General features: G+C 67.0%; 97 protein-coding genes (2 of these 97 only partly in view). 62 read left to right on the top strand and 35 right to left on the bottom strand.

Annotated elements, in window-relative coordinates; genetic code table 11:
* The 3 genes from acs to VF167_18220 form a co-directional block, all read right to left on the bottom strand.
* Nucleotides 1-737 carry the beginning of an acetate--CoA ligase gene (gene acs, locus VF167_18230; protein ID HEX6927370.1) on the bottom strand. Its footprint begins 1,282 nt before the window's first position, so only the first 737 of its 2,019 coding nucleotides appear in the window; it begins with the start codon at nt 735-737; its stop codon lies off the left edge, out of view.
* 120 nt (nt 738-857) lie between these two features.
* Nucleotides 858-1,151, bottom strand: a complete 294-nt coding sequence (locus tag VF167_18225) for a hypothetical protein (GenBank protein ID HEX6927369.1) — start codon at nt 1,149-1,151, stop codon at nt 858-860.
* Between the two features lie 33 nt (nt 1,152-1,184).
* The gene (locus VF167_18220; GenBank protein ID HEX6927368.1) at nt 1,185-2,057 is read right to left on the bottom strand and encodes a type II CAAX endopeptidase family protein; all 873 of its coding nucleotides are present in this window, start codon (nt 2,055-2,057) and stop codon (nt 1,185-1,187) included.
* A 122-nt stretch (nt 2,058-2,179) separates the two neighbouring features.
* On the opposite strand from VF167_18220, the gene VF167_18215 reads away from it, so the two are divergent.
* Nucleotides 2,180-3,031: a helix-turn-helix domain-containing protein gene (locus VF167_18215; GenBank protein HEX6927367.1), complete on the top strand. Its 852-nt coding sequence runs from the start codon at nt 2,180-2,182 to the stop codon at nt 3,029-3,031.
* Here VF167_18215 and VF167_18210 read toward each other — a convergent pair whose 3' ends face one another.
* The 7 genes from VF167_18210 to VF167_18180 form a co-directional block, all read right to left on the bottom strand.
* A complete protein-coding gene (locus tag VF167_18210) occupies nt 3,032-3,343 on the bottom strand; it encodes a hypothetical protein (GenBank protein HEX6927366.1) in 312 nt (103 codons plus the stop codon).
* A complete protein-coding gene (locus VF167_18205; protein HEX6927365.1) occupies nt 3,344-5,233 on the bottom strand; it encodes a serine/threonine-protein kinase in 1,890 nt (629 codons plus the stop codon).
* A 40-nt stretch (nt 5,234-5,273) separates the two neighbouring features.
* Nucleotides 5,274-6,245 carry a hypothetical protein gene (locus VF167_18200; protein HEX6927364.1) on the bottom strand — a complete coding sequence of 324 codons (972 nt, stop codon included), beginning with the start codon at nt 6,243-6,245 and terminating at the stop codon, nt 5,274-5,276.
* Nucleotides 6,242-7,342: a PP2C family protein-serine/threonine phosphatase gene (locus tag VF167_18195; protein ID HEX6927363.1), complete on the bottom strand. Its 1,101-nt coding sequence runs from the start codon at nt 7,340-7,342 to the stop codon at nt 6,242-6,244. The genes VF167_18200 and VF167_18195 overlap by 4 nt, the downstream gene beginning before the upstream one ends.
* On the bottom strand, nt 7,339-8,871 hold the full coding sequence (locus tag VF167_18190) for an FtsW/RodA/SpoVE family cell cycle protein (GenBank protein HEX6927362.1): 1,533 nt from the start codon (nt 8,869-8,871) through the stop codon (nt 7,339-7,341). The genes VF167_18195 and VF167_18190 overlap by 4 nt, the downstream gene beginning before the upstream one ends.
* Nucleotides 8,872-8,981: 110 nt before the next feature.
* On the bottom strand, nt 8,982-10,535 hold the full coding sequence (locus tag VF167_18185) for a penicillin-binding transpeptidase domain-containing protein (GenBank protein HEX6927361.1): 1,554 nt from the start codon (nt 10,533-10,535) through the stop codon (nt 8,982-8,984).
* Between the two features lie 6 nt (nt 10,536-10,541).
* On the bottom strand, nt 10,542-11,234 hold the full coding sequence (locus VF167_18180) for an FHA domain-containing protein (protein ID HEX6927360.1): 693 nt from the start codon (nt 11,232-11,234) through the stop codon (nt 10,542-10,544).
* Between the two features lie 167 nt (nt 11,235-11,401).
* Between VF167_18180 and VF167_18175 the strand changes: the two genes are divergently transcribed.
* Nucleotides 11,402-12,130 (top strand): YIP1 family protein, encoded by a 729-nt coding sequence (locus VF167_18175; GenBank protein HEX6927359.1) that lies wholly within the window; start codon nt 11,402-11,404, stop codon nt 12,128-12,130.
* On the opposite strand, the gene VF167_18170 is transcribed toward VF167_18175, so the two are convergent.
* On the bottom strand, nt 12,127-12,612 hold the full coding sequence (locus tag VF167_18170; protein ID HEX6927358.1) for an NUDIX domain-containing protein: 486 nt from the start codon (nt 12,610-12,612) through the stop codon (nt 12,127-12,129). The genes VF167_18175 and VF167_18170 overlap by 4 nt on opposite strands.
* Nucleotides 12,613-12,854: 242 nt before the next feature.
* Between VF167_18170 and VF167_18165 the strand changes: the two genes are divergently transcribed.
* Complete coding sequence (locus tag VF167_18165) at nt 12,855-13,685, top strand: neutral zinc metallopeptidase (protein HEX6927357.1); 831 nt, start codon at nt 12,855-12,857, stop codon at nt 13,683-13,685.
* 109 nt (nt 13,686-13,794) lie between these two features.
* Here VF167_18165 and lpdA read toward each other — a convergent pair whose 3' ends face one another.
* The 4 genes from lpdA to VF167_18145 form a co-directional block, all read right to left on the bottom strand.
* Nucleotides 13,795-15,198, bottom strand: a complete 1,404-nt coding sequence (gene lpdA, locus VF167_18160; protein HEX6927356.1) for a dihydrolipoyl dehydrogenase — start codon at nt 15,196-15,198, stop codon at nt 13,795-13,797.
* A 169-nt stretch (nt 15,199-15,367) separates the two neighbouring features.
* The gene (locus VF167_18155) at nt 15,368-16,426 is read right to left on the bottom strand and encodes a C40 family peptidase (protein HEX6927355.1); all 1,059 of its coding nucleotides are present in this window, start codon (nt 16,424-16,426) and stop codon (nt 15,368-15,370) included.
* A 255-nt stretch (nt 16,427-16,681) separates the two neighbouring features.
* Nucleotides 16,682-17,701 (bottom strand): 2-hydroxyacid dehydrogenase, encoded by a 1,020-nt coding sequence (locus VF167_18150; GenBank protein HEX6927354.1) that lies wholly within the window; start codon nt 17,699-17,701, stop codon nt 16,682-16,684.
* A 135-nt stretch (nt 17,702-17,836) separates the two neighbouring features.
* Nucleotides 17,837-18,955: a DUF2156 domain-containing protein gene (locus tag VF167_18145; GenBank protein ID HEX6927353.1), complete on the bottom strand. Its 1,119-nt coding sequence runs from the start codon at nt 18,953-18,955 to the stop codon at nt 17,837-17,839.
* A gap of 208 nt (nt 18,956-19,163) precedes the next feature.
* Between VF167_18145 and rocD the strand changes: the two genes are divergently transcribed.
* Together rocD and VF167_18135 are read left to right on the top strand one after the other, a co-directional pair.
* Nucleotides 19,164-20,384, top strand: a complete 1,221-nt coding sequence (rocD, locus tag VF167_18140; protein ID HEX6927352.1) for an ornithine--oxo-acid transaminase — start codon at nt 19,164-19,166, stop codon at nt 20,382-20,384.
* A gap of 67 nt (nt 20,385-20,451) precedes the next feature.
* Entirely contained in the window at nt 20,452-21,498 is a 1,047-nt protein-coding gene (locus VF167_18135; protein HEX6927351.1) for an endo-1,4-beta-xylanase, read from the top strand.
* A gap of 247 nt (nt 21,499-21,745) precedes the next feature.
* Here VF167_18135 and VF167_18130 read toward each other — a convergent pair whose 3' ends face one another.
* Nucleotides 21,746-24,265 carry a DUF87 domain-containing protein gene (locus tag VF167_18130; GenBank protein HEX6927350.1) on the bottom strand — a complete coding sequence of 840 codons (2,520 nt, stop codon included), beginning with the start codon at nt 24,263-24,265 and terminating at the stop codon, nt 21,746-21,748.
* Nucleotides 24,266-24,484: 219 nt separating this feature from the next.
* On the opposite strand from VF167_18130, the gene VF167_18125 reads away from it, so the two are divergent.
* On the top strand, nt 24,485-25,678 hold the full coding sequence (locus VF167_18125; GenBank protein HEX6927349.1) for a sensor histidine kinase: 1,194 nt from the start codon (nt 24,485-24,487) through the stop codon (nt 25,676-25,678).
* The gene (locus VF167_18120; protein ID HEX6927348.1) at nt 25,675-26,448 is read left to right on the top strand and encodes a LytTR family DNA-binding domain-containing protein; all 774 of its coding nucleotides are present in this window, start codon (nt 25,675-25,677) and stop codon (nt 26,446-26,448) included. The genes VF167_18125 and VF167_18120 overlap by 4 nt, the downstream gene beginning before the upstream one ends.
* A gap of 293 nt (nt 26,449-26,741) precedes the next feature.
* On the opposite strand, the gene VF167_18115 is transcribed toward VF167_18120, so the two are convergent.
* A complete protein-coding gene (locus tag VF167_18115) occupies nt 26,742-27,149 on the bottom strand; it encodes a hypothetical protein (GenBank protein HEX6927347.1) in 408 nt (135 codons plus the stop codon).
* A 289-nt stretch (nt 27,150-27,438) separates the two neighbouring features.
* Here VF167_18115 and VF167_18110 point away from each other — a divergent pair, with 289 nt between their 5' ends.
* The 9 genes from VF167_18110 to VF167_18070 all read left to right on the top strand — a co-directional run bounded on the left by VF167_18110 (nt 27,439) and on the right by VF167_18070 (nt 35,621).
* A complete protein-coding gene (locus VF167_18110) occupies nt 27,439-28,110 on the top strand; it encodes an O-methyltransferase (protein HEX6927346.1) in 672 nt (223 codons plus the stop codon).
* A gap of 42 nt (nt 28,111-28,152) precedes the next feature.
* Nucleotides 28,153-28,512: a hypothetical protein gene (locus VF167_18105; GenBank protein HEX6927345.1), complete on the top strand. Its 360-nt coding sequence runs from the start codon at nt 28,153-28,155 to the stop codon at nt 28,510-28,512.
* Nucleotides 28,513-28,542: 30 nt separating this feature from the next.
* Entirely contained in the window at nt 28,543-29,193 is a 651-nt protein-coding gene (locus tag VF167_18100) for a DUF1080 domain-containing protein (GenBank protein ID HEX6927344.1), read from the top strand.
* 141 nt (nt 29,194-29,334) lie between these two features.
* Nucleotides 29,335-30,075 carry a FadR/GntR family transcriptional regulator gene (locus VF167_18095; protein ID HEX6927343.1) on the top strand — a complete coding sequence of 247 codons (741 nt, stop codon included), beginning with the start codon at nt 29,335-29,337 and terminating at the stop codon, nt 30,073-30,075.
* Nucleotides 30,072-30,890: an SDR family oxidoreductase gene (locus VF167_18090; GenBank protein HEX6927342.1), complete on the top strand. Its 819-nt coding sequence runs from the start codon at nt 30,072-30,074 to the stop codon at nt 30,888-30,890. Before VF167_18095 ends, VF167_18090 begins: the two co-directional genes overlap by 4 nt.
* Nucleotides 30,891-30,973: 83 nt before the next feature.
* Entirely contained in the window at nt 30,974-31,348 is a 375-nt protein-coding gene (locus VF167_18085; protein ID HEX6927341.1) for a BlaI/MecI/CopY family transcriptional regulator, read from the top strand.
* 50 nt (nt 31,349-31,398) lie between these two features.
* Nucleotides 31,399-32,964: a glycerol-3-phosphate dehydrogenase/oxidase gene (locus VF167_18080; protein HEX6927340.1), complete on the top strand. Its 1,566-nt coding sequence runs from the start codon at nt 31,399-31,401 to the stop codon at nt 32,962-32,964.
* A gap of 115 nt (nt 32,965-33,079) precedes the next feature.
* Nucleotides 33,080-33,913, top strand: coding sequence for an alpha/beta hydrolase (locus tag VF167_18075; protein ID HEX6927339.1), 834 nt, complete (start codon nt 33,080-33,082; stop codon nt 33,911-33,913).
* A gap of 142 nt (nt 33,914-34,055) precedes the next feature.
* Nucleotides 34,056-35,621, top strand: coding sequence for a CHASE3 domain-containing protein (locus tag VF167_18070; GenBank protein ID HEX6927338.1), 1,566 nt, complete (start codon nt 34,056-34,058; stop codon nt 35,619-35,621).
* Here the strand turns inward: VF167_18070 and VF167_18065 are convergent.
* The 4 genes from VF167_18065 to VF167_18050 form a co-directional block, all read right to left on the bottom strand.
* On the bottom strand, nt 35,590-36,921 hold the full coding sequence (locus VF167_18065; protein ID HEX6927337.1) for a DUF4147 domain-containing protein: 1,332 nt from the start codon (nt 36,919-36,921) through the stop codon (nt 35,590-35,592). The genes VF167_18070 and VF167_18065 overlap by 32 nt on opposite strands.
* Nucleotides 36,922-36,973: 52 nt before the next feature.
* Complete coding sequence (locus VF167_18060) at nt 36,974-37,936, bottom strand: DUF3810 family protein (GenBank protein ID HEX6927336.1); 963 nt, start codon at nt 37,934-37,936, stop codon at nt 36,974-36,976.
* 34 nt (nt 37,937-37,970) lie between these two features.
* Nucleotides 37,971-38,912 carry a D-glycerate dehydrogenase gene (locus VF167_18055; GenBank protein HEX6927335.1) on the bottom strand — a complete coding sequence of 314 codons (942 nt, stop codon included), beginning with the start codon at nt 38,910-38,912 and terminating at the stop codon, nt 37,971-37,973.
* 186 nt (nt 38,913-39,098) lie between these two features.
* Nucleotides 39,099-39,641, bottom strand: a complete 543-nt coding sequence (locus tag VF167_18050) for a GNAT family N-acetyltransferase (GenBank protein ID HEX6927334.1) — start codon at nt 39,639-39,641, stop codon at nt 39,099-39,101.
* Between the two features lie 202 nt (nt 39,642-39,843).
* Between VF167_18050 and VF167_18045 the strand changes: the two genes are divergently transcribed.
* From VF167_18045 to lepB, 17 genes are all read left to right on the top strand, one after another.
* Nucleotides 39,844-40,038 (top strand): hypothetical protein, encoded by a 195-nt coding sequence (locus tag VF167_18045; GenBank protein HEX6927333.1) that lies wholly within the window; start codon nt 39,844-39,846, stop codon nt 40,036-40,038.
* Between the two features lie 242 nt (nt 40,039-40,280).
* Nucleotides 40,281-41,231, top strand: a complete 951-nt coding sequence (locus VF167_18040) for an ABC transporter ATP-binding protein (protein HEX6927332.1) — start codon at nt 40,281-40,283, stop codon at nt 41,229-41,231.
* Nucleotides 41,224-42,258 (top strand): ABC transporter permease, encoded by a 1,035-nt coding sequence (locus tag VF167_18035; protein HEX6927331.1) that lies wholly within the window; start codon nt 41,224-41,226, stop codon nt 42,256-42,258. The genes VF167_18040 and VF167_18035 overlap by 8 nt, the downstream gene beginning before the upstream one ends.
* A gap of 88 nt (nt 42,259-42,346) precedes the next feature.
* Entirely contained in the window at nt 42,347-47,212 is a 4,866-nt protein-coding gene (locus VF167_18030) for an NAD-glutamate dehydrogenase (GenBank protein ID HEX6927330.1), read from the top strand.
* A gap of 231 nt (nt 47,213-47,443) precedes the next feature.
* Nucleotides 47,444-48,181, top strand: a complete 738-nt coding sequence (locus VF167_18025) for a TorF family putative porin (protein HEX6927329.1) — start codon at nt 47,444-47,446, stop codon at nt 48,179-48,181.
* 458 nt (nt 48,182-48,639) lie between these two features.
* Nucleotides 48,640-50,037, top strand: a complete 1,398-nt coding sequence (locus VF167_18020; GenBank protein ID HEX6927328.1) for an NAD-dependent succinate-semialdehyde dehydrogenase — start codon at nt 48,640-48,642, stop codon at nt 50,035-50,037.
* Nucleotides 50,038-50,208: 171 nt separating this feature from the next.
* Entirely contained in the window at nt 50,209-51,099 is an 891-nt protein-coding gene (locus tag VF167_18015) for a DUF4159 domain-containing protein (GenBank protein HEX6927327.1), read from the top strand.
* A gap of 127 nt (nt 51,100-51,226) precedes the next feature.
* Complete coding sequence (locus VF167_18010) at nt 51,227-53,506, top strand: glutamine amidotransferase (GenBank protein HEX6927326.1); 2,280 nt, start codon at nt 51,227-51,229, stop codon at nt 53,504-53,506.
* The gene (locus tag VF167_18005) at nt 53,503-54,453 is read left to right on the top strand and encodes a C13 family peptidase (GenBank protein HEX6927325.1); all 951 of its coding nucleotides are present in this window, start codon (nt 53,503-53,505) and stop codon (nt 54,451-54,453) included. Before VF167_18010 ends, VF167_18005 begins: the two co-directional genes overlap by 4 nt.
* Complete coding sequence (locus VF167_18000; protein ID HEX6927324.1) at nt 54,450-56,984, top strand: tetratricopeptide repeat protein; 2,535 nt, start codon at nt 54,450-54,452, stop codon at nt 56,982-56,984. Before VF167_18005 ends, VF167_18000 begins: the two co-directional genes overlap by 4 nt.
* Nucleotides 56,984-57,763, top strand: a complete 780-nt coding sequence (locus VF167_17995; protein HEX6927323.1) for a DUF4159 domain-containing protein — start codon at nt 56,984-56,986, stop codon at nt 57,761-57,763. The genes VF167_18000 and VF167_17995 overlap by 1 nt, the downstream gene beginning before the upstream one ends.
* Before the next feature lie 43 nt (nt 57,764-57,806).
* Complete coding sequence (locus VF167_17990; protein ID HEX6927322.1) at nt 57,807-58,853, top strand: MoxR family ATPase; 1,047 nt, start codon at nt 57,807-57,809, stop codon at nt 58,851-58,853.
* Between the two features lie 184 nt (nt 58,854-59,037).
* Nucleotides 59,038-59,943 carry a DUF58 domain-containing protein gene (locus tag VF167_17985; protein HEX6927321.1) on the top strand — a complete coding sequence of 302 codons (906 nt, stop codon included), beginning with the start codon at nt 59,038-59,040 and terminating at the stop codon, nt 59,941-59,943.
* Nucleotides 59,943-61,997 carry a BatA domain-containing protein gene (locus VF167_17980; GenBank protein HEX6927320.1) on the top strand — a complete coding sequence of 685 codons (2,055 nt, stop codon included), beginning with the start codon at nt 59,943-59,945 and terminating at the stop codon, nt 61,995-61,997. The genes VF167_17985 and VF167_17980 overlap by 1 nt, the downstream gene beginning before the upstream one ends.
* A gap of 9 nt (nt 61,998-62,006) precedes the next feature.
* The gene (locus VF167_17975) at nt 62,007-65,798 is read left to right on the top strand and encodes a DUF4175 family protein (GenBank protein HEX6927319.1); all 3,792 of its coding nucleotides are present in this window, start codon (nt 62,007-62,009) and stop codon (nt 65,796-65,798) included.
* 66 nt (nt 65,799-65,864) lie between these two features.
* Complete coding sequence (locus tag VF167_17970; GenBank protein HEX6927318.1) at nt 65,865-66,443, top strand: thioredoxin family protein; 579 nt, start codon at nt 65,865-65,867, stop codon at nt 66,441-66,443.
* A gap of 172 nt (nt 66,444-66,615) precedes the next feature.
* Complete coding sequence (gene lepB, locus VF167_17965) at nt 66,616-67,389, top strand: signal peptidase I (GenBank protein ID HEX6927317.1); 774 nt, start codon at nt 66,616-66,618, stop codon at nt 67,387-67,389.
* Here lepB and VF167_17960 read toward each other — a convergent pair.
* From VF167_17960 to VF167_17945, 4 genes are all read right to left on the bottom strand, one after another.
* Nucleotides 67,299-68,117 (bottom strand): HD domain-containing phosphohydrolase, encoded by an 819-nt coding sequence (locus VF167_17960; protein ID HEX6927316.1) that lies wholly within the window; start codon nt 68,115-68,117, stop codon nt 67,299-67,301. The genes lepB and VF167_17960 overlap by 91 nt on opposite strands.
* A gap of 392 nt (nt 68,118-68,509) precedes the next feature.
* Nucleotides 68,510-69,283, bottom strand: a complete 774-nt coding sequence (locus VF167_17955; GenBank protein ID HEX6927315.1) for an NRDE family protein — start codon at nt 69,281-69,283, stop codon at nt 68,510-68,512.
* A gap of 30 nt (nt 69,284-69,313) precedes the next feature.
* Nucleotides 69,314-70,489, bottom strand: coding sequence for a hypothetical protein (locus VF167_17950; GenBank protein ID HEX6927314.1), 1,176 nt, complete (start codon nt 70,487-70,489; stop codon nt 69,314-69,316).
* Nucleotides 70,486-70,902, bottom strand: a complete 417-nt coding sequence (locus VF167_17945; protein HEX6927313.1) for a hypothetical protein — start codon at nt 70,900-70,902, stop codon at nt 70,486-70,488. The genes VF167_17950 and VF167_17945 overlap by 4 nt, the downstream gene beginning before the upstream one ends.
* Before the next feature lie 133 nt (nt 70,903-71,035).
* Between VF167_17945 and VF167_17940 the strand changes: the two genes are divergently transcribed.
* The 4 genes from VF167_17940 to VF167_17925 all read left to right on the top strand — a co-directional run bounded on the left by VF167_17940 (nt 71,036) and on the right by VF167_17925 (nt 75,673).
* The gene (locus VF167_17940) at nt 71,036-71,548 is read left to right on the top strand and encodes a molybdenum cofactor biosynthesis protein B (GenBank protein ID HEX6927312.1); all 513 of its coding nucleotides are present in this window, start codon (nt 71,036-71,038) and stop codon (nt 71,546-71,548) included.
* A gap of 156 nt (nt 71,549-71,704) precedes the next feature.
* The gene (locus VF167_17935) at nt 71,705-73,057 is read left to right on the top strand and encodes a hemolysin family protein (GenBank protein ID HEX6927311.1); all 1,353 of its coding nucleotides are present in this window, start codon (nt 71,705-71,707) and stop codon (nt 73,055-73,057) included.
* Nucleotides 73,058-73,145: 88 nt separating this feature from the next.
* Nucleotides 73,146-74,489 (top strand): HD domain-containing protein, encoded by a 1,344-nt coding sequence (locus tag VF167_17930; protein ID HEX6927310.1) that lies wholly within the window; start codon nt 73,146-73,148, stop codon nt 74,487-74,489.
* Nucleotides 74,489-75,673: a response regulator gene (locus VF167_17925; GenBank protein ID HEX6927309.1), complete on the top strand. Its 1,185-nt coding sequence runs from the start codon at nt 74,489-74,491 to the stop codon at nt 75,671-75,673. Before VF167_17930 ends, VF167_17925 begins: the two co-directional genes overlap by 1 nt.
* Here the strand turns inward: VF167_17925 and VF167_17920 are convergent.
* From VF167_17920 to VF167_17910, 3 genes are all read right to left on the bottom strand, one after another.
* Nucleotides 75,654-76,421 carry a protein phosphatase 2C domain-containing protein gene (locus VF167_17920; GenBank protein HEX6927308.1) on the bottom strand — a complete coding sequence of 256 codons (768 nt, stop codon included), beginning with the start codon at nt 76,419-76,421 and terminating at the stop codon, nt 75,654-75,656. The genes VF167_17925 and VF167_17920 overlap by 20 nt on opposite strands.
* Nucleotides 76,418-76,987, bottom strand: a complete 570-nt coding sequence (locus VF167_17915) for an FHA domain-containing protein (GenBank protein HEX6927307.1) — start codon at nt 76,985-76,987, stop codon at nt 76,418-76,420. The genes VF167_17920 and VF167_17915 overlap by 4 nt, the downstream gene beginning before the upstream one ends.
* A gap of 169 nt (nt 76,988-77,156) precedes the next feature.
* Complete coding sequence (locus tag VF167_17910) at nt 77,157-78,155, bottom strand: M23 family metallopeptidase (GenBank protein ID HEX6927306.1); 999 nt, start codon at nt 78,153-78,155, stop codon at nt 77,157-77,159.
* A 305-nt stretch (nt 78,156-78,460) separates the two neighbouring features.
* Here VF167_17910 and VF167_17905 point away from each other — a divergent pair, with 305 nt between their 5' ends.
* Nucleotides 78,461-81,172, top strand: a complete 2,712-nt coding sequence (locus VF167_17905) for a HEAT repeat domain-containing protein (GenBank protein ID HEX6927305.1) — start codon at nt 78,461-78,463, stop codon at nt 81,170-81,172.
* Nucleotides 81,173-81,212: 40 nt separating this feature from the next.
* On the opposite strand, the gene VF167_17900 is transcribed toward VF167_17905, so the two are convergent.
* On the bottom strand, nt 81,213-82,376 hold the full coding sequence (locus VF167_17900; GenBank protein ID HEX6927304.1) for a hypothetical protein: 1,164 nt from the start codon (nt 82,374-82,376) through the stop codon (nt 81,213-81,215).
* A 218-nt stretch (nt 82,377-82,594) separates the two neighbouring features.
* On the opposite strand from VF167_17900, the gene VF167_17895 reads away from it, so the two are divergent.
* On the top strand, nt 82,595-83,053 hold the full coding sequence (locus tag VF167_17895; protein HEX6927303.1) for a pyridoxamine 5'-phosphate oxidase family protein: 459 nt from the start codon (nt 82,595-82,597) through the stop codon (nt 83,051-83,053).
* A 159-nt stretch (nt 83,054-83,212) separates the two neighbouring features.
* Nucleotides 83,213-83,860 carry a response regulator transcription factor gene (locus VF167_17890; protein HEX6927302.1) on the top strand — a complete coding sequence of 216 codons (648 nt, stop codon included), beginning with the start codon at nt 83,213-83,215 and terminating at the stop codon, nt 83,858-83,860.
* Between the two features lie 60 nt (nt 83,861-83,920).
* Here VF167_17890 and VF167_17885 read toward each other — a convergent pair whose 3' ends face one another.
* From VF167_17885 to VF167_17875, 3 genes are read right to left on the bottom strand one after another with little or no spacing between them, the layout of a single operon-like run.
* Complete coding sequence (locus VF167_17885) at nt 83,921-85,081, bottom strand: ATP-binding protein (protein HEX6927301.1); 1,161 nt, start codon at nt 85,079-85,081, stop codon at nt 83,921-83,923.
* A 3-nt stretch (nt 85,082-85,084) separates the two neighbouring features.
* Nucleotides 85,085-85,531: a response regulator gene (locus tag VF167_17880; GenBank protein HEX6927300.1), complete on the bottom strand. Its 447-nt coding sequence runs from the start codon at nt 85,529-85,531 to the stop codon at nt 85,085-85,087.
* Nucleotides 85,532-85,538: 7 nt separating this feature from the next.
* A complete protein-coding gene (locus VF167_17875; protein ID HEX6927299.1) occupies nt 85,539-87,194 on the bottom strand; it encodes an ATP-binding protein in 1,656 nt (551 codons plus the stop codon).
* A gap of 331 nt (nt 87,195-87,525) precedes the next feature.
* On the opposite strand from VF167_17875, the gene VF167_17870 reads away from it, so the two are divergent.
* The 12 genes from VF167_17870 (at nt 87,526) to VF167_17815 (ending at nt 98,382) form a co-directional block, all read left to right on the top strand.
* Nucleotides 87,526-88,293 (top strand): DUF3108 domain-containing protein, encoded by a 768-nt coding sequence (locus tag VF167_17870; protein HEX6927298.1) that lies wholly within the window; start codon nt 87,526-87,528, stop codon nt 88,291-88,293.
* 206 nt (nt 88,294-88,499) lie between these two features.
* Nucleotides 88,500-89,096 carry a YceI family protein gene (locus VF167_17865; protein HEX6927297.1) on the top strand — a complete coding sequence of 199 codons (597 nt, stop codon included), beginning with the start codon at nt 88,500-88,502 and terminating at the stop codon, nt 89,094-89,096.
* 75 nt (nt 89,097-89,171) lie between these two features.
* The gene (locus tag VF167_17860) at nt 89,172-90,527 is read left to right on the top strand and encodes a hypothetical protein (protein ID HEX6927296.1); all 1,356 of its coding nucleotides are present in this window, start codon (nt 89,172-89,174) and stop codon (nt 90,525-90,527) included.
* A 239-nt stretch (nt 90,528-90,766) separates the two neighbouring features.
* Nucleotides 90,767-91,222, top strand: coding sequence for an Rrf2 family transcriptional regulator (locus VF167_17855; GenBank protein ID HEX6927295.1), 456 nt, complete (start codon nt 90,767-90,769; stop codon nt 91,220-91,222).
* Between the two features lie 13 nt (nt 91,223-91,235).
* Entirely contained in the window at nt 91,236-91,667 is a 432-nt protein-coding gene (locus tag VF167_17850) for a plastocyanin/azurin family copper-binding protein (protein ID HEX6927294.1), read from the top strand.
* Nucleotides 91,668-91,729: 62 nt separating this feature from the next.
* Entirely contained in the window at nt 91,730-93,700 is a 1,971-nt protein-coding gene (gene nosZ, locus VF167_17845) for a Sec-dependent nitrous-oxide reductase (protein HEX6927293.1), read from the top strand.
* A gap of 58 nt (nt 93,701-93,758) precedes the next feature.
* Nucleotides 93,759-94,457 carry a hypothetical protein gene (locus VF167_17840; GenBank protein ID HEX6927292.1) on the top strand — a complete coding sequence of 233 codons (699 nt, stop codon included), beginning with the start codon at nt 93,759-93,761 and terminating at the stop codon, nt 94,455-94,457.
* On the top strand, nt 94,454-94,921 hold the full coding sequence (locus tag VF167_17835) for a hypothetical protein (GenBank protein HEX6927291.1): 468 nt from the start codon (nt 94,454-94,456) through the stop codon (nt 94,919-94,921). Before VF167_17840 ends, VF167_17835 begins: the two co-directional genes overlap by 4 nt.
* A 6-nt stretch (nt 94,922-94,927) precedes the next feature.
* Nucleotides 94,928-96,331, top strand: coding sequence for a nitrous oxide reductase family maturation protein NosD (locus VF167_17830; GenBank protein HEX6927290.1), 1,404 nt, complete (start codon nt 94,928-94,930; stop codon nt 96,329-96,331).
* Entirely contained in the window at nt 96,328-97,068 is a 741-nt protein-coding gene (locus VF167_17825; GenBank protein HEX6927289.1) for an ABC transporter ATP-binding protein, read from the top strand. The genes VF167_17830 and VF167_17825 overlap by 4 nt, the downstream gene beginning before the upstream one ends.
* Nucleotides 97,069-97,151: 83 nt before the next feature.
* Entirely contained in the window at nt 97,152-97,565 is a 414-nt protein-coding gene (locus VF167_17820; protein ID HEX6927288.1) for a nitrous oxide reductase accessory protein NosL, read from the top strand.
* Nucleotides 97,549-98,382 carry an ABC transporter permease subunit gene (locus tag VF167_17815; protein HEX6927287.1) on the top strand — a complete coding sequence of 278 codons (834 nt, stop codon included), beginning with the start codon at nt 97,549-97,551 and terminating at the stop codon, nt 98,380-98,382. Before VF167_17820 ends, VF167_17815 begins: the two co-directional genes overlap by 17 nt.
* A 127-nt stretch (nt 98,383-98,509) precedes the next feature.
* On the opposite strand, the gene VF167_17810 is transcribed toward VF167_17815, so the two are convergent.
* The 3 genes from VF167_17810 to VF167_17800 all read right to left on the bottom strand — a co-directional run bounded on the left by VF167_17810 (nt 98,510) and on the right by VF167_17800 (nt 100,573).
* Nucleotides 98,510-99,178: a hypothetical protein gene (locus VF167_17810; protein ID HEX6927286.1), complete on the bottom strand. Its 669-nt coding sequence runs from the start codon at nt 99,176-99,178 to the stop codon at nt 98,510-98,512.
* 100 nt (nt 99,179-99,278) lie between these two features.
* Nucleotides 99,279-99,833: a DUF1697 domain-containing protein gene (locus VF167_17805; protein ID HEX6927285.1), complete on the bottom strand. Its 555-nt coding sequence runs from the start codon at nt 99,831-99,833 to the stop codon at nt 99,279-99,281.
* A gap of 2 nt (nt 99,834-99,835) precedes the next feature.
* Nucleotides 99,836-100,573, bottom strand: coding sequence for a FadR/GntR family transcriptional regulator (locus VF167_17800; GenBank protein HEX6927284.1), 738 nt, complete (start codon nt 100,571-100,573; stop codon nt 99,836-99,838).
* A gap of 256 nt (nt 100,574-100,829) precedes the next feature.
* Between VF167_17800 and araD1 the strand changes: the two genes are divergently transcribed.
* From araD1 to VF167_17750, 10 genes are all read left to right on the top strand, one after another.
* Entirely contained in the window at nt 100,830-101,840 is a 1,011-nt protein-coding gene (araD1, locus tag VF167_17795) for an AraD1 family protein (protein HEX6927283.1), read from the top strand.
* Nucleotides 101,841-102,270: 430 nt separating this feature from the next.
* Nucleotides 102,271-105,411, top strand: a complete 3,141-nt coding sequence (locus tag VF167_17790) for a SusC/RagA family TonB-linked outer membrane protein (protein HEX6927282.1) — start codon at nt 102,271-102,273, stop codon at nt 105,409-105,411.
* 101 nt (nt 105,412-105,512) lie between these two features.
* A complete protein-coding gene (locus tag VF167_17785) occupies nt 105,513-107,432 on the top strand; it encodes a RagB/SusD family nutrient uptake outer membrane protein (protein HEX6927281.1) in 1,920 nt (639 codons plus the stop codon).
* Between the two features lie 27 nt (nt 107,433-107,459).
* Nucleotides 107,460-108,146, top strand: coding sequence for a DUF3823 domain-containing protein (locus VF167_17780; GenBank protein HEX6927280.1), 687 nt, complete (start codon nt 107,460-107,462; stop codon nt 108,144-108,146).
* 60 nt (nt 108,147-108,206) lie between these two features.
* Complete coding sequence (locus VF167_17775) at nt 108,207-109,934, top strand: hypothetical protein (GenBank protein HEX6927279.1); 1,728 nt, start codon at nt 108,207-108,209, stop codon at nt 109,932-109,934.
* Between the two features lie 52 nt (nt 109,935-109,986).
* On the top strand, nt 109,987-111,723 hold the full coding sequence (locus tag VF167_17770; protein ID HEX6927278.1) for a hypothetical protein: 1,737 nt from the start codon (nt 109,987-109,989) through the stop codon (nt 111,721-111,723).
* Nucleotides 111,720-113,018, top strand: coding sequence for an MFS transporter (locus tag VF167_17765; protein HEX6927277.1), 1,299 nt, complete (start codon nt 111,720-111,722; stop codon nt 113,016-113,018). Before VF167_17770 ends, VF167_17765 begins: the two co-directional genes overlap by 4 nt.
* Entirely contained in the window at nt 113,015-114,187 is a 1,173-nt protein-coding gene (locus VF167_17760) for an L-rhamnonate dehydratase (GenBank protein ID HEX6927276.1), read from the top strand. Before VF167_17765 ends, VF167_17760 begins: the two co-directional genes overlap by 4 nt.
* A 277-nt stretch (nt 114,188-114,464) precedes the next feature.
* Complete coding sequence (locus tag VF167_17755) at nt 114,465-115,046, top strand: TetR/AcrR family transcriptional regulator (protein HEX6927275.1); 582 nt, start codon at nt 114,465-114,467, stop codon at nt 115,044-115,046.
* Between the two features lie 243 nt (nt 115,047-115,289).
* A protein-coding gene (locus tag VF167_17750; GenBank protein ID HEX6927274.1) for an NAD(P)-dependent oxidoreductase crosses the window boundary here: on the top strand, nt 115,290-115,343 show its 5' portion. The gene runs 819 nt beyond the window's last position; 54 of the gene's 873 nt are visible here — the first part of the coding sequence; the start codon lies at nt 115,290-115,292; its stop codon lies off the right edge, out of view.

Raw genomic sequence — 115,343 nt, 5'->3', positions numbered from 1 at the left:
TGGTCGCGCCCCTCCCTCATGGCAGCGTTGCCGATGGGCGCTCCGTCCCTACCATGCCGGCGGACGACCAGCACGTTCTCGATCGTCGGGCAACCCCCTTCCCGCTCGATGGCTTCGTCGGCGGCGCGCTTGAGCGGCACCACTCCTCCGCGTCGGTACCCACCGTCGGCGGTAATCAGTAGCTTCGCCTCAGCGTCGCGGATCCGATCGCGCAGGCTGTCCGCCGAGAATCCCCCGAAGACAACCGAGTGAGGAGCGCCGATGCGAGCGCACGCCAGCATGGCGATAGCTGCTTCCGGAATCATCGGCAGGTAGATCGCCACCCGGTCGCCGCGTCGAATTCCCAGCTCTTTCAGGGCGTTAGCGACGCGGCACACCTCGCGGTGCAGCTCCTCGTACGTGTAGGTGACCGTGTCCCCCGGCTCGCCTTCCCAGATCAGCGCGGCGCGGGTCCGACGATCACCCTGGAGGTGCCTGTCGAGGCAGTTGTAGGCGGCGTTGAGCTTTCCACCGACGAACCACTTCGCGTGCGGCGGATCCCACTCGAGCACGCGGTCCCACTTGCGGTGCCAGTGGAGCTCCTCGGCCCAACGGGCCCAGTATCCTTCCGGGTCCGCGGCTGCCTCGGCGTAGATGGCATCGTCCGAGACGTGGGCAGCCTGCGCGAAGTCTGGCGGTGGAGGGAAGAGGCGGTCTTCCTGTAGGAGGGTGTCCAGCGTGTTGGGGGTGTCAGCCATCGTCAATCCTTTCTGGACTTGAGGAGGCGAGATGGCGGCTTGCTTCGGCGCACCCGCAGCGGCCGAAGCAGTCGGATTCAACGGTGCTCCGGCCTTCTCTGAAGCACCGGAGCGGCGGCCTTACCGATCGGCTGAGTCGGGAAGCGGGGAGATGACGAAGCTCCCTCTCTCCACCTTGCAGCCGTCGTATGATACTCCCCAGCGGAAGGTATACTTCTGCCGGCTATCATCGAAGTACCAGACCTCGGTGTGATCCCCCCGATCCTCGTCCGACTGGGTAGCGTCGGGAGGTCCACCTTCGTCGACGCGCACCGCCGCCATCTCCGAGGCGCAGTCGTTGAAAATCCCGGTGGCGTCGACGCAACCGGTGACGAGCGTGGAGGTGGCGAGGAGTAAAGCGGAAGCGACTCGCATCAAAATCAAACGGGTACCTCGTTTTGGTGGAAGCTACCCACGCCCGAGCCGAGGGCGCAAGCTCTCACCCCGTCCCGCCCGGTAGAGCCGGACGGCAACGAGATAGGCGAGGACGGCACTGACGAGCAGAATACCCAGGCTCATCCACCACCCTACGTCGGGACCGACCTGCCACAGGGTCGGGGTGGGAGACGGGTCGCGCCCCTCCAGCCCCAGCCCGGCCACCGCGGCCGCGTTGTTCGCGGCGTGCAGGATCACCCCCGTCCAGATCGAGCGCGTGGCCCAGACGGCGTAGCCGAAGGCCAGGCCCAGGAAGAAGTGGAGCGGAAAGATCCACGGAAGGACGTGGACGGCCGCAAAGATGGCCGCAGCCGCGACGAGGCCCACGATCGACCCGAAGCTGCGCTCCAGCAGGCCCTGTAGAAAGCCGCGGAAGAAGAACTCCTCGAGCACGGGCGCGATCCCCACGGCCAGCATGGTCACCGCCAGCCGTCCTTCCGCGGTCACCATCAGGTCGCCGAACGGATTGAAGCTCTCCGGGGGCACGGGGACGAGACGTACGTACACCTCGCCCACGGCCCAGGACAGCGCCAGGAGCACGGGCACCCCCGCCAGTGTCCATCGGAGGGTCTCCTGATCCAGAGGCCGGAGACGTAGGAGCGCCAGGCGTCGACGGGGCGCCTCGGCACGCAGCGCCACCCCCCAGAGGAGCAGGAAGTACAGCGCGATGGAGATGCCCAGACCCACCAGCGGGTAGCCGAGCTGGATGGAGAGCAGCAAGCAAAGGCTCGCCGCCACGTTCCACACCAGGAAGAGGAGGAGGAAAGCCGCGGCCTGCAAAATGGAGCGGGCGGTCTGCCGCACGGTACCGGGGAGCTCGAGTCCAATGGGTTCGTCAGCCGGCATGAAGCTACGGGGGCGCGCGGGGCCGGCAAGTCGCCGCGCGCAGGCCGCATGGCGGCACGTCGCCGGCGCGGATATCTTCTCGCTCCCCGCCTGCAGTTCAGCTCGTCCTCCGAATCTTTGACATGCGACCCGTCATTCGTCCTCTCCTGGTGCTGCACCCGGACGCGAGCCTGCGTGCGCGCGTGCGCGAGGCGTGTGGCACCGACTTCGACTACGTGGAGGTAGAGGACTGGGCGGGGCTGGAAGCCTCCGTCCGACAGGGCCCTCCTTCCGCGGTGGTGCTGCTCGATCCGACCATGCGGGACGAGCCGCACGCCCGGATCTCGTCCGGACGGGCGCCCAGGTTGTCGTTGCGAGCGCGATCTCTGCTCCAGGCCTACCCGTCCACCGCGGTGGTGGCGGCTCTGCGCGTCCCGCCGAACGCTCATGAGCTGGTGAGAGAGCTCGGCCGCCGAGGAATCGTGCAGCTCATCATCCTCGGCCACGACGATACGGTTCCCGCGATCGCCCGTCGCTTGAGGGCGGCGCGCAGCCGTCCGCTGCGCTCGCTGCTCGAGGAGGTGCTACCACCGGAGACCAGCGGGCGCGCACGCGCCATCCTCGATGCGGCGGTGGAAGTGGTGACGACTGGCGGCCACGGGCGTGATCTGGCCGCCGCCCTAGGCCTGGCCCCGCGTACTCTCGTGCGATGGACGGGCATGGCAGGAACGCCGCCGGCGCGCCTGCTGCTGGCCTGGATGCGAGTGCTGCTGGCGTGCGCGCTCCTCGACGACCCCGGACGGAGTGTGCGCGACATCGCGGTGGCGGCTGGCTATTCGTCTGATAGCGGGCTGCGGAGGGTCACTCAGAAGTTGCTCGGCGCGAGCCCGACCGACCTGCGAGAGCGCGGAGCCTTTGGTGCGGCTGCGGCGGCGTTCGTGAGCGTCCTCAGCGAATACCGCCTTCGAGTGCGCTTTACGACCAGGGAGGGGTAATCAGCGCCTCTCTTCCCAGCGGGTGAGGGCGTAGCGGGTCCCCTGCACGAGTGACCGCAGGTGGCGAAAGGCCTCGCGCCGGGCTTGGACCGCCTCCTCGGCAGACGCCTCCACGCCCCCCTCGATCCGGTACTCGACCTCGAAATCCTCCACCAGTCGGGCGGGGCCTTCACGCGACACCTCCAGGATGCGTACCCGTGCTTCGGGCCAGAGGCGTCCGAGCTCCTTCTCGACCAGGTGCTCGGCGTCGGCGATTCCGTAGGCGGGGACGCGGACGACACCCGAACCTCGCACCCGAATGGTCCGGCCCATTCAGCCGTCCGGCTCCGCGGGGACGACGGGAGCGATGGTGTCCGGTACCGGAAGCCGGGGCGGCGCGGTATCCTGCTGGGCCCGCTGCGCCGCCCGCGCGGCACTGAGCTGTGCGGTCCGGATGCGGGTGATCGCGTTCTGTGCCGCCAGATAGGTAGCGGCGAGATCAGGGTTGGAGGCATTCGCCACGCGATTGGCGAAAGTGCGAAACTCCTCCAGCGCCTGGGCGGTGTCTCCGGTCACCAACAGGGCGCGGGCGTAGTCGTACTGAGCGATTTCCAGCGTCGGATCCAGCGCCAGCGCCCGCTCGAGGTGTCCCACCGCTTCCTCCGCCATTCGGAGCTGTGTTGTCTCGTCTTCGTTCTGTCCCTGGCTGAGGAGGGCAAGGGCGAGGTTTCGCCGGTAGTTCGCGTTCTCGGGATCCACCTCGACCGCGAGCCGGAAGCTCACCAGCGCGGAATCATAATGTCCCGCATCGTACTGACGTCGGCCGTCGCTGTTGAGCAACACCGCGTTGAGCATGTCGCGTTCCGGGGGTGGTTCGACATCCACCGGTTCGCCGATGCCGCGGATCTCCTCGGGAGGAGGCGGGATCTCCGCCACCCGGCGGTTGGCTTCCAGATACGCCCAGTAGGCGACCGCGGCGAGGGCCAGCAAGACCAACGTCCAGACCACCAGTCCCGCCCGACTCCTCTTCTTCGGTGGCTTCCGTGGGGTGAATGCCCGCGGACCCTGCCGGCGCGGAGCCGTCGTCGGAGGCGGAGGAGAAGGCGTGCCCGTCGGAGGTGTGGCGGGCTCGGCCAGCGTGGCCTCGTCTCGTTCGGGGAGGAGGCGCGTTCGGTCGTCCTCCTCGGGCAGGAGGCGTGTGCGATCACCCTGCTCGGCCAGCAGCCGTGTGCGATCCTCATCTCCCTCGAGCCCTTCCGGCCGCCTCTGCCCCGCTACAGTCGGCTCCGAGAGCGGACGATCGTAGCGCACGCCGGCGTAGGGGTCGAGCGGAGTGGTGGCGATGCCCTGAATGGCATCTTCGAGCGCCTCCAGCATGGCGACCGCGTCGGGAAAGCGGTCGGCCGGATCGTAAGCGAGCGCCTTCTGGATCACCACCTCAACCGCGGCGGGAATCGCGGGATGTGAGGTCCGCATCCGGGGTGGGGGCACCGGCATGCCCAGCGACATGCGGTTGCGATCGGCATCCGTGAAGGGCCGCTCACCGGTGAGCAGCAGGTAGCCGACCGCGCCCAAGCTGAAGACGTCCGAGGCCGGCGTGAGTCGGCTCAGCCCGCGGAGCTGCTCGGGTGAGGCAAAGGCGGGCGAGTGCGGAACTCGGCCGTCTTGCGTGAGTTGGTTGGCCGTGTCGTCGTCATCGACCAGCTTGGCGATGCCGAAGTCCACCACCCGCACCTGGACTTCGCGCTCGTCCCCCTGGGTGAGGAAGATGTTGCCGGGCTTCACATCGCGGTGAATCAGGCCGGAGCGGTGACCGACTGCCACGCCGCGTACCGCCTGCAGCAGGATCCTCAAGGCGGTGGAAAGGGGTGGCGCGCCCGAGCGCGCCATGCGCGTGGCGAGGTCCTGCCCGCGCAGCAGCTCCATCACGATGTAGTCGAGACCGAGATCCTCGTCCGTCCCGTAGTCGTAAACTGGCACGACGTTCGGGTGATGCGGAAGCGCTGCCGCCGCGCGAGCCTCGCGATGGAAGCGGGCACGCAGACGCTCCACGGCGTCGGGATCGCCGCCGACCAGGGTGATCACCTTCACGGCGACGCGCCGACCGAGCCGCTCGTCGAGCGCCCTATAGACCGCGCCCATGCCGCCGCGACCGATGACCTCCTCGATCAGGTAGCGGCCGCCGAGCACGCGTCCCGCCAGCAAACCTTCCAATCCAGCCATTTCGCAGCTCGCTGTGCCTCGCCTCGTCCTGGTTTCCCCGTCAGTCGTGCACGGTCGCGTCGGGATCGTTCACTTCCTCCTCCTGGTCGGGAGGCACCTCCTCGATCCGCAGGACCGGCCCGTGGTCGCCGATGCGCACTGGAGTTCCGGGCCTGATCCACGCGATGCTCGCCTCCGACACCTTCTCGAGCTGGAGAGCCCCACGGCCCAGCCGGGCGCCACGCAGCTCGCGGTCGGGGAGATGAAGGGAGTTCAGCCCCAGGTTGTAGAGCTTGAACCCCGGCTCTCCCTCGCGCTCCTCGAAGAGCAGTACCAGCTGCCTGCGGCTGACATGCGGCACATCGCTCAGGCCAATGGTCGTCTGCAACTCGGGATCCGCGGTGCGGCGACCTAGGGTCGTGAAAGGTTCGGTGAGCCGGAATACTTCCTTTTCTTCGCCCTCGAGCGTCTCCACCACCAGCACCCACTGTCCGGCCGTCCACCCAGGCGGGCCAGCCTCGTCCACCCGCGTCGCGTCGGGATCCGCCACGGGGAGTGCCTCCGTAGAGGCTTCGGTGGTGGCGTCCACAGGATCCGGCGCCGCGGGCGTTGCCGCATTCGACGGCGCGGAGGGGGTTGCCGCCTCGTGACCGATGTCGGGTCCAGGGACGGGTAGGTGTCCGGCATGGGCCGAAACGCGGTAGAGCGGGGCGTCGGGGTCCTCCGAGCGACGGAGCTGCACACGGTACCGACGATCGTAGAGCGACCCGTGGCGCATCACCGAGTCGGTGAGATCGCGCTCCACCGTTTCCACCAGGGGGGCGATGGCGGCAGCGGCATCCGCGCGGAGGGTGACCACGAGCACGGTATCGGGCAGCAACCTGGCATAGCGCTCCGGCAACGAGCGACTGTTCTCGCGGTCGATCAGCTCACCCAGCGCCAGCTTGATCTCCGGCAGCGCGTCGCGCAGCAGGGTGTCGAGGAACGAGGTGGTATTCTCCGCGCGCTCCTCGGGCGATGGCAGGTCGATCATGGCGACGTATCGTTTGGTGAGGCCGCTACGGAGTCCCGCACCGTGTCCCCCGCGGTCGGCCCGAAGGGATCGATCAGCTCCGAGATCCTGGCATTCAGCGAATCGACGCTGGCCTGCAGCCGGGCCACCTCGTCGGCGCGGATCCTGGCCTCGCTCTGCCCCTGCCACAGCAGCCAGAGGGCCGCCAGCGAGGCGGCAAGCGCGAGAAGCGCCACCACCAGAGCCGCCGCGGCTCCCTTGCGACGCCCGGCGAGTGCGGCTGAAGCGGGAGTGTGCGATGCAGGAATCCGCTCCATCGGCAACGTCTGATCGTGCAGCACGGGTGTGGGGTCGGCGTCGGCACGCGCCCGCACCAGCACTGCGGTAAAGTTGTCGTCGGGTCCTCGCTCGAGGACCTTCTGCCGGATCGCGTCGACCGCCTCCCGCGCGGTCGGTTCGGCCATTGCCGCCCCGAGCTCGTCCAGGCGCATCGCCTTGTATACTCCGTCCGAGATGATCAACCACGACCACCCGGGCCGGGCCGGCAGCCAGACGACGTCCGCCTCTCCACCCCGGCCGACGGCTCGCTGCAGCCGGTTGGCACCGGCGGTGTCCGGGATCTCGTCCAGCGAGATCTCCCCCGCCTCCCAGCGGGCGAAGGCGGGCGTGTGGTCCCGCGTCTCCAGCCGCAGCGTCCCATCGGGCGCGCGGGAGAGAATCCGCACGTCGCCCACATGGGCTCCTACCCAACCAGTGCCGTCTCCCGTTCCACCGACCAGGGAGAGGAAGCCCAGGGCACACCCCATCCCCCCGTGAGCGTCGGGGCGACGCTCCGCCACCTGAGCCACGGTGGCGTCGGCTCGCCGGGTGACCCGGCGCGCATCGTCCAGGCTGCGCACCGGCTCGGCTCCCACGATGACCTCGAGGGCCGTGTCGGCGGCGAGGCGCCCGCTGCGCTCGCCTCCCATCCCGTCGGCCACCGCCACTACGCCCGTCTCGGAGAAGGTGTCGATCGAGTAGGCGTCCTGATTCTCCGTCCGGGGGCCCTGCTCGCTCACTGCGGCGATCTCGAATACGAGGCCGTGCAGCGCAACGGGCTCACGGGCGATCACAGTCATCGAATCCGCACTCCTGCGTCTGAGAGGTCGGGATGAGGAGGCGTTCCGGCAGCCTCGATCCGCTGGGCTTCCGCACGCCGATGACTCACTCCCGCGACGATGCCAACGGCGATCGCCGAGGCGAGCAGCTTCGCGCCGCCGTGCGCGGCGAAGGCGGTCGCTACCCCGGTTAGCGGAATGACCCGGACCCCGGCCAACGTGGCGAGCCAGAAGGGGATCCCGATCAACATCGCCATGCCGGTTACCAGCGACCGCTCGAAGGCGCTGCGCTCCTTCGTGGCCACCCGGAGGATAGCGATGAGGAAGGCCGTGTACAGGACGACGAAGGAAAGCGCGCCGAACCACCCCCACTGCGCGGCGATGGTGGTGATGAATCCGTCGTCAGCGGCATTAGGGGCGGTCTCCGCGTGCCCCCTGCCCGGGCCTGCGCCGAACCAGTCACCCGCCAGCACGTTGGCGTCGAACAGCTTGATCTGGTGATTCCGGGCGGCCCACGCCGCGGCCTCCGCCTCGGTCATCGTGGAGACGTCCCGATAGGGGTCGAGCGCGAGCGCCAGTCGTGTTTGCGATCGCTCGTCGAGGTTGAACGCCGTGATCACCAACGCGGTCCAGACCACCAGCAGCAGCCCCGCCCACCAGCCTCGCCTCGTGCCGACCAACAGCATCGTCGCCAGGCTTCCCGCGAGCACCACCGAGAGTCCGAGCTCGTGAATGAGCAGGAAGGGAGTCACCGGAAGGGCGCCGTACAGCAACAACGCCATCACCCTTCGCGGAGTGACCAGCTCGCCGGGGCGACCCAGATTGTAGGCGTCGTGCGCCAGGACCGCGGCCCATACCATGACGAAGACCGGGAGCAGCAGCTCCCAGGGCGTGGTCCCCTGCACCTTGCCCGTGGCACGAACTCCCGGCAGGAAGGTGAGGAGGAAGAAGATGCCAATGGCCACCCCGAAGATCCAGGGGTGCCGGTCCCTTGCCCAGCGAAGCGATCCGTGCCGCCGCGCCCAGAGGAAGGCGAGTACCAGCGCCAGCGGCGCGAACATCACCGAAATAGAGGAGGCAAGACGAGCAATCGAGCTGCGCTCCGGCGCGGTTGCCGAGCGAATCGCTTCGAGCGGATCGGGGATGGCGGGGGGTGGCCCCTCGAAGACCAGCGCCTGCCGGTCTTCGTCGTAGGCGCGCAGGATCGTGGTGAGCTGCGCCCGATCAGCCTTCAGCGCGTTGGCGGCCGCCCGATTGCTTCCGCTCGCCTGATAGGCGGGGTCGGTGAAGAGCTGGAAAAGCGCCGGTCGGGTGAAGAAGAAGATCGCGATCGGCAAAGCCAGGATCGCCCAGCTCCCCCGGTAGCGAAGCAGACGCATCGCTACCAGGAGGAGCAGCCACCCCGCCAGCGCCACGAGGTCTCGCACCAACACCGCGCCGGAGCCGGGTGCGACCCCATGCACGGGCCAGACACCCTGCACGATGGAGAAATGCGCGAGCAGGTAGAAGCCCGTGGCAAGGATTACCGCCCAGCGCAACTCGCGCGGCATGGGCCGAGGTGATCCGCTGTCTTCCTCTCCGGGCCGCTGCGGCCGTCTGACGCGAATAGCGATTCCCCGCGGACCGGTACCGCCTCGGCGACCGAGGAAGGCTGTCAGGTTCATTCAGCCTCCCCGGGTTCGAACGACGCCTGGTCCGAGGTGGCGAAGTAGCGGGTCATGCCGGCGGCGATCCTGGCGGGGAGGCGACCGCCGGGCCCTCCTCCCACCAGGAAGGTCACCACGCTGTAACGAGGCCGACCCTCAGGATCCAGGATCAACCCCGCGAACCAACCGTTGTCGGCGGCGCGAGCAACCTGCGCGGTGCCGGTCTTCCCCGCGAGATCCCACTCGAGGCCGTCGAGCACCGGGGCGGTGCTCCGGGCGGTGCCGTAGTCCACCACCGCGCGCATGGCCGCCAGGAGCTTCTCCGCGGTCTCCTCCGACATCACCCTTCTGCCCTCCTGGGGCCTGGCCGCCAGCTCCTGCTCGATGCTCGGATCGACCATTACCCCGCCGTTCCCGATGGCGGCGACGAAGCGGCTCAGGTGAATGGGAGTGACGTCGATGGGTCCCTGTCCGATGGCCAGCTGGGCCCACTCCTGCCGGCTCGTCTCGGCAGTGAGGCGCACCCGTGCGGGTCGCGGACTCATGCGATCGCGCCACGCGTCCGACGCGGTCCGCCAGAAATCGCGGTCGAATCCCTGGGGCGCCTCACCGGGGGCGTACGGTTCCACCCCGAACCGCCGAAAGGCGTCCTGGAAGGCGGTCTCGCCCAGTTGCTCGCGCATGTCCAGAGCCATCTGGACGGCGGTGGTGTTGCAGGAATAGATCAGCATCTCGGCCGGGGCCTGTACCCGCGGGATGCTGAATCCTTCCGAGTTGCGAATGACTGCTCGCGGCGTCACCTGAATGGAGGACTGGCAGCTCATCTCCCGGTCCGGCAGCCCGCTGTCCCACCAGAGGGTGGCGAGCGCGAGCTTCCAGACGGAGCCCGGTGCGGCGTACTCCTGCAGGCCCAGCGGTGGGTCGTCAGGTCCCCCGGTAGAGGCGTAGGCGACCACTGCTCCCGTGGTCACGTCCTGGACCACCACGGCTCCCGGAAGACCTGCCTCGCGAAGAAGTTCCCATGCGCGGGCCGTGGCTCCGCGGCAGAGGGTCAGAGACAGGTCCGTTCCGGCGGGGTGCAACTCCCCTCGCTCGGCGAGGTTCAGCGGGCGGCGCAGGTGTTCGGCAAAAATCCGCTCGATGGTGTAATCGCGCAGGTCTGCGTCCTCTCCGCCACCGACGAAGTTCGCGCCTGCCTGCCCCAGCGGATAGAACCGGTCGACCTGCCCGTCGTGGGCGGCATAGCGTGCGAGCGCGTTCTCCGGGGCGGAGGTGCAGTCGAGGATCCACCCGCGCACCTCCGCGCGGCGAAGCTCGGCCCGGCGGGGATCGCCGAAGCGGACGTACTGCATCCGCCCTGCTTCGATCTCGTCCGCGTTCAACAGCATTCGCCCGTGCCCGACGGCATAGACTGCCACCAGGCTGAGCATGCCGAAGGCGAGACGCAGCGGCCAGCGTTCCTCGGCGCTTCGTCTCGCCTTGACGAGGGATCGAACCAGCAGTACCAGCGCCCCGGCGCCTGACGCGATGAGGATGGCGCGGAGGATCCAGTTCAGGATCGCTTCCATCAGCCGTTATGCCTCGATCCGCACCACCCGGAGCGTGGTGGTTCCCATGCGGATATGGTCGCCGACCGACGTGCGCCTGGCCTGATGCGGGGCGAGCGCTTCGTCGTTGACGTAAGTTCGGTTCTTGGAGTCGAGGTCGGTCACCCAGAGTGTCCCCTTATCGACACGCAAGAGTGCATGACGCGAGGACATGTAGCGGTCCTCGAGCCCGCGCACCTCGGCGGAGGCGCGGCGGCCGAGCGTGATCTCTCCGTTCACCCGCAGCTGCGTTCCCTGCTGAGGCCCCGAAACCACCTCCAGCAGTGCGGCACCCGAGGCGCCGGTTCGGGTGGCGGTGGCGGTGGCTACGGGAGGCTCACTCGTCGGCACCTCCTTCGCCTGGGGGCGCTGATCGAGGCCGATCGGCTTCACGAAGGCGAACTCCCGCTTGGTATCCAGCAGGACCATCTCAATGCGCAGTCCCGCGCGGGGGACGTGGTTGTCCTCGGCCCACTGGATCGAAAAGCGGCGCAGGTGCTCCGCTTCGTCCTGGCTCCAGAGCTCCGGGTCGACGCCACTGGGGATCAAGTCCGTGGAGACGTAGACGCGCAGACTTGGCGCGGTATGCCGATCGGCATAGCGCCGCAACGCCTCCCGTACCCCCGCTTCCAGCTGCTCCCGCAGGGTGGGGCGCAGAAACTTCCGGATGAGATTCAACATGGGTAGCCTGGCCGGGGTCGATGTGCGCGGCTGGAGCAGACTGTATGCCACCCAAAGCGCGGGAAGCAAGCCGTTCCGGCACGCCAGGGTAGCCGTACGCCAGGGGGGCGATTAGACTGGTTGCAGCAGCGGTTTCGTTGCGGTCCCACCTTTCATCTCACCGTAAGATGACCGACGCCACCGTACAGGAAGCCCCATCGCCCGCTCAAGCGTCTCTCTGGGAAGATTTCATCGACATCTTCTACGCGCCGCGCCAGGTGTTCGAGCGCCGCAGAGAAGCCGGCTTCGGGCTCGTGCTGTTGATCATTACGGTGATCGGCACCGCTTTGTTCTTCGCCTCTCAGGGACCGCTGGAAGCGGCCTACGCGGCAGAGTTCCGTCGGAGCCTGGAGAGCGCCGGCGCCGCCGCTCAGCCGACCCCCGAGCAGATGGAGCAGGGACGTCAGGCGGCGCGGATCTTCGGCACGCTGGGGATCTTGATCGGGTACCCTGTGAGCGTCCTGATCGTTGGCGTGGTACTCTGGGCGCTGGGCAAGCTGTTCAGCTTCTCGGGGACGGTTAAGATGGCGATCCTGATCGTCACCTATGCGCAGATTCCACGCATTCTGCAGGGTGTGGCCACGCTGATCCAGGGGCTCTTGCTGCGGCCCGACAGCCTGGCGGATGTCTCCCTCGGACCGGCGCGTTTTCTGGATCCGGACTCGACCTCCATGCTGGTCATGGGGCTGCTGGGACGGCTGGACGTCTTCTATATCTGGAGCACGATCCTGATTGCCATCGGAGCCCAGGTGCTCGGCAGGGTGCCGCGAGTTCAGTCGTACGTGCTGGCAGTGCTGGTGTGGGTCGTCGGAGCGCTGCCGAGCCTGATGGGAGCTCTGGCGGGCGGCAGAGGCTAGTCGCCAGGCCTGGCGAGCCCGAGCGTCACCAGGAGTCGATCGATCAGCTCGGCCTGGGCGCTGTTGATCTTCTGGCGCGCGACCTCGGGCTCGAACCAGGCGCAGCGGTCCACTTCCGGGTAGAGGCGGCGAATACCCGACCCGCGCGGCCATTCCACCTCCATCTGGTTGCTGCGGATGGCATCCGGATCGGCGTCTCCCTCCCAAGCCCAGGCGTGGACCGTCTTCCCTGCCTTCTGCCGGATGCTACCCAGAGGAATGAAGGGGCCGGTGGGAACGATCCCGGTCTCCTCCTCGAACTCGCGGCGGGCGGCAGCGAGCGGGTCTTCTCCTTCCTCGATGACCCCTTTGGGCACGGTCCACGCGCCCAGGTCCCGCCGATTCCAGAAGGGTCCTCCCGGGTGAGCGAGGAAGACTTCGATCCCATCCCCGGTGCGCCTGTAGAGCAGCAGGCCGGCGCTGATCTTGTTGCTGCGGGCCACAGGGAGTCGGCGGTGGGTGGGCGTGGACCGCCTCGGAGCGAAGCGGCACGGGTGCGGGTGCGGTCTCCCCGCGTCCGTGAGAGAAGGAGCGTGCACCGCCGGAAGGCGGCGTGTGGAAGGTGCAAACCGACCGCCGGGCGCCGCAAGGGTGTAGGGTCCCGATCGTAGCGGACGGCTCGCGCATCCGAATTGCACGTACTGGCTGCCCCACGGAAACAGCGCGGTCACCGAAGGAGGGCAGCATGCGTCTCGGAGGCGTCAGACGAAGCCGGAATGTCCAGGACCGGCGTGGGATGGGCGGTGGAATCGTCGGGGGCGGCATCGGGGTCGCGGTGATTGCCCTCATCGTGATGCTCCTGGGCGGCGATCCCGGAGCGGTGCTCGAGCAGGGCGGGCAGGCCACCACCGGAGCGCCGTCGGCGGCGGCGCCATCACCGGATGATTCGGCGGGGGTGTGGGTGTCTCAGGTGCTGGCGACCACCGAGGATGCATGGAGCGAGATCTTCGCCTCCAGGGGTTCCGGGTACGAGGAGCCGACGCTCGTGCTATTCAGCGGAGCCACATCCTCCGGCTGTGGGCTGGGGCAGGCCGCGATGGGCCCCTTCTACTGTCCCCTGGACCGCGCGGTGTACATCGATCTCAGCTTCTACGAGGAGCTGCGCGACCGGCTCGGTGCGGAAGGCGACTTCGCCCAGGCCTACGTCATTGCCCACGAGGTAGGGCACCACGTGCAGACGCTGCTGGGCATTTCGGACGACGTCCGCGCGAGGTCGCAGGCGGTGGGACAGGCCGAAGCCAACGCGCTCTCGGTTCGACAGGAGCTCCAGGCAGACTGCTTCGCCGGAGTCTGGGGGAACCGCACGCGCAGCCTCCTCGACCCGGAAGACCCGGCCGAGGCCCTCACAGCCGCGAGCGCCATCGGAGACGATCGGCTTCAGCAGGCGGCACAGGGATATGTGGTTCCGGAGAGCTTCACGCACGGGACCTCGGCGCAACGGCGAGCCTGGTTCCAGCGCGGCTTCGAGAGCGGCGATCCGGCTGACTGCGACACCTTCGCCGCGGAGGAGGTATGATTTGCGGGGGCGGCTACAAGGGCCGCCCCCGCAGATCACCTGCCAGGGTGGGTGAAACGCCGATACGGCGGCGCGGGTGACATATGCCCGCCCCACGCCGCCCTGCACCTCAGATATTCAGCGGATGCCCCAGCGCCGTCAGCGCGGCGTCGGCGACGGCCTCGGAGAGGGTCGGGTGCGGGTGCATCGCCTTCTCCATCTCCTCGGTCGTGGTCTCGAGGTGCCGGCCCACCACGAACTCGGCGATGAGCTCGGTGGCATGCGGACCCACGATGTGGGCGCCCAGGACCTCAGAGTATTTCTTGTCCCGGATCACCTTCACGAACCCTTCCGTCTCACCCGCGGTGAGCGCGCGCCCGTTCGCGATCCAGGGGAATACGCCGACCTGGATGTCGTATCCCTGCTCCCTGGCCTGTTCCTCGGTGAGGCCGACGGAGGCCACCTCGGGGTGGCAGTAGGTGCAGTTCGGGATGTTGTTGTAGTCGACGCGCGCCTGCTTGTTGCCGTGGATTCCCTCGACGCAGACGACTCCTTCATGCGATCCCTTGTGCGCGAGTAGCGGGGGACCGGCCACGTCGCCGATCGCGTACACCCCCTCCGCGGAGGTTCGATACTGCTCGTCCACCTGGATGAAGCCGCGGTCGGTCAGCTTCACGCCCGCGGTCTCCAGCCCGATGTCCTCCACGTTGGGAGCGCGCCCGATGGCGCTGAGCACGCGCTCCGCCTCGATCACCTTGTTCTCCCCCTTGGCGGTCGTCACCGTGAGCTTCACGCCCGACTTGCCGATCTCCGCCTTCTCCAGCCGCGCGCTGGTGTAGATCTCCATCCCCCGCTTCTTATAGCTCTTCTCGACCACCGCGGAGCAGTCTCTGTCCTCCAACGGCAGCACCCGGTCGAGGGCCTCGATGATGGTGACCTTCGTACCGAAAGCGGCGTACACGTCCGCGAACTCGCAGCCGATGGCACCCGCTCCGACAATCGCGAGCGTCTTCGGTGGCTCCTGCGCCATCATCGCGTCGGTGGAGTCCCAGACCCGATCGTGATCGATCTTGAGGAAAGGCAGATCCTTCGGCCGTGACCCGGTGGCCAGGATGATGTGCTTGGCGGCGAGCGTCTGCTTCTTCCCGTCCTTGGAGGTGACCTCTACCTGGCCGCCGCCCTGCAGTCGACCACGCCCCTCGACGTGCGTGACCTTGTACTTCTTGAACAGGGTGCCGACCCCCTTGGAGAGGCGGTCCGAGACCTGACGGGAACGCTTCACCGCGCGAGCCAGATCACCGCGTACCTCTCCGACTTCGATGCCGAAGTCGGCAGCGTGGCCGAGACGGGTCAGAAACGCCGCGCTCTCCAGCAGCGCTTTAGTGGGAATGCAACCGATATTGAGGCAAACGCCGCCGAGGAACTGCTCCTCGATGCAGGCGGTCTTGTAGCCGAGCTGCGCCGCCTTGATGGCAGCGATATACCCGCCAGGACCCGCCCCCACGACTACGACGTCGAAGCTCTGGTCAGCCAATCTACACCTCGAGGCTCAGGGTTTCAGTGCGTGCGGCGACCCAAACTAGGCGCGGGGCGACAACGGGACAATGCCGGGCGCACTCCCTGTGAATGCACTGTGGAGCTCGAGTGTCGAGGGGAGGGGAGAGGCAGCGGGTGTTACTCGGCTGGATCTCTGCCGCGTCGGGTTACCGGGACCCGAGGCTCCATCCGGACAGGCCGTCGATTACGCGGCGCGCGGCGACCATGTGGTCCAGATACCAGCGCCCGCGCTGGCTGTAGAGGTCGTCGATGCGGACGCCGTTGCCGCTGGCGCTCGAATGGATGATCCGGCCGTTCCCGGCGTAGATGGCGATGTGGTCGACGCGGTTGCCGCGAGAGGCGAAGGCCAGGAGGTCGCCGGGCTCGAAGACAGCCAGATCCAGCGGCAGCGCCCGTCCGGCCCGCGCCTGGTCCTGAGACACCCGGGGAAGGTTGACCCCGTTTCGGGCGAAGACATACTGGACGAAGCCCGAGCAGTCGAAGCCTTCGCTCGGCGAGCTGCCGCCCCAGGTGTAACGTATGCCCAGGTAGTCATCGGCGGTGTCCAGCGTTCGCTCAGCGATCCGCAGGCGGGCCGCAGCCTCGGATCCCGCCGGCGCGCTGGCGCTGGTCAGCAACGGGCGACTCGCGAGTGCGCTGGCGGGGGGTACGCGCACCCGCGGCCGAGCTCCGCTGGTGCGAATGCTGATTCCGAACCGGAATTCGAGCCCGCTTCCGACCTCTTCCGGTACGTCGATGACGTCGGCGGCAAGTGGCTGCCGGTAACGCGCCTCGCCGTCCAGGGAGAGCCAGCTCGCCAGCGGAGTGCGCAGGCCGACGCCGTAGCTGTACGAGGTGGTGAACGAGGAGCCAACTGTACCGGTCAGGGTCTGTATACCCACGCCGGCGAGCAGGTAAGGGATGACCGACGCGTTGGGAGAAGCTGGGCTGCCAGCGAAGAGGAGGGCGTCCAGGTCTGCTCCGAAGACGCCCACCCGGCTGGTGCCATCCCCCGAATCGCCGCCGAGCGGGGTGGAGCCGACGTCCACGAAGCCGCCCAACCGCAGTCCCAGCCAGCCGTACTCGCGAGTGTAGTTCGCCCCCACGAGCATGGGGGTGCCGCTGATACTGCCATCGCTGGCCACGAACGGGCTCAGTGTGCTGCCGGTTTGCGCGGCGAGCTGAGCCGGGGCGAGCAGGGCGATGGCGAAGATCAGCTTCTTCATCCGGAGGGATTCCAGAGCGAGTACGATCGCAAGCCGCGCAAGCACTTCCCGCGGCCCCGGCGATGCCGGAAAATGCCGGAAAGCTATGCGTATCACCAGCTTCTGTCTACGTACGGAAAGGCGAAAGCTTCGGGCCAGATGCCCTGCTTGGCGCGTAAGCGGTTGTCGGCAAAAGTGATGGATCTCAGGTGCGCGCGCGCCGTCGGGGTGACGTCGTACCCTCCGGGGGACGCAGTCCGTCACACCCGGGGGACACTACCCGGTGCGCTGTGCGCGAACCTGTTCCAGCTTCACCATGTGGATCTCACCTTCGCCGCGCTCGAAGGCGGTGGCGTTGGCGAGTGTCGTCTCGGCGATGTTGGCCAGCGCCTCCCGGGTGAAGAAGCCCTGGTGACCGGTGATGAGCACGTTCGGAAAGGTGAGCAGTCGGGCGAAGACGTCGTCCTGGATGACCGAGTTCGAGAGATCCTCGAAGAAGAGATCGGCTTCTTCCTCGTAAACATCCAGTCCGAGCGCTCCCAGCTTGCCGCTCTTGAGCGCGTCGATCAGCGCGCGCGCATCCACCAGGGCGCCGCGGCTGGTGTTGATGAGCATCGCTCCCGGCTTCATTCGCGCCAGGGCTGCGGCGTCGATGAGGTGGTAAGTATCAGGCGTGAGTGGCAGGTGCAGGGCGACGATGTCGGAGGCGGCAAGGAGATCCTCCAGCGGCACGTACTCGCCGCCCAGGCGCAGGACCTCGTCGTTCGGAAACGGATCGTGCCCGAGCAGGCGGCACCCGAAGCCGGCCATGATGCGACAGAAGACTGTCCCGATCGCCCCGGTACCTACGACGCCGACGGTCTTTCCGTGAACGTCGAAACCGAGTAGCCCCTCGAGGGAGAAGTTCCCCTCCCGCACCCGGACATGCGCCCTATGGAGCTTGCGGTTCAGGGTCAGCATCAGCGCCACGGCGTGTTCCGCCACCGCGTGCGGTGAGTACGCCGGAACCCGGGTCACGGTGATTCCGTGCTGGGTCGCCGCGGCCAGGTCGACGTGGTTGAAGCCGGCGGAACGGAGGGTGAGTAGACGGATGCCGTTCGCGGCAAGGGCCGCGATCACGGTGGCGCTCAGCTCATCGTTCACGAAAGGGCAGACCGCGTCGAAGCCGCGGGCGAGCTCGACGGTGGTCTCGGTGAGCCGCGGCTCCAGGAAGGTGAGCTCGTGACCGTGGCGGCGGTTCGCCTGCTCGAGAGCGACGCGGTCGTACGGTTTCGTGCTGAAGACTGCGATCTTCATCGAGCCAGGAGGTCGAGGTCACGAGCTCTGAGGGACGGCAAAGGGGGCGGTTGCCGGTCCAGCGCGTCAGTAACGGTGTGTTGCTGCCAGGGTTGGGCCACGCCGCGCGGCCGGTCAACAGCCCTCTACAGTCTTCTACACTGACGATCGTCCCCTGCGAACGATGCCCGCTCCCGCCCAGCGCAGCTCCTGCCGGACCGCCCCCAGCATGGCTCGGGCAATGGTGGATGGGACGGAGCGATCGCTGAAGGCGTCGGCCACCGCGTAGAGCAGGTGCGGTGTGAACCGCTGCCCCACGGCGACGGCGAAGATCGGTTCCCAGATGGCTGGGCGGAACTTCGCCTTGAACATCTCGAGCCCCTCGAAGTTGTAGAAGCGGCGGGCGTGCACGCGCATCCAGGTCAGGAGAAATCGCAGCCACTGCGGTCCGCCCTCTCCCAGAGCTCCCGCGCGCGCGGAAAGCGGGGAGAGCCCGAGAGTCACGTAGTGACTTCCCTCTTCGGCGATGCCGCGCACGGCCGCATCGATCAGCAGCTCGGAAGTGCCGTTCGGCGCGCCCGACCCGCGGATGATCTGTTCAATCAACCAGCCTCCACGCGCCGGGATGGGCGACGCGACGAGGAAGCCGACCAGCTCGTTCTGCCGCAGGGCAACGAAGACCCGCCGATCATACAGACGCTCCAGCGTCCGGGTCTCCACGAGAAAGTGCAGTGGGGGGAGGCCGCGTGTGGAGAGCCACTCCTGCAGGCATTCGCGCAGACGAGTGTCCGCCCCCGCCTGCGCCGCCGGCCACTCGTGAACCTCGGCGCCCTTGTTGCGCGCGCGATTCAGCTGGGCCCGAAGGGAGGCGTGAGTGCGGAGCATCTCCTCCCATTCGTGAGGATCCCAGGCCGGCTGCGCACCGATGAGTATCGGACGGTGGCGATTCCCCCCGCTGGACGAGAGGAGCCGAGTTCCAGCACAGAAGTAGCATATTTCCAGACCAGCAGCCGCGGTCTCGCTCTCGAACTTCGTGACCACGGTGGGCATTCTCTCGGTGGGGCAGATCGGTGCGCCGGCTACCACCCGCACACCATGACAGTCCACGAAGCCGACCACGGCGTCGTCGTCGGGGCTGAACCAGTGGCGGATGCCCGGGTTCAGGATCTGGTAGGCGGTGGAGTTCCAACCATAGCGCAGCACGAGGTCCCGCGCTCGCGCGAGCGCGCCCGGAGGGGAGTCGTCAGGACGGTCCGGAGATGGATGTACGGACATGACACCAAGCAAGATGCGCTACCCCTGGTCAAGCTACCGGCCGGCAAGTCAACCGCCAACCTTCGCTCGGTACAATCGTAATGTTTCATCTGGTGCGATCGATTGCGCTCCGAGGGTCGTGCGGGTCGCTCAGCAATACGCTAACTTGGCCGAACGGGTCGGCGGTGCCGACCCCCGCCGGTCTGCCACACCACACCGATGACCCGCAATGAATGGCAACGCCACGTCTACACGCAGCGCTGAGCTGATCGAACTGGAGGATCGCTGGGGAGCACACAACTATCATCCGCTCCCCGTGGTCATAGAACGCGGAGAAGGCCCCTGGGTCTACGACGTCGACGGCCGTCGCTACCTGGACTGCCTCAGCGCCTACTCGGCGGTGAACCAGGGACACGCCCACCCTCGCATCCTGGAAACCCTGGTCCGACAGGCCCACCGGGTGACCCTGACCTCGCGCGCTTTCCGCAACGACCAGCTGCCGCTCTTTTGCAAGGAGCTCGCGGAGCTGTGCGACATGGATCGCGTGCTCCCCATGAACACGGGCGCGGAAGCGGTCGAGACCGCGATCAAGGCGGCGCGGAGGTGGGGCTACGAGGTGAAGGGGATTCCCGACGGCAAGGCGGAGATCATCGTCTGCGCCAACAACTTCCACGGGCGCACGACGACCATCGTCGGGTTCTCCTCGGACGCTGAATATCGTCAGGGGTTCGGTCCCTTCACGCCTGGGTTCATCACTGTCCCATTCGGCGACGCGGAGGCACTCGCCGCCGCGATCCGCCCGGAGACCTGTGCCTTCCTCTTCGAGCCCATTCAGTGCGAGGCAGGCATCAACATCCCCCCCGACGGCTATTTGAGCGCGGTGGAGGAGATCTGCCGGGCGAACAACGTGCTGATGCTCGCCGACGAGATCCAGACGGGTCTGGGGCGGACCGGTAAGCGCTTCGCCTGCGACCACGAGGGAGTCGTTCCGGACGTCTACATTCTGGGCAAGGCGCTATCGGGCGGATTCTACCCGGTGTCCGCCATCGTCGGGCGCGCCGAGGTGATCGATGTCTTCAAGCCGGGTAGCCATGGCAGCACCTATGGCGGCAACCCGCTCGGCTGCGCGGTGGCGCGTACCGCTCTGGAAGTGATCCGTGACGAGGGATTGGTAGAGCGCTCGGCTCGGCTGGGTGCGGCGCTGTTGGCCCGCCTGCAGGCGGAGCTCCGGCATCCGGCCATTCGCGAGATCCGGGGACGGGGTCTGCTGATCGGAATCGAGCTGGATACGCCCGCCCGCTCGTTCTGCGAAGCGCTGCAGGAGCGGGGGATGCTCTGCAAGGAAACCCACGATTACGTGATTCGTCTGGCGCCGCCGCTGGTCGTGACGGAGGAGGATCTGGATTTCGCCGTCGAGCAGCTGAAGGTGGTGCTGGGGTCGGGCGACTGAAGATCGGCTTGGAAGGGTAAAGAGGTTCACTGATCCTGGATGGCTTCCATCTCTGTCGGAGGCGGCGATGGCGGATCGCAACGGTGTGGTGCGCCGCGTAGTCGAGAGGACGTGGGGAAGGTGGGCGGTCGGCATCGCGGCCGCGCTGGTCTGGCTGACGGCGCCCGCCCCAATTTCGGCCCAGGAGGTCGCGCGGGACAGTGCGACGGTGCCGGCCACGACGAAGTTTCTGGGGAATGTGTGGTCACCGCGCCAGGCTGCGGATTTCCTGAAGTATTGGGACCAGATCACCCCGGAGAACGCCGGCAAGTGGCGAAACATGGAGCCGCGCCGGGACGAGTTCGACTGGCGGATCCTGGACGAGGCCTACGAGGCTGCGCAGCAGAACGGCCTGCCATTCCGCTTTCATGTGCTCGTCTGGGGCAATCAGCAGCCGGCCTGGATCGAGGAGCTGCCGCCGCACGAGCAACTCGAGGAGATCGAGGAGCGGATGGCGGCGATCGCGGAGCGCTACCCGGAGATCGATTTCGTGGAGGTAGTGAACGAGCCGATCCACGATCCTCCGCGAAAGCGCAATGCGGAGGACCGCGGGGCCGGAGACTACATCGAAGCGCTGGGGGGAGAGGGAGAGTCCGGCTGGGATTGGGTGCTGAATGCCTTCCGGATGGCGCGGCGCCACTTCCCCGAAGCGGCGCTGGTGCTGAACGAGTACAGCGTAATCAACAACGACGAGACCACCGACCGCTACCTGGAGATCATTCGTCTGTTACAGGCGGAAGATCTCATCCAGGTGATCGGGATCCAGGGGCACTCCTTCTCTACTACCGGATCCTCAGAGGTGATGCGGCGCAACCTCGATCGGCTGGCCGCGACGGGCCTGCCGATTCAGGTCATGGAGATGGATGTCGACGGCGAGGACGACGCTCGACAGCTCTCGGAGTATCAGCGGATCTTCCCGATTTTCTGGGAGCACCCGGCGGTGTCGGGGATCACCTTGTGGGGATGGCGTCCCGGCCTCTGGCGAGGCCGCTTCGGTGCCAACCTCCTGCGGGAGGATGGAAGCTTACGGCCATCCATGGAATGGTTGTTGGAGTATACGGGGCGGAAGAGGTGATGAAGGCTGACGATCCGGCGCGATGACGGCTTGGCGGCCGGCTTCAGACGGGCACCTGGCAGGGAATTGCCCGCCGGGGTTGCCCGTGTGGCCGCCCGCACGAGAATCCTGAGGGTTCCGGACGCGGCGATTAGCAGTGTCGGCGTGCGGGCGCCCCCACAGTCGGGTACCCAGCCAGTGGGGGATCCTCGACGACCTTGTGGCACCCTCAAGTCGCCCGCACAGGAATTCCAGGCGAAGTTCGGCCCTACGTGGGCCTCCACAGCAGCGCCACTGTCCGCAGCGAGATCGCGCTGAGGGCGGGGCGAAGGGTCACGGTCTCGAGCTGCTCCTCGGAGTCGGCAGCCGTCTCGAGGCGTTGAAGCTCTTCCTCAAACTCGCGCTCGAGCTCGGCGATCTGCGCCTGTATGGCTTCCACCGTCTCCTCCGCGTGCTCGATCTCCTGACGGCTGCGCGCGGTGCGGGCGACGCCGCGCACGGCCGTCCCCGCGCGTCCTCGACCGCTTCCCAGGAACGCTCCCAGGAGTCCTCCACCCCGCTTCCTCCTTCCGCCCGTCAGGGCGCCGGCGATCGCCCCGAGCGCCGCCAGACCCGTACTCAGTATCGCCTCCTGCGAACGGGCTTCCCGCTTCTCCACCGCTTGCTCCGCCCGCCGAAGGCGGTCCTCGAGGGTGCGGAAGCGCCCTTCGAACTTCTCGCGCAGACGCTCGGCCTCGCGGTCCCGGGCCTGGCGACCCAGGTCGGCCAGCCGCATCCTGAAATCGCGCTCACTCTCGTCCGGACGGGAGCAGACCCGGTGCTTATTGGATTCGAGCAGGGTGAGGGGCATCGCGCCCCGCGCCCAGCGCACCAGCTCCTTGCCCCACCGGGGGTAGCTGCGTGGCTGCGCGGCCTCGGCCGGCAGGGGAGCGAAGGTCGCTCCGCTCACGGGTTCGGCCGAGAGCTGCTCCAGGGAGAGCTCCGTCTGCTCGGCCCGCTCCGTCGAGAAGGGGATCACCCCGTCTTCAAGAGGCACCACGACCTGCACCTGCCGAGATTCATCGACGCCGTGCTTTGCCGACGAATAGCGTACCTCCATCGCCGCCAGCACGGCGGGGTAATACTCGGTCTGCTCAGCCGACCCGTCCATCGGGGCGAACAGCTGAGTGATCTCCGGCGGGAGGATCGGCCGCGCCGCGCCCCCAGCGCTTCGCACGGCGCCTGAGCCGATGGCACCGGCAGCAGCCGCCGTCGGACCGTTGCTGGCAGGCCGAGCCGCCGCTGTCGGGGTGTTGCCGACACTGTCGGCTGCTGCCCGTGTGCTGTCCGACGGATGTGGATCAGCACCCGGGCCGGCACCCGAGGTGGCCGGAGCGGACGCCGCGGGGCCGAAGAGGCGCAGCTGGTTGAGCGTCATCGGGCCGGCCAGGTAGGACATGGCCCAGCGGGTGGTGAAGAGCCGTGGCGCCCCCCGATGGACGTTGTGCAGCAGGAACACACGCTTGCCCAGCCCCGAGACCAGGCGGTCCAGCTCCGCGTGGTCCATCGGTGCCGAGCCGGCCATCGCCCCATCCAGCGCCTCCAGCACCCGCTGCTTATCGCGCTCGGTCTGCAGCCGCCCGATGAACCAGGTGCCGGCGTTGCCCAGCGCCTTGTAGTCGAGATCCACCGGATTCTGCGTCGCGAGCACCAATCCCACGCCGAAAGCTCGGGCCTGCTTCAGCAGGGTGAGCATCGGCGCCTTGGAGGGCGGGTTCGCTACCGGAGGGAGGAAGCCGAAGATCTCGTCCATATAGACGAGCGCCCGCAGGCTGTCCGTGCCCGGCTGCGTGCGCATCCACGCCGTCACGGTCGACAGGAGAAGGGTGACGAAGAACATCCGCTCGGCATCGCCGAGGTGGGCGATGGAGAAGATCGTCACCCGCGGCTTCCCAGCAGGGCTGTACAGCAGCGAGGGGATGTCGAGCGGCTCCCCCTCGAGCCAGCTCTGGAACCCCGGCGAGGCCAGCAGGCCATTGAGCAGCATGGCCAGCTCGAACCGGTCCTTCGAGGGGTAGACGCTCTCCAGCTCCATCACCCCCAGCCGGGTGATAGGGGGATTCTGGATCGCGGCGATCAGCTCCCCGAGATCCATCCCAGCACCGCGGCGCCAGGCCTCATCGAGGATGGCCGAGAGGAGGATATGCTCGCGGCTGCGTATGGGATCGGCGTCGATTCCCAGCAACCCCAACAGACCGGTCACGGTGCTCTGCAGACGCTCGCGGAAGCCATCCGCATCCTGCAGCAGGGCGGGAGCGGGTGCCTCGAACGAGCTGAGCAGCGAGACCTGTCGGGCAGCGGAGCTCCCCGGTGTATAGACGGCAAACTCGGCGTGTTCGCGCAGGGCACGGATGCGCTCGCCGTCCTGGTGCCAGTCCGCCAGCCCACCGCGCCACTTTTCCGCCTCCTGCGCGGCGAAGGCCTCGGGGCTGAGCTGGGCCTGGCGCGCGGCGTCGCGATTCACCCAGGGGAGGAAGTCCTCGGGAGAGAGATCGGGGAAGGTGAGCAGGAGGTTTGCGAGGTCTCCCTTGGGATCGATCGCGATGACCGGGATCCGGTCCATGGCTGCTTCTTCGAGCAGGGAGATCCCCAGACCCGTCTTGCCGCTTCCCGTCATCCCGATGATCACCCCGTGAGTGGTCAGGTCGCGGGAGTTGTAAAGGAGAATGTCGTCCGATTCTTTGCCCGTGGCGGCGTCGATCTCGCGGCCCAGGTAGAACGCTCCCAGTTTCTCGTATTCCGGTGTCATGCGTGCGAGCGGCGGATGGAGGGGGGCGGGAGGTTACCCGCGAAGGTAGTCGAAGCGCATCACGACCAGCAAGCCGCCTGCAATCGTTCGTCCACCGGATTGCAGTATTCGGCCCAAAAGAGCGCAGGCCGATCCCTCGAAAACATGGTTTCGGGGGGAGCTGGCATTATACTTCGGCCACTGCGGTAGCACCTTCCGAGCGCACACGGCGCCTGATCGATGAGCATGTTGCAGCCTACGCCGGGCGCCGACGGCTCGGCTCCCCTGCCCCCGCTGGATCCGCGGGCTCGACGCCGGATCTGGTGGGTCGCCTTCTGGGCCTTCTGGACCACTTTCGGCATCCTGCTGGCGGCGCCGCGGGTCCTCTTCTATCGCGAGAGCGCGGGCCCTTCCACCTGGGGCGAGGCGCTGCCCATCGCCATCCTCGACATGTATTCGTGGTCGCTGGTGGCATTGGCGGCGCTGTGGCTGGCGCGCAGGATTGCCATCGGTCGCGGGAGTTGGGGGCGGGCGGTTGCGCTGCACGTAGTGACGGGCCTGGGAGTTCTGCTCAGCCGCTTCTGGGGCGCCAATGGCGCCGCCTACTTGCTTGGCTGGATCCCTTCTCTGCCTGAGCCGTCGGTCTTCCTCCACATCCTTCCGTTCAACCTGCTCTTCCACTTCTCACTGGTCGGGGTGGGTTACGCGATCGAGTTCTACCGTCGCTATCGGGACCGGGAGCTGAGGGCATCGCAGTTGGCGCTGGAGGCCTCGCGGCTGGCCCTGGCGGCCTCCGCCCTGGAGACGCGGCTGGTGGAAGCCCAGCTCCAGGCCCTCAAGAGCCAGATCCAGCCGCACTTCCTGTTCAACACGCTCAACGCGATCTCCACCCTTGTTCATCACGAGCCCGCACGAGCCGACCGCATGATCTCCTGCCTCGGAGACCTGCTGCGCACCACGCTCGCACACCGCCAACACCAGGAGGTGACCCTCCAGGAGGAGTTGGAGCTGCTCGGCCCGTATCTGGAGATAGAACAGACCCGCTTCGGGGAGCGCTTGACGATCGAGATCCAGAGTGATCCGGAAACGCTGGACGCCCGAGTCCCGCACCTCGTGTTGCAACCGCTGATCGAGAACGCGATCCGTCACGGCATCGCCCCGCTGCGGGGACCTGGTTGGATCTGCATCGGCAGCTCCCTGCAGGGCGAGACCCTGGTGATCCGCGTGCGTGACAACGGCGTCGGACCCGGACCATCGGATCGCACGGCAAGCAACGGCGTCGGCCTGGCGAACATCCGTGCCCGCCTGGAACAGCTCTACGGAGGCACGGCGTCGCTACGGATCGAGCCCCGCGCCGAGGGCGGAACGCTGGTGGAGCTGCAGCTCCCGTATCGCCCGGCGGACCTGTACACGACAGCCTCGGTGGGCGCATGAAGCTGCGAGTTCTCTACGCCGACGATGAGCCGCTGGCGCGGCAGCGGCTGGCCGACCTGCTGGCGGCCGAGGAGGAGGTGGAAGTGGTTGCTGCCTGCGACGACGGAGAGGAGGCGGCGCAGGCGATTCTGGCGGAGCGACCGGACGTGGTGCTGCTCGACGTACAGATGCCCGGGATGACGGGGTTCGACGTGGTCGAAGCGATCGGACCCGAGGAGCTGCCGGTGGTGGTCTTCGTCACCGCCCACGACGAGTTCGCTCTGCGCGCCTTCGACGCGCACGCAGTGGACTACCTGCTGAAGCCGGTCGCACCGGAGCGATTCCGTGCGATGATCCAGCGAGCGAGAGCGCAGGTGGATCACCGGCGCGACAACGGCGAGATCCCCGACCTGCAGGCCCTCTTGCGCACGCTGGCGGCGCGCTCCGGGTCGGGGTACCCGGACCGGTTCGCCGTGCGGGTAGGCCACCGGCTGATCTTCGTCCGCGTCTCATCGGTGGATTGGATCGGAGCGGAAGGCAACTACGCGGCGCTGCACGCGGGCAAACAATCGCACCTCATTCGCGAGACGATGTCGGCGCTCGAGCGGAAGTTGGATCCGCGTCGGTTCCTCCGCATTCATCGCTCGACGATCGTCAATCTGGATCGGGTGCGCGAGATCCAGAGCCTCTCCAATCGAGCCTTCGTGCTGGTGTTGGAGGACGGCACCAAGCTGGAGTCCAGCGGAGGCTATCGGCATCGGATCCAGGAGTGGATCGATCGCTCCGCGTGACCGGTTGGTCTCAGGCACGCCGGCGCCCGGCCGGACCTCTCAAAAAAGCCGCAGCCCGCGCTTGTGCCTGTCGGCACGGCCAACGGAAGAGCTGTCGTTCGAGCGCGTTGAGGCACTTTGCCGGCCTGGATCGGCGCGCGACATCCACTAGCGATACCCGGTGGACTCCTCACCCGTGTTCGAGGATTGCACCCAGCTCGAGCCCAGCGGAGGATGCCGGCGCCGGATCCAGGATCTACCGCAGATCCGCGGTCGGTCCCGCGGGAGCAGAGGCTCCGTGGTCAGGTGGGCGGCTATGCGTCCGCGGAGGCCTCGGACCGGCTCGTCCGGCCGGTTACCACCAGGATCGCTCCTTCGGTGTGTCCGGTACCCCAGCGCGTGGTGGCCTCCCGCGCATCGAGGTGACGCACCTCGGCGACCATCTCCGGACGGATCTCCTGCAAGGCCTCGGGTCCACCCATCCGGATCCCATCCAGGTACACCACCACCTCGCCCGTGACCGCGCGGGTGCGCAGCCACGAGGGCCGGTGCAGTCGGACGTAGTCGAGGAGGTTCGCCCGCCCGCTGGCGACGAGCTCCGAGTGGGTGACCACATCACGCGGGCCGGTGGGCCGCTGGACGGAGGCAAAGGCGGTGGGTGCCGACGCGCACGCGAGAGTGACGACCAGTAAGGCGGCGGCGAGGTGGGCGGGGTGCTTCAAGGTTACCTCCTGGGAGGAATACTGTGCGGGACTACGGGCCGTGAGGTCTCCGACACCGAGGATTGATTCCGCGACCTTGGCGAAGGTTGCTAGCCCGCACGAAGGTGCCGGTTCGCTGATCAAGCTAGGTCACGATGTCCCCGATCAAAGCCGCCGGGGACGGGCTGAGCGGCAACTGGGACGAAGCAGGAAGCTTCGGGGATCGGCGAGGTCTATTGCGTCTTGCAGCAAGGCCGAACGGGCACGATCATGCCGGTATCACGAAACCTGAAATCAACGAGGGGGTGGGATGACGGACGAGATCTGGACCGCCGTGGACGGGTACCTCGTCGGGCACCTCGTGGGCGACGACCCGATCCTCGAGGACGCGCTGGAGAGGAGCCGCGCGGCTGAGCTACCCGCCATCCAGGTTTCTCCCCTCCAGGGCAAGCTGCTGATGTTGCTCGCCAGGCTGCAGGGAGCGCGCAGGATCCTCGAGATCGGGACGCTCGGTGGATACAGCACGATCTGGCTCGCGCGGGCGCTCCCTCCGGAGGGACGGTTGATCACTCTGGAGCTGGAGCCTCGTCACGCCGAGGTTGCCCGCGCCAACCTCGAGCACGCTGGTTTGACGGAGCAGGTGGAGGTACGGGTGGGGAGGGCACTGGATTCGCTCGCCACGATCGCGGAGGAAGGACTCGCCCCGTTCGACCTGATCTTCATCGACGCCGACAAATCGTCCAATCCGGAGTACCTGGAGTGGGCGCTGAAGCTCTCGCGCCCAGGCAGTCTCATCATCGTCGACAATGTCGTGCGTAGCGGTGCCATCATCGATGCGCGTAGTGAGGACCCCGCAATCCAAGCCACGCGCCGGCTGCACGAGCGCCTCGGCGAAGATCCGCGTCTCGAGGCAACCGTGATCCAAACCGTCGGCATGAAGGGCTACGACGGCTTTGCTCTGGCCCGCGTGCTCTCCATCTGATATCGTCGCTTCCACGGTACGTTTCCACTCGACGAGGTCTCGATGAAGCGAATCGGTGCGCTGGCTCTGCTGCTGGCGCTGGCGGTGCTCGGCTGCCAGGACAACGCCCGCCAGCAGCTCGAAGAGCAGATGATGTTCATGCAGGAGCGGCTGGTGGAGCTGGAGACCCAGGTCGCCGATTCGGAGCAGCAGGCAGAAGGCCTCGCCGCCGCGGTCAGCGAACTGGAAGCCTACGTCGGTGACGTGGAGGCAGAGGTGATCGACCTGTCCGCGTACGTGTCACGGGACCTTCTGGTGGACGTGGAGGCAACGGTGGGGAACGTCAAGACCAAGCTGGCGGAGGTGCGGCAGCGTACCGATGCGCTCAATGGCGTTCTCCGCCCGCTCGAGCCCGAGGAGTAACCTTTCACCCGGGGAACGAGGAAGATGCAGATGCGACATCTACCTGCCGTGGGAGCCGCCGTGCTGCTTGCGCTGGGATGCGCAAGTGTTCAAGCCCAGGCCCAGGAGGAGGACGAGGGATGGATCTCGATCTTCGACGGAAAGACCCTGGATGGGTGGCGGGCCAGTGAGAACCCGTCCAGCTTCCGTGTGGAGGACGGAGTGCTCGTGGTGCAGGGGCCTCGCGCGCACCTCTTCTACGTGGGCCCGGTCGAGAACCACAATTTCCGCAACTTCGAGTGGAAGGCGGACATCCTCACCTACCCACAGGCTAACTCGGGGATGTATTTCCACACCGAGTTCCAGGAGTCAGGCTGGCCATCCAAAGGTTACGAGGTCCAGGTCAACAACAGCCACTCCGATCCGCGTCGAACCGGAAGCCTCTACGCGGTCGAGGACGTGATGAACGTCTCGCCGGCGCGTGACGGAGAGTGGTTCACCCAGCACGTGATCGTGCAGGGGAAGCGCGTACGCGTGCTGGTCAACGGAGAGGAAGTGGTCGACTACACCGAGCCGGAGAACGTCGAGCGCGACGACATGTCGGGACGGGTCCTCTCCAGCGGCACGGTCGCGATTCAGGCCCACGATCCGAACAGCCGGGTGCACTACCGGAACATCATGATCCGTCCGCTGCCGGACTGACGCACCGTTCAGGCGGCAGCCCTTTCGAGCGAAAACCGCCCGCACTGCCTGCGTTGACGCGCAGTGCGGGCAAAGCTACCGTAAACCCATCCCCACCCGGCATTTCATGACCGTCCCTTCCTTCTGAGCCAAGCCTCCAGCATGCTGAATGCCTACGAACCCCTTCCCCGGCAGAGTCTCTCCGATGGCCTCGCTCAGCGCATCAAGCTGCTGATTGTCGAGGGAGGGTATGGCGAAGGGGATCGCCTTCCCCCCATCAACGAGATGGCCCGCCGGTTCGGCGTCGGACATGCCACCCTGCGCGAGGCGTTGAAGAAGCTCCAGACGGTCGGGACAGTCGACATCCGGCACGGCTCCGGGGTCTACGTGGGGAAGAATCAGGATGCTCTCGTCGTGACGAATCCGATCTACACGGGCAAAGTGTCCAAGAAGCTGCTGATCGACCTCGTGGACGCACGGATCCCGGTCGAGCTGAAGACGGTGGCCCTGGCAGCCCGTCACGCTCAAGAGGAGCATCTCGAAGAGATGCGACGCCTGCTGGCGCAGGCCCATGCGAACCTCTCGAACCCCGAGGTCCTAACGCCCACCAACCTCAGCTTTCATCAGCAGATCGCTATTGCCTCAGGAAACACCGTGCTGAGGCAGATCCTGACGGTGCTTTCCGATCTCTTTCAGGACGAGCAGCGGGCGATTCTGGACATCTATGGCTTCTGGCAGCAGGACTACGCCGAGCACGTCGGCATCCTGGAAGCCATCGAGGCCCGCGACGAGGCGCTGGCGGTGGACAGGATGCGGGCCCACCTGCAAGGCGTTCGGGATGTGCTGGCGCGATGGACGCCGGGGGCGGAAGGCGGTGCGTCGAGCGCTGAGGTGGGTGCGTGAGCGGCGGGGCGAACTTCGATCTCACCGACCGCGTGGCCATCGTCACGGGGGGCTACGGAGTGCTGGGAGGGAGCATTGCACGCGGCCTTGGCCGGGCCGGAGCGCGCATCGCGATCCTGGGCCGGCAGCGGGACCTGGCCCAAACGGCGGCTGCGGAGCTTCGCGAGAGCGGCATCGATGCGGTAGGCATTTCCGCCGACGTGCTGGACGAGGCGCAGCTCCGCGCGGCGCGCGATGAGCTGCTCGAACGGTGGGATCGGATCGATATCCTCATCAACGCCGCCGGAGGCAACATCGCTCGGGCCCGGACCGACAACGTACCGGTTTTCGGTCTGCCTCTCGATGCGCTCGACGAGGTGGTGCGACTCAACCTCCACGGGACCATCATCCCCTCCCTGGTCTTCGGCGAGGTGATGGCGGAGCAGGGGAAGGGGTCGATCGTGAACATCTCGTCGATGGCCGCGACGCAGGCGCTGAGTGGCGTGATGGGCTACTCGGTCGCCAAAGCTGCGATCGACAACTTCACCCGCTGGCTGGCCGCGGACGTGGCGCGGCAGTGCGGCCCGGAGATCCGGGTGAACGCGGTCGCGCCCGGGTTCTTCATCTCCAAGCAGAACCGGGCTGTGCTGGTGAATCCGGACGGCAGCTACACGGAGCGGGCGCAGGCGGTGATCGCGAAGACTCCCATGGGACGGTTCGGAGATCCCGAGGAGCTGAACGGTGCGATCCAATGGCTCTGCAGCGACGCCGCCTCGTTCGTCACCGGGGCCATCATCCCGGTAGACGGCGGGTTCAGCGCGTTCAGCGGCGTGTAGAAGCCAGCCCTCGGTGCAAGGCTGTAGGTCGGCTTACTAAATTAGTAGTTGTCGACGTAGCCGCTGGAGGGTATCATCTCTGCATGGACATCATCTTTACGGAACGCGAGCTGGACATCATGGCGGTGTTGTGGGAGCGCGGCCCCTCGACGGTGGCCGAGGTGCGCGCCGCGCTGCCGGACAGGCTGGCCTACACGACCGTTCTGACCGTCCTGCGTGTGCTGGAGGAGAAGGGGCACGTGGGGCACCAGGAGGAGGGGAGAGCGCACCGGTACTTTGCGCGGGTCCAGCGGTCGGAGGCTGGCGAGAGTGCGCTACGGCGCCTCACTCGCAAGGTCTTTCGCGGATCGCCCGAGCTGCTCCTGACGCAGTTGGTATCGGACCGGCAACTCACCCGGGCGGACCTCCGGCGCATGCGCGAGTTGCTCGACGAGCGCCTGAAGGAGGCCGAGAAGTAGCGCCCCGCGACGCCTCTGGCTGCTCCGCCGCACCGCTAGCGAGAGACCGCATGCACCGTGATGTAATGCTGGGGGCGCTTCGTGCCTCCCCTGAAGATTGGGATTTCATCATCGTTGGAGGGGGCGCAACCGGGCTCGGCGTCGCGATCGATGCCGCTTCCCGCGGCTACCGGACCCTGCTGCTCGAGCAGAGCGATTTCGCCAAAGCGACTTCCAGCCGGAGCACGAAGCTCGTGCACGGTGGTGTTCGCTACCTGCGGCAGGGGAACGTCTCCCTCGTCCTCGAGGCGCTGAAGGAGCGAGGGCTGCTCCTCGCCAACGCGCCTCATCTCGTCCGCAACCTCCCCTTCGTCGTTCCTACCTACGACTGGTGGGAAGGACCGTTCTACGGCATCGGTCTCAAGATGTACGACCTGCTCGCAGGACGGCAGGGCTTCGGACGCTCGCGCGTGATTTCCAAGGAGCGCACGCTCGAGCTCCTCCCCACCATCGAGCCCAACGGGCTCATCGGCGGAGTCATCTACTACGACGGCCAGTTCGATGACGCCCGCCTCGCCATAGCCATGGCCCGCACCGCGGCCGAGCAGGGCGCCGTGGTGCTGAACTACATGCAGGTGGTCGACCTGCTCAAGCACGCCGGCGAGGTGGTCGGGGTTCGAGCGCGCGATGTGGAGAGCGGCGAGGAGTACGAGGTCCGGGGCCGCGTAGTGGTCAACGCCACCGGCGTATTCGCGGACGCGCTGCGTCGCATGGATGATCCACAGGCGCCACCGATGATCGCCCCGAGCCAGGGCGTGCACATCGTGCTCGATCGTGAGTACCTCCCGGGAGACTCGGCGATCATGGTGCCGAAAACCGACGATGGCCGGGTACTCTTCGCCATCCCGTGGTTGGGCAGGGTGGTCGTTGGCACCACCGACACACCGGTGTCCGACACCCCCCTCGAGCCTCGGCCCATGGCAGCGGAGCTCGAATTCCTTCTGGAGCACGCCGGGCGATACCTGACTCGCGATCCGGGTCCCGAGGACGTCCTCAGTACCTTCGCGGGGCTGCGTCCGCTGGTGAACGACGGCGGTGCGGCGAACGGCACCGCCGCCCTCGCGAGGGATCATACACTGCACATCTCGGCCACCGGGCTGGTGACGATCGCCGGCGGGAAGTGGACGACCTATCGGAAGATGGCCGAGGATACGGTCGACCAGGCGGCTCTGGTCGCCGGCTTGGAAGAGCGCGAATGCGTCACCAGCGATCTGCACATTCACGGATATCACCGCAACGCCGAGCAGTTCGGGCCGCTACGCGAGTATGGCTCGGATGCGCCGGCAATCCAGGCGCTGCTGCGAGAGGAGCCGGCGCTCGCGGAGAAGCTGCACCCGCAACACGAGGTGACCGCCGGAGAGGTCGTCTGGGCTGCGCGCCACGAGATGGCGAGAACGGTCGAGGATTTTCTCGCCCGCCGGAGCCGGTTGTTGTTGTTGGATGCTCGCGCCAGCATGGAGGCGGCGCCCGCCGTGGCGCGGTTGCTCGCCCGCGAGCTGGGGCGCGACGAGACCTGGGAGCGGGCGCAGGTGGAGGACTACCGGGCGCTCGCGAAGGGATACACGCTGAACGCGTGACGGCAGATCACTGGTGATCTCTTCCCATCCCCCTGATCGGCGCAACTGGCGCGGAGACGGCGGGTCGCCGGATGGGCGGACCGTGCTCAGGGCGGGATTATCTGAATGACGATTGATGGCATCTCTACTGAACTATACGGCGGTTACGCCGCCGCAGGGTGGGGCGGCGAGCTGGCTGCTCGCGCTCCACGGCATCTACGGAAGCGGGCGGAACTGGGGGACGATCGCGCGTCGACTGGTCCAGAAGCGTCCTGATTGGGGGGTCCTGCTGGTAGACCTGCGCCTGCACGGGGAATCGACCGCCGGATTCTCTCCTCCGCACACGGTGGCCGCCGCCGCGGCGGACATAGCTGAGCTGGTGGCGGTGGAGGGACTCGCCGCGACCGCCGTCCTCGGCCACTCCTTCGGCGGAAAGGTCGCGCTGGAGTACGCTCGTGGGCACGGCGAGGGGCTGCGGCAGGTCTGGGCGGTGGACTCGACGCTGAACGCGAGCGAGCCCTCGGGAAGCGCCTGGCAGGTGCTGCAGGCGGTGCGCTCGCTGCCCGATCGCTTCCCCTCACGCGAGGCCCTGATCGAGGGTCTCGGGCGGCACGGACACCCTCCGGAGCTCGCGAGCTGGCTGGGGATGAATCTGGAGCGGGCCGACGGCGAGCTCCGCTGGCGGCTTGACTGGGACGGGGTGGAGGAGATGCTCCGCGATTACTTCCGCACCGACGTTTGGGAGGTGGTGGAGGCACCGCCTGACGACGTGGAGGTACACGTTCTTCGGGCCACGGAATCGAGCGCGCTCGGCCCGGAAGACGTGGCGCGGATTCGGGCCGCCGAGGCTGCGCACAGCCGCACCCACATTCATGAGCTGGTGGGAGGACACTGGATCCACGTTGACAACCCGGATGCTCTGGTCGAGTTGCTCACCGATGGCCTTCCGAGTGCAACCTCGCCCGGTTGAATCGCCGCTGACCGTGCGCAGGAAATTTCGGGGCGACACCTGCCCTGCGGGGAATGGTACGTGCACCGTCGCCTGCGGTGAGAACCGGCGAAGTATTCCCCCTGCTGGTGAGCAATTGCGGACCATCGCGGCGTTCTGAGACTTGACCTCGACATTCGACGCGGGAGATTTGCCTCCAGCCGCGAGCGCACGAGGCGTTCGCCTGCCACCGCACTGGCTCGCCTATGTGCCGGCGCTGGTGGTGCTGATCCTCGCGGTCCTCTTCCTGGTCCTTCGCGCCCGCAGCGAGGCGACGACGCAGGCGGTCAATCACAGCAACCAGGTGATGACCGAGGTCGACCGGCTGCTGGTTGCCCTCGTGTCGGCGGAGAGCCGTCAGCGCGGGTACCTGATCACCGGCGATACCGCCTACCTTCAGCCATCACTGGATGCCACCGGGGAGGTGCGTCGGCACCTTCGCCATCTGCGCGTTCTGACCGCCGACCAGCCGGACCAGCAACGGCGGCTCGATGAGCTGGAACGGTGGTCGGAGGCCAAGCTCGAGGAGCTCGCCTCCACGCTGCACATCCGGGACAGCCTGGGGGTGGAAGCGGCGGTGGAAGAGGTCCGCACCGACCGCGGCCAGGGGCTGATGACCCGCGTGCGCGCGATCGTGGAGGAAATCCAGCGGGGGGAGGCGGAGCTCCTCGCCGAGCGCACCGCGGCAGGCGCGAGCGAGCAACGCCGCGCCATCCTGGTTCTGGTGCTCGGATCCCTGCTGGCAGCGGCCGTCTCCTACCTGATCAGCCGCCAGATCAGCGCCGCCGCGGAGACCCAGGCGGCTCAGGCGCGCATCCTACAGCAGCAGAACCGGCGATTCGGAGAGCAGGCCGAGATCCTCCGGCAGCAGAAGAAGCAGCTCGAGGAGACTGCCGCGCAGCTGGAGGCAAGCAACGCCTCACTCCAACGGACCAATCAGGAGCTGATCCGCGTCAGCGTGGAAGCAGACGTCGCGCGGCAGCTCGCGGAGGAGGCCAACCAGGCCAAGAGCCAGTTCCTCGCCACGATGAGCCACGAGCTCCGCACCCCGCTGAACGCAATTGGCGGCTACGCGGAGCTCCTCGACATGGGCATTCACGGCCCGGTCACCGAAGAGCAGCATCAAGCCCTGCAACGCGTCCAGGTCGCCCAGCGCCACCTGCTCGGCCTCATCAACGACCTGCTGAATTACGCGAAGGTCGAGGCGGGTCGGGTCGAGTACAAGCTGGCCGAGGTGGATGTGCCGGCGGTGGCGGAAGAGGTCCTCAGCATGCTGATGCCGCAGGCAGTGGATCGAGAGGTGATCGCCGACTGCCGCCCCGACACCGGTCTGCGGGCGCGGGCCGATCGTGAGCGCCTGCAGCAGATACTGATCAACCTCATCTCCAACGCGCTGAAGTTCTCTTCCCCCGGCGACAGAATAGAGGTCGAGTGCGACGGTACGGAGGATTCCTTGATCGTGCGGGTGAGCGACACCGGGAGGGGGATCCCCGAAGAGAAGATCGAAGCGATCTTTGATCCCTTCGTTCAGGTGAATCCGAACCTGAGCTCGGATGGCGCGGGGGGAGCGGGATTGGGATTGGCGATCAGCCGGGAGCTCGCGCGGGGCATGGGCGGAGACCTCACCGCTGCCAGCGAGCTCGGCAAGGGGTCGACCTTCACGCTGACCCTCCCCCGGATCCGGGACTGACCAGCGCGATCATCAGATCGTTCACGTTCGTGCCGCTCTGGCCGGTGACGATCAGGTCCCCGGTGGCCTTCAGGTACGGATACGAGTCGTTCTCCGCCAGGAAGCTGGCGGCGTCGAGTCCCTTCGCCCGCCCCCGGGCAATCGTTCCCTCGTCCGCCATCCCTCCGGCCGCGTCGGTCGGGCCGTCCCGTCCGTCGGTGCCCAGGCTGGCGATCACGATGCCCGGCCTGTCCTCGAGTGCAAGCGCAGCGGCCAGCGCCAGCTCCTGGTTCCGTCCGCCGCGGCCCCCGCCGGTTACCGTGACCGTCGTCTCACCTCCCCACAGCAACGCTGCCGGCTGAGTAGTTCGCGCCTGCAAGGTCACCGCCTCGGAAACGAGTCGGGCGGCCACTTCCCTTGCCTCCCCTTGCACGTCGGCGGGCCCGGTGATCACCTCGTAGCCCAGTCGGCGTGCCTCCTTTCCCGCTCCGGCAAGGGCGTGCTCTACTGAGAGGATCACGTGAAATCCCGCCTCGTTCGACAGCTCGCCCGGCTTGGGCGTCTCGGCGACAAGTCCCTGGACGCCGGCACGAAGGTGCTCAATAACGCGTTCTGGCAGGTCCACGTCGAACTGCCGCACAACGTCGAGCGCATCGCCGAACGTCGTCGGGTCGGGCAGGGTGGGACCGGAACCGATTGCGTCGTGGCCGACCGCCACCACGTCGCGAACCGCCAGCGCGAGCACGCGCGCGGGTGCGGCAGCCAGGGCCAGTTGCCCGCCGGCCACGGTGGAGAGGTGCTTTCGGACGGCATTGACGGCCCCGATGGGTGCGCCGGATCGCAGCAGCGCCGCCGTTGCGCCGCGCAGGTCGTCGAGGGTCAGGCCGGGTGCGGGGGCGGCAGAGAGCGAGGAAGCGCCACCAGAGAGCAGGTAGAGGACGACATCGTCCGGTCCGGCCGCCCGGGCGAGAGCGAGCGCCTCGGCGGCCCCTGCCATTCCGCCCACGCCGGGCAGGGGATGGTCCCCCTCCCACACGGAGATAGACGGGGGAAGCTTCGCGGCCACCCCGCCGGCTCCGCGCGGCACGATGATCGAGCCGGCGGAGACCCGGTCGCCCAGAAGCTGGAGGGCGGCTGTCGTCATTTCCGCCGCCGCCTTGCCGGCGCCCAGAAGGATCAGGCGGCCCTGGGCAGCAAGCGATACCGTCTCGCCGCCGACTCTGACTCCCGCGTCGTCGAGCTGCAGGGAGTGTCGCACCGCCGCAGCCGGATCAGCGGCAGCGATTCCGGCGCGCAGGATCTGAAGAGCGTCTGCGCGCAACCTCTGCGCGACGCCTGGAGATGAGGTCTGATCCACTAATCGATCTTGATCGTCAGGCAGCGCGAGTCGATTCCTCGGGACGGGCACCCCGTGGCACCGGCTGCCGGGCATCCGGACTGTTCTCGAAGGTGTGCAGGAAGTCGGTAAAGCCCCGGTCGTAGTCCGAGAGGCCGTTCTGACCGGTGAGCTTCATGCGCTCGTCATAGAGCTTCCGCATGAGGTCCGCAACCGGGCCGGCGAGGGCGCTGGTGCGCGGGCGGAGCTCCATCATCTGCTCGCGCAGCTCGTCGCGCAGCTCGGCGGACACCAGGATCTGCTCGAACCGCTCCTCGTCTTCCTCCGAAAGCACCCGCACGTGCCGGTGCAGGCGCTCGCACAGCGCGGCCTGGACGAGTAGCGGCTCGCCCGAAGACACCAGGGCCAGGTACGCGAGTACCTGCGCTTCCAGCTCCTTGTGGTAGCCCTTCCGGTGGCAGAACTCGTGGGCGATCACGTGAGGCTCGAAGACCCCGGTGTCTCGGAAGATCGCGATGTCTCCGGAGAGGAAGTCGCAGGCGCCCAATGCGAAGGGGAAGAGCAGCTGAGCCAGCCCGAAGTTGCGGACCTCCGCGCTCGTTTCGACGCGCTGTCCGGTGATGCTGGCGATGTAGTTGGTGAGGTGGTGGTCAACGAGCCGGGCGAGCTCGGGCCGGGGAAGCGTCTCCGCGATGTACTCGCGGTTCAGCCGCTGCGCCAGCGTGCGCACCTCGTGCGCCCGCTGCTCTGTGCTCATCGGCCGCAGGTGGCGCAGGTCCGCGCCGAACTCCGCCAGGAAGTCGATGCGCCGGATCCCCCGGCGATCTGCCCAGTCCTGGAGGGCGCTGACAGAATACGCGCCCAGGGCGGCCAGCTGGAGAACTTTCCCCGGGAGCGTCGCGCCAAGCAGCAGGCGTGAGAGCAGGGGGGCCGCCAGCATCACGTCCGTGAGCGACACTGGGAAGTAGGTGGCATCGTTGGAGATGCGGATCCGGTCCATCGGAACTCCTGGGCGCGGGTGTCGTCCGACCGGCTCAGCGCTCGGCCGCGGGGACGGGGGTGAGCGGACCGCCGCCCGTAAGGACGGATCGCACGTTTCGCGCTGCAAGGCTGGCCATCGATTCGCGAGTCGCGCGGGTGGCGCTGCCGATGTGCGGGAGGAGCACGACGTTGTCCAGCTCGAGCAAGCCGGCCTCCACCTCGGGTTCCCGTTCGTACACGTCCAGCCCGGCACCCGCGAGAGGTCCGTCGCGCAGCGCCCGTACCAGTGCCGTCTCGTCCACCAGCGTGCCACGTGCGGTGTTCACGAGGTAGCTGCCCGGCTTCATGCGAGCGAGGGCCGCGGCGTCGAGCAGGTGCCGGGTCTCGGGTGTGGCGGGGGCATGCAGCGATAGTACGTCGCTCGTCGTGAGCAGTGTATCCCAGTTCACCCGGCGTGCCTCCAGCTCCAGTTCGACCTTGGGGTCGACTGGCGAGCGGTTGGTGTACTGTATCCGCATCCCGAAGGCCCTCGCCCGACGGGCCACCGCCTGGCCAATCCGGCCCATACCGAGAATACCCAGGATCGCCCCCTGAAGGTCGCCTCCCAGGTAGTCCCAGAAGCCCCACCCGCGAAACTCGCCGGCTCGGAGGCTTCGCTCCGCCTGCGGCAGGCGGCGAACGGTGGCGAGCAGAAGCGCCATCGCCAGGTCCGCGGTCGCGTCGGTGAGCACGTCCGGGGTGTTGGTCACGACGACCCCGCGCGCGCGGCACGCCTCCACGTCGACGTTGTCGTACCCGACGACGGCGTTGGCTACGATGCGCAGCTTTGGCGCGCGCTGGAGCAGGCGCTCGTCGACCCGCACCGTCAGCAGGGCAATCAGCGCCTCGGCCTCCGCGAGGTGCTCCTCCCAGCCCTCGGGGCCCGCGACGCCGCCTAACTCTTCCAGCGACTCGCGGATCGAATCGGGTAGCTCGAGTGTGGTGACGATGCGCATGGAGCGGCTGGACTGATTCGAATGGTTTGTGGGTGGGCGCCTGATGGTCGGGGGACTAGCATCCTGAAGCTGGCCCGCGCGAAAGGGTGCCGCAACCTGGTCGCGCGGGGCCGCTTCAAACGGGATGGTCGCGCCCACCGAGACGGATCACGACCAACCGTGACGGGGTCGCGCGACGAAGGCCGATCAGTCATCACGCTCGAGTAACTGCTTGTGGAAGAGCGCGATCATCACGCGGCCGCGATCGAGGGACACGTGCCGTCGCTCGTCGAGCGGCTCGAAGCCGAGCGCCCGTAGCGCCGCGTGCCGGGCAACGTCGCCAGCGCCCACCCCTGTTCGCAACTCGACGATCCCCCGTCCCCGCAGCGCGTCTTCCACCGCCTGGAGCGCCTCGCGGGCGTATCCGCGCTTCCGGTGACTCACGTCGATGAGCAGCATCCCCAGCAGCGCCACATCCGGTTGCGGGTGACGCTCCCAGAAGCCCACCGCCCCAACCGCCTCGTCCCCTTCCTGCAAGCGGATCAGGAAGACCTCCCGACCCTCCACCTCCTCCGCGGAGCGCAGCTCCCGTCTGGCCGCCTCCGGATCCGGCTCCGGGCGACCGGTCACGGTGGTGAAGTGATCTCCCGCCGCCCGGAAGACCGCCTGCAGAACCTCCTCCTGGCCCGGATCCAACCGCTCCAGGCGCAGACGCTCTGTGATCAACTCGGCCGCGATCCGCTCCGCCATACCTGCTCTCCTGAAAGTTGATGAACCGGCTCGGCAAGCGGGACGTGCTCACCGGCTGGCCTATCGTCGAACCTCGCTCCGGCCCCCGCGGTTACCAGCCGTGGCGCCCCGCTCGAGCCGAGTCTCCCTTCGGGGCATTCCGTATCCCTCACCGACGACCTTATCTTACGCGCCCGCGCAACCCGGGGAGCGAGGAGGGTCGGTGAGCTCACAGATGGAATCACGCCACTTCTTCAGAGTGGGGGACACCGTGGAGGAGATCGGCGGCGACACCGGAAAGGTCGTGGAGGGAACCGCTCTGTACGCAGTGGTAGAATGGAGCGATGGTCGGCGGGAGGAGGTGGACCAGTTTGATCCTCGGATCGGCGTCATCGAGCGCGCTACTCAATCGTCCTGAATGCGATGCGGCATCCCGACCCGCGCTGGTGTGCGCTGATCCGCTCCCCGGCGCCCGCGCCGCCGACCGCGCCCGTTCGCAGGGTGGTGGACCGTGTCGATTTCGATCCGCACTACGATCCGCACCGACCTATCGAGTGCGAGTGTTGTGGCGCGGTGATGCACTACACTGCAGCATGCAAGATTCTCTGCCGGAACTGCGGCTACCAGCGCGACTGCTCGGATCCTTGAGGGCGTGGATGGATGATGGCCATCTCCGCTGACCGTTGCGAGCGGGTGGTAGCCCTGCGCTGCCACGAACTCCACAAACACTTCGGCGACACCCACGCTGTGCGTGGCCTGGACCTCGAGGTCGTGCGGGGTGAGTGCTTCGGCCTGCTCGGTCCGAACGGCGCCGGCAAAACGACGACGATCGAGATCCTCGAAGGAATCCAGGAGGCGGATTCCGGAGAGGTGGAGGTTCTCGGTATGACCTGGCGGCGAAACGCTGACGAGCTACGGCCCCGGCTTGGTATTCAGCTCCAGGAAACGGAGCTGCCGGACAAGCTGACGGTAGAAGAGACGATCAGGCTCTTCCGCTCGCTCTATCCCGACGGGTGGAGCGTGGACGAGCTGGTTTCCAGGGTCGAACTGGAAGAGAAGCGGCGCACGCAGGTGCGGAACCTTTCGGGGGGACAGCGGCAGCGGCTGTCGCTCGCCTGCGCGCTTGCGGGTCGACCCGACATCCTCTTCCTCGACGAGCCGACCACGGGGCTCGATCCGCAGTCGCGGCGCCACATCTGGGACCTCTGCATGGAGTTCCGCGCCGACGGCGGCACCATCCTGCTCACCACCCACTTCATGGACGAGGCCGAGCGGTTGTGCGATCGTCTCGCCATCATCGACCACGGCCAGGTCCTGGTGCAGGGAACCCCGGCGGAGCTGATCGGCAGCCTGGGTGGCGAGCACGTGGTCGAGTTCTCCGCCAACCGCGCCCTCTCCATCGAGGAGCTGGAGCGGCTTCCAGGCGTCAGCGCGGTCTCCGCCCGTAACGGGACCTACCACCTGACAACCGCCGAGCCTCATCGGGCCGTCTCGGCGGTCTTCAGCATCATCCAGGAGCGGCAGGGCGAGCTCACCGCCCTGAGCACGCACCAGGCGACGCTCGACGACGTGTTCCTGGCCCAGACTGGAAGGCAACTCCGCGATGAGTAGGGCCGCTGCCGTCCGCGAGCTGGCGCTGATGCGCATCCGCACCTTCCTGCGTGAGCCGGAGGCGCTCTTCTGGACCTTCTTCTTCCCGATCCTGATGGCGATCGGGCTGGGGATCGCCTTCGGGGGTGAAGGTGCTTCGCCAGTTCCCGTCGCGGTCGTGCAGGGCTCGGCCGCCGAGGCTCACCTGCCAGCCCTCGAGGCTTCCGACCAGATCGATGTGCAGCGCCTGACGGAAGACGCCGCGGCCGACGCGCTGAGGCGCGGCGAGGTCGATCTGTTGGTGACGGGAGACGACTCGATCGTCTTCCGCTTCGATCCGACCCGGGCCGAGAGCCGCACAGCTCGACTACTCGTCGACGCCGCGATCCAGGAACATGCCGGGGCGAAGCGCCCCGTGCCCGTCGCGACCGACCCTCAGCGCCAGCCGGGCTCCCGCTACATCGACTGGGTGATTCCGGGCTTGATCGGGCTCAACCTGATGAGCACCGGCATGTGGGGGATCGGGTTCGGCATCGTCAACATGCGGCAGAAGAAGCAGCTCAAGCGGCTGGTCGCCACCCCCATGCGTCGCGGGGACTTCCTGGTCTCGCAAATCCTGGCTCGCCTGGCCTTCCTCGTCCTCGAGGTTCCGCCGCTGGTGCTCTTCGCCTGGCTCGTGTTCGACGTGGAGATCGCGGGTTCGTGGCTCGATCTCGCGATCGTCGTGCTCCTCGGCACAATGACCTTTGCCGGTCTGGGGCTGCTTTCCTCCTCGCGCGCGCGTACGGTTGAGGGGGTCAGCGGCATCATGAACGTGGTGATGTTGCCGATGTTCATCCTGTCGGGGGTCTTCTTCTCGGCGCGTCGCTTCCCGGACCTGCTCCAGCCGTTCATCCAGCTCCTTCCGCTCACCGCGTTGAACGACGCCCTGCGGGCCATCTACAACGAGGGGCGACCCCTGACGGAGGTGCCGGGGGAGCTGCTGAACCTCGCCGCGTGGACGCTTCTCAGCGCCTTGCTGGCCCTGCGGCTTTTCCGCTGGCGCTGAGGCGCCGCCGCCCGGCCCCCTTCCTGCGTCCACCGGAGCCAGGTTCGTTCAGGCGACCCGCCTGACCCGACGCACCCGAACGGCAACCATGGATACCGAGGTTCAATCGCCGCCCCTCTCGCCGCAGCTCCCCGACGCCCTTCTCGAGCAACTCTGTGAGCACCTGAACAGTCTCGCCGGACCCGACGGACCAGTCGTGTGCGACTTCGCGCGCGAATTCGTGGGTCGGGCCACGCGTCAACTCGGCCCGGAGCGCTCTCTGGACGAGCGGACGGCGCTGGTGCTGGGAGCCTTCCGCTTCCTCCAGCGCTCGCGACCGGAACAGGTGAACGTGGAGGTGCTCAACCCGGAGGAAGAGGGCTGGACCGCACCCGTCACCGTGCTCCGTGTCGCCCTGGCAGACCGCCCGTTTGTGGTCGACACCATCCGCGAGTACCTCGCCGCTGAAAACCTGTCGATTCACCGCTTCATCCACCCGGTGCTCGGCGTGCAGCGCGATGCCTCCGGGAGCGTGGTGCGCGTCGGCCCACCGGACGTGGGTCCGGCTGAGGCCTTCGTGCACTGCGAGCTCTCCCGCCTGCACGAGCCGGAGCGCCGGCAGGCGGTCCGAGCCGAGGTCTCTTCCCGTCTCGCCGACGTGGTGGCGGCCACCGACGATTTCCAGGCCATGCTCGGCGAGTTGAAGGACTGCGTGGAGATGGTGCGCGAGTACGGCAGGAGGTTCTCGGAGCGGCAGGCGGAATTCCGGGAGATCGAGGAGTTCCTCCGCTGGCTGCGCGACGGGCACTTCGTGTTCCTGGGCTACCGCGCCTACGAGATCGTGGGCAGCGGACCCGAAGCCGCGCTACAGGTCGAGTCCGGCAGCGGTCTGGGGATCCTTCGCGCGGAGGAGCGTTCGCAGTGGACCCGCCCGGTGCTGCTCTCCAGCATCTCGGAGGAGCTGCGGCGCCGGGTCCGTGGCGGCCCCATGCTGATCATCAGCAAGACGAACGCGGAATCGACCGTCCACCGCCGAGCGCGGATGGACTACATCGGGGTGAAGAGGCTGGACGATTCCGGTCAGGTGATCGGCGAGCGGCGATTCCTCGGGCTCTTCACCTCCAAGGCTTACGCCGAGAACGCCGAAATCATCCCCATCCTGCGCGACAAGCTCGAGGCCATCCTGCGCCGCTCCGGCGCTCCGCCGGGCTCGCACGACTACAAGGAGATCATCACGATCTTCAATTCGATGCCGAAGGAGGAGCTGTTCCAGGCATCGGTCGACGAGCTCCTGGAGGAGGTCCAGACCGTTCTCAACCTCCTCTTCGCGGATCAGGTGCTGGTCTCCCTTCGGCCGGATCCCCTGGGACGGGGTGTCAGCACGATGGTGATCCTGCCGCGCGGGCGCTTCAGTGGCGAGGTACGGCACCGTATTCAGGATGCGATCGCCCGCCGCTTCGAAGGGACCGTTCTGAACTATCACCTCGCCATGAGCGCGGGGGATCAGGCCCGTCTGCACTTCTACATCTCCGCGAGCCCCGAGCGGGTGCGGCAGGTCCGTGCGGAAGAGCTGGAGGCGGACATCCGGCAGATCATCCGCTCCTGGGAGGATCGCCTGCGGGACGAGCTCGCCAATACCTTCGAGACCGCGGAAGCGCAGCGGCTCGGGGACCTGTACGCTCCGGCGTTCAACGAGGAATACCGTGCCGTCAACACGCCGGAGGTGGCGGTGGCCGACGTGGCGGAGCTGGAGAACCTGCGCCGCTCGGGCCGCTCGGTCGGGATCGCCCTGCGCCCTCCTCATCCCCGGGATCGGGGGCAGACTCCCCCCGACGTTACCCTGCTGAACCTATACCTGATCGGCGAGCGCCTCGTCCTGAGCGACTTCATGCCGACCCTGGATCACGCAGGGCTGCGGGTGGTGGAAGTCACCCCGTTCACCCTCGCGGCCGCCGGGCTACCGGACGCGACCATCTACACCTTCGTGGTGCAGCGCCCGGAAGGAGGTGCGTTGCCGCTCGATCGGGCGGAACCTCTTGCGGAGATGCTGCTGGCGGTGCGCGACGGCGTCGCCGCGGACGACCCGTTCAATGCGCTTGTGCTCCCCGCGGGGCTCCGCTGGCGCGAGGTGGATGTGATTCGCGCATACGCGAACTACGCCTTCCAGATCAACGCCATCCCCACGCGGCACGGAGTGGCCCGGGCGCTCGCGCGCTACCCGGAGCTCCCTCGCCTCCTCATCGACCTCTTCAAGGCGCGTTTCGACCCCGACGCTGCCGCAGGCTCGGCCCCCTCCCCAGAGGTGCTCTATCGGGCGCTCGAGCAGGTGGTCACGCTGGCGGACGACAGGGCCATCCGGCGGCTGATCGAACTCATTCAGGGGACGACCCGCACGAACTATTTCCGGCACGGAGGGGCCGATCCGACCTTCACCAGCGGCGGGGTACCCTACATCTCCCTCAAGTTCCGCTGTGCCGACGTCGAGGAGCTGCGCCGGTCTCGTCTGCTGTACGAGGTCTTCGTCTTCTCGGCGCGAATGGAGGGCATCCACCTGCGCGCAGCACCCGTCTCGCGCGGTGGGATCCGCTGGTCCGATAGACCGGACGATTTCCGCACCGAGATCATGGGGTTGGTGCAGACGCAGATCGTCAAGAACGCGGTGATCATCCCCAGCGGATCGAAGGGCGGCTTCATCATCAAACGCAGCTTCGCGGACCGTGAGGCGGCGCTGCAGGAAGCGGCGGAGCAGTACCGCACTCTGATTCGCGGCCTGCTGGACATCACCGACAACATCGTCAACGGCGCCGTCGTGCCCCCGGAGCGCGTCGTGCGCCACGACGAGGACGATCCCTACCTCGTGGTGGCGGCGGACAAGGGTACCGCACACCTCTCGGATGTCGCCAACGAGATCTCCGCGGAGTACGGCTTCTGGCTGGGTGATGCCTTCGCTTCCGGTGGCAGCCACGGTTACGACCACAAGAAGGAAGGGATCACCGCGCGCGGGGCGTGGGAGAGCGTGCGCCGCCACTTCCGCGAGATGGGGAAGGACGTGCAGCGGGAGCCCTTCACGGTTGCGGGGATCGGCGACATGAGCGGCGATGTGTTCGGCAACGGCATGCTGCTCTCTCGGCAGATCCGCCTGATCGCCGCCTTTGACCACCGCCACGTCTTCATCGATCCAGATCCGGACCCCGAAGCCTCGTACCGTGAGCGGCAGCGCCTGTTCAAGCTGCCTCGATCGAGCTGGGACGACTACGATCGCTCGGTCCTCTCCCGCGGCGGGATGATCGTTCCGCGGGCGAGCAAGGAGGTCGAACTCACCCCCGAGGCCCGCGAGGCACTCGGGCTGGAGGTGGGAGTGGACCGGCTGGATGGCGAGGGTCTGGTGCGGGCGGTGCTCTGCGCGCCCGTAGAGCTGCTGTGGAACGGCGGGATCGGGACCTACGTGAAGGCCGCCTCCGAGACCCACGCGGAAGTGGGGGACTCGGCGAACGACGCTGTGCGGGTGAACGCCGAGGACCTGCGCTGCAAGGTGGTTGGAGAAGGGGGCAACCTCGGCTTCACCCAGCGGGCGAGGGTGAGCTACGCTCTGCGCGGGGGGAGGATCAACACCGACGCGCTGGACAACTCCGGCGGCGTAGACATGTCCGACCACGAGGTCAACCTCAAGATCCTGCTCGGCGCACGGGTCGCCGCGGGAGACATGACGCCGGAGCAGCGGAACCGCCTGCTCGACGAGATGACGAGCGAGGTGTCCCGCCTCGTGCTGCGCAACAACATCGAGCAATCGCTGGCCATCTCTCTCGACGAGGCGCGAAGCCGCGAGGCCCTCGCGGACTTCGAGGCGCTGATCTCCTCCTTCGAGCGCGAGAACCTGCTGGAGCGCGGCAGAGAGGGAATTCCCGGCCGCGAAGAGATCGCGGATCGTGCCGGTCAGGGTATCGGGCTGACGCGCCCCACCCTGTGCGTGCTGCTCGCCTACGCCAAGCTGCACGCCAGCGCTCGCGTGCTCGACTCCCGTCTGCCCGACGAGACCGCGCTGGAGGACTATCTCGTCAACTACTTCCCCAGCGCGGCGGTGCAGGCGGTGGGGATGGAGGGCTTGCGTCAGCACCGCCTTCGTCGGGAGATCATCGCCACCACCCTGGTGAGCGACCTCGTCAACCTGATGGGGGCGAGCTTCCTCTTCCGGGTGGCCCGTGACGCAGGGCAGGAGATCGAGCAGGTGGTGTGGGCGTGGGATATCGCCAGTCGACTGGCGGGGGCGCGCGCGATCCGCGACGACCTGCTCGAGCTCGAGCACGCGTTTCCGGCGAAGACGGTCTACCGCTGGCTCTTCGCCATGGCCAGGGTGCTGGAGCGGACCACTCGCTGGGTGCTTAGCAACGTGGATGCGGATGCATCGACGGCTACGGTGGTGGAAGAGCACCTACCCGCCCTCTCCCGCCTCCGCGAAGAATTTCCCGCCATCGTGGCGGGTGAGCACCGGGAGATCTTTCTGGACCGGATGGCGGAGCTGCAGGGGCTCGGCGTCGACGAGACGCTGGGGGCGCGCCTGATCACCCTGCGCTTCCTGCCCGAGCTGCTGGACATCCTGCGGATCGCGCGGGAATCCCGCGTGGACGAAGTGGAGGCCGCCCGGGCGTATTACCTCGTGGCCGAGCACCTGGCCGTTCCCTGGCTGCAGCAGGCAGTACGCAGCGCCGTGCACGACCAGGTCTGGGAGAAGCGCCTGTCGCAGGCCCTCCTCGCCGACGTCGGGCGCGCGCATCGCGCGGTCACCCGGCGGGTGCTCGAATGCGAGGTGCACGAGGGCGACATGGTGCGCTGCATCCGCGACTACGAGAGCCACCACTCCCGCCAGACGGAGCACTACCTGGAGCTGCTCGACGAGCTGCGCGGAGCCGAGCAGGTACCGCTGGCCGGATACGCCGTGGCCGTGCGGGCACTCACCAACCTGGCGATCGCACGCTAGCCGTCATCCCCTCCACTACAGTTCTGCGACGAGGGCCCGGGAGTGATCTCCCGGGCCCTCGTCGTTTGCCAGGATATGAAGCCACGATACCACTGGCTTCCTTCTCCATAACAAAATTAGGCTATTGCGCATTCCATCCTTACAAAATTAGATTGCTGCCGCCTGTTAGGAAACAATCCACAGTTTGCCTGCTCCTCGCAGGTGAATATCCCAAGGGCCATTGGAGGACAGATGAAGCGAAGCATGGTAATGGGTCTCGGACTCGCCCTGTGGCTGGGCGCGAGCGGAGCGTCGGCGCAGGAGGAAGGGGAGGCGTGGGCGGGCTGGTTGTCCGGCAACGTTGCGGTGACCAGCGATTATGCATTCCGGGGGATCTCGCAGACCCTGGAGGAGCCGGCGATCCAGGGAGGGATCGACCTCGAGCATCCGAGTGGCCTGTACCTCGGGACGTGGGCGTCGAGCCTCAACTTCGGCGAGGCGGCTAACCCTCGGGCGCAGGTGGAGATGGATGTTTATGGCGGCTTCGCCTTCAGCCCTGGCGGGCTGTTCGACCTGGATCTGGGGGCGATCTACTACGGCTATCCTGGATCGGATGAGCGGGGGTACGATTTCCTGGAGTTCAACCTGGGTGCGAGCCGCAGCTTCTCCCTCCTGGACGGGGGTGTGTCGGCCTCTTACTCGCCGGACTATTTCGGCGGATCCGGGGAGGCCTGGTACTATGCTCTGGACCTGGGGATTCCGCTCTCGCTGCTGAACCTCTACGGCACCGTCGGTCGTCAGCTCATCGAGGACAACGAAACCTTCGGCACGCCGGATTACACCACCTGGTCGCTCGGCGTCGGCGTGCCTGTCGCCGGCTTCGAGCTGCTGGGGCAGTACGTCGACACCGACCTCGAGGACGCCGAGTGCTTCGGGGGCGGCGAGCTCTGCGGGGGGCGGGCGATCTTCAGCATCTCGCGGGGGATGTAAGCTGTGCGGCTGAGGGTATCTGTTGTGAGATAGCGGCTACCAGCTATCGGCTATGCGGCCGGGCGATGTAGGGCTGCCATCTCTTGTTCAGGCAGGTGAGTCGCCTGTAGGGGCGTCCGTTGTGGGCGCCCGCACGACGTAGTCTGCGTTTCCCCTTCCGCCAACCGCACGACAAAATCCGCATTTCCACCCCTCGCTACTGCCAATTCCTCGTGCGGGCGCCCACAGGGGCGCCCCTCCGGGCAATATCCAGCATGCTGCGGTGGGTGACCCCGGCCTCCCGAGCATTGTCATCCCGAGCAACACGAGGGAGGTGCGCGTGCGCCGATAGCCGCTAGCCTACTCCCCGACTTGCCCCTCGCCGCCTGCCGGTGTTAGTTCTTATCGAGGGCTCGGAGGACGCCCGGCTCGAAGCGGGACCTCGGGCCATCACCGCGGCCACCGAGAGAGGCAGCAGCATGGCAATCGCCAGCAGGAATCCCGCAACCGGAGAGGTTCTCGCTGAGTTCGAAGCACTGAGCGAAGCTGAGGTAAAGGAGCGGATCGGGCGGGCGGCTGTCGCCTTCGAGCTCCAGCGGAGTCGGTCGATCGGGCAGCGGGCGGAGCGTGTCGCCCGCGCGGCGGAGTTGCTCGAGGAGCGCGCCGAAGAGCTCGGACGGCTGATGACGCTGGAAATGGGCAAGCCGATCGGTGCGGCTGTGGCGGAAGCGCGCAAGTGCGCGCTGGCCTGCCGCTACTACGCCGAGAACGGCGCTCGCTTCCTGGCCGACGAGCGCGTCGAGACCGACGCCCGGCAGAGCTGGATCCGTTACGAGCCCCTCGGGCCGGTCCTCGCCGTGATGCCCTGGAACTTCCCCTTCTGGCAGGTATTCCGCTTTGCCGCCCCGGCCCTGGTCGCGGGCAACGTCGGTCTCCTCAAGCATGCCTCCAACGTTCCGCAGTGCGCGCTCGCCATCGAGGAGCTCCTCCGCGAAGCCGGTTTCGAGAGCGACGAATTCCAGACGCTGCTGATCGGGTCGGACCTGGTGAGCACGATCCTGGACGACCCTCGCGTACGCGCGGCGACGCTGACCGGGAGCACGCCGGCGGGCGCTGCTGTAGCCTCTACCGCCGGTAAGCGAATCAAGAAGACAGTCCTCGAGCTGGGGGGTAGCGATCCCTTCATCGTCATGCCGAGTGCGGACCTGGAGGCTGCCGTGGAGACGGCCGTGTCCGCGCGCACGGTCAACAGTGGACAGTCGTGTATCGCGGCGAAGCGCTTCATCGTCCATCGAGACGTCTACGACCGCTTCGAAGAGCGGTTCGTGGCTCGCATGGCGGCGCTCCGGGTGGGTGACCCGCTGGATCCCGAGACGCAGGTGGGGCCGCTGGCTACGCGGCAGATCCGCGACGAGGTCCATGTCCAGGTGGAGGAGACGCTCGCGGCGGGGGGACGGCTCCTGCTGGGGGGAAGCATCCCCGAGGGAGCGGGTAACTTCTATCCTCCCACCGTGATCGCGGATGTACCCGCGGAGTCGCCGGCTGCGCGAGACGAGGTCTTCGGTCCGGTGGCGGCCCTCTTCCGGGTGGAGGATCGGGAAGATGCCCTGAGGATAGCGAACGCCACGCGTTTCGGGCTGGGTAGCGCGGTCTGGACGCGTGATCCGGAGGAGCGCGATTACTTCATTGCCGGGATCGAAGCGGGGTTGGTGTTCGTGAACGGAATGGTGGCGTCCGATCCACGGCTTCCTTTCGGTGGAGTCAAGGAGTCCGGCTACGGGCGCGAGCTCGGGGCCATCGGAATCCGCGAGTTCGTGAACGTCAAGACGGTGTGGGTTGGCAGCGACTCCCACCTCGAGGCGAGCACGACCGAGTAGGGTTCCAGCACCAACGAGCCCACTGCTGGAACTGTATGTTTCCGGGAGGTGGCTCCAGCTCCGGTCCGGCCTTTGCAGGTCGAGCCGACCGCGTTGAAAGCTTCCTGATGGCGCTGTAAACCCGCCCTCCAGCCCCGTTTTCTCCACCCGCATACGGTGAGGAGGATCGGTGTGCAGCGGTCGTCCCTCACCCCTCGTTCGCTCCGGCGGACCAGCCAGGAGGGCCAGAAGATGCGGCCTTTCGTCTCCAAGCGCGCCCTGTTGTCGGTCGCGGTTCTCACCGCCCTGGCTGCGACTGCCGGGGCTCAGATGTACCTCGGCTCTTCAGCCCGCGAGGAGAGAGTGGAGCGGGAGCGTTGGAGTTCCGCCGATGCTCGCCCCGCCTCCGAGCTGCCTCCGCACAGCTTCTACTTCACCCGGGCGCGGTACACTGGGGGCGCGCGCGGTTGGCGCAGCGGCTACAATAGCTGGGCAACCGACTATCCCAAGGCGGACATTCAGTTCCTGACCGTTCTGACCCGCCTCTCCAATATCGACGCGTACCCCGAGGACAACGCGGTTCGTCTCGACGATCCGGACCTGCGGCGCTACCCCTTCCTCTACGCCCTCGAGGTCGGCTTCATGTCGCTCACGGACGAGGAAGTGCAGGGCCTGCGGAATTACCTGCTCGCCGGCGGCTTCCTGATGATCGACGACTTCTGGGGGACGTACCAGTGGCAGAACTTCGAGCGGGAGATCAAGCGGGTCCTGCCGGAGTACCCGATCGTCGAGCTACCGATGGATCATCCCATCTTCTCGGCCATGTACACCGTAGACGAGATCATTCAGGTGCCCACGGTCGACCGCGGTATCAGTGGTGCTCCGACCTTTGAGCAGGACGGGTACGTCCCCTATGCCCGTGGCATCTTCGACGAGCACGGGCGGCTGATGGTGATGATCAACTGGAACACGGACATCGGCGATGCCTGGGAGCACGCCGAGCACCCGTTGTATCCCCTGAAGTTTTCGACGTACGCCTTCGAGATGGGGACCAACGCGATCATCTACGCGATGACGCACTGAGACGCGGCCAGTTGGTTCGGGCGCGGCCAGGCCCCCGCCCCCCACACGCCGCTGCGGTTTCCGCTTCCCGCCGCTGCCCACTTCGGGCGGTGGCGGTCCATTCTCGACCCGATCGACCAGGTCCGGCATGCTGCTCGCCATCTGGGAGTTCCTCTTCAAGTACCCACCACTGGTGTTCGAGAAGGGCCGCCTGCTCTTCGCGACCCCGCTTCCGTGGTGGCTACTGGCGACGGCGGTCGCACTCGCCGCCTTCGCGGCCTGGTCGTACATGCGAGGCCGGCGCGGGCTCCTGCTGCGCGATCGCGCCGTGCTGGTCGCGCTGCGCACGGCGGCCCTGGCTCTGCTCGTACTGTTGCTCTTCCGTCCGGTCCTGCAGATCCCCGTCGCCGTTCCCCAGGAGAATTACCTCGGGATTCTCATCGACGATTCGCGCAGCATGCGCATCGCCGACAGCGACGCGGGGGCGCGCGGGGCCGTCGTGCAACGCGGCCTCAACCCCGAGCAGAGCCGCCTGATCGAGGCCCTCAGCGAGCGCTTCCGACTGCGACTGTTCCGCTTCTCGAGCACGGCGGAACGCATCTCCGACGTGGGAGATCTCACCTTCCTCGGAGGGCAGAGTCGGATCGGTCAGGCGCTCAACCAGGCGAGGGCCGAGCTGGCCGGAGTCCCGCTGTCGGGGCTGGTGGTGATCTCCGACGGGGCCGACCGCGCGGAGGCGGAGCTCAATGCCTCGCTGCTGGACCTGCGCGCCTCCTCGATCCCGGTGTACACCGTGGGCGTGGGTGAGGAGGAGTTCCGCCGCGACATCGAAGTGCGTCGGGCCGCCACCCCGCGCTCGGTGCTGCAGGGGACCTCGCTCGTGGTCGACGTGGTGGTGGCGCAGAACGGCTTCGGGGGACGGACCGTACCGCTGGTGGTGGAGGACGAAGGGAGGATCGTCGCCGAGCAGAATGTCGATCTGCCTCTGGATGGCACTCCCGCCGCGGTGCGGGTCCACTTCACCGCGTCGGAGCCGGGTTGGCGGCGCTTCACCTTCCGCGTGCCGGTGCAGGAGGGCGAGCTGGTCCGCGAGAACAACACCCAGGAGGCGCTACTGGAGGTTCGCCCGGAGCCGCACAAGATCCTCTACTTCGAGGGGGAGCCGCGCTGGGAGGTGAAGTTCATGCGCCGCGCGATCCAGGACGATCCGCAGCTCCAGCTCGTCCTGCTGCAGCGCAGCGCGGAGAACAAGTTCTACCGCCTCGGGGTCGACAGCGCCTCCGAGCTGGCCGCTGGCTTCCCCCGCACGCGCGAGGAGCTCTTCAGCTACCGTGCTCTCATCCTGGGGAGTGTCGAAGCCGGCTACTTCACCCGAGATCAGCTGCAACTCATCTCCGACTTCGTTTCCGAGCGGGGCGGCAGTCTCCTGATGCTCGGGGGTCGCCGGTCGTTTTCGGAAGGCGGCTACGCGGGCACCGTGCTCGAGGACGTGCTACCAGTGGAGCTGGACGGCCGGTCGGGAGAGTCGTTCTTCACCGAGCTGAAGGTCCAGCCCACCCGGATCGGGCTCGAGCACCCGCTGCTCCAGCTCTCGGAAGACCCCGATTCTTCGCGGTCCCGGTGGGCTACCCTACCACCGCTTACGACATTCAATCGCGTCACCCGCCTGAAGCCGGGTGCCACCGCCCTGCTGGTCGGTTCGGGGCCGGGTGTTCCGGCGGGGCAGATCGTGCTCGCCTACCAGCGCTACGGGAAGGGGATGTCGCTGGCCTTCCCGGTGCAGGACAGCTGGATCTGGCAGATGCACGCAGACATCCCGCTGGAGGACCAGACCCACGAGACCTTCTGGGGTCAGATGTTGCGGTGGCTGGTGAACGAGGTGCCCGGGCAGATCTCCTTCAGCGCCTCACAGGAACCGGCGGCGGTCGGTCAACCGGTGACGTTCAGTGTGGAGCTGAGAGATCGGGAGTTCCACCCGATCAATGATGCCAACGTCACCGCCCTGGTGGAGGCGCCGGACGGAACGGCACAGGAGTTCACGATGACGTGGACGGGGCAGCGCGACGGGGAGTACCGCGCCGCCTTCACTCCCCACGCTCTCGGCCTCCACCGGATCGCCGTCGACGCGTCGCGGGGCGATTCGGTGGTGGCCACGGGGGAGCTAGGGCTCCAGGCCGTGGAGGACGACGGGGAGTACTTCGCTGCGCAGATGCGCGCGCCCCTGCTCCGACGGATCGCGGAGGAGACCGGCGGCAGGTTCTACGGAATCGATGAGCTCGCGCGCCTTCCCGAGGAAATCCGGTATTCGGGGCAAGGTGTGACGGAGATGGAGCGGTACGACCTGTGGGATATGCCCATTCTCTTCTTTCTGATGATCGGTCTGGTGATGGGAGAATGGGGGTACCGCCGCAAGCGGGGGTTGCCATGAGAAGGATCGCGATGACGGTGGCCTGGATGCTGGCGCTCTCGACCGCACCGGCCGCCGCGCAGAGCCACCTCCTTATCATCAGCGGGCTGGCAGGGGAGCCGCGACTCGCGGACCAGTTCCACGCCTGGTCTACCGGCATGGCCGACGCAGCCGTCGAGCGTTTCGGGATGCCACGCGAGCGGATCACCTATCTAGCCGAGGACCAGTCCCGCGATCCGAGCCGCATTGCGGGGAAGTCCACCAAGGAGAACATCGACGCCGAGCTCAAGCGCATCGCCTCGGAGGCGGGCCCGAACGATCGGGTGCTAGTGCTGTTCTTCGGCCATGGTAGCGCCAACGGGGAGGAGGGTCGGATCAACCTTCCCGGACCTGACCTCACTGCGAGCGAGCTCGCGACCATGCTGGATCGCTTCCCGACCCAGCAGGTGGTGGTGGTGAACACGACCAGCGCCAGCGGCGCTTTCCAGGAGGCGCTCGCGGGAAAGAACCGCACCGTCATCACGGCGACGAAGTCCGGCCTGGAGCAGAACGAGACGGTCTTCGCGCGCTTCTTCGTGGAGGCCTTCACGGGGGACGGTGCGGACACCAACAAGGACGGACAGGTGACCATCCTGGAAGCGTACGACTTTGCCACCGCCGAAGTCGAACGCTTCTACGATTCCGACAGTCGCCTGCAGACCGAGCATTCCGTCCTGGGAGGCGATCGTGAGCTGGCTCGGGCCTTCAGCCTCGGCGGAGGCGCCGCGCGCGCTGCTGCCGAAACCCCCGCATCGCCGGAGCTGCGCGGGCTGGTCGAGCAGCGGGAGGCGCTGGAGGCCCAGGTCCAGGCGCTCACGGCCCGCAAGGACCAGATGGAGGAGGCGGAGTACCAGCGGGAGCTGGAGCGGCTCCTCCTCGAGCTCGCCCGGACCAACCGGGAGATCCGCGAGAGGGAGGGGACCAAATGAGACGACCTGCCATCTTCTGGGCGGGGTTGATGATCCTCGCTCTCGCCTTGCCGCAGCTCGCCTGCGCGCAGGACGACGTCATTCCGGACGACGTGCGCTCCTCGTTCCTGGCCGGCCGCTACGCCGAGGCTATCGAGCTCGGCCGCAGAGTCCTCCAGGCGACCCCGAACGATCGGGACACGCGGATCCTGCTGGTCGAGTCCCTCGCCTCGATCGGTCACTACGACGAGGCGCTGGCCGCGGCGGAAGGGCTGCCCGTGCACCGCGGCCGCATCCTGCTCGAGCTCGGCCGCCGCGACGAGGCGCGGGCGGAGTTCGAGCGGGCGATGCAGACGGGGGACCCGGACTCCCTCACCGCGGAGCTCAACCTCGCCATCCTGCAGTTCGACAGCGGCCAGCGGGAAGAGGCGATGCGCCGCTTTGACCGCTTCATCGACGTCTACAACCAGTCCGACAACCTCTCCCCCGCGGACCTGACGGCGGTGGGCACGGCGGTGCGTTACCTGGGCCTGCGCAACCCCGAGCTCTTCCAGGATGCGGTCAAGGCCTACGACGAAGCGATCGCGCTGGAGCCGAACGCGCTCGAGCCGCGCCTGCTGATGGGCGAAATGTTCATCGACAAGTACGACAGCCCGCAGGCGCACGAGGCTTTCCAGGAGGTCCTCGCCATCAACCCCGTGCACCCGCGCGCGCTGGTCGGATTGGCCCGGGCGAAGCACTTCGACGGGGATCAGGCGGAAGCTTTCGAGCTGGCCAGCAAGAGCCTCGAGATCAACTACCAGTACGTGCCCGCGCGGATCCTGCTCGCCCGCCTGAAGCTGGAAGCGGAGAACATGCCGGAGGCGGAGGCGGAGCTCCAGCAGGCGCTGGCGGTCAACCGCAACTCGCTCGACGCGCTTTCCCTGCTCGGGACCATCCGTTTTCTGCAGGGTGATGAAAGGGGGTTCAACGAGGTGCGCGATCGCGTGCTCGGGCTGAACCCGACCTACGGCGATTTCTACGTGACCGTGGCGGAGGTCGCAGCCCAGGTGCGGCGGTACGCGGAGGCCGAACGGCTGGCGCAGCTCGCGGTCGAGACCGATTCCGAATCGTGGGCAGGCTATGGCGCGCTGGGGCTGAACCAGCTTCGCCTCGGCCGGGTCGAAGAGGCGAAGGCAAGCCTGGAGCGATCCTTCGCGGGCGACCCGTACAACGTCTGGATCTACAACACCCTCGACCTGCTCGATACCTACTCCAACTACGAGCTGCGCACCTCGCCGCGCTTCGTCTACATGCTGCACGGCGACGAGGCGGGGCTGCTCTTCCCCTATTTCTCGGAGTTGGCGGAAGAGGCCTACGATTCGCTGGCGCGGCGGTACGGCTATGAGCCGCCGACCCCCGTGCGAGTTGAGGTCTATCCGCGCCACGCGGACTTCTCCGTACGCACGGTGGGCCTCACGGGGTTGGGGGCGCTCGGCGTCGCGTTCGGAAATGTGCTCGCGCTGAACTCGCCCGCGGCGCGGCCAGCCGGGCAGCTCAACTGGGGCTCCACGCTCTGGCACGAGCTCGCGCACACGATCGCTCTCGGGCTCAGCAACAACCGGGTTCCGCGCTGGTTCACGGAGGGGCTCTCCGTATTCGAGGAGCGTCGCGCCAGGCGGGGGTGGGGGAGCGAGACCACGGCGGAGTTCCTGATGGCCTACGACGCGGGCGACATCCCGCCGCTGAGCCGCCTGAACGAAGGCTTCACCCGTCCGCCCACGCCGCAGCACCTGGGCCTCGCCTATCACGCCGCGTCGTTGGCCATCGAGTGGATCGTGGAGACGCAAGGATTCCCGGCGGTCCAGCGGATGCTGCGAGAATACGGCGAGGGGCGCGGCAACGCCGAGGTGCTACGGCGGGTGCTGGGGGCCGAGCCGGAGCAGATCGACAGACAGTTCGACCAGTGGCTGCGCGCCAAGTACCCCCCGGCGCGGGTCCAGGAGTATCGCACGGCGATGGGAGAGGCGCGGCGACTGGCCAGCGAAAAGAAGTACGATGAGGCGGAGCGGCGGCTCACCCAGGTCATCGGGCTCTTCGACGGCGCGGACGCGGCAGCCTACTCCGTTCTCGCCGCGACACAGCTCGAGCGAGGCGACACCGCGGCCGCGATCGAGTCGCTCGAGCGGGTGGCCGCGATCGACGAGAACGCCTACGAGGCGAACCTGAAGCTCGCCGAGCTGGCCGAGGCGCGGGGAGAAGACGCAGTGCTGACGGCCGCTCTCGAGCGGGTCATGTACATCTTCCCCTACGAGATCGAGCATCACCGTCGCCTGGCGGAGGCCTACGCTCGGGCGGGTGAGGCGGAGGGCGTCGTGCGGGAGCGTAGAGCGGTGGTGGCGCTGAACCCGGTGGATCGCGCCGAGGCGCTCTACCAGCTCGCCGTGGGGTTGCGCGATGCCGGAGACCGACAGGAGGCGCGGAGGCAGGTACTCCGCGCACTGGAGGCGGCGCCTGCTTTCGAGCGTGCCCAGGAGCTCCTGCTGGAGCTCAGTCAGCCGGGAGGCACCTGATGCCCGGCCTCGGTCGGCTGGGGTTGCTCCTCGCGAGTGCGGCTCTCTTCGGAGGGGGCGCCGTGCGAGGTGAGGGCGCGCCGGCCGAACCCGGCTCGAGCGCGGAGGGCGAGGCGTTGCAGGAGCGCCAGACGCCTTACGACGGCCGCTTCACTTTCGTCCGCCTCCGCTTCGACGCAGCCGGACCGGGGATGGGATACACGCCGCCGTGGGCGCACGACTATCCCCGCGCCGAGCGCAACCTGATGCGCATCCTGGAATTCGCCACGCTGCTCGCGCCGCGCACCGATGGCAGCAACATCTTCGCGGTCGACGACCCGGAGCTCACCAAGTATCCGCTGGCCTACCTGTGTGAGGCAGGATTCTGGACGCAGTCGGATGAGCAGGCCGCTGCCCTGCGGGCGTGGCTATTGAAGGGCGGTTTCCTGATCGTCGACGATTTCCGCGGCGGGGACATCTACAATTTCGAGCGGGAGATCCGGCGTGTGCTTCCCGGCGCTCAACTGATCGAGCTCGAGGTCAGTCACCCGATCTTCAACTCGTTTTTCACGATCGAGGCGCTTGACCTGGCGCCCCCGACGTACCGCCGCTTCACCCCCGTGTACTACGGCATCTTCGAGGACAACGACCCCCGAGGGCGGCTGCTCGTGGTGGTGAACTACAACAACGACATCGGCGACTACTGGGAGTTCTCCGACACCGGCTGGCTTCCGGTGGACGTCTCGAACGAAGCCTACAAGCTGGGTGTGAACTACATCATGTACGCGATGACGCACTGAAGCCGGATTCCACTCTCACTGGGCATTCAACGAGCGAGGCATTTTGGCGTCTACGATTCACACGGCAGTCGTTCGCGACGAGAACGAGGACGATCTCCAGCTAGCCGAGCGGCTGAAAGAGGGGCGGGACCGAATCCTGGGAGAGCTGCGCAAGGTGATCGTCGGCCAGGAAGAAGTCATCGATCAGTTGCTGCTCACGCTCTTCGTGGGCGGGAACTCCCTGCTCCTGGGTGTGCCGGGGCTCGCCAAGACGCTCCTGGTGCATTCACTGGCCCAGGTGCTGAACCTGAAGTTCTCCCGGATCCAGTTCACGCCCGACCTGATGCCTTCGGACATCACGGGCACCGACATCATCCAGGAGGACCCGTCGACAGGGTACCGCCAGATGGTCTTCGCCCCGGGGCCCATCTTCGCCAACATCGTGCTGGCGGACGAGATCAACAGGACCCCGCCGAAGACGCAATCAGCGCTGCTGGAGGCAATGCAGGAGCACCGGGTCACGATTCAGGGCCGGACCTACGAGCTCGAGGAGCCCTTCTTCGTGTTTGCCACGCAGAACCCGATCGAGCTCGAGGGCACCTACCCGCTGCCCGAGGCGCAGCTCGACCGCTTCATGTTCATGATCGTGATCGAGCACCCGCCAGTGCAGGACGAGCTGGAGGTCGTGCGCTCGACCACGGCGGTGCAGGACTACCGTTTTGAGCACGTCATCACCGGGCCCGACATCGTGGCCTTCCAGCGGCTCGTGCGGAAGGTGCCGGTGCCGGACGCGGTGCTGCGCTACGCGCTGTCGCTGGTGCGGGCGACCCGGCCGGAGGGAGACGGGGCCACGTACCCCTTCATCAAGGAGTGGGTGCAGTTCGGGGCTTCGGTCCGCGCCGCCCAGTACCTCATCCTGGGATCCAAGGCCCGGGCCCTGACCGACGGCCGCCCGCACGTGGAGTTCAACGACATCCGCGCCCTGGCGCACCCCGTCCTGCGCCACCGCATACTGACGAACTTCCACGCTGAATCGGAACGCATCACCCGCGACCAGATCATCGACCAACTACTGGAAGCGGTGCCCACGCCGAAATCGGGCATGCAGTGACCCTCGAATTACGAATTGCGAATCACGAGCGTCAATTTTGAATTTTGAATTATGAATTTTGAATTGGGTAGCGCGCCCTGCCGCCCTGGGTTGAATTTTCATGTTGTGCGCCGTTGGTAATTCGTAATTCGTAATTGGAGCAATTCAAAATTCAGAATTCAGAATTCAGAATTTATACGCGTCGATGCCCGCAACTGCCCCCAGCGCCTTCCTCGATCCCAAGGTTCTCGCCCGGATCAGCAACCTCGAGTTGCTGGCCCGGACGGTGGTGGATGGCTTCATCAACGGGCTGCATCGGTCGCCGTATCTGGGGTTGTCGCTCGATTTCGCGGAGCATCGGGCGTACATGCCGGGGGACGACATTCGCCGCGTGGACTGGCGGCTGTACGCGCGGACCGATCGCTACTTCGTCAAGGAGTTCGAGGCGGACACGAACTCCAACTTCGTGGTTCTGCTCGACGGCTCCCGTTCGATGAGCTACGTCGGGACGGGTGTGCCGAAGTTCGACTACGCGCGGTACCTCGCGGCCTGCCTGACCTATTTCGCCCGTGAGCAGCGCGACCGGGTGGGTCTGGCGGTCTTCGATGAAGACGTGGTGGAGTACGTGCCGCCCTCGGCGCGTCACCGCGACGTCATCCTGCATACGCTCGACCGGCTGAAGCCGGGAACGGGCCGCGGCAAGCTCGCTCCGCCCCTGCTGCGGATCGCCGATCGGCTGCGGCGGCGCGGTCTCACGGTTCTGATCTCCGATCTGTACGAGCCTCCCGAAGCGGTGCTCGACGCGGTGAAGCCGCTGCGTGGGCGCGGCCACGACCTCATCGTGTTTCACCTGCTGGACCCGACCGAGCTCGACTTCCCCTTCGACGAGGCCACGAACTTCGAGGAGATTGAGACGGGAGAGCGGATCCCCGTCGTTCCGCAGGCGCTGCGCGATCGCTACCGGCAGCTGGTCCGCGACCACATCGCGACGCTCTCTCGCAAGTTCACGGAGAGCCGTGTGGATTACGCCATGTTCAACACCGGAATGCCGCTGGACCACGCGCTGTTTGCCTTCCTCTCGGCGCGTGAGCGCTTGAATCGGGTTCGCTGATGTCCCTGACCTTTCTCGTACCGGCCTTTCTGGCGGGGCTTGCGGCTCTCGCGATCCCCGTGCTGCTGCACCTGACCAGGAAGCAGACGCGGACGGCCATCGCCTTCCCGTCGTTGATGTTCATTCGCCAGGTACCGCATCGCTCGACCTCGCGCCGCACGATTCATCGCTGGCCGCTCCTGCTTCTCCGCCTGTTGGGGCTGGCGCTGCTCGTCTTCGCCTTCTCGCGCCCCTTCGTGCACCGCGACGGCGCGGGGTTCCTGCCGAGGGCCACCGGTGGCAGGGAGCTCGTGATCCTGCTGGACCGCTCCTACAGCATGGGCTTCGGCGATCGCTGGCAACGCGCCATCGACGCGGCTGAGGAGGCAATCGGCGGGTTGGGATCGAGCGATCGCGGCACACTGCTCTTTTTCGATACGCAGGCCGAGGCGGGGAGCCCCACCACGATGGAGCGGGGGGAGCTGCTCGCGGCGTTGCGAGGGGTCGAACCCGGCCCACGGAGCACGCGCTACGCACCCGGACTGCGCTATGCCCAGCGCATTCTCGCGGGATCGCCCCTGCCCCGGCGCGAGGTGGTGCTGATTTCCGATTTCCAGCGCCGTGGCTGGGATGCGGACGCGGCGGAGATCGGATCGATCCAGTTGCCGCCGGGGACCCGGGTGACTCCCGTCAGCGTGGCCGAAGGAGAGGGTGAGAACCTGTCGGTGGCAGGGGCGTCAATCGAGCGGATGAACACGGAAGGCCACGAGCGCGCCGCCATCACCGCTCGGCTGGTGTCGCACGGAGAGGCGCCTACGGGCCCGGTTCCGGTGGTCATGGAGGTGGACGGACGGCCCGTCGAGACGCGACAGGTCTCCTTCTCGGGGTCGAGCGCCAGCGTCACGTTCGACCCGCTGACGCTGCCCGCCGACCGCCCGATACGGGGTCGCGTGCGCCTCGCCGAGGACGATCTGGCGGTGGATAACACCTTCCATTTCGTGCTCGCCGCGGACCAGCGGGTGGGAGCGCTTATCGTGGAGGGACCGGGGACGCCTCCTCGGGCGAGCTTCTACCTCGAGCGCGCACTCCAGCAGGGCGACTCTCCGGGTTTCCGCGTGGAAACCCGCAACGTGGCGCGCCTCTCTGCCGCCGACCTGGAAGAGTTCCCGGTGATGATCTTCAACCAGACCGCTCTGCCGGACGGAGAGGTCGGACGCCGGTTGCGCGCGCGCGTCGAAGGTGGTGCTGGGCTGATCTCCATCGCCGGCGACAACAGCCTGGGCCAGTGGGATGGGGTGATTCCCAGCCTGGGGCGAACGGTGGATCACTCCGGAGAGGGCGGGACGACGCTCGGCTTCGTCGATCTCGGGCACCCGGTCTTCGAGCCGTTCAGCGCCCCCCGCAGCGGCGACTTCACCGCGGCGCGAGTCTTCCAGTACCGGGCCCTTCCCGAAGGGGCTCGTGTTCTCGCGCGCTTCGGCGATGGCGGAGCGGCGCTCACCGAGCAGCGGGTGGGCAAGGGCCGCGTGTTGGTCTGGAGCAGCACGATGGACAGCCGGTGGAACAACCTGGCGCTACAGCCGGTGTTCTTGCCGTTCGTTCATCAGTTGGTGAAGTACGCCGCCGGCTACTCACCCGCGGCGGCCTGGCAGATGGTGGGCGACCCGTTCGATCCGGGTGCGATGGATCCGCAAGCCGAGCCGTACACGCTGGCGCTCACCCCGGGTGGCGAGCGCCTCCCGATCGACGGCTCGCGCCCCCTCGCCCTCGAGCAGCCCGGGTTCTATGAGTTGCGCGATCAGCGCACGGGAGACCGCAATGCCGTGGTCGGCGTCAACGTTGACCCGGCAGAGGCAGGGATGGAATCCTTCGACCCGAAAGAGCTGGTCGCCGCCGTGGCCGGGGAGGCGGTCGATCCGCTGGCCACCTCCGATGCGGTACCGCTGACGCTGCAGGAGCGCGAGCGCCAGCAGAGCGCCTGGTGGTACCTCCTGGTGATTGCCTTCTTGATCCTCGCGGCCGAGTCGGTCGTCTCGAACCGGTTCTACCGCGGCGCTACCCCAACGAGGGGATAGGGGGTCCTCATGGATCGTCGAGCTACAGAATGGTCGGGCCACGCGGAGCTGGTCCGCATCGTCCATCAGGTCCGGCGCCGCTGGCGGATGAAGATCGCCCTGCGCGGCGCGGCGATCATGCTGGCCGCCGCGCTGGGGATCTTCCTCATCAGCGCGTTCATGGTCGACCGCATGGGCTTCTCGCCCGCCGCGGTGCTGACTGCGCGAATCGTCCTGGCGGTGGCTGTGGTGGCGCTGCTGTTCCGCTTCCTCCTCCTCCCGCTCCGTCGTCGGGTCAGCGACGAGCAGGTGGCGCTGTACATCGAAGAGCACGAGCCCTCGCTGCGGTCGTCGCTGATCAGCGCGCTGAGCGCGAGCGAGCCGGAGTCCGCTCTGTCTCCGGCCCTGGCCCGTCGCACCATCGAGACGGCGCTGCAGCGGTGCCGACAGGTACAGGGAGGTGTGAGGATCGAAAGTAGGGCGCTGCGCCGCGCGTCGGGAGCGCTGGGTGGCGTGGTCGTCGCCGGACTCATCCTCTTCCTGCTGGGCCCCGATTTCGTGCGCTTCGGAGCCCGGGCGATCTTTCTGCCGCTGCGGAGCGCCGAAGCGGCCGCGACCTCCTACCGGGTGCTCGTCCAGCCCGGGGATACCAGCGTCGCCCGCGGGGCGGATCTGCCAATTTCGGCTGTCCTGTCCGGCTTCACCTCGGAGCAGGTGGACGTTGTGGTGCGGTTTGAGGGAGATTCCATCCTTCGCCGCGTCCCCATGCTGCCGTCTCCGGAGGGGACCGGGTACGAGGTTCGTCTGTTCGACCTGGAGGGCGCCGCCGAGTACTACGTGCAGGCGGGCGCGGTCCGCTCACCCGCATTCCGCGTCTCCGTCCTGGATCTGCCCTACGTGGAGCGGATCGATCTGGAGCTTCATTTCCCCGAGTACACCGGCCTCGAGCCCCGCATCATTCAGGACGGTGGCGACATTGCGGCCCCCGCGGGAACGACGGTGAGGTTGCGCGCCACTCCCACCCTGCCGGTCGACAGCGGGCGGGTGGTGTTGAGCGACGGGCGGTCCGTTCAATTGCAGCGAGACAGCGCGGGCGTCCTCACGGGGGCGTTCCGGGTGAGCGAGTCCGGCCTCTACCACCTCGAGCTGCAGACCGCCGCGACCGGTGCCACTCCCGGATCGCCACAGTACCTGATCGACGTCCTGGACGATCTCGCTCCGACCGTGGAGTTCTCGAAGCCAGGGCGCGACACGCACGTGACCTCCGTCGATGAGGTCTTCCTGGAGGCTCGGGCGCAGGACGACTACGGGATCCGCTCGCTGGAGCTCGTCTACTCCGTCAACGGTGGACCGGAGCAGAAGGTGCCGCTGTACGGGGGCGGTACGCTCTCCGAGGTGATCGCCGGTCACACCATCTACCTCGAGGAGATGGATCTGCAGCCGGGCGACTTCATCTCCTACTACGCCCGCGCTACGGACGTCGGCCCCGGCCAGCGTGAAGCGGTCACCAGCGATATCTACTTCGTGGAGGTGCGGCCGTTTAGCCGGAACTATCGTCAGGCCGACTCGGGCGGCGGTGGAGGCGGTGGGAGCGGGCAGGGCGATCCGGACGCCGGCGGAGAGCTCTCCCAACGGCAGCGCGAGCTGATCGCGGCGACCTTCAACATGGTGCGGGATCGCGAGCGATACAGCGACGAGGAGTACCGCGAAAACCTGGTGACGCTCTCTCTTGCGCAGGAGAAGCTGCAGGAGCAGGCGCTCACCCTGGCTCAGCGCCTCGCCAACCGGGGGGTGGCACGAGATACCGCCTTCCAGGTGATCACCCGCGCGTTGCCGATGGCCGCGGCCGAGATGGCGGAAGCAGTCGATCGGCTGCGTGACCTTTCGGCGCCGGATGCGTTGCCGCCGGAGCAGCGGGCGTTACTGCACCTGCAGCGTGCCGAGGCGGCTTACCGGGAGGTGCAGGTGCGTATGGGGGCGCAGGGTGGCGGTGGTGGTGGCGGCGGCGCCACCGCACAAGATCTCGCCGACCTCTTCGGGCTCGAGCTGGACCAGCTGCAGAACCAGTACGAGACCGTGCGCCGTGGCGGGGACCAGAGCTCGGCCGCGCGCGCCGAGATCGACGAGACGGCGGCGAGGGTGCGTGAGCTCGCCCGCAGGCTGGAGCGCGAGAACGAGCGGCTTCGGCAGGCGATGACGAACCAGATCCGCAACGGCAACGCGGCCGCAAATCAGCGCGCTCTGGCTGACGAAACGGAAGAGGCGGCGCGCAGGCTGGAGCGCCTCTCCCGCGAACAGTCCCGGCCGGATCTGGCCGAGACAGCACGCCAGCTCCGTCAGGCCGCCGAGGCGATGCGTCGGGCCGCTGCCGATGGGCGGAGTGGCAACGCCGGGGCGAGCCGTGAGGCGCTAGATCGCCTGCGCGAGGCCACCCGCAGGCTCAACCGTAGCCAGGTCGAGGGAGCGAGGAGCGAAGCGGAGCAGATTGCCGAGGAGGCGCGTCGCCTTGCGGAGGAAGGGCGCGAGATCCGCGAGCAGATGCAGAACCTTCCCGACTCCCCTGACCGGCTGAACGAGGGCCGGCGTCTCGCGGAGCGGAAGGAGCAGCAGGCGCAGGCGGTGGACGATCTCCAGCGAGATCTGGAGGCGCTGGCGGCCGAGACACGCAGCGACCAGCCGGACGCTTCGCGGCGCCTGCAGGCGGCCGCCGAATCGGCCCGGCGGAACCGGCTTTCGGAGGCCATCCGTGCTTCGCGGGCGGCCACCCAGCCGAACGCCCCATCTGAGTACGTGCGCCAGCTCGAGGAGCACATCGGCGAGGGCCTCGAAGAGCTGCAACGTCTCACGGAGGAAGCGAGTCGCTCCTTCCGCACCCCGGAGGATTCGCGGGCTCAGGAGTCCCTGGATCGTGCCCGCGACCTCGTGCGCGGCCTGCAATCGATGCGGGAGCGGACGCGGCAGGCGATGGGCACACAGATGTCGAATCGCCAGGGCGGTCAGGACGGCCAGAGCGGCCAGCCTCAGGCAGGAGGTGAGCAGGGCGGTGAGCAGGGCGGAACCCAGCCCAGCGGGCGGCTCGGTGACCGGCCAGGAGGCCGGCAGCCGGGCCAAGGGGAGGGTGCTCAGGCTCAGAACGGTCAGACGGACCCGTCGGGCCAGGGGGGACAGCAGGGTCAGCCCGGGCAGGGACGCGAGGGTCAGCAGGGACAGGGTGGACAGCAGGGAGAGGCGGGCCAGCAAGGACAGGGTGATCAGCAGGGCCAGCCGGGAGATGCTCAGGCGCGGGGTCAGGGCCAGCAGGGTCAGGGACAGGCCGGTGAGGAGGGCCAGGGCGGGCGCGCTGGGCAGGGAGCGGGGGAGGGAGACGAGTACGGCGAAGCCGGGCGGCGCCTCGGCGAGGGTCCCAGCGGGTTGGGGTTCGGCAGTCCCGGCACCGGTTGGTCCAACGGGGGCCCGCGGCCCGGTTCGCCCGATCCGGAGGCAATTCGTCAGCTTCGCGCCGAGACCGCACAGCGCCTGCAGGAAGCTCGCGAGCTGCGGCGAGAGCTTGCGGAACTGGGCGTGAGTACCGAAGATCTGGATCGCGCTATCGCCGAGCTTGCCCGTCTGGATGACCAGCGGGTGTACGCCGACTGGGAGGAGCTGGAGCACATCCAGGCCGCCATCGTCGAGCGGGTGAAGGAGTTCGAGTTCGAGCTGCGGCAGACGATCGAGGGGGAGGAGACCCGCAAGCTCTTCCTCTCCGGCTCCGGAGAGGTGCCTCCAGCATACCGGGAGTTGGTCGAGCGCTACTACCGCGAGCTGTCCGAGACGGGCCGCTGAGCCCGGGAGGGCGTGCACCGGCGGTTGGGTCTGGCCGCCGGTGCAACGCTAACCAGCGAACGAGACATGGCTGCTACCGAGTCTACCATGCTGGAGCTGGGTACTCCGGCTCCCCACTTTGCCCTCCCCGACCTGGAGGGCAAACTCGTGTGTATCGACGATTTCTGGCAGAGTCCGCTGCTCCTCGTGGCGTTCATCTGCCCCCATTGCCCGTTCGTGCGTCACGTGCGCGGCGAGATCGCGCGTATCGGACGCGATTACGCCGATCGTGGGCTGGCGATGGTCGGCATCATGCCGAACGATCTGGAGCGGTATCCGCAGGACGGACCGGAGGGGATGCGAAAGGAAGCCGAGGAGGCTGGATACACCTTCCCGTATCTGCTGGATGCAACTCAGTCGGTGGCGCGCTCGTATCGCGCCGCATGCACGCCCGACTTCTTCCTGTTCGATCAGGAGCGTAAGCTGATCTACCGAGGTCAGCTCGACTCCAGCCGGCCGGGCAACGACATCCCCGTCACCGGGAGCGACCTCCGCGCCGCGATTGAAGCCGCACTGGCAGGGGAGCCCGTCCCGACCGAGCAGATCCCGTCCATCGGCTGCAACATCAAGTGGAAACCCGGTAACGAGCCTGACTATTTCGGCTGACGAGACCGGCTTCATGACCTCTCAGCAGGGAGCGGGACCCACGACGGCATTCGAGGGTACCGTCGATGCGCCTGCCGCCACGGCCTGAATCGGCGCCGCAAGAGACTACGGGAGGGAGGCGAGGGCCGCTCCGGGTGTTCCGGAGCGGCGGGCCTCATCGAGGAGATGACGAGTGAAGGAATCCGCCGTACGGAAAGCGGACACACGAGAGGAAGCGCGCAACGGCCGCAACGCCGAAGCTGCTAAGAGCAAGAACGAGCTGCTCGAGTGGGCGAAGTCCTTGCTCATCGCCGTCGTTCTCTTCCTCTTCATCCGTACCTTCCTCATTCAGGCATATACCATCCCGTCGGGGAGCATGGAGGACACTCTCCTGATCGGCGACTACCTGATGGCAAACAACGCCATCTACGGTGCGCACATTCCCTTCACCTCCCTGAGAATACCGGCTATTCGCGAACCCCAGCACGGGGACGTCGTGGTCTTTCGACCGGACTACAACGACCCGGTCATCGACGTGGTGAAGAGGGTGATCGGGGAGCCGGGCGATACGATTCAGATGATTGATCGAGTCGTCTACCGTAACGGGGAGCCGCTGGAGGAGCCCTACATCGAACCGACCTACCTACCCGATCAGCCGATCGATCGCAGTGGGCCTACGGGGTACGCCTGGCACCTGAAGTACCTGCCGGATACGGTTGATCCGGAAACCTATCGCCCGACCCGAGACAACTGGGGACCGCTGATTGTCCCTCCGGACTCCTTTCTGCTGCTGGGCGACAACCGGGACGAGTCGCTGGACTCGCGCTACGTCGGCTTCATTCCGCGCGACGTGATCCGGGGTAAGGCGATGTTCATCTACTTCTCGGTGGATCGCTCGCTCGATCGGCCTTTCCCGCGCTTCATCACCGCCGCGCGCTGGGATCGGATCGGCCGAGTGATCCGATAGCTACCCGTCGCCACTAGCTGTTCCTCTGCCCGCCCCTCGTGGGCGATTTCCAGCCACGCCTTCCAGACTTCGGGCCGATGCAGGCGGGCGACCACCTGCGGGTCGAAGGTGGTGCCGGCTTCCGCACGGAGCTTCGCCAGCGCCTCATCGGCCTGCACGGGCGCATGGTAGCTCCGCGACTGCGTCAGCGCGTCGAATACGTCTGCGACACTGATGATGCGGCTCTCGAGCGGGATCTGCGCGCTGGCCAGTCCCTGGGGATAGCCCGAGCCGTCCCAGTGTTCGTGGTGGGATTCGACGATCAGGGAGATGCCCGGGTGGATCGACTCGAGCGGCTGCAGGATGTCGGCACTCTCGAGGGTGTGGCGCCGCACCACCCTCCGTTCGCGATCGTCCAGCCGCTGATCGCTCTGCACCAGAGGAGCGACCTCGCCGTCCAGTTTGCCGAGGTCGTGGAGCAGCGCGCCGACGCGTAACCGAGCCCGGGCTTCGCGGTTCAGGCGGAAGGTGCGGGCGAGGACGTCGGTGAGATCAGCGACGCGGCGGGAATGATGGGCGGTATCGGAATCACCGGCGCAGAGGGTGTTGAGCAGCAGCTCAACCATGGTCCGGTGGACCAGGGCGGCCCGCCTGGATCGTCGGCGTCCGTCCAATCCCCAGGCCGCTCCCGTCAGGCCGAAGGTGATCACGGCGGCGACCAGGCCGCCGGAAGGTCGTGAGCGGCGCATCTATGCTCGGGCGCGGGTGAATCGACGCGGATCCCCGCTCCCAACGCAGATGCTACGCCAGAAAGAGATTCGCCCCCCTCGTCCTCAGCCGTGCCTGCCACTCCTCCGATTGACAGGGGTCGCGTCGGCATTCTCGGACTCGGGGGGCGATCTCCGGATCACCCGCGCCCCGCCGCAGGCGGGAGCGCTCTGTATCCTGCACGCGGATCTAAGCGGGAAGCATGCCGCTTTCGGAGCGCTTGGCGACCATGTGCGGCAACATCTTGATGCGAAAGCACTTAGCTGATCTACAAGAGGCAGGGATGCGTCCCGACGGCGCTCCGCAATGAGACATTATGTCCCAGTTGCGGGACATTGTTGTGGGGCACAAGGGATGGACGCGAAATATGTGGTCAGGCGGTGAGCTCGAATTCGTGGCGGACCAGCTCGAGCTCATCGGGAGGCAAAAACGAGCGTTCCAGCAGGAGAACGTGGCCGTCGCGATCTACACGGATCACCGTGGAGCAACGGGTTCCGTAGTCCACGCCGGCGATGAATCGGGCGGAGAGTGCGCGCTCCAGGTCACGGGGAACTCCGGTCTGCGGGAGGTCAGCTTCCGCGGCAAGCGTGCGGTCGAGCAGGATCTGCATGAGCTCGTCGGGGCCGGCGCCGGCGGCCAGCGCTTCCTCCAGGTCGCGCTTTCCCTCCACGACCTTGGGCCAGGGGGTGTCGAGCAGATGATTGCTCAGGCCGTAGACGCCGGGGGGTAGCTCGGCGCCGTTCAGGGGATGCCCTTCACCCCGGTTGGAGAACCAGCGGACGGAGGCGAGCTCGCCCACCAGCAGGTTGAAGCCGACGTATTCGTGGGCCCGCGGCCGAATAGCTTCCAGGTATTCGGCGGGGGAGAGATCGCCGAGCAGGAAGTCGGCGACCAGGCGCCCACGTGACGGGGCGTCGCGCCGCTGCTGCTGGGGCTCCCGGAAGTTGGTGACGGCTGCCCAGCGCCCACGGGTGGTGATCCCCAGCCACGTTCCGCCGGCCTGCAGGTCGCGGCCGGCGATCACGTGGGGAGCGTCCGGCCACGGCGCCGCCGGGGCGGTCGGCCGGGTATAGTACTCGTCCCGATTGGCGGCGATCACCAGCGGCAGGTCCGCGCGCGCCTCCAGGGCGAAGACGATCAGGCACATCGTCCTCGTCCCCCCGGAGGCGTATCGGCCTCAGTCCTCGATCCAGGGACGGCGGAGCCTCTCCTCGGGCGGGAGGAGGAACCCGGGACGATGCGGTGCCGGGCGGCCCGGAGCAGCGGCCGGTGCTGAGACACGCTCATCCTGCGGGGTGGAGGTGTCGGTTCCGCGGCCTTCCGGAAGATATCCCCAGTCTTCCGCGGGCGTCCGCACCTCCTCCCCGGTGATATCATCGTACCTCCGGTCGTAGCTCTCAGCGTAGTCCTCCCGGTAGCCAAATCCATCGTCGTAGGGATCCGCCCCCGGGCGCGGGTCGTACCCCGGCTCGGCATACCCGTACGGGGCATAGCCATAGGGCGCATAGCCATATGGGCCATAGCCGTACGGGTCAGGCGGATATATGCCGTAGTCGTACGGATCGTATCCGAACCAACCGTAGCGGTCCCCGCCGAATCCCCCGTACCCATACCAGCCGTCGAAAGCTCCGTACCCGTTGAGGGCATACGGGGACGCTCGCCATTCGAACCAATGGGGATCGTACCGGTCGCTGTAGCGATCGAGATGACGATCGAAGTCATACGCCGGGAGCCACCCCCTTCCGTAGTACCCCGGCCCGAATGCATCCCTGCCAGGCCGGCCGCGCCACCCGTGCTCTCCGCGGAAGCCCCGCTCGAAGCGCGAGCCGGACAGCGGCCACCCCCGGTAGGCGTCGAACCCGAACGGCCCCCGCCGCGAGCGCGGGGGGCGGCTGTGCGAAGCCCGAGCCTCTCCCGGACGGAGTGTCGACTGTCGTGCGCTCGAGCGATTCAGGCTGGTGCTCCGCCACTCCAGCCGCGGGTTCGCGCCCACTCCGGCCGGATCGCCGAGCCGGTATTCCGGGCTGAGCGCATATCCCAGACCGGCGGTGTCGAAGTGCATCGGTGGCATGCGCTCGAGCGCCATGTCCAGCGTGCGCACGCCGCCGATGTAAGTGTCGATGAGGTCGGCGGTCATGCCGGCGTAGCGCTCCATCGCCTGCACACACTCCTCGTTGCTGGCGCGGAGGCCCTCGAGGGTGCAGCCGCCGCGTGCCGCCTCCAGCTCGCGCACCACCTCCACGGCCCCTGCCCCGTCCTCGCACGCGGCCAGCGCCGCCAGGAGCAGGAGTGTGGGCCAGCACTTTGCGCTGGCGCGCCAGGGAAGGCGACCTCGCGTGGTCATGAGCATCATGAGAGCCTCCTGGGATGGGCACGCGGCCCGGCGGCCTGGTCCGGCCTGCCCGTCCTCAGCAGCCGGTGGAGGTCCGCATCGGAAAGGTCGCCGAGGCCTCGACCTTCAGGGTCCTCCGCCCAGAGCACCGTGCCATGGGGCGAGCTGAAGCGGATGCGCGTCGCCCGGGATGCGGCGCGGGGAAAACCCTCTCCGCTGTCGACCTCGACACACCAGCGCACCGACCCCACCTTCCAGAAGCGCCGGAAGACACCGCGCGCACCGTGCCCAGGCGCGCGGCGGTGTAGCCACACGTGTAGCTCGTTGTGAGGTGCGTTTCGCTGGGCGTAGACCAGCAGGTGCCAGGGCGGAGCCGGGTGCTCGCGCGACAACACCCACACTACGGATTCGAGGATCAGTGCGTCGAAGCTCATGGCGGCTCTGCTTGTGCCGCCCGCGAAATCGCGCACTCCCGAAGTGGAGAGTCGGCTCCTTTCGCGTGCGACTCGAGCGCTGGAGTGATATCGTCCCGGTGGACCCTGAGACCGCGGGGCGGCACGTACCGAGATGACGACGACCAGCAGCGAAGACCACAGGAGCAAGGCGCATGCTCGCGGGCCGGTACCCATCGCGGTGATCACGGTCAGCGACACGCGCACGGAGTCCACCGACGTGAACGGTCAGTACCTGCGCGCCTCGATCGAGGCCACAGGACACTCCGTCGCGGACTACCGGGTAATCCCGGACGAGCCTGCCGCGGTGGTCGCCGCATTGGAGGAGCTGGCCGGCCGTTCGCGCGTCGTGGTGCTGAACGGAGGCACCGGGATCTCCTCTCGCGACAACACCTACGACGCGGTGTCCGCCTTGCTGGAGAAGAGTCTGCCCGGGTTCGGCGAGCTCTTCCGGATGCTCAGCTACGAGCAGGTGGGTGCGGCCGCAATGCTATCGCGCGCGGTGGCCGGTACCTATCGTGGCGTGGTGGTCTTCTCGGTGCCAGGATCTCCGGGCGCCGTGCGGCTTGCCTGGGAGCGACTCATCCTTCCCGAGCTGGAGCACGTCGCCTGGGAGGTGGGGCGGTGAGGGGGTTGGCAGGAGGCTATGACGAGGGTCAGAGTACTGCCGTTCTGGCGGTAATTGGCACAATCCGTGAATTTGAGACGTTGAACGTCCCGCCGGACAGGCGCCGGAGGCGTCCAGGCCGGCCTCGATCCACTCGGGCTCCCACCGGAAGCGGACGTGCCCTTACAGTCTGAAAGTGCCGGCATTACGACCGAAGAGGTTCTCCTCCGTCTCGGCATTGCGGTCTTCCTGGTTCTCGCCAACGGCTTTTTCGTGGCGGCGGAGTTCGCGCTGGTTGGCGCCCGAACGACTCGAATCGAGGCGATGGCGTCGAAGGGGAACGCCGGCGCGCGGATGGCGCTGCGAGCCATTCGTCACCTCGATCACTACATATCCGGCACACAGCTAGGTATCACGCTCGCCTCCCTCGGCCTCGGCTGGGTGGGGGAGAGCACCATCGCCAGCCTGCTCATCCAGGCTTTCACGCCACTGCCGCAGCCTTGGGACGTGGTGGCGACGCACACCGTGGCGGGGACGATCGCGTTCGCCCTCATCACCTTCATGCACATCGTCCTGGGGGAGCTGGCGCCCAAGTCATTGGCGATTCTCTTCCCGGAGCGCGTGAGCATCTGGACGGCGGGGCCGCTGATCGCCTTCTCGCGCATCTTCTCGCCCTTCATCGTGGTGCTCAACGGCTCGGCGAACCTGCTCCTCCGCATGCTGGGCCTGCGTGCCCCCCACGAGGCGGAGCGTGTGCACCGGCCCGAGGAGATCGAGATGCTGCTTCGCAAGACCCAGGAGCACGGCCTCATGGCGGAGGAGCCGGCGGAGATGATCCGGGGGGTGTTCGACCTTTCGGAGACGACGGCTGCCGAGGTGATGACGCCGCGGACCGAGGTGGTCGCCGTCCCCATCACCGCGACCATGGATGAGGTTGCCGACACCTTCCTGGACTCCGGACATTCCCGGCTTCCGGTGTACGAGCAGACCGTCGATCATATCATCGGCGTGGTGCTGGCCCGCGATTTCTGGCGCTCCCGGCGCGATCGGAGAGACGCGGGATTACGTCAGATCCTCCGTCCGGTTCCCTTTGTCCCCGAGACCAAGGACCTGGAAGATCTTCTGCGGGAAATGCAGCGCGAGGGAACCCACATCGTGGTCGTCCTGGACGAGTACGGCGGTACGGCGGGGGTGGTAACGGTCGAGGACGTGATCGAGCAGATCGTGGGGGAGATTGCCGACGAGCACGAGGAGCTGTTCGCGGAGATCCGGGAGGAGGACGGGAGGATCATCGTCTCCGGCCGGGCACTGGTCAGCGACCTGAACGAACGGTTCGGCCTGCAGCTTCCCCAGGAGGAATACACCACGGCCGCAGGGATGCTGATGGGAATGTTGGGGCGGATCGCTGAGGAAGGGGACCGGATCGAGTTCGCCGGCGGCTCCATGGAGGTGCTCTCGATGTCGGGTAGGCGAATCGAATGGCTGGAGCTTGTGCTGGAGCGGACCGCCGACAGCTCGGCTGAGAGTTGACCCGCTGACGTCCTAACCGTCCCTGGGCGCGGTTTCCCCGCCCCGCTGCTTGACACCTTCCTGAAGCCCGCCTAGACTCCGGCCATTCATGCATCGCGCCCTGCCGCCCTCCGCGGACGAATTCGAGGTCGTTCGGGATCCGCTCTGGAACACGATCCGGGTGGACCGAACGGCCGTGCGGATCATCGACACCCCGGAGTTCCAGCGGCTTCGCCAGATCCGCCAGCTTGGCCTGGCGCATCTGGTCTATCCTGGGGCAACCCACACGAGGTTCGATCACGCGCTGGGCGTGTATCACCTCGCACGTCGCACCCTTCGCATCCTCGCGGAGCGTGGTGAGCTCGAGCAGGTCTCCGCGGACGACCTCCGGCTAGTTCCCTATGCCGCGCTTCTCCACGATATCGGTCACTACCCCTTCTCTCACGCGGTCGAGGAGCTCGATCCTGAGCGTGTGCCGGAACATCACGAGCAGCTTTCCGGGCGCTTCCTGCGCGCCCCCGCGCTGGCGGACGCTCTCGCGGAGCTGGGCGAAGGCGCAGTTGAGCGGATTGAGCTCCTGATCCGGGGCGAGTCGGACTCTCCGCTGCAGGGTCTGGTCTCGGGGAGCCTCGATCTGGACAAGATCGAGTACCTCAATCGCGACGCCATGTTCTGCGGCGTGCCCTACGGGGTGGTGGATGTAGACCGACTCCTGCACGCGCTCACCCTGTTACGTGACCCCGAGACCGGACGGCTCGAGGTTGGCGTGCACGCTAAGGGCCTGGCGGCGCTTGAGTCGCTGCTCTTCGCCAAGTACCAGATGTTCCGGAACGTCTACTGGCACCACGCGGTGCGGGCGGCGACTGCACTCTACCTGCGGTTGGTGCGGGAGTCGGTGGACGCGGGCATTCTGACGGCCGAAGACCTGGTGGGCCGAACGGACGAAGGGTTGCTCACGCTGATCGAGATGCGGGCACAGGCGGCGGGCGAGCGCGGGGCGCGCGTTGCCAGCCAGTGGCTACCCGCTGTCCGGTACCGACGCCTTCCCAAGCGTGCGCTGGAGATCTCGGGAGACGTGCTGCGCGATCTTCCCTTCCAGCGGTGGTGGTATGATGACGATGCGCTGCGCCGGCGGCTGGAGGATCGTCTCGCGGGTGAGTTGGGGCTCCAGCCGGACGAGGTGTTCCTCGACTACCCGGAAAAGCCGCGCATGATGGGGCTGGACCTGCTGCTGCTCGAGCCGGGTTCCGAGCCGCAACGGTTGACGGAGAGTGGCCGTGCCGGACGGATCGACCTACCGCGGGTTTCGGATGAGCTGTACCATTCCGCCCGCGTTTTCCGCGTCTTCACCACCGAGCGCCGCGAGCTCGCGCCGGGCGTGCTCGTTTCCCTCTTGCGACTGGACCGTCATTCCCTCGAGCGCCGCCTCGCCGAACCCGAACCGCTGACGTGATGCACCGCATCGCAGGGCTCGACCTCGAATCTCCTCCTTCCCACCCTCCTCGCCAGCCACGTGTCCTCGTCGTGGAAGACGACGCTTCCGCCGCGGGTCTCCTGGAGACACTCCTCGCCCGTGTCGGCTACCAGGTCTTCCTGGCCCGCGACGGCGCGGAGGCTCTTCGGCGGCTCGAGCAGTCTCCGATGCCCGATATCCTGCTGCTGGATTGGATGCTCCCGGAGACCAGCGGTGTGGAGATCTGCCGCCGAGTGCGCGAGCGCTGGAATGAACTGGAGATGCCGGTTCTGATGGTCACCGCCAAGACCGACGCCGAGAGCATATCGGAAGCGTTCGCGGCGGGAGCCAGTGACTACATCACCAAGCCCTTTCTCGGCGTCGAGCTGCGAGCGCGCGTCGCTGCACACCTGCGTGTGAAGCAACTGATCGAAGAGCGCGCCCGGATCGACGAACACCTGATGGAGCGCGAGAAGCTCTCTGCGCTGGGGCTGCTCGTCAGCGGGGTTGCACACGACCTCAAGAACCCCTTGGGCGGGATCTCCGGTTACACCCAGCTCCTTCTCGAGGAGGAGACCGATCCGGTCAGGCAGGAGTCGCTCAGGCGGATCATGGAGGAGGTGCAGCGTTGCGACCGGATCGTCGGTGATCTTCTCTCCTTCGCCCGGCGGCATCCACCCCAGCGGATCAACCTGGATGTGGGGGAGGTGCTCCGCCGAACACTGGAGCTCCGCGAGCGGCAGCTCCAGAGCTTCGGCCTCCGTACGCGGCTGGATATTGCCGAGGATCTCCCGCTGGTGAGCGGGGATCCGCATCAGCTGCAGCAGGTCTTCCTCAACATCGTGATCAACGCGGAGCACGCGTTGCTCCACAGTGGTGAAAGCCTGCAGATCACCGCCGGTCGGGCGGTTTCCTCCACCGGCCGTTCAGACAGCATCGAGTGGGTGGTGCTCACTTTCTACAACGACGGCCCGCCCATCCCACCGGAAGTGCTGCCGAGGATTTTTCAACCCTTCTTCACCACCAAGGCGGAAGACGAGGGTACCGGTCTGGGTCTCGCGATCTGTCAGCGAATCGTGCGTGAGCACGGTGGGGAGATGGACGTGGAGAGCGGGTCCGACGGCACCACCTTCCGGATATTCCTGCCGGCCGTCGAAGAGACCGCTATTCCGCCGCGCGTTTGACCGGCGCGGGAGTGATCCCCACGAGAACGACCGTGACGTTATCGGACCCGCCCGCCGCGTTGGCGGCGTCGATGAGCTGGTGGGTGAGCTGTGTGAGCGGTTGGCCGGACCCCAGCATCGCCTCGATGGCGTCGTCGTCGATCATGTTGTAGAGCCCGTCGGTCGCGAGAAGCAGAAGGTCTCCCGGACGCAGGTCGATGGTGTGCAGATCGACCGTCGGCTCCACGTCTTCGCTCAGGACGCGGGTGAGGATGTGTGACAGCGGGTGCGCGCGCGCGGCTTCGAGCGAGAGGCGCCCGGCCTCCACTTCGCGCTGCACCCAGGTGTGGTCGTGGGTGAGTTGGTGGAGCGTGCCGTCGCGGAGCCGGTACACGCGGCTGTCCCCGATGTGTCCGATGCGGGCAGTGCCCGAAGGGTCGATCACGCACACCGTGAGGGTGGTACCCATCCCTCGCGTATGGGGGTTCGCGCGGCAGTACTGGACGATGGCTTCGTAGGCTTGCTGGAAGGCCAGCACGAGCGCGCGGTCGATGCCTTCGCCCGCGACCCCCGCGGCGAGGGCATCGCCCAGGATCCCTTCTGCGGTGGAGGCGGCGATTTCGCTAGCCACCTCGCCCGCGGCGTGTCCTCCCATTCCATCGGCGACGAGGAAGATCCCGCGTTCGGGATCCATCCTCAACGTGTCCTCGTTGCCTTTCCGCAACCTGCCCACGTCGGAGCCGCCGGCCGACTCCCAGGCGATCGTCATCGTGGCGTCGCCGGCTGCACCGGCGGCCGTTCCCACGGACCGCTGAGCATCTGGTGCACCGACCCGCTCAGCTCGGTGGCCGAAAGCCCACCCGCCAGCAGGAAAACGGCGACGGCTACCACGATCAGGATGACCAGAAAGAGCCACAGGGGAAGGCGGAAATGCCGCGCACGCTGCTCGGCGGGCGCGGTCGGCTCGCGGAACGAGGCCCGCGCCGCCTCGGGGTCGACGCCGGGAGCTTCCCTGAACTCCAGGCGCACCCCGCCGAACCTCACTTCCACCCCGTCGGCGAGTGGGGTGGGCACGCCGGGGGCGAGCTTGGTCCCGTCGATGGCGGTTCCGTTGGTCGACTCCAGGTCGGTCAGCAACCAGGAGCCTAGGCGGTACTCGAGTCGGGCGTGTGTGCGAGAGACCGAGTCGTCGGTGAGGACCACGTCGTTCTGGGGGCCCTGGCCGATCGTGACGGTGGGTGCGTGAATCGCTAGCTCCTCACCGGCACGCGGGCCAGCGAGGACGCCGAATCGGGCGAGAGCGGAGGATGAAGCTGGTTCAGGTCTATCGGACATGGCTCGGCACGGCGTAACGGCGAAAGGGCCGAAAGGTATCCGGCCGGAACCGACGCGGCAAGCAGCATTCCATGAGCCCGGAAATCGTTACCCTGCACAGGCCTCCGGCATCAAACGACCGACGGTTGGGCGGCGTACAGTCCGGGGCGGCGGCGCGGCGCGCGCAAGGTCAGCGGGAGGTGCTGGCTACCCGCAGCAGGGTCGGCGTGCGCGCCAGCAAGCGGTAGAGGCGCGCTCGCTCGGCCGCCCAGCTCGAGCCGCCGGCAAGGCTTCGCGAGAGTGCGGCGTCGAGGCTCAGTCTGGCAGGGTCGATCGGTCTCCCTCCACGGCGCAACTCGTAATGGAGATGTGGTCCGGTGGCGAGCCCCGTCATCCCCACGTAGCCGATCACGTCGCCCTGCGATACGGGCGTGCCTATGCGGAGGCCGGCGGGCAATCGGGAAAGGTGCGCGTAGCGGGTCGAGTAGCCGTTGGGGTGACGGATCTCCACCATCTGTCCGTAACCGCCGCGTTCTCCGGCCACCGCCACGATGCCGTCAGCGGTGGCGTGGACGGGCGTTCCGCGCGGCGCGACGTAGTCGACTCCGGTGTGGGGAAGCACCCTGCCGAGAATCGGGTGCATCCTTCTGAGACCGTACGGAGAGGAAACGCGCAGGTGCTCCAGCGGGCCGGCCCACGGCTGGGGCTCGAGCGAGCGGCCAAAGGGATCGTAGTAGCCGGGCCTGCCTTCGTGCTCGAAGTAGAAGGCGGTGTGCAGCTCCCCGCCCACCGCGGCCTCGGCGGCGAGCACACGCACCGCGCGGACGCTCCCGTCGGGCCGAAGCGTTCGCTCGAAGGCGACCCGCAGACGCCCGGCCGAGCCCAGCCCGTCCGCCTGGAGCACACCCGCGAAGATCTTGTCCAGGTGCTGGCCAACCAGCTCACGCTCGTCCCGGCCGACTCCGGAGGCGAGCACATGCATCGCCTCGGTGAAACTGCCCCGTGCATAGCCGCCGACGAGCACGGTATCCACGCGGATCCCCACGGCCACCGCGGGCTCCAGCAGCGGGGGAGTCATCGGCACGTCCGGACGCGCGCCTGCAAACGCGAGCCCGGAGGCGGCCATGGTGAGGATGCCAACCACTAGCAGCTCGAGCTTGTGCTCGGCGAGCCGACCCACTCGGGCCATTCGGGGCGATGATCGAAGCCAATGAACACTTCCCGCTCAAGTGCCGCGGGATGCACCTACCTGAAGCTAGAATCGGTCGATCCCGAGCGGGCCTGTAGTAGCCCGATCGCTAACAAACACTGTGGCAGGACACCCGGACGGACGCGGCTCGCCGCGCGCGCGGGGCAGGGTGATCGGCCGCCGGGCAATCCTTTCGCCAGCCGGCAGCGGACCTATATTTGGCATTTCGATCCATATTGTTGTTCTCCCGGCCGCGGCCTACCACGCCGGGTTGTCGGTCCCTCACCCTCCTTGTCACGACCCCGATGTCCCTAAAGCGTACGCTCAGATCCGCCGTCGTGGCGGCGCTGTCCGCTGCCCTGCCAGCGGCGCCGGCCCTGGCGCAGACCCTCGCCCCGCGCGGCTCCGTCCCACACAACGCCGCGCGAGAGCAACGCCTCCTCCAGCAGGTCCAGGTTCCCGAGAACTTCAGCAAGACGCTCTTCGCGGGACCCCCGGTGGCGATGTATCCCACCTGCGTCACCACCGCCGCGGATGGAGCGGTCTTCGTGTGCGTGGACGGGAACCTTTCCCTTTCGGCAGATCCCGGGCGTGGTCGCGTGGTGCGTCTGGTCGACAACGACAACGACGGCTTGGCCGACGAGTACACGGTCTTCGCCGAGATGGACAGCCCTCGCGGGGCCATCGTCGACGGCAACACCCTCTACGTAATGCATCCGCCTACGCTCACCGCTTACCGTGACACCGACGGCGACGGTATCGCGGACGAGTCGGAGGATCTGGTCACCGGCCTCGGATTCGGTCTCGACTTTCGCGGCGCGGACCACACGACCAACGGCATCACCCTGGGGATCGACGGCTGGATCTACGTAGCCGTTGGCGACTACGGGATCCTGGAGGCGGTCGGGAACGATGGAACGCGCATCGCCCATCGCGGAGGGAGCGTGGTCAGGGTGCGGCCGGATGGGACCGGGCTCGAACTCTACGCCGTGGGCACCCGCAACATCTACGACGTGGCGGTGAGCCCGCTGCTGCGTGTCTTCGCCCGGGACAACACCAACGACGGAGACGGCTGGAACACGCGGCTGCACTACCTGCCCCCGCTGGCCAACATGGGGTATCCGACCCTCTACAAGAACTTCGCGGACGAAGCGATGCCGTCGCTCGCGGACTACGGGGGTGGCTCAGGGACGGGTGGGCTGTGGATCCAGGACCCCGGTTTCCCGGAGGGGTTCGACAACACGCTGTACACGGCGGACTGGACGGTCAACAAGGTTCTCCGCCATCCGCTGCGGCGTCAGGGTGCCAGCTTCGAGGTTGAGCAGGAGGACTTCCTCGAGCTGCCGCGGCCTTCGGACCTGGCGGTCGATTCCCGTTCAAACCTGTACGTGGCCAGCCTCTCCGGCGGGTCCTTCACCTACGCCGGTGACACGGTCGGCTACGTGATCCAGGTGCGGCACATGGCCGAACCGGGTGACGAGGCCCCGCAGCTCGACGCGATGACTTCGCAGGAGCTGCTCGGAGTGCTCGTCTCCGACAACGCCACCCACCGCCTGAATGCGCAGCGGGAGCTGCTGCGGCGAGGGAGCGATCGCGGCGTGGTGCGGCAGCTCCAGCGGATCACCCTGGACCCCGAGCGACCGTTGGAAGCGCGGGTGGCGGCGATGTTCACGCTGAAGCAGATGGTCGGTGAGCGGTCGCACGGCGTGCTCCGGCGGGCGGCGGCGGATCCCGCGCTACGGGCGCTGGCCCTTCGCGCGCTGGCGGACGATCGTGCGCACTCCCGCGGGGTGCCGGTAAAGCTGTTCGTGCAGGCGCTGCGGGATCCGGATCCGTTCGTCCAGATGGAGGCTCTGAACGGGTTGGTCCGGCTCGGCGCCCGTGAGCAGGCCGACGCGGTCGTGCCGCTGGCGGCGAGTCAGGATCCGGCGCTATCGCACGTGGCGACGAGGGCGCTCGTTCACCTCAACGCCTACGAGGCGGCGTTCCGGGCGTTCGACGAAGGTACGCCAGAGGTGAGGTCGGCGGCACTACGAGCGTTGCGGCTGATGCACGATCCCGCGGTTGTACAGGGCCTGGTGACCCGCCTGGAGCAGTCGGAGGATGCCACGGTCCGGCAGGACATCGTCCTCGCGCTAGCGCGGCTGGCCAACCGCGAAGCGGAGTGGGAAGGCCCCTGGAACGGTGGTTGGTGGGGGACGAAGCCGGATTTCACGGGTCCCTACTACGAGCCGGTCGCCTGGGAGGCGACCCCCACGATCCAGCCGATCCTGAGGGATGCCCTCGAGCAGGCTTCGGGGCAGGAATACGACGAGTTGGTCGCCGAGTACGTGCGCAACCGAGTCCTTCCCCGGGGTGCTGCTCCGCTGCTCGCGGCCGTGCAGGGCGCGGCGAGCGACGAGCGTGAGGCGGTGATCGACGCGCTGGTCGGCAGTGCCGAGCTCGGCTCCGAGGCGGTGCCGCTGCTCACCCGGCTGGATCAGCGTGGGGGTGCGCTGCACGCCGCGGTCGCGCAGCTGGTTGCGGGTGAGCGGGAGCTGGATCCGGCACTGCTGCCGCTGCTACGTTCCGCGGCTGTGGATCCGCAGCTCGACGAAGAGGTGCGCGCTGCGCTACTCAATGCGGCCGCCGACCTGCCCGGCGACGAGGGGCTGGAGGTGGCAATCGAGCTCTTTGCCCGGGCGAACCCGACCGAGCCCTCCGCGGCGCCCGGTCCGGTCGAGATGGCCTGGCGGCGGTTCGTGGGCAATCGCGCGCGGCTGCAGCAGATCAACCGCTTCGTAGCCCTGGCGCAGAGCGGGAGCGATGCCGAGCGAACCTTCGCTTACGCGGTGCTCGCGCAGTCCATTCGCAGCAGCCGCACCCCTGAGCAGGTTCGGAACCAAGTGGCTCCGGTGATCGAGGCCGCCTGGACGGATCCCCAGGCTGCGCCCCACCTCGTCGCGGCGATCTCGCTGATGAGGTTGGAGGATCAGTACAGCTCCCAGCTGCAGGCCTATACGGCGGCGGGCTCGTGATGGCGGGAGGACGCCGGGGGTAAGAGGCCGGCTCGCACCGCTACAACACCCCGCCTGGAATCCTCCCCGCCCGCAGCTCGCGGAGCTGCGCCTCGGTGAAGGGAGGTTCGTAGAGCTTCGGCTCCTCGTGCCGTAAGAGGAAGAAGCGGCCGATGGTGATCATTCGGTCCTCCAGGCGCGACCAGTCGTCGGCGCCGCTGCCGTCGAGGTCGTCCGGAGGCGGCGCGAGGAGCGCGAGCAGGTCGCGTAGCTCCGGATTGCGGGGGTTGCGCAGGCATGCGGGAGGTTCGCCGGCGAGGTTCCGCCCCAGGCGCAGGACTTCGCCGGGTAAAGTGAGGGTGATCAGCTCCTCAGTGATCAGGCGCCGCAGCAGCGACCGAAGCGCGGCTTCGGCAACCCGGCCACCCAGCCCGACTGCGAACGCCAACGGCGTGCGCACCAGGGGAGGCCAGTCGGCGGCGCCGGGCGAGATCGCGGCGAGCAGCGCCCGGCCGAGCTGGCGGGTGCTCGTGTAGGGAGCTTCGAGCGCAGCGAGGATCTCCGGCTGCACGCGGGCCTGCTCGAAGTAGGCGATCTCCAGGTTACTCAGCAGCATCAACTCCGCGCGGGCGCCGTGATCCTCGGTCTCGAGTGCCTGAGCCAGGTGTCGGAATGCGCGATGCAGGTAATCGGCACGGCTGGGCTCGCCACCCACGGGAACGGCGGAGAGGAACCTCGAGAGCTCTGTCTCGGGGATCGGAATCATCCCGCAGATCTGAAGAAAGCGGGCGAACTCCCGGCCGATCTCGCCGAAGACTTTTCGGTTTCCACGAGCGAGGGCGTCGGCCGCCCGATCGAACGCCTCCTGCCCCAGTACCTTCACAACGCGCCACCGCCGCGTGCCGGGATGAGCGAGCGCATTCCGGAGAGCCAGGCGCACCACTCCGCCGGCAATCGAAGCCAGGGTACGGCCCTCGCCGAGGGCGCGCTCGAGGGCGCGCAGCAGGTCCTCGCCACGGATCGTCTGACCGGCCTGCTTCGAGGCCCATACGGCGAAAGCGCACCAGTTGGCGCCCGGCCGGGGACCTGGAAACGCCATGGCCAGCCGGTGGTAGGCCTCCGTGATGCGCAGATTGCGAAGCACCGGGTCGGTGATGGCGACGATCTCGTCGACCTCTGCCGGAGTGGGCGCTGTCGGTCTGGTCTCGCGCGGGGCGAGCTTCATGGGTGGCGGTCGTAGGTGAGAGTTGGGTGGGGAACCGCAGCAGCAGTGGGTCGAAGCCGCCATTCAGCTAGTGATATAGTCAATAGCTATTCTCAGTAGCAATCCTCCCCACAGCATCGGGTGCTTCCTCCCGACAGAGGGGGGCTTTCCGATGCGCTACTGTTGATCCAGAGTGGCGACCCCGGCGAGGCAGGCCGGGAGTGACCCCTGGAGTCAACATGAAGAGCACCGCAATCCCACGCTTCAGAGAACTCACCCGCGCCGAGATCGATGCATTGCTGGCGCGCAACCACGTGGGCCGCATGGCCTTCGTGCGCGGCAACGATATCGACATCGAGCCGATCCACTACGTCTACGCCAATGGCTGGCTCTACGGCCGCACCTCCCCCGGGCGCAAGGTGGACTTCACCGCCCGTGAGTGGTGGCCGATCGCCTTCGAGGTGGACGAGATCTACGACCTCTTCCACTGGCGCAGTGCGGTCGTTCACGGAGGCTTCTATACCCTCGATCCCGAGGGGGCCGCCTGGGAGAGGGAGGAAGCCCAGAAGGCGGTCGAGCTGCTGCGCACGCTGATCCCCGAGACCTTCACCGACAAGGACCCGGTCCCGTTCCGGAACATCCTTTTCCGCATCGCCGTGCAGGAAGTCAGCGGCAGAGCCGCCGAACCCTCGGAATGAGGTGCGCCTGGTGGTCGCCGTGGGCGATGGCCGCGAAGGCACTCGGGCCGCCGAGATTCGTCGATCTTGTTCTGGCGACGGGGGCTGGCAAATTCAGGTAGACGACTCCGGTCAGGGTTGGCCTCATATTTCCTCCTACGTTCACTCTGCGCAACTCGCATGATCCGCATTCTGCTGGTGGATGACCACGCAATCCTGCGTTCGGGGCTGTCGGCGCTGCTGGAGCTCGAGGAGGACATGGAAGTGGTGGGAGAGGTGGGGACCGGGGAGGAGGCCATCGAGCGGGTGAAGGCCCTCCGGCCCGACGTGGTGGTGATGGACCTCGACATGCCCGGGATGGGCGGCCTCGAGGCCACGAAGCAGATCCACGAACTGAACCTCGGCAGCCGCGTGCTCGTCCTGACCTCGCACGCCGAGGCGGACTATTTACTGCCAGTGCTCGAGGCGGGGGGCAGCGGGTACGTACAGAAGACGAAAGCCGACGAGGATCTCATTGCCGCGATCCGTGTGGTTGCGCGCGACGAGGTCTTCCTCTACCCGAGCGCCACCAAGCTCCTGCTCAAAGGCTACCGCATGGCCGAAGAGAAAGGCGAGGCCAACCCGCTGGAGGAGCTCAGCGAACGCGAACGCGAGGTGCTCGCCCTCACCGCCGAAGGGTTCAGCTCGAGCGAGGTCGGCAAGAAGCTCTTCCTCTCCCCCAAGACCGTCGACACCTACCGCGCTCGCCTGATGCACAAGCTCGGGCTCACCCACCGCTCAGAGCTGGTGAAATTGGCACTCAAGACGGGAATGTTGAAGGCGGAATGAGTCGGAAGGTGAGGAAGTCAGAATTTGAGGAGTTAGGAGTTGGGAGTTGACTTCTAACTCCTAACTCCTAACTCCCTTCCCTCCCTCCACTTCCAGCGGCACCGTAAAAAACAACCCGCTCCCTTCTCCCTCCACACTCTCCGCCCAGATACGTCCGCCGTGAGCTTCGACGATTCCCCGTGCAATGGCGAGGCCGAGCCCGGCGCCGTGCGGGTTGCCTTGCTTGGTGGTCCAGAAGCGGTCGAACAGCCGGTCGAGGTTCTCGGCCGGGATACCGATGCCGTTGTCGCGCACGTGGAAAAGGACCTCCTCGCCCTGACCTCGGGCGCCGATCTCGATGCGCCCGCCGGGCGGCGTGAACTTGAGGGCATTGGTGACCAGGTTTGCGAGCACCTGGAGCAGGCGCGACTCGTCCGCGAGCAGGAGCGGCAGGTCCGGCTCCACCTGCACCTCGAAGGTGATCGACTTCTCCTCCGCCACGGGGCCGTAGCGCTCCACGGTCTGCTCGATCAGCGTGGCGGCACCGAGCGGGCCTCGTTCGATCGATAGCTGCCCTGCCTCCAGCATGGCAACGTCCATCAGATCCTGGCGGAGCCGCTGCATCTGCTCCACAAGGGCGATGATGTTCGCGACCTTCCGGTGCGCCTTACCCCCGGAGAGCTCCTCCGGGACGATCCGCTCCAGCACCCGCGCGGTAACCATCACGGCGCTCAGCGAATTCCCCAGGTCGTGGGCCACCACCCTCAGAATCTCGTCGCGGCCGCGCACCGCCGCCTCCGCTTCCGTCCGGGCCGCCCTTTCACTGGCCAGTAGCTGCGCCCGCTCCAGCTCGAGTCGCTTTCGCTCTCGTGCGTAGCGCACTGCACGCACCAGCAGCCCTCCATCAACCTTCCCCTTCACCAGGAAGTCCTGCGCCCCTGCCTGCACCGCCTGGACGGCGGTGGCGTCGTCGTCCAACCCGGTCAGGACGATGATCGGCGCTTCCGGGGCCGCCTCCAGCATCGAACGAACGGTCTCGAGTCCGTGCGCGTCGGGAAGGGAGAGGTCGAGCAGGACCACGTCGATCTTTTCGGTCCGCACCTTCTCGCGCGCCTCCGCGAGTCGCTCCACGTGCGTGAGCTCGAACTGAAGCGAGCCCGCTTCGCGCAGGTGCTCGCGCAGCAGGCGGGCGTCCCCGGGATTGTCCTCGACCAGGAGAATTCGCAGGGGGGAGTGAGCCATCCTCTACTCGGGGGGAAGCTTCACGATGGTGAACCAGAAATCTTCGATCGAGCGCACGACATGGATGAACTGGTCCAGGTCGACCGGCTTCGTCACGTAGCAGTTGGCGTGCAGGTCATACGCCCGGAGGATGTCCTGCTCGGCCTGGGAGCTGGTGAGCACCACGACGGGAATGTGGCGCAGCGCGGGGTCGGCCTTCACCTCCTCCAGCACCTCGCGGCCGTCCTTCCGAGGCAGGTTGAGGTCGAGCAGGATGAGGTCGGGTCGGACCGCCTCCGCATATGGCTCCTCTCGCCGCAGGAACTTCAGCGCCTCCACTCCATCCGAGGCCACGTGCAGGTTGTTGCGCACCTTTCCCTCGCGGAGCGCCTCCCGAGTCAGGCGGACGTCGCCAGGATTGTCTTCGACCAGCAGGATCTCCACCGGGCGTGAGAAGGTGGTAGAGCTCATCGGCCACTCACGATCGAACGGGAATGGTGAAATAGAAGGTGGTGCCGACTCCGGGCTCGGACTCGAACCAGATCCGGCCGCCGTGGCGCTCCACCACTTTCTTGCATATCGCCAGGCCGATTCCGGTTCCGGGGTAATCCGCCCGGCTGTGAAGTCGTTGGAAGAGCACGAAGATCCGATCGGCGTACTCCGGAGAAATTCCGATGCCATTGTCCGCTACGGAGAAGATCCACTCTCTGTTGCCGGGGCGAGCAGAGACGTGCACCCGCGGGGCTTCATCCCGTCGGTGGAACTTCAGAGCGTTGGCGATCAGGTTCTGGAAGAGCTGGCTCATCTGGCCGGGATCGGCAAGGATCTCGGGGAGCTCATCCCGCGTGACCGTGGCGCCCGTCTCCTCGATCGCGGGTCTCAGGTTGACCAGGACGCGGTCCACGACTGCGTTCGTATCCACCACCTCGGGAATGCTGCCTCGTGTGCCGACCCGGGAGAAGGTGAGGAGGTCGTTGATGAGCATCTGCATGCGGGTCACGCCGTCCACGGCGAACCCGATGAACTCCCTGGCGTCCTCATCCAGCTGGTCACCGTAGCGGCGCTCCAGCAGCTGGGTGTAGCTCGCGACCATCCGTAGCGGCTCCTGCAGATCGTGCGAGGCGACATAGGCGAACTGCTCCAGCTCGGCGTTGGAGCGGGCCAGCTCCTGCTCGGCGCGCACGCGTTCGGTGACGTCGCGCAACACCGCCGTGTAGATGCGTCGACCCCCCACCTCCAGCTTGGAGATGGACGCATCCGCCTGAAAGACCTCGCCACTCTTGCGGAGGCCGACGATCTGCCCGCGCTCCCCCATGCGCCGCGCCACGACCGGCCCGGCACCGAACGCCTCCACGTGCGCCCGGTGGATCTCCCGATACTGCTCGGGGATGAGGATGTCCAGCGGCTTACCCAGGGCCTCCTCCGCCGACCACCCGAAGATGGCCTCGGCGCCGCGATTGTAGGTGATGATCCGCTGTTCCTCGTCGATCGAGACCACCGCGTCCGAGGAGATGCTGATGATCCCCGCATACATCGCCTCCGAGATCCGCAGCGCCTGTTCGGCCCTCTCGCGCTCCACCACCCGCCCCACCTGGGTGCCGATCATCTCCAGAACCCGCAGCAGCTCGGCATCCGGTGCCTCGGCGTGGGGGTAATAGAACTCCAGCACTCCCACCGGCTCGTGGCCGGAGATCAGCGGGATGAAGGCGGCGCCGTACCCTCTGAGCTCCGGGATCCTTTGCCGAGCGTAGGCCGGCTCAGCCTCCACGTCGTCCACGACGATCGGAGTCGAGCTCTCACCCACCCGACCGATCAGGCCTTCACCCAGGTGCAGCTCCACCCCCGCGCACGCTCGGCGGAAGCTGGCAAAGACATCCGGCGGCTCGACGTGCCATACCCCGGCGGATCGGTAGGCATCGCCTTCACGCTCCCGCAGAAAGGCGTGGCCCAACGGCCAACCCGTGAAGATGCATACGGCGTCGAGCGCACTCTGCACGGCGTCGCGGGTCGCGCGCGCCTCGTTGGCGGCCATCGCCACGACGTGAAGGAGGTGCTGCAGGTCCGCGGGGAGCGCTGCCACCTCGGGACGCATCGGCAGCTTCCGCGCGGGCCGGCTCGAAGCTGAATCGGTCATGTGTGTGATAACCGGCCGGTGAATCGCGCCCGCGGGCGCCCATCGCCCGACAAAGGCGGAGCTCCCTCGGCTCCGCTGCAACAGGAAGCCGGCATTCTGTCGCTCGAAGGGCGAGCGGGGAAGGGATCGCCGAAAGCTATGTCACGAGGATCAGGGTGGCCAGAAGCCTCGGTCTCCTGCCCCGGCAGAGTCAGGCACTTTCCGTCAGCACTTTCCGTCCACGGCGGCAGGGACTCCCCCGCAACGAACGAGTGCTTCTCCCGCCAGCCTGCTCCCCCGGCGTGAATAGCTTGCACCTGGAAAGGTGGATTCCGCAATCGGGGGAATGAAGATGAACAGCTTCTCGATCCGGCGCTTCGCCGCTGTCGCTGCCAGCTTGCCGGGACTCCTCCTCTTCGCGGCCGATGCGCTGGCCGCTCAGGAAATGGCCGCCCGAGCCCCCTTCGCTCCTGGGGAGGTCCTCACCTACCGCGCGGTCAGCGGGCGATTCGGCCCGTTCGGCACCGGTGCGATGCGGGTGAGCGGTCCGGTAGAGGTCCGCGGAGAACCCGCGCTGGAGCTCGCCTTCGATTTCCGCGGCCGGGTGGGGGTCTTCCGCCTGGAGGACCGCACGCGCTCGTGGATCGGCGTCGATCACCTGCGCTCTCTCCGCTATGCCAAAGCGGAACGGTCGCCCCTGGGTTCACATCGGGAAGAGGTGGAAATCTATCCCGATGAGGGACGCTGGACGGACGCCGAGGGCAAGTCGGGGGAGACGGACTGCGAACATCCCTTGGACGAGCTCTCCTTCCTCTACTACGTCCGCTCGCTCCCGCTTCCAAACGGCGCGGAGTACACGCTGGTCCATCACTTCGATCCCGGGCGAAACCCGGTCTCGCTGAAGGTCCTCGGGAGAGAGCGCACGCGCGTCCCCGCGGGGGAATTCGAGACCGTCGTGGTCGAGATGCGGGTCCGCGACGAGCGCGTGTCGGCGATGCGCCTCTTCCTGACCGATGATGCCTCCAGGATCCCGGTGAGGATCGAGTCCTCGGCCCCCTGGATCGGCTCCACGCGCCTGCTGCTCATCGGCGTGGACGGAGCAGATCCTCGGACGGAGTGAGGGGAGGTTCACACCGCGCGGCGAGAACTACGTCAGCGGATTCCGGGCAATCACACGCAGCAGGAACCGCACAGCAATCTCCCGGACCGCCCGACAGATTCGCCGCACCTCGGCCGGTAGCTTGGCCCTCGAAGGAAGCACGGAGGCCGGACCGTAAGCGCCAGCAAGGGCGCGAGGCCGCCTCCCGGAAGAGGGAGAACCGGACCATGAACAAACATCTAAGACAAGTCGGACTCGCCGTGGGGCTGCTGGGAATCGTTGCCATCTCCACCGCTGCCCTCAAGCCCGACTTCGGCTTCACTCCCGAGAGCCGCGTCTGGGTGGAGGGCACCTCCTCCGTGCGCAGCTACACCTGCCAGGCGGCGGAAGTCAAAGGCACCGTTGAGAGCACGGTTCCCGCCTTCGACGTGACCCGCCTCGAGGGCGCCGTCGCCAGGGCGGAGGTGGTGATCGACGCCGCGGCTCTGGACTGCGGCAATGGGACGATGAACGGCCATATGCGGAAGGCTCTCAAGGTATCGGAGCACGGGACCATCAGCTTCCGCCTCTCCGATTACCGGGCCATCCCGGCGGGTGCCGAGACGCAGCTGAAGCTGAACGGAACGCTCGAGATTGCGGGGACTGCTCAGCCGATCACGGTGGACGCGATGGCGGCCGCCGCGGGGGGCGGGGCGATCCGGGTGAAGGGGACGCACACGATCAAGATGACGGACTACGGCGTCCGCCCGCCCTCGCTGATGCTGGGCACGATGAAGGTTCATGACCCCGTGAAGCTGAACTTCGACGTGGTGCTGAAGCCGTAGGTGTCGTGATCAACCGGGTCGCATCCGGCTGAGAGGCGGCCGGCGCCACCCCACCCCCCGAGTGGAGAAAAGGAAATGAAGAAAATAGCTGTTGGACAGGTCCTGCTCGCGCTGCTCGTGGCGGGTGCCGCGACGGCTCAGGAGCAGATCGCCGTCAGCGCCGGCGGCGGAGGATCGACCGAGGCGCCTGCGGCGGACTCGGCGGACGACGAGAAGGAAGCAGCGGCGAGCACCTTCGTGCTGCGCCCGGTGGGTCTGCAAGGTCTCAATCGTTTCGAGCCGCCGAAGTTCACCGGCCCCTTCGACGGCATCAAGGTCACGCTGGGAGGCGCCTTCACCCTGGCGTTCCAGGCGCTCGACCATAGCAACTCCGCCGAGCCGCGCATAGTGGACGACGTCGATGTGAACCGTCTCGCCGACATCCGGCCTGGCGTGAACCTCCCCACCGCCAACCTGAACCTCGGCGTGCAGATCGCTCCTGGGATCAACATGGTCCTGGAGAGCTACATGTCGAGCCGGCATCACAACGAGTTCTGGGTGAAGGGCGGTTACGCGACCATCGACGCCTCGCCGATCGATCACCCGCTCCTCAACGGGATCATGAGGTACACGACGATCCGGGCGGGGATGTACGAGCCGAACTACGGTGATGCCATCTACCGCCGTTCGGACAACGGGCACACGATCAACAATCCCTTCGCCGAGAATTACATCCTGGATGCCTTCACCACGGAGCCCGGTGCCGATGTGATGGTGCGGGTCGGTGATGCTTTCGTGATGGGAGGGATTACCACCGGGCAGAACAAGGGTGACATCAAGGACGGCCCGGTCGGCGCCACCCCCGCCTACCTGGCCAAGGTGGGCTACGATCGTCAGATCAACGACCTCGTCCGGGTCCGACTGTCAGGATCGATGTACGCGAACGCGTCGTCGCCGGCAGGGACGCTCTATGCGGGCGATCGGGCGGGCTCGGCATACTGGGGCGTCGTGGACAACGATGCTGCCGCCAGCTTCACCAACGGGCGCATCAACCCGAACTTCCGCAACGAAACGTCGGCTTTCCAGGTCAACCCGTTCGTGAAAGTCGGCGGTCTGGAGCTCTTCGGAGTGCTGGAGCACGCAAAGGGCAAGGCAGCCACGGAAGACGATACCCGTGACGTGCGGCAGTATGCGGGTGATGTGGTCTATCGCTTCCTGGGCGACAAGCTGTACGTCGGCGGGCGATACAATGTGGTCAAGGGTGACCTCAGTTCGACGGTTCGCGACATTACGGTCGATCGCGCCGCACTCGCCGCCGGCTGGTTCATCAGCCCGACGATGCTCACCAAGGTCGAGTACGTAACCCAGAGCTACGACGGCTTCGCTCCGAGCGAGATCCAGCACGGAGCCAAGTTCAGTGGCTTCGTGGTCCAGGCGGCCCTCGCCTTCTGAGCCGCTTCTCCAGGTAGTCCCGGCCTCTCACCTCCCCCCGCGCACAGCGCGCGGGGGGATTTCGTTTGGCGCTCATGGAGCAGGATCTCCCGCGTCCTCCGCCGGAGAATCCCCCACAGCGCTGCCCTCCTTGTTCCTCTGAAAAGAGAATGGCGTTCCCCGACTCCGGGCCATCTCGGCGGAAAGTAAGCTGATAACCGCATGCAGATATGGTCTTAAATCGCAGTCGGGAGCGGGGGATGCTTTCGCAGACGTCCGAACACGCCATCCGTGCGCTGCTGTACCTCGCCGGCCGGCCCGCCAGCGGAGCGGTGTCCGCAGACGAGATCGCCACCGCCATCGGGGCGCCGAGGAACTACCTGGCGAAGACCCTGAACGCCCTGGCGCACCGCGGTCTCCTCTCGGCGGTGCGCGGACGTGGGGGAGGTTTCATGCTGGAGGTCGATCCCTCCTCCCTCCCGATCGCGCGGATCATGGAGCTCTTCGAGCCCGCGCCCGAGCGACCCCTCTGCTTGCTGGGCGGACGGCGATGCGACGCGCGCCGCCCCTGCGACGCCCACGCGCGCTGGACTGCCATGTGGCGCGAGTCGATGGCGCCCCTGGAGACGACCACCCTCGGCGACCTGCTCAGCGATGCGCCGGCTATGTCGGACGGGCTGTCCGGACGCGCTTGCTACGCTCAATCCACCTCGTGAGGAAAGAACGACGATGCGAATTCCCCATCTGTTCTCGCTGGCACTCGTGAGCCTGACCCTCGGTCTCGCCGCGTGCGGCTCACAGGAGGCGAAGGCCTCCGGTGAATCGTCGGCAGCGAGCGAGGCTCCGGCCGCCGCGCCCGCCACCGGCAACATGGTGGAAGTGAAGATGGTTACGGACGGGGCCGGCAACTACTTCGATCCGGCCGCCATTACGGTGAAGCGCGGCGACGTATTGCGCTTCGTGCTCGTCAGCGGCGTCCACAACGTCTCCTTCCCGGCGGACAAGAATCCAGGCGCCGCTTCGCTCCCCGAGGCGTCGCCGTTTCTGCAGCTCCCCGGACAGACCCACGAGATAACGGTGGACTTCCCCGCGGGCGAGTACGAGTTCCAGTGCGATCCGCACGCCGTGCTCGGCATGGTCGGCACCCTGACCGTCGAGTAGACGGTCGCGCAGCAAGCCTCGGCCGGGCTTCGCCTGGCCGACTCAACATCTGGAGAACGGACATGGACACACCCGCGAACCGCTGGCTCCTTGGCGTCGCGGCCGTCATCGGCCTCTCGGCCTGCGGTGAACGCACCCCCGCGGTGCCCGGCTCGGAGGCACTCTCGACCGCGGACGTGCAGGCGGCCGCCCTCGCCACCTACGTCAAGCCGGGCGATCTGGACGAGTACTACCTCTTCTATTCCGGTGGCCATTCGGGACAGGTCTACGTGGCGGGCGTCCCCTCGATGCGCCACATCGCCACCATTCCGGTCTTCTCGCCCTATCCGGGCACGGGCTACGGCTACGACGAGAAGACCAGAGCGATGCTCGGCGAGTTCACCTGGGGAGATGTCCACCACCCCGCGGCCTCGAAGACCAACGGCGACTACGACGGGCGCTGGCTGTTCGTCAACGACAACGCCAACAACCGCGTCGCCCGGATCGATCTGCGCGACCTGAAGACGAAGCAGATCCTGGGACCGATCCCCAACACCATGGGGAACCACGGCTCCTCCATGGTCACCGAGAACACCGAATACGTGCTGGTGGCCACCCGCTTCTCGGTGCCTGTTCCGAACCGCTACGTGCCGCTGGAAGAGTACGCCGAGAAGTACAAGGGGGCGGTGACCGGAATTCGTGTCGATCCGGAGACGGGCGAGATGTCGCTCGGCTGGCAGATCCTTACCCCTCCCTTCAACTGGGACCTGGGCGCGACCGGGAAGGGGCCCTCGGAGGACTGGGCCTTCTGGACTTCGTACAACGCTGAGCGGGCCACCGGAAAGCTCGAGGTCACCAGCGCGCAGCGGGACCGCGACTACGTGGCGGTGGTGAACTGGAAGGCCGCGGCCGCGGCAGCCGAGGCGGGTCGGGGGATCGAGGTCAACGGCGTGCGCATGATCGATCCCGCCCAGGAGGAGGGGGTGATGTTTCTGCTCCCCTGCGCCAAGAGCCCGCACGGCGTGGATGTGACCCCGGACGGGAAATACATCATCTGCTCGGGTAAGCTGTCACCCACCGCCACGGTCTACTCCTTCGAGAAGATCCTGCGGGCCATTGAGGAGCAGGACTTCGCCCACGACACCGAGGACGGCATCCACGTGCTCGAGTACGACGAGGTGGTGGAGCTGGAGGTGCCCGTCGGCCTCGGCCCGCTGCACACCCAGTTCGACGGGAAGGGCTACGCCTATACCTCGCTCTTCGTGGAGAGCGCGGTGGCGAAGTGGAAGCTCCCGCCCTACGAGGAGGGGGTCGACCCGCAGTCGCTGGTGGTGCAGAAGATCCCCGTGCACTTCAACATCGGGCACCTGGTGACGAGCCATGGGGACACCCGCAACCCGCGTGGGGACTACCTGGTCGCCATGAACAAGCTGTCCAAGGGTCGGCACCTCAACGTGGGACCGTCGATCCCGGAGAGCTCGCAGCTGATCGGGCTCGAGGGCGGCAAGATGACGATGCTGTACGAGGCGTTCACCGAGCCCGAACCGCACTTCGCCCAGCTCATCCATCGCGATGTGCTCAACCCCATCGAGTTCTACCCGATGGAGGAGAACGAGCATCCGCACGCGATCTGGCAGCCTGCGGACGCGAGCGTCACGCGGACCGGGACTCGGGTGGAAGGGAAGATCTACGCGATTCGCACCTACTACGAGCCCTATCGGATCCAGGTGCAGGAAGGGGATACGGTCGTGCTGCACATCACCAACGCGGAGCAGCAGCGCGACGAGATCCACGGCTTCGCGGTGGTGGGCCACAATCGCAACGTGATCGTCGATCCTGGGGAGACGAAGACGGTGAGGTTCATCGCCGACAAGCCGGGGGTCTATCCCTACTACTGCACGAACTTCTGCTCTGCGCTCCACCAGGAGATGCAGGGATACATCGAGGTGGTGCCCCGGGGCCAACCGCTGGCGATGTACCGCAACGGCCAGGGTGAGATGATCTGGGAGCGGCGCGACCCGGCACTGGCAATGGGTAGCCACGCCGGCCACTGACCAGCCAACCGCCCGGGCGAGATGCCTCCGCCCGGGCGGTCAGTCGGGGGACGACATCATGAGAACTGCAATCAGACGTCGGAGTCAGAGGCCGCGCGCGCCGCTGAATCCCATCCAGCCAGCGACGGAGGAGCCGCCCGCAACACGGCGGTGGCGAAGATTCGACGCGGCGGGCGTGCGCACCGCCCTGCTGGTCGGCGCGGCGGTGCTGGTAGCCGCAGCGGCCTTCCTGCCGCTCTGGGGGATGACGCTGGTGAGCGTGCAGTACCCGGAGGGGCTGCGGATGGTGATCTACCCTGACCACATCCGCGGCGACATCACCGAGATCAACCTGCTGAACCACTACATCGGTATGGCGGAGATCTCGGACGACTACTTCCACGAGCTGAAGGTGATTCCGGGGCTGTTCGCGGCAATCGCCATCGCGGCGCTGGGGGCAGCACTGGTCCGTCGATTCTGGGCCACGCTGTTGCCGCTCGGGCTGATGGTGGCAACCGCGGTCTACGGCTTCTGGAGCATGCATTCACGCCTCTACCAGTTCGGCCACGAGCTGGACCCGACGGCGCCAATCGAGATCGAGCCGTTCACCCCCGCGATGATCGGCTCGCATACGATCGCACAGTTCGCCACCTACGCCTACTTCTCCTGGGGGACCTTCCTCCCGGTGCTCGCCGGCGCCCTCATCTGCGCCGCGCTCTGGCTCGATCTGCGGAAGGACAGATCGTCGGGCTCAACCGCGCAAGGAAGGCTGCCATGAAACGCCTGTATCCGGGTTCGTTTCTACTGCCGCTCTGCATCCTGCTTTTGGCGTGCGGCGGCGACACCCCCGCGTCGGGGGATTCGGCGCGCGGGGCGGCTACAGCGGTCGCCGGGGACACCGGTCCGTCGGCAGGGGACCTGGAGTTCGCGCAGATCACTGCCTCCTGGAGCGAGGAGGCGTTGGAGGGGTGCGGAAGGGCGCTCCGGGAGGCACTGGGGACCCGGGATCTCGTTCAGGGTGCTCTGGACAACGTGAAGGATCCTCGCGGCCGCGCCACCGCCGAGATCGAGGACGCGCGCTACTGGTTCGGCCTGGGAACCGCGAAGATCGAGGAGGTGAAGCCCCGCCTCACCCAGGGCGAGTGCGCTGGCGATATCACGCTGGCGCTGGACGAGGCGGTGCAGTTCTTCGTGAAGGCGGGGACCGCCGCGGTGCAGGCGGGCCAGATCGTGGCAAGCTGAGGAGCCATGCTGGCGCTGCTGCTGCTCACTTCGGTCCTTCCGGGCGCGCTCGGCCCGGCACCCCGCACGCTCCACGTGGGGCCTGGAGCGGAGTTCAGCAGTGTGCGTGAGGCAATTGCTTCGGCAGCACCCGGAGACACCATTCGCCTGTTGAGCGGGGTGCACTCCGGTCCCGTGCTCATCGACCTGCCGGTCGTGCTGCTCGGTGAATCGGGGGCGGTGCTCGACGGAGGGGCGCAGGGCAGCGTCGTGCAGGTGGAGGCGGATTCGGTACAGGTCCGCGGGCTGGAGCTGCGCAATTCCGGCCGGTCGCTGGAGGGGGACGACGCGGCGGTCAAGCTGATTCGCTGCAGCGGCTGTGAGGTGATCGGGAACCGGATCCACGACGCCCTACACGGCGTCTACCTGCTCGAGTCCAGCCGCGTCCGGGTGCGTGACAACCGCATCGAAGGGCTCGCCACCCTGCCCGAGGCCCGGCGGGGGAACGGAATCCACCTCTTCAACTCGCGGGCTACGGTGATCGAGGGTAACGTCATCCGCCGGACTCGCGACGGCATCTACTTCTCCTTCTCGAGCGGCAGCCTCATCCGGGAAAACGACGTGGCCGAAGTGCGCTACGGGCTGCACTACATGTACTCCGACGACAACCGCTTCGAGCGGAACCGGTTCAGCCACAACGCCGCCGGCGCCGCGATCATGTTCTCCAATCGCATCCTCTTCCGGGAGAACACCTTCGCTCGCCACGTCGGCTACCGCGCCTACGGCATCCTCCTGCAGACGTCCTACGGGGTGGTCGCTGAGCGCAACCGCATCGAGCAGAATCTCGTCGGCGTATTCCTGGACATGGCGGAGAACAACCGCTTTGCGGACAACGTGATTGCCGACAACGGAATCGGGATCGACCTGATCGCCAGCGCCGAGAACAACACCTTCGTTGGCAACGTCATCGCGCGGAACCGGACCGCGGTGCGAAAGCCCAACGGCGATGCGCGGAACGTCTGGGCCGAAGACGGGCGTGGGAATTACTGGGGCGACCGCTCCATCTACGACCTAGATGGCGACGGCGTCGGCGACCGGCCGCACCTGGTCGGCGATCCGTTCGCGGTGCTGGCGGCCAATCGGCCCGTGCTGGAAATCTTCGCCGGCACTCCAGCGGCGCTGGCACTCTCCTGGGCGGAGCGCGCCTTCCCCGTCTTCGACCTGCCGCGCGTGGAGGATCCCGCCCCTCTGGTGGAGGTGCCGGACCCGCTGCGGACAGGTCGCGAGCAGGCGGGCCCCGAAGACGTGGGCCACGAACGCCAAGGGCACGATGATCCTGCTCGCCCCGCCGGGTCGGTGATCGCGATCGCGGTGTTGATCCTGGTGGTGGGCGGGGGCGGCAGGCGCATCCATCAGGTGAGGGGACCATGATCCGCTACGAGGGCGTCACCAAGCATTTCGGCCGCCTGGTCGCGCTGGCCGGCCTCGACCTGGAGGTCAGGCCCGGGGAAACCATTGCGCTAGTCGGACCGAACGGCTCGGGGAAGAGCACAACCCTGAAGGCGGCACTCGCGCTGGTGCGGCCGACCCGGGGCAGGGTCACCGTGGACGGTGTGGACGTGGCGACGCACGGTCGGGAGGCGCGGGCCAGGCTCGGTTACCTCCCGCAGGGGCTCTCCTTCCCGCAAGGGTTCACGGCCGGCGAGCTGATGCGCTACTTCGCTCGCCTCCGCGGGGCGGATCCCGGCTCCGCTGCCCAGCTACTCGACCGGGTGGGGTTGCAGGACGCGGAAGATCGTCATGCGACCACCTTCTCCGGGGGGATGAAGCAGCGGCTGGGGCTGGCAGTGGCGCTGCTCGGCAACCCGCGGGCCCTGATCCTGGACGAGCCCACGGCGGCCCTCGATCCGAGCGGGGCCCTGGCCGTGCGAGACCTGCTGCGCGAGATCCGCGCGGAGGGGACGACTATCCTACTCTCCTCCCACGACCTCGGCGAAGTCGCCGCGCTCGCCGACCGCGTGGCCGTGTTCGTGGCCGGGAGGCTGGTCGCGCTCGGTACAGTGGATGAGCTGGTGGAAACCTATGTCCCGCACCGCGACCTGCGAGAGCGTCGCCTAGAGGAGGCCTACCGGGTCATCGCGGGTGGGAGCGCGGGGCGCGCGGCATGAACGCCATCGGCACATCGATCGGTCGGCCCCAGCTTGGGTGCGGGCTCGGGGCACGGCGAGGGCACCTCCAGAGGGTGGTGATCTTGCTGGCTTTTCTGACCATGGGATGCACCGGTGCCGGCGCTGAGCGGGGGCCTCGCGAGCTGGCACTGGGAATCGATGCGTGTGAGTACTGCCACATGACGGTGGACGACCCGCTTCGGGCCGCGCAGTGGATTCCGCGGGAGGGTCGGATCCTCACCTTCGACGAGCCAGGATGCCTCGTTGCCTGGCTGCAGCGGAACCCTGATGCCGAGGGTCGAGCGTTCGTGGCCGACGCGGAGACCGGGGAGTGGCTTCCCGCGCACGACGCCGTCTTCCACGTGGGCGTCACCCGCACCGGGATGGGATTCGACGTCGTGAGCTATGCGGACGGAGCCGATCCGCCGGCCGGAGGGGAGCTCCTCCGCTGGGATGAGCTGCTGACCAGGGGAGTGCGCGATGCCCACACGCACTGAAGCGATGCTGACCGTCGCCCGCCAGGAGGTGCTGACGGCCCTGCGCGGGCGGATGCTGCTCGGCTTCGGCATCCTGTTCACGCTCCTGAGCGTGGGGGTCGCGCTCGCCGGGCTGGGTGGGTCCGGACAGCTCCTGGTGCAAGGGTTCACGCGCACGGGCGTATCCATGCTGCCGCTCTCCGTGTACCTGTTGCCGCTGCTCGGCTTGTTGCTGGGTGCCTCAGCGTTTGGCGGTGAAGATGGAGGCGCCGAGCTGATGCTGGCCCAGCCTCTCGGTCGGATGGAGGTCCTGCTGGGGCGTGCACTGGGTCTGAGTGCGGCCCTCTCGGCCGCGGCGCTGGTCGGATTCGGGGCGACTGGAGCGCTCGTCGCAATAGGCGCGGGGAGTTCCGGGTTGGGCGGATACCTGGTCGTGGTCGGCGGAGCGGTGGTCGTGGGCATCGTGGGGCTCGCGCTTGGCATCCTGCTGGGCGTCGCCGCGCGGACGCGCGGTGCCGCCGTGGGATGGGCGCTCACCACCTGGTTCGCGGCGGCGGTGCTCTACGACCTGGCGGCGATCGGTGTGCTGCAGGTGGTCGGTTCGGGCGAGCCGGGGCCGTGGCTGGTGGCTATTCTCGCCCTCAATCCTCTCGACGGCGTGCGGGCGATCGCCCTGGTCACGCTGGGTGCGGACATCCTGCTGGGGCCCACTGGCGCGGCACTGAGGGCGATGTTGGGTCTGTGGGGAGGGGCGGGGTGGGTGCTAGCGTCGGCGCTGCTCTGGGTCGTGGGGCCGCTGGCTGCGGCCACCTGGCTGTATGGGCGGAGGGATTTCTGAGGGAGATGGCTAGTGATGCCGGCGCTTACCCGGCTCGTGCTGGATATTGCCCGTAGGGGCGCCACTTGTGGTCCCACAAGTGGCGCCCCTACAAGCTATCCCCTGCAGAATGCCCCGGGTGACGACCTCAAACCGCGAAGCAGTAGAACAATCCGTCCCCGCCCGTGCCCTGCAGGTCGGTCTGGCTGCAGCCTCGGGTCAGGTGAGCGGAGTTCCAGGAGTTGGGGCGCTCGCCGCCGCCCTGGCGGTCGTGGTGCCCCACCATGGCGCTCCCTTCACCATTTGACGTCCAGTTGTTGCAGGTGGTCTCGAGGCCCCCTGCCACGGTCCCGTCGGGATTCGACCCGGTGAGAATGTCGTGCCGGTTCGGGTCGTCGCCCCGCCCGTTCACCATCTCGCCGCGCTCGTTCAGCGAGACTTCCTTCCCGGCGTTGCTCTCCTCGGAGTGGAGCTGCTCGAGATCATTCGCCACGAGCGCGCCCTTCGCGTTGTACCAGGGACCCTGTCCGATGCGGTCGCGGGCGTTTACTGCCGGTTGACCGTCGGTGGCGGCGGCACTGAGGTAGGCGCGCCAGGTCCGACCTTCCGCCGCGCCCACCGCCGCCGCGAGCTCCTGGCAGTGCTGATCCGCCCCCTCCAGCCCGCCCAGGTTGGCACCATCACCCGGCCCATGGCTGGTCAGGAAGAAGCTCATCTGGTTCTGCGCTGCACCTTCCGCTGTGCCGTCCGCGGCACCGCCCGCCTGCGTGCACGACGCCAGCGCAATGGTCGACAGGATTCCGAGGACTCTCTTCATGGGTTCTCCGGAGGTGGATGGGGTTGAGGAGATGTTCACGCCGCCGGAAGGAAGGAAGCGAGGCGGCATGGGCGAATGTGCCGGGCAACGCCGCATTGAGTCAAGCGTCTTTGGCCGGTGTCCGATCCGCCTCCAGCCGCGCCAGGATGCGCCTCACCGTATTGAGGTTCCGCATCGTCATCGACATGCCCAGGACTCGTCCGAGCGCTCGCTCGTCCACGTCGGTGCGGGCCATCGATCCGAACGCCAGCCAGTAGAGCTCCCGACCCCGTACCTGGAGCCGGTGCAGAGACGTGCTCAACGCCGCTACCTCGGAGGCCGCCTGCGGACCCGGCGCCTCCGGCAGGAAGCAGACGTGAACCTTCCCGTCTCTGGCCTCAGCTTCCGAAAAGGGCAGGCGCTCCAGCACCGATCTCAGCTCGTCGGGTGTGCGCAGGAACACCCTCACCTCGTAGCCCAGGGATCGCTCCAGGTGCTCGGCCATCTTCCGCTCGAGCTCCTCGGCGGGGAGCGACGACTCGAAGAGCACATTGCCGCTGGCGATGAACGTGCTGACGTTGCGAAGTCCGATCCCCTCCAGGAGGGCGCGCAACCGATCCATCGTGACGGTGTGGCCCCCCACATTGATCGCACGCAGGAACGCGATATATCGCATCGTTATGCTTTCCCTCCCGCGAGTCCTCCCAGAGCCCCGAGCTTTCCCTCCAGCGCCGCGCGGGCCTGAGCGTCGGCTCCGCGAGCGAGCAGCGTGCAAACGTCCTCGAGGTGCTCTCGCATCTGCAGGCGAGCGGCATCCGGCTTCGCCCGCTGGATGGCATTGAAGATCCGCCGGTGAAAGCGGATCGTATGCTCGGGCTCCACCAGCTCGTAAGTAAAGCGGACGAGCTCCTCGAGGGACTGGTGAACCACGCTGAACAGCGTGGCGCACACACGGTTCCCTGCGGCCTCGTTGACCGCCCGGTGGAACTCCAGGTCGCACTTCACGAACTCGGCCGGGTCGTCCTGGCTCCTCTCCATGCTGGTGATCGCGCGCGCGAGCCCATCGAGATCGTCGGGGCTCGCCCTTTCCGCCGCTCGCGCCGCGAGCTCCGGCTCGACGATCAGCCTCGCCTCCATCAGTTCATGGAAGGTGATGCCGTCGAGGAGAATGAGGTACTGCAGCGGCTCAGCGAGGATGGACGCTGCCGCGCGGTTGAGCCGCGTGCCGCTGCCTACCCGCTGGGAGATGATCCCCATGTTCTCCAACACCTTCAGCGCGGGACGCAGGGAGGAGCGGCTCACTCCCAGGAGCTCCGCCAGCTCCCTCTCCGGCGGCAGCCGGTCTCCCGGGCTCAATACCCCTTCGGCGATCAACCGCTTGAAGAGCTGCAATAGCGACCCGGTCAGATGCTTCAAGACGACCTCCGGTGAATGGTCGATCGCGGCGCAACGCGTAAACGTTAGCTTCTCGGCACGATCGCCGCCAGTAGGATTTGGTCCTACCTTTCATGGGTTGGAGAGTCTTGCTGAGGCGTCCATCGGGGCGCTACTATGGCGCCGCCCGGAGGCCGGACCGCCTCGTAGATCTGGCGGCTGCGGACGGTTCCGTCGGTGCTTCTTGCCTACGGCGGACATTGCGATCCGCTTCCACACCCCGTGCCCGTTCGTCTCCATGCCTGAGCGCGCGCAAGACTCCCTCAGCCTGATCCAGCTCCTCGATCCCGAGGGTGTGCGGCGGGTCGGCATCCTCGAGGACGCGGAGGGCGTTCGTCTGATCGAAGGTCCCGCCACGACTTATGCGCTGGCCATGGAGGCGATCCGGCAGGGGAAGACTCTCGCGGAGGTAGTTGCGTCGCGAAAGACGGATGCGGATCTCTCGGTAGCGAGCATCGTGGAGAGGGGGGCGCTGCTCCCGCCCCTGGATCATCCGGACCCCGCGCACCTGCTGATTACCGGGACCGGGCTCACGCATCTCGGCAGCGCCGATGCCCGCAACCGGATGCACGCCGCGCAGCCCGCCGAGATGACGGACAGCATGAAGATGTTTCAGGCTGGGCTGGAAGGTGGGCGCGCGCCGCGGGGGGAGGTCGGCGCCGTGCCGGAATGGTTCTTCAAGGGCACCGGTGCATCGCTGGTCGGCCCCGAGGCGCCTCTGGAGATGCCCGGCTTCGCCCTCGACGGCGGCGACGAGCCCGAGGTGGCGGGCCTCTACGTCGTGGGTCCCCAGGGCCGCCCCTACCGCCTCGGCTTCGCCCTGGCGAACGAGTTCTCCGACCACGTGCAGGAGCGGCAGAATTACCTCCTCCTCGCCCATTCCAAGCTTCGCCCCTGCGCCGTCGGCCCCGAGCTGCGTGTCGGTCCGCTGCCGCCGGACGTGCGCGGAATCTGCCGCATCTACCGCGGAGATGAGCTCGTCTGGGAAAAGGAGTTCCTCACCGGCGAAGCGAACATGTCGCACACCATCTCCAACCTGGAGCATCACCACTTCAAGTACCGGCTCTTCCGGCAACCGGGCGACGCCCACGTACATACCTTCGGTACCGCTACCCTGAGCTTCACCGACGGGATCCGCTGCCTGCCCGGGGATCGGTTCGAGATCGAGGCCGACGCCTTCCTCCTCCCGCTCCGCAACCGCCTGCTCCAGGCGCCTTCCGAGGGCTGGATCGGCGTCGAGCAGTTGTGAATCCAAAGCGGTCGGACCAACCGCGTCCATCCTTGGCGACATTAGAACCGCTTGGTACGATCAACGATTGTCTCTCCTTCCTTCCTCGTTGGCCTGAGCCGCCCGGCCCGTCCGCATTGAAAGGTTCTTCTGCCGTCGCTCCCCTCGCCTGAAGTTCGCAGTTCATCCAGTAATTACCTAGAGGAGCTGAACACTTCATAACCCGCCCGGCTGCCGCTCGCCGTCGGGCTGGAGCGAATATCCTTGACACACCCCGGGCCTGCACCTACGGTGTAATGGTCCGACCAATCTGAGCACATGGCGCGGTCTGCTGCCTCCCACCGTGATCCAGCGCAGGTGAATTATGATCCACATCTCCCGTCGGGGATTTCCCAGTCCAGTTCGGTTCCTCCCCCCCCGCTCGCTACGGGCACCCTGGCTGGCAGGACCGTTGGTCGCACCGGTTCTGCTGCTGGCGGCTGTGGTCGCCGCGTCCGCCCAGCAGGGTCATTCGGTGACCGGAACCGTCACCGCGGGCTCCGATACCGGCGTTCAGAGTCCCGTTGCTGCGGCCACCGTGCAGGTCAAGGGAATGGGGATCGAGACGGTGACCGATGCCCAAGGCCGGTTCACCATTACCGCTCCGACCCCGAACGACACCCTGGTCGTCACGTCCATCGGCTACGCCACGAGCGAAGTGCCAATCGACGGCCGCGGGGTGATCAACGTGGTGCTGCGGGAGCAGGCGGTGGCGCTGGAGGGATTGGTGGTGGTGGGCTATGGCGTGCAGGAGCGAGCCAGCCTCTCCGGCTCGGTGAGCTCGATCGGCTCGGAAGACATCACCCGAACCTCCGCCACCACGAGTGCCGATGCGCTGGCGGGAAAGATTCAGGGGATCACCGTGCGCACGGCTTACGGCGGCGACCCCCGCTTCGGCGCCAGCGCAGACGCTCGCCCGGGCAACAGCTCGATCCTGCAGATCCGCAACATGGGCGAGCCCCTCTTCGTGATCGACGGCGTGCCCCAAAGTGCCGAGTACTTCAACAACCTGAACATCGCCGACATAGAGAGCATCTCGATTCTGAAGGACGCGTCCGCATCGATCTACGGCTTCCGGGCCGCCAACGGTGTGGTGCTCGTGACCACCAAGGACGGCAGTCGCGTTCGATCCCCGCGCATCCGCGTCGACGGCTATTACGGCTTCCAGAACCTCACCCGCTATCCGTTCACGCCGCCGGCCAATGCCTACCAGTTTCAACGAGCCTGGGTCGAGTCACAGCAGAACCGAGGTCAGCCGCGTAGCATCACGCCCGAAGAGCTGGAGCTATGGCGCACGGAGGCGCCTGGCTACGAGAGCTTCAACCAGTACGACGTGGTGATCAACAACCCGAATGCGCCGCAGTACAACATCAACGCGAGCGCATCGGGTGGCGGTCCCGCGGGCAGCTACTACCTCTCCGTCGGGCACGTGAAGCAGGAGTACGTGATGCAGGGGCACAGCTTCGACCGCACCAACGTGCAGACGAACCTGCGCGCAGACCTCGGAGCCGGAATCGTCGTCGGCACACAGCTCAGCGCCCGCATCGAGAATCGGGACAACGTCGCTATCCCTGGCCGCGACGACCCGATGTGGAACGGCTTCCTCGGCATCAACAGCTCCTGGCCGATGGACAACCCGTACGCCAACGGGAACCGGGACTACATCAACGGCGACGTTCGCTACCTGACCCGCCTCGGCTCCACCTACCGCCGAGAGATCGCCGGATGGCAGGAGGACGTCACCCGGCGGCTGACGGGGAACTTCTTCGCCGAGTACACCTTCCCCTTCGGAACCCAGATCCAGGGGACGTACTCGCGTGGGTTCAGCCTCAACACCTTCGACCGACAGCGGTACAGCTACGACGCGTACTGCTACGATCCCGAAACGAATACCTACAAAGTCTGCGCGGGCTTCTACAGCCCGCTACGGAACTCCAACCGGCGCGAGGACGAGGAGAGGTTCGGGCAGCTGCGGGTCACCCACTCCTTGTCGATTGGCAAGCACAACCTGGCGGGGGTGGCGGCCTTCGAGATCTCCAAGAGCGAGACGGACTTCACCGGCATTCAATCGGTCCCGCCATCGAACTACAGCCACCTGATCAGCTTCGTCGAGCAGAACGATCTCACCAACACCTGGAGCACCACCGCGCGGGCCTCGTACATCGGCCGCTTCAACTACGACTACAATCAGCGCTACCTGCTCGAGCTGCTCGGCCGGTACGACGGATCGTACCTCTACGCGCCGGGAAAGCGGTGGGGGTTCTTCCCCGGGGTCTCGTTGGGGTGGCGCGTCTCCGAAGAGCCTTTCCTGCGTGACCGCCTGACCTTCCTCGACGACCTCAAGCTGCGGGCTTCGTGGGGGCAGGCGGGGATGGAGCTGGGGGTGGCGCCCTGGGACTTCATCGGCGGCGCCACCTACGGGATTGGCGGTGGCTACATGTTCGACGGTCAGGTGGTGACCGGCGCTCGCCCGCGCGGCCTGCCGGTCACCAACCTGACCTGGGTGACCAGCACCTCGCGCAATCTCGGCCTGGATTTCACCCTCTTCGGCAACCGGGTGACGGGGCAGTTCGATCTGTTCGAGCGGAAGCTCACGGGGCTGCCCGAGAACCGCTACGACGTGCTGGTCCCCAGCGAGGTCGGATACGAGCTGCCCGAAGAGAACCTCGAGAGCGAGGCGACGCGGGGGCTCGAGGGGATGATCACCTTCAGCGACCGTTTCGGCGGCGTCGACTACTCCATCGGCGCGAACGCCACCTTCGCCCGACGTCGCATCCTCGACCAGTACAAACCGAGGTACGGCAACTCCTGGGACGAATACCGGAACGCCACCGAGAACCGTTGGGCGAACGTGGCCTTCGGCTACGAGGTGATCGGGCAATTTCGTTCGATGGAGGAGATCGCCCAGCACGACGTGGATATCGACGGACAGGGCAACCGCACCCTGCTTCCCGGCGACCTGATCTACAAGGACGTCAACGGCGACAAGATCATCAACGAGCTCGACGAGCGGCCCATCGGGTACGCGGTCAACACCAACCCCCTCCTCGCCTTCGGGGGCAGTGCGAGCATCGGCTACCGCGGCGTGAGCCTGAGCTTGGACCTCGCCGGCGGCACCATGTACTCGTTCAACCAGAACCTCGAGCTGAAATATCCCTTCCAGGCGGACCACAACTCGCCGGAGTGGATGCTGGTGGACCGCTGGCACCGGGCCGACCCCTACGACGATCGCAGCGAGTGGATCCCGGGTAGATATCCGCCCATCCGCCGAGGACTCACGAGCCACTCGAGCTACCGCAACAGCACCTTCTGGCGCACCAACGTTCACTACCTGCGCGTACGCCGCCTGGAGATCGGCTATGCCCTGCCGGACGCGCTGCAGGATCTGCTACGCCTCTCCAACACCCGTATCTATATCAGCGGAACTAACCTCCATTCCTTCGACAACCTGGGCCATATCAAGCTCGACCCCGAGGTCGCCTTCGACTCGGGGCTGCGGTATCCACCCCAGCGGGTCTGGACCATCGGATTCAGCACGGAGGTGGGGCAATGAGCGCGCGGCGGCAGTACTTCCATGCACCGATGGTCAATTCCGCTGCCCGCGCCGACGCGACGTCCGCGGCCGGATCGTCATCAAGGACCCGACCCCGTGCCATGAAGAGACTCTTCCGATCCCTGCTACTGGCCGCGCTAGCGGTTCCTGTAGTGGGATGCGGCGATGATGCGCTCAACACCGAGCCGCAGACGATCCTCACCGACGAGCAGGTCTGGGGAGACCCGAACCTGATCGTCTCGGTTCTGGCGGATTACTACAACCGCCTGCCCCGCCATACCGACTTCGGAGTCAACGGCAACTGTGATTACAACCCGCCGGACGCTTACTGCGGCTGGAAGGATTACGCGGCGTACGACGAGGCGCTCTGGTCGGGGGTCGGCAACTTCGACTACGAGTTCCGCAACTCGCTGATCAACTACCCCTATGAACGCTGGTCGGAATGGAACTACGACCTGATCCGGGACATCAACCTGGCGATCGAGAAGATCCAGGAGGTCGAGTCCCCCAAGCTGTCTCCGGCGCTGAAAGAGCAGTTCATCGCCGAGCTCCGCTTCCTGAGGGCCTTCAACTATTTCCTGCTGGTTATCCGCATGGGTGGGGTGCCGATCATCACCACCCAATTGATCTATGACTTCAGTGGAGATCCCTCTCCGCTGCAGCACCCGCGAAACACCGAGGCGGAAGTCTACGACTTCATCGCTGCCGAGCTCGACGAGATCGGCCCGAAGCTCGGCAACGAGGGCAGCTACACGCGGGCTAATCGCTGGACCGCGCTTGCGCTGAAGAGCCGTGCGATGCTGTACGCAGGTTCGATCGCGCGGCACAACAGCGAGATGGCCTCCCCCATCACCCTGCCCGGCGGCGAGGTCGGCATCCCCGCCGACCGGGCGGAGGGCTACTACCAGGCGTCGCTCGACGCCTCCCGCGAGCTCATACAGAACGGACCGTACGAGCTCTACCGCGGAAATCCCGATCCGGGCGAGAACTTTTACGAGGCGGTGAGCCACAAGACGGGGAACCGAGAGGTCATCATGGCCATCGACTACCTCGCCTCACAGGGTCGCAGCCACCGCTTCACCCTTGAGAACATCCCGCGTTCGTTGCGGGTCGACCAGGACAACGTCTCCGGCGGCTCCGCCCTCTCGCCGTCGCTGAACCTGGTGGAGACCTACGACTACCTGGACGGATCGTCGGGCGAGCTGCGCGGAGTGGGCGATGGGACCGTGGCGGGGCAGAAGAACTGGATCTTCTACGACGAGCCCGACGACATCTTCGAGGGGAAGGACCCCCGCCTCTATGGCACGATCATCTATCCCGGAGCCTCCTTCGCCGGCAAGCAGCTGGAAATCCAGGCGGGCGTCTACCGCTGCACTCCCAGCGCTGTATACCAGCGGATCGAGGGACAGCGGGACACCGACTACGAGGATGGCGGGGTGCTGACCGGAGCCGACGGCCCGATCCGGGCCGAGAACTATCTCTCCGCCACCGGCTTCTACCTCCGCAAGTACCTGGACACCAATCCCGCCGCCGCCACCAGCGCCACCGGCAGCGACATGTGGTGGGTCTGGTTCCGCCTGGGTGAGGTCTACCTGAACGCGGCCGAGGCCGCCTATGAGTTGGGGCTCGAGCAGGAGGCGCTCGGCTACATCAACACCCTGCGCGAGCGGGCCGGCTTCCCGCCCAACAGCCTCACCTCCCTGACACGGGAGAAGATTCGTAGCGAGCGCTGGGCAGAGCTGGCTTTCGAGGATCACCGCCTGTGGGACCTCAAGCGCTGGCGAATCGCCCACCAGCTCTGGGACGGCACCGAGACGAGCGAGACGGCGAACATCTACGTGCTGTTCCCCTACCGGATCGTCTGTCCCGGGACCCCGCAGCACAACAAGTACGTCTTCGACAAGTTCCAGTCGGACCGCCAGACCGCCCCGCGGTACTTCCGCATGGGGAACTACTACTCGCAGATCCCGCAGAGCGCTCTGGACAACAACCCCAAGCTCGTGCGGAACCCGTTCCACTGATTCGCCCCGATCAACCGGTGACCGACCATGACTCGATGCATTTCCCGGCGGGCATCCCTGGCGATCGTCCTATTGCTGACGGCCTGTGACTACGGGGCGTTCGACAACTACGACCCTCCGCGCTCGCAGCTCACGGGACGAGTCGTCTACCAGGGCGAACCCGTCGGCGTGCGTAGCAACGGCGTGGAGCTGGAGCTCTGGCAGCCCAGCTATGAGTTGAACGAGAAAATCCCGGTCCATGTGGCCCAGGATGGGTCCTTCTCGGCCATGCTCTTCGATGGCGACTACAAGCTGAACCTGCTGGCGGGAAACGGACCCTGGGTCGACAGCCAGGACACCATCTACATCCAGGTGCGAGGAGACACGGAGGTGGAGGTTCGCGTGACGCCCTACTACGTCATCGAGAACCTCTCCGTGGGGCAGGCCGGGGGCGCGGTCCAGGCGAACTTCCAGGTGAGCGCGGTAGAGCCGAGCCGCGCGGTAGAGTACGTGGGCCTGTACCTGTCCAATACCTCCTTCGTAGACCGGATCAACCAGGCGGCGAGCACGGAATTGTCCGGTACAGACATCGCCGATCTGACCGCTCCGATCACCCTCAGCGTGAACGTACCGGACGAACTCGAGGAGAGCGGTTGGGCCTATGCGCGGGTGGGAGTGAAGACGGTGGGAGTGTCCGAGATGTTGTACACCTCGGTCGAGCGGATCACTTTCTGATCACCCCGTCCGGGCCCGCATCCGCTCACGCTTCCGACCATCCACCCCAAGCACGAGGCAATGATCCGGTCCGACCTCCTATTCCGTACCGCCTGCACGCTCACACTCTTCGCCTGCGCTCCTGCCGCGGAAACCACTCCTGCACGAGGGCAGGCCACCCCGGATGGCGCCGTCGCGCTCGAAGTGGATCTGAACGAGCCCATCGGCGAGATGAAGCCGATGTGGGCGTACTTCGGGTACGACGAGCCGAACTACACCTATAGCTGGGAAGGAAGGAAGCTGCTCACGGAGCTGGCGGAGCTCAGCCCCGTGCCGGTCCACATTCGGGCGCACAACCTCCTCAACACCGACGAGGGGCCGCGCTCCGCCTTCAAATGGGGCTCCACCAACGTCTACACAGAGGACGAGAAGGGAAATCCCGTCTACGACTGGGAGGTGATGGACCGGATCGTGGACGAGTGGATCAGCCGCGGGATGAAGCCCCTGATGGAGATCGGCTTCATGCCCAAGGCGCTGAGCACCAACCCCGAGCCGTACCGGCACGATTGGCAGCCGGGCGATCCCTACAGCGACATCTACACCGGGTGGGCCTATCCCCCGACCGATTACGAGAAGTGGGCCGCGCTCATCCACGAGTGGGTCCGCCACTCGGTGGAGCGCTACGGCGCGGAGGAAGTGGAGAGCTGGTGGTGGCAGCTCTGGAACGAGCCGGACGCCGACTACTGGCAGGGGAGCACCGAGGAGTACCTGAAGCTCTACGACTACACCGCCGACGCCATCAAGCGGGCGCTCCCCGGGGCGAAGGTCGGCGGACCGAACGTCACTGGCGCCTCGAACGAGCGCCAGGAGACCTTCCTGCGCGCCTTCCTGGATCACGTGTCCGGCGGCACCAACTACGTCACCGGCGAGCGTGGCTCCCCGATCGACTTCATCGGCTTCCATGCGAAGGGCTCGCCGCGCTTCATCGACGGCCACGTGCGGATGAATATGGCTCCCGAATTACGCCACTTCGACCGTGCGTTTGCCATCATCTCGTCCTATCCCGAGCTGCGGGACCTCCCGATCGTCGTGGGCGAAGCCGATCCGGAGGGATGCGCCGCATGCTCCGTTGCCTCGGGCTCACGCCAGAACGCGTACCGGAACGGGACCATGTACTCGAGCTATACCGCCGCCTCCTTCGCCCGCATGTACGAGCTCGCCGATCGACACGGCGTGAACCTCGAAGGGGTCACCAGCTGGTCCTTCACCTTCGAGAATGTCCCCTGGTTCGACGGCTTCCGTGAGCTGGCGACGAACGGAGTGGACAAGCCCGTGCTCAACGTCTTCCGCATGTTCGGCATGATGACGGGCGAGCGGGTCATGGTGCGGGGGAACAGGATGGGGGCGCGGGACATCATCGAGAACGGGGTGCGCGGGGAGGTGGCGGATATCGGAGCGCTGGCGAGCCGGGACGATCGGGCGGCCGCGGTAATGGTCTGGAACTACCACGACGACGATCTCCCCACGGCTGACGCGCCCATCCGGCTGACCTTGCGGAACGTGCCGGCGACGCGGGTGCTGGTGCACCATTACCGGATCGACGACAAGCACAGCAACTCCTACTCGCGCTGGCTGGAGATGGGCGCCCCGCAGCAGGTCTCGCGCGAGCAATACCGCGAGCTCGAAAGGGCCGGAAAGCTGGAGCTGTTGGGCGCCCCCCGCTGGATCGGTGTCGAAGGCGGTACCGCGACCCTGCAGTTTTCCTTGCCCCGACAGGGCGTGTCGCTGGTCAGACTGACCTGGGAATAGATCCCTGCCAGGTTCCCAGGATCTCCTCCCCCGACTTCAACCGAACAACGGGATGACCTTACCCATCCGCGATCGAAGAGCGACCGGCTCTCTGGTGGCCGCCCTGCTGTGTGGCCTGGCCATACCCGCTGACGCTCAGTGGCCGAACCCCGGGGCCCCTCACACCCTCGAGGTGGACCTCGAGCAGCGCATCGGCGAGATGTACCCGATGTGGGCGTACATCGGGTACGACGAACCGAACTACACCTATAGCTGGGAGGGGAAGAAGCTGCTCACGGAGTTCTCCGAGCTGAGCCCGGTTGCCGTGCACGTCCGTGCGCACAACATGCTCAACACGCACGAGGGTCCTCCCTCCGCCTTCAAATGGGGCTCCACCAACGCCTACACCGAGGACGAACAGGGCAACCCCGTCTACGACTGGACCTTCGTGGACAGCATCGTGGACACCTGGGTCGAGCGGGGCATGAAGCCGCTCATGGAGATCGGCTTCATGCCAAAGGCGCTCAGCACGCACCCGGAGCCCTATCGGCACCACTGGCAGCCGGGCGATCCGTACAACGAGATCTACACTGGCTGGGCGTACCCTCCGACGGACTACGAGAAGTGGGCGGAGCTCGTCTACCAGTGGGTTCGCCACTCGGTCGAGCGTTACGGACGGGAGGAGGTGGAGAGCTGGTGGTGGGAGCTGTGGAACGAGCCGGACATCGCCTACTGGCAGGGCACCGACGAGGAGTACCTGAAGCTGTACGACTATACGGCCGACGCCGTGAAGCGGGCCCTACCCACTGCTCGCATAGGCGGGCCCACCGTGACCGGCGGCGGATACCGTCTGATGCGGACCTTCCTCGAGCATGTGCGTAGCGGTACGAACTACGTCACCGGAGAACGCGGCTCCCCGCTCGACTTCATCAGTTTCCACGCGAAGGGTTCGCCCTCCTTCGTCGACGGCCGGGTCCGCACCAACATGGCGCCCGAGCTGCGCAGCATCGATCGCTTTTTCGAGATCATCCGCTCGTTCCCGGAGTTCGCCGACCTCCCGGTGATCATCGGTGAGGCGGATCCGGAGGGTTGCGCCGCCTGCTCCGTTGCATCGGGATCACGGCAGAACGCGTATCGGAACGGCACGATGTACTCGAGCTACACTGCCGCTTCCTTTGCGCGAATGTACGAGCTCGCGGATCAGCACGGGGTCAACTTCGAGGGTGCGACGAGCTGGTCGTTCACCTTCGAGAACGTCCCCTGGTTCGACGGCTTCCGGGAGATGGCGACGAACGGCGTGGGCAAGCCCGTGCTGAACGTCTTCCGGATGTTCGGGATGATGGGGGGCGACCGGGTGGCGGTGCAGGGGAACAGCATGAACGCGCGCGAGATCATCGAGAACGGCGTGCGCGGAGATCGGCCCGACATCAGCGCGCTGGCCAGCCGCAAGGAGCGCGAAGCGGCGGTGATGGTGTGGAACTATCACGACGACGACCTGCCCGCTCCGGACGCGCCAGTGCGCATCGCCATCCGAAATATCCCGGCCGAGCGGGTGTTGCTCCACCACTACCGCATCGATCAGGAGCACAGCAACTCGTACACGAAGTGGCTGAGCATGGGCTCGCCTCAGCAGGTATCCCGCGGGCAGTACGCGGAGCTGGAGCGCGCCGGGAAGCTGGAGATGCTGGGAGCGCCCCGTTGGGTGAAGGTCGAGAACGGCGTGGCGGTACTGGAGTTCCCACTTCCACGACAGGCCGTCTCCCTGCTGCGGCTGGAATGGGAGGATGACAGCCGAGGGACCGGCCGATGACTGCACTGACCAAGGACGGGTCCTTCCGCTGGCAGATCGCGATTCTGCTCACTGTGGCGATCGGGATCAGCTACCTGGACCGGCAGACACTGGCGGTCGCCATTGCCGCCGTGCAGGAAGACATCCCCATCACCAACACGCAGTTCTCGACGCTGAACGCCGCCTTCCTGGTCGCCTACGCGCTGATGTACGCGGGTGGCGGTCGCCTGGTGGACGCGCTCGGGACGCGCCGCGGTTTCTTCGTCATCATGGTCTGGTGGTCCCTGGCCTGTGCCTCCCACGGGCTGGCAACCGGATTCCTGGCGCTGGCCGCGAGCCGCTTTCTCCTCGGCATGGGGGAGGGTGGCGGGTTCCCCGCGGCGACCAAGGCGGTGGCCGAGTGGTTCCCCGTGAACCAGCGCTCTTCGGCCATGGGGATGATCAACGCGGGCACGGCCATCGGTGCGGTCGCCGCCCCGCCGCTGATCGCTTTGATCCTCAACCTCTCCAACTGGCGCTGGGTCTTCGTGGTCACCGGTGCCTCCGGCCTCCTCTGGACGGCGTGGTGGCTGCGCGATTACCACCCGCCGGCAGTTCATCCCCGGCTCTCCGAAGCGGAGCGCGCGGAGTTGGCCGGGACCGCGGACGAAGTTGCGCAGGCTGAAGCCGCCATCCCCTGGCTTCGTCTGTTCGCCTATCCGCAGACGTGGGGGCTGGTGATCGGCAAGTTCCTGAGCGATGCCGCCTGGTACTTCTATCTCTTCTGGCTGCCCAAATACCTCTACGACGTGCGCGGCTTCGACACCAACCAGGTGGGCTATTTCGCCTGGATTCCGTACGCCGCGGCGGGGGTCGGGGCTATGCTGGCGGGTTGGTTCTCCAGCTGGCTGCTGAACCGGGGGCGGTCCGTCGATTTCTCGCGCAAGCTCACGCTGGGGCTGAGCGCGGCGCTGATGCCGCTCATCATCTTCGTCACCTATTCACCGATCCAGCTCACCATCGTCCTCTTCAGCATCGCCTTCTTTGGCCAGCAGGCCTGGTCCACCCTGGTCATGATCCTGCCGACGGACATCTTCCCGCGCCGTGTGGTCGCCTCGGTGGCGGGTCTGGTCGGCTTCGGGGGAGCGATGGGGGGTGTGGTCTTCAACATGGTCGCGGGGCGGATGCTCGACGCCGGCACCGGCTACGGGCCCGTCTTCGCCGCCGTCAGCACCTTTCACGTGCTCGCCTTCCTGCTGATCCTGGCGACCATTCGCAAGGTACGCCCGATCGAGGTGCGGCTGAGTCAGCCCGTCGCTCAAGGAGTCGCCCCGTGAAGATCACCGAGATTCGCACTCGCGTGGTGGAGTGGCGCGGCAAGACTGCAGAACTGCCGCCGCACTTCTGCACCAACCCGATGGACCTGCTCACGCGCTCCGAGGCGACGATGAGCACCTTCACCTTTCATGGCTGGCTGGTGGTTGAGGTCTTCGCCAGCGATGGTAACGTGGGGATCGGCAACGCCGCCCTCGCGCCGCGCGTCAGCAAGCAGATCATCGACCTGTACCTGAAGCCGGTGCTGCTCGGCCAGAATCCCTGGGACGTGGAGTTCCTCTGGCAGCACATGTATCGCCGCACCATGGCCTTCGGCCGCAAGGGGATCGGCATGGTCGCCATCAGCGCGGTCGACATCGCGATCTGGGACCTGCTGGGGAGAGCGGCCCGACAGCCGGTGTATCGACTGCTGGGCGGGCGCACCAAGGATCGCATCCCGGTCTACGCCAGCCGTCTGTACAGCGTGCCGCTGGACGAGCTGGCGGAAGAGGCGGCGCGCTACCGCGACGAAGGGTACCGGGCGATGAAGCTCCGCTTCGGCTGGGGGCCGGCGGATGGGGCAGCGGGGATGCAGCGCAACGTGGACCTCGTGCGCACAGTGCGGGAGACGGTGGGGGATGAGATCGACATCATGGCCGATGCGTACATGGGCTGGAACCTCGACTACGCCCGCCGGATGCTCCCCCTGCTGGAGCCCTTCAATCTGCGCTGGCTGGAGGAGCCGGTCATTCCCGACGACATCCATGGGTACACCGAGCTGCGTCGCGTCAGCCGGATCCCCATCGCAGGTGGCGAGCACGAGTTCACCCTGCACGGCTTTCGCGAGCTGCTGGAGGGGCGGGCGGTGGACTACATCCAGTTCGACACCAACCGGGTGGGTGGGATCTCGCAGGCGCGCAAGATCTCGGCGCTGGGTGAAGCGTACTCGGTTCCGGTCATCCCGCACGCCGGGCAGATGCACAATTACCACGTGGTAATGGCCAGCCTGAACTCCCCCATGGCTGAGTACTTTCCGCCCGTGGAGGTCGAGGTCGGCAACGAGCTGTTCTGGTACCTGTGCAAGGGCGAGCCGCGAGCACGGGAGGGCTTCATCGAGCTCGACGATGATCGTCCCGGCCTGGGAATCGAGATCGACGAGGACGCGTTGCGGGAGTTCGAGGTCATCGAGTGATGCCCGCTCGCCGGGCGCGGCGGTGAAGAGCGCCAGACCCGGCGAGCGGAGTTGCTCGATGCCTCTGCCGCCGCGGCGGTGTCGTCGGTTGACCGCCCCGGTTAGGTCGAGTGAGCAGATCCGGGTCGGCTCGAGCGGGCGGGACGGAACGGAGACCAAGCCCCGCGGCGAATCCGCCTGCGGGGCTTGCAGGCGCAGGGGACTCCAGTGGGAGTTGCCCGCATTCGGGTGCTGAGCGTTCTTGACTGATCGGTATAGAATCGCTTAACGTATTCTCATGGCTCGACCCAAGGAGTTCGACCCCGATGCGGCGCTGGATGCCGCGATGGAGCTGTTCTGGGAGCACGGCTACGAGGGCACCTCATTGGCGATGCTCACGGGTCATCTCGGGATCGGCCGCGCCAGCCTGTACGCGACGTTCGGCGACAAGCGCGAGCTCTACCGACTGGCGCTCCAGCGGTACCTCGAGACGCGCGGCCTGGATCCGCTGGAGTTACTTTCCCGACCTGGCCCCGTGCTGCCCGCCATCCGGCAATTGGTCCACCAGTACGTGGAAGAGTCGATCCACGATGCCTCCCGGAAGGGTTGCCTGGTGGTCAACACGGCCACCGAGCTGCTCCCCGAGGACCGGACGATGGCGAGGTTGGTCGAGTCGAGCTGGGATAAGCTGGAGGCCGCGCTCACTTCGACGTTCATGCGGGCGCGGGCGCAGGGAGAGCTGGCCGAAGGGGTCAAGCCTCAGAGCGCGGCCCGGTTCATCCTGACCTTTCTCCAGGGGATCCGTGTCATGGCGAAGGCGCCCGATGCCGACCGCCTCCATGACGCGGCTCTCGTGGCCCTGTCGCTGATCGAACCATAGTCGGATCCCGTGGGAATATCCGCAGGGGCTTCGACTCGTCCGTTTATAGATCGAACGATCCAATATCGGAGGCGCGCCTTTGATCTACCGGACCTAAGCTGACGGCGTTGATGCGATGGGCGACGGGGCGGGGCGTGCCGCGCGAGTCGGTTGCCTGGCACTCGGGGCGGTCGCGATCTACAATGGCAACTTCGGATCGGGAGACCATCGGGAGACAGAGGTCAGAAACTGAACCAGGGGTGAATGATGCGCGAGACAAAGGTAGCCATTCTCGGGCTCGGCATCATGGGTTCCGGA

Source organism: Longimicrobiaceae bacterium, assembly GCA_036375715.1.
Taxonomy (GTDB): Bacteria; Gemmatimonadota; Gemmatimonadetes; order Longimicrobiales; family Longimicrobiaceae; genus DASVBS01.
Note: the sequence above shows the minus strand (reverse complement) of the source record. Positions and strands in the feature narration are given on the sequence as shown.

What these genes read in the sequence shown, in the direction of transcription:
- VF167_18020 (HEX6927328.1), top strand. Translation starts at nt 48,640, where the DNA reads ATGGCAATCGCCAGCAGGAATCCCGCAACCGGAGAGGTTCTCGCTGAG.
- VF167_18205 (HEX6927365.1), bottom strand. Translation starts at nt 5,233, where the DNA reads ATGGCTGGATTGGAAGGTTTGCTGGCGGGACGCGTGCTCGGCGGCCGC.
- VF167_18175 (HEX6927359.1), top strand. Translation starts at nt 11,402, where the DNA reads ATGACCGACGCCACCGTACAGGAAGCCCCATCGCCCGCTCAAGCGTCT.
- VF167_17785 (HEX6927281.1), top strand. Translation starts at nt 105,513, where the DNA reads ATGAAGAGACTCTTCCGATCCCTGCTACTGGCCGCGCTAGCGGTTCCT.
- VF167_17835 (HEX6927291.1), top strand. Translation starts at nt 94,454, where the DNA reads ATGAAACGCCTGTATCCGGGTTCGTTTCTACTGCCGCTCTGCATCCTG.
- VF167_18030 (HEX6927330.1), top strand. Translation starts at nt 42,347, where the DNA reads ATGGATACCGAGGTTCAATCGCCGCCCCTCTCGCCGCAGCTCCCCGAC.
- VF167_18210 (HEX6927366.1), bottom strand. Translation starts at nt 3,343, where the DNA reads ATGGGCCGGACCATTCGGGTGCGAGGTTCGGGTGTCGTCCGCGTCCCC.
- VF167_18040 (HEX6927332.1), top strand. Translation starts at nt 40,281, where the DNA reads ATGATGGCCATCTCCGCTGACCGTTGCGAGCGGGTGGTAGCCCTGCGC.
- VF167_18145 (HEX6927353.1), bottom strand. Translation starts at nt 18,955, where the DNA reads ATGTCCGTACATCCATCTCCGGACCGTCCTGACGACTCCCCTCCGGGC.
- VF167_18225 (HEX6927369.1), bottom strand. Translation starts at nt 1,151, where the DNA reads ATGCGAGTCGCTTCCGCTTTACTCCTCGCCACCTCCACGCTCGTCACC.
- VF167_18035 (HEX6927331.1), top strand. Translation starts at nt 41,224, where the DNA reads ATGAGTAGGGCCGCTGCCGTCCGCGAGCTGGCGCTGATGCGCATCCGC.
- VF167_17960 (HEX6927316.1), bottom strand. Translation starts at nt 68,117, where the DNA reads ATGCGCCGCTCACGACCTTCCGGCGGCCTGGTCGCCGCCGTGATCACC.
- VF167_17865 (HEX6927297.1), top strand. Translation starts at nt 88,500, where the DNA reads ATGAACAAACATCTAAGACAAGTCGGACTCGCCGTGGGGCTGCTGGGA.
- VF167_17825 (HEX6927289.1), top strand. Translation starts at nt 96,328, where the DNA reads ATGATCCGCTACGAGGGCGTCACCAAGCATTTCGGCCGCCTGGTCGCG.
- VF167_17860 (HEX6927296.1), top strand. Translation starts at nt 89,172, where the DNA reads ATGAAGAAAATAGCTGTTGGACAGGTCCTGCTCGCGCTGCTCGTGGCG.
- VF167_18180 (HEX6927360.1), bottom strand. Translation starts at nt 11,234, where the DNA reads ATGTTGAATCTCATCCGGAAGTTTCTGCGCCCCACCCTGCGGGAGCAG.
- VF167_18055 (HEX6927335.1), bottom strand. Translation starts at nt 38,912, where the DNA reads ATGCGCATCGTCACCACACTCGAGCTACCCGATTCGATCCGCGAGTCG.
- VF167_17755 (HEX6927275.1), top strand. Translation starts at nt 114,465, where the DNA reads ATGGCTCGACCCAAGGAGTTCGACCCCGATGCGGCGCTGGATGCCGCG.
- VF167_17855 (HEX6927295.1), top strand. Translation starts at nt 90,767, where the DNA reads ATGCTTTCGCAGACGTCCGAACACGCCATCCGTGCGCTGCTGTACCTC.
- VF167_17810 (HEX6927286.1), bottom strand. Translation starts at nt 99,178, where the DNA reads ATGAAGAGAGTCCTCGGAATCCTGTCGACCATTGCGCTGGCGTCGTGC.
- VF167_17945 (HEX6927313.1), bottom strand. Translation starts at nt 70,902, where the DNA reads ATGAGCTTCGACGCACTGATCCTCGAATCCGTAGTGTGGGTGTTGTCG.
- VF167_18190 (HEX6927362.1), bottom strand. Translation starts at nt 8,871, where the DNA reads ATGCCGCGCGAGTTGCGCTGGGCGGTAATCCTTGCCACGGGCTTCTAC.
- VF167_17765 (HEX6927277.1), top strand. Translation starts at nt 111,720, where the DNA reads ATGACTGCACTGACCAAGGACGGGTCCTTCCGCTGGCAGATCGCGATT.
- VF167_18095 (HEX6927343.1), top strand. Translation starts at nt 29,335, where the DNA reads ATGCTGAATGCCTACGAACCCCTTCCCCGGCAGAGTCTCTCCGATGGC.
- araD1 (HEX6927283.1), top strand. Translation starts at nt 100,830, where the DNA reads ATGCCTGAGCGCGCGCAAGACTCCCTCAGCCTGATCCAGCTCCTCGAT.
- VF167_17850 (HEX6927294.1), top strand. Translation starts at nt 91,236, where the DNA reads ATGCGAATTCCCCATCTGTTCTCGCTGGCACTCGTGAGCCTGACCCTC.
- VF167_17870 (HEX6927298.1), top strand. Translation starts at nt 87,526, where the DNA reads ATGAACAGCTTCTCGATCCGGCGCTTCGCCGCTGTCGCTGCCAGCTTG.
- VF167_17875 (HEX6927299.1), bottom strand. Translation starts at nt 87,194, where the DNA reads ATGACCGATTCAGCTTCGAGCCGGCCCGCGCGGAAGCTGCCGATGCGT.
- VF167_17930 (HEX6927310.1), top strand. Translation starts at nt 73,146, where the DNA reads ATGCATCGCGCCCTGCCGCCCTCCGCGGACGAATTCGAGGTCGTTCGG.
- VF167_17905 (HEX6927305.1), top strand. Translation starts at nt 78,461, where the DNA reads ATGTCCCTAAAGCGTACGCTCAGATCCGCCGTCGTGGCGGCGCTGTCC.
- VF167_17950 (HEX6927314.1), bottom strand. Translation starts at nt 70,489, where the DNA reads ATGATGCTCATGACCACGCGAGGTCGCCTTCCCTGGCGCGCCAGCGCA.
- VF167_18155 (HEX6927355.1), bottom strand. Translation starts at nt 16,426, where the DNA reads ATGAAGAAGCTGATCTTCGCCATCGCCCTGCTCGCCCCGGCTCAGCTC.
- VF167_17885 (HEX6927301.1), bottom strand. Translation starts at nt 85,081, where the DNA reads ATGGCTCACTCCCCCCTGCGAATTCTCCTGGTCGAGGACAATCCCGGG.
- VF167_18185 (HEX6927361.1), bottom strand. Translation starts at nt 10,535, where the DNA reads ATGGAAGCGATCCTGAACTGGATCCTCCGCGCCATCCTCATCGCGTCA.
- VF167_17925 (HEX6927309.1), top strand. Translation starts at nt 74,489, where the DNA reads ATGCACCGCATCGCAGGGCTCGACCTCGAATCTCCTCCTTCCCACCCT.
- VF167_17995 (HEX6927323.1), top strand. Translation starts at nt 56,984, where the DNA reads ATGCCCGGCCTCGGTCGGCTGGGGTTGCTCCTCGCGAGTGCGGCTCTC.
- VF167_17880 (HEX6927300.1), bottom strand. Translation starts at nt 85,531, where the DNA reads ATGAGCTCTACCACCTTCTCACGCCCGGTGGAGATCCTGCTGGTCGAA.
- VF167_18005 (HEX6927325.1), top strand. Translation starts at nt 53,503, where the DNA reads ATGAGAAGGATCGCGATGACGGTGGCCTGGATGCTGGCGCTCTCGACC.
- VF167_18215 (HEX6927367.1), top strand. Translation starts at nt 2,180, where the DNA reads ATGCGACCCGTCATTCGTCCTCTCCTGGTGCTGCACCCGGACGCGAGC.
- VF167_17890 (HEX6927302.1), top strand. Translation starts at nt 83,213, where the DNA reads ATGATCCGCATTCTGCTGGTGGATGACCACGCAATCCTGCGTTCGGGG.
- VF167_17775 (HEX6927279.1), top strand. Translation starts at nt 108,207, where the DNA reads ATGATCCGGTCCGACCTCCTATTCCGTACCGCCTGCACGCTCACACTC.
- rocD (HEX6927352.1), top strand. Translation starts at nt 19,164, where the DNA reads ATGAATGGCAACGCCACGTCTACACGCAGCGCTGAGCTGATCGAACTG.
- VF167_17980 (HEX6927320.1), top strand. Translation starts at nt 59,943, where the DNA reads ATGTCCCTGACCTTTCTCGTACCGGCCTTTCTGGCGGGGCTTGCGGCT.
- VF167_18050 (HEX6927334.1), bottom strand. Translation starts at nt 39,641, where the DNA reads ATGGCGGAGCGGATCGCGGCCGAGTTGATCACAGAGCGTCTGCGCCTG.
- VF167_18080 (HEX6927340.1), top strand. Translation starts at nt 31,399, where the DNA reads ATGCACCGTGATGTAATGCTGGGGGCGCTTCGTGCCTCCCCTGAAGAT.
- VF167_18100 (HEX6927344.1), top strand. Translation starts at nt 28,543, where the DNA reads ATGCGACATCTACCTGCCGTGGGAGCCGCCGTGCTGCTTGCGCTGGGA.
- VF167_18010 (HEX6927326.1), top strand. Translation starts at nt 51,227, where the DNA reads ATGCTGCTCGCCATCTGGGAGTTCCTCTTCAAGTACCCACCACTGGTG.
- VF167_18125 (HEX6927349.1), top strand. Translation starts at nt 24,485, where the DNA reads ATGAGCATGTTGCAGCCTACGCCGGGCGCCGACGGCTCGGCTCCCCTG.
- VF167_18110 (HEX6927346.1), top strand. Translation starts at nt 27,439, where the DNA reads ATGACGGACGAGATCTGGACCGCCGTGGACGGGTACCTCGTCGGGCAC.
- VF167_18135 (HEX6927351.1), top strand. Translation starts at nt 20,452, where the DNA reads ATGGCGGATCGCAACGGTGTGGTGCGCCGCGTAGTCGAGAGGACGTGG.
- VF167_17910 (HEX6927306.1), bottom strand. Translation starts at nt 78,155, where the DNA reads ATGGCCCGAGTGGGTCGGCTCGCCGAGCACAAGCTCGAGCTGCTAGTG.
- nosZ (HEX6927293.1), top strand. Translation starts at nt 91,730, where the DNA reads ATGGACACACCCGCGAACCGCTGGCTCCTTGGCGTCGCGGCCGTCATC.
- VF167_17895 (HEX6927303.1), top strand. Translation starts at nt 82,595, where the DNA reads ATGAAGAGCACCGCAATCCCACGCTTCAGAGAACTCACCCGCGCCGAG.
- VF167_18025 (HEX6927329.1), top strand. Translation starts at nt 47,444, where the DNA reads ATGAAGCGAAGCATGGTAATGGGTCTCGGACTCGCCCTGTGGCTGGGC.
- VF167_18165 (HEX6927357.1), top strand. Translation starts at nt 12,855, where the DNA reads ATGCGTCTCGGAGGCGTCAGACGAAGCCGGAATGTCCAGGACCGGCGT.
- VF167_17815 (HEX6927287.1), top strand. Translation starts at nt 97,549, where the DNA reads ATGCCCACACGCACTGAAGCGATGCTGACCGTCGCCCGCCAGGAGGTG.
- VF167_18085 (HEX6927341.1), top strand. Translation starts at nt 30,974, where the DNA reads ATGGACATCATCTTTACGGAACGCGAGCTGGACATCATGGCGGTGTTG.
- VF167_17780 (HEX6927280.1), top strand. Translation starts at nt 107,460, where the DNA reads ATGACTCGATGCATTTCCCGGCGGGCATCCCTGGCGATCGTCCTATTG.
- VF167_18120 (HEX6927348.1), top strand. Translation starts at nt 25,675, where the DNA reads ATGAAGCTGCGAGTTCTCTACGCCGACGATGAGCCGCTGGCGCGGCAG.
- VF167_18060 (HEX6927336.1), bottom strand. Translation starts at nt 37,936, where the DNA reads ATGGACCGGATCCGCATCTCCAACGATGCCACCTACTTCCCAGTGTCG.
- VF167_17805 (HEX6927285.1), bottom strand. Translation starts at nt 99,833, where the DNA reads ATGCGATATATCGCGTTCCTGCGTGCGATCAATGTGGGGGGCCACACC.
- VF167_17830 (HEX6927290.1), top strand. Translation starts at nt 94,928, where the DNA reads ATGCTGGCGCTGCTGCTGCTCACTTCGGTCCTTCCGGGCGCGCTCGGC.
- VF167_17970 (HEX6927318.1), top strand. Translation starts at nt 65,865, where the DNA reads ATGGCTGCTACCGAGTCTACCATGCTGGAGCTGGGTACTCCGGCTCCC.
- VF167_17900 (HEX6927304.1), bottom strand. Translation starts at nt 82,376, where the DNA reads ATGAAGCTCGCCCCGCGCGAGACCAGACCGACAGCGCCCACTCCGGCA.
- VF167_18130 (HEX6927350.1), bottom strand. Translation starts at nt 24,265, where the DNA reads ATGACACCGGAATACGAGAAACTGGGAGCGTTCTACCTGGGCCGCGAG.
- VF167_17975 (HEX6927319.1), top strand. Translation starts at nt 62,007, where the DNA reads ATGGATCGTCGAGCTACAGAATGGTCGGGCCACGCGGAGCTGGTCCGC.
- VF167_17940 (HEX6927312.1), top strand. Translation starts at nt 71,036, where the DNA reads ATGACGACGACCAGCAGCGAAGACCACAGGAGCAAGGCGCATGCTCGC.
- VF167_17915 (HEX6927307.1), bottom strand. Translation starts at nt 76,987, where the DNA reads ATGTCCGATAGACCTGAACCAGCTTCATCCTCCGCTCTCGCCCGATTC.
- VF167_18195 (HEX6927363.1), bottom strand. Translation starts at nt 7,342, where the DNA reads ATGACTGTGATCGCCCGTGAGCCCGTTGCGCTGCACGGCCTCGTATTC.
- VF167_18075 (HEX6927339.1), top strand. Translation starts at nt 33,080, where the DNA reads ATGGCATCTCTACTGAACTATACGGCGGTTACGCCGCCGCAGGGTGGG.
- VF167_17770 (HEX6927278.1), top strand. Translation starts at nt 109,987, where the DNA reads ATGACCTTACCCATCCGCGATCGAAGAGCGACCGGCTCTCTGGTGGCC.
- VF167_17840 (HEX6927292.1), top strand. Translation starts at nt 93,759, where the DNA reads ATGAGAACTGCAATCAGACGTCGGAGTCAGAGGCCGCGCGCGCCGCTG.
- VF167_17955 (HEX6927315.1), bottom strand. Translation starts at nt 69,283, where the DNA reads ATGTGCCTGATCGTCTTCGCCCTGGAGGCGCGCGCGGACCTGCCGCTG.
- VF167_17985 (HEX6927321.1), top strand. Translation starts at nt 59,038, where the DNA reads ATGCCCGCAACTGCCCCCAGCGCCTTCCTCGATCCCAAGGTTCTCGCC.
- VF167_18105 (HEX6927345.1), top strand. Translation starts at nt 28,153, where the DNA reads ATGAAGCGAATCGGTGCGCTGGCTCTGCTGCTGGCGCTGGCGGTGCTC.
- VF167_18200 (HEX6927364.1), bottom strand. Translation starts at nt 6,245, where the DNA reads ATGATCGACCTGCCATCGCCCGAGGAGCGCGCGGAGAATACCACCTCG.
- VF167_18220 (HEX6927368.1), bottom strand. Translation starts at nt 2,057, where the DNA reads ATGCCGGCTGACGAACCCATTGGACTCGAGCTCCCCGGTACCGTGCGG.
- VF167_18000 (HEX6927324.1), top strand. Translation starts at nt 54,450, where the DNA reads ATGAGACGACCTGCCATCTTCTGGGCGGGGTTGATGATCCTCGCTCTC.
- VF167_17920 (HEX6927308.1), bottom strand. Translation starts at nt 76,421, where the DNA reads ATGACGATCGCCTGGGAGTCGGCCGGCGGCTCCGACGTGGGCAGGTTG.
- VF167_18150 (HEX6927354.1), bottom strand. Translation starts at nt 17,701, where the DNA reads ATGAAGATCGCAGTCTTCAGCACGAAACCGTACGACCGCGTCGCTCTC.